This is a genomic window from Advenella sp. FME57, from assembly GCF_014897675.1.
Lineage (GTDB): Bacteria > Pseudomonadota > Gammaproteobacteria > Burkholderiales > Burkholderiaceae_B > Advenella.
In genome coordinates this window covers 1-115343 of sequence record NZ_JABUXU010000013.1, presented here as the reverse complement: position 1 = coordinate 115343, position 115343 = coordinate 1, and the positions used below count along the sequence as shown (strand labels likewise).

The window sequence follows — 115343 nt, the reverse complement described above, 5'->3', positions numbered from 1 at the left end:
CGTGGAAGCAAGGTCATACAACTCCCCTTGGCCAAGCAGATCCGAGGTCAGGGCCAGCACCATGACCGGGGTCGAGGACGGATTGACATTACGGTAGGTGGGCGGCTGCTTCATGCTGCTGGGCAGCAACGGCCGCGCTGCGTTGATGGCCGCCTGCACCTCGCGGGCAGCCGTGTGCACGTCCTTGTCCAGATCGAATATCATGAAAATGGAGGTGGAGCCCTCCGAACTACTGGACAGCAACAGATCAATGCCGGAAATATTGCCCAGCGAGCGTTCCAGCGGGGTGGCCACGCTCGAGGCCATGGTCTCCGGACTGGCGCCCGACAACGACGCGCGCACCACAATCACCGGCGAGTCCAGCGTGGGCAGCGGCGACACCGGCAGCAGGAAAAAGGCGACCATGCCCATCACCGCAACCGCCAGCGCCAGAAGTGACGTTGCTACCGGTCTAAGGATGAACGGGCGGGACAAACTCATATTTCTGCCTGCGCTGCCACATCAGATGGCTTGGGTTTTTTGACCAGCCTGTCAAACATCAGATAAATGACCGGGGTGGTAAACAGGGTCAGCAACTGGCTGCAGATCAGCCCGCCCACCATGGTCAGCCCCAGAGGCTGGCGCAATTCGGCGCCGGTGCCGGTAGAGAGCATGAGCGGAATCGCGCCGAACAGCGCCGCCAGCGTCGTCATAAGGATTGGCCGAAAGCGCAACAGCGCGGCCTGATGAATCGCCTTGACTGGCGGCAGGCCCTGATGACGTTCGGCATCGAGCGCAAAGTCGATCATCATGATGGCATTTTTCTTGACAATACCGATCAAAAGAATAATCCCGATAATGCCGATCATGTCCAGCTCGTTGCCCGAAAGTATGAGCGCCAGCAGCGCCCCCACCGCGGCCGAGGGCAGCGTTGACAAAATGGTCACCGGATGGATATAGCTTTCGTAAAGTACGCCAAGCACAATATACATGGTAAATATGGCTGCCAGCAGTAGCCACAGTGTGCTCGACAGTGAAGATTCGAACGCCTGCGCCGCCCCCTGGAAACGCATTTCCACGGTTGGCGGCAAAGCGATATCAGCCTTGATCTGATTAACGCGCTGCACCGCATCAGATAGCGATGCCCCGGGCGCCAGATTGAAAGACACCAGGGCGGACGGGAACTGATCGACCCGCATGATCTCCAGCAACTCCTGGCCGGGGACAATCTGCGCCAGTTGCGTCAACGCAATCGGCGCGCCGTCAGCGGTCTTGAGATACACCTGCTCAAGATCGGCCGGGTTATCGCGAAAATGCTCGGCCACTTCCATCACCACCCGGTACTGCGCTGCCTGGGTAAAGATCGTGGAGACCAGGCGCTGGCCAAAAGCGTTGTACAGAGCATCATCAATCTGCGTCATGGTAATGCCATAGCGCGCTGCGGCATCCCGGTCCACTTTGACCAGGGTTTGCAGGCCATTGAACTGAAAGTTGTCTGTGACGCCGGCCAGGGTCTTGTCGGCTGCCAGGTGTTCAACAAATACCGGAACCCATTCGCGCAGCTGCTCGGCATCGAGGCTGGACAGACTCAATTGATATTGCGTGCGCGATACCCTGGCGTCAATGGTCAGGTCCTGCGAGGCTTGCAAATATACTTTCATGCCCGGCACTTGCGCCGCCCGGTCTTCCAGGCGCTCCATGACGTTCGTGATATTTTCGCGCTCTGCCGTGGGCTTGAGTTCAACCTGCATCCGCCCGGTATTGAGCGTGGCATTTGAGCCATCCACTCCGATGAACGACGACACCGAGGCGACCGCCGGATCAGCCTTGACTGTCCGGGCAATCTGCACCTGACGTTCGGACATCATTTTGAAAGAGGACGATTGCGGCGCTTCGGTAATGATCTGGATCATGCCGGTATCCTGCTGCGGAAAGAACCCCTTGGGTATCCACATATACAGCAGTACTGTCAGTACAAAAGTGGCCAGCGCCACCAGCAGCGTCAACGTCTGGTGCCGCAGCACGACGGTGAGCATACGATCATAGCCATGAATGACACGCTCGATGGCCTGGCCCATTTTGCGATGCAAGCGATTGCCCTCGTACGCCGACTCGGGCTTGAGCATGCGGGCGCACATCATCGGCGTCAGTGTCAGGGAGATGACAAGTGAAATAATGATGGCAGTGGCCAGCGTAATGGCAAACTCACTGAACAGCCTGCCGATCACGTCGCCCATGAAAAGCAGCGGAATCAGCACGGCAATGAGCGAGACAGTCAGCGATACCAGGGTAAAGCCGATTTCAGCAGCCCCCTTGAGCGCCGCCTGCATGGGGGTTTCGCCATCCTCGATATGACGGGCGATATTCTCGATCATGACAATGGCGTCATCGACCACAAAGCCGGTGGCAATGGTCAGCGCCATCAGCGTCAGATTATTCAGACTGAAGCCCAGCAGGTACATCACACCGAAGGTGCCGACAATGGACAGCGGCACCACAATAGAAGGAATGACGGTGGCGCTGAAACTGCGCAAGAAGGCATAGGTCACCACGATCACCAGCAGGATCGCCATCAGCATTTCATTTTGTACATGGTTGATCGATTCACGAATGGTCTCGGTGCGATCAGCCACCATATCTACCTGCAGCGAAGCCGGCAATGCCTGCCGCAACTGCGGCAACAGCTTTTTCACATTGTCGACCACATCGATCACATTGGCGCCGGGCTGACGCTGGATATTGAGCAAAATGGCCGGTTTGTCGTTGATCCACGCGGCCTGCCGCACATCCTCGGCCGCTTCGATCGTGTTGGCTACATCTTTCAGGCGCAAGGGGGCGCCGTTGTTGTAGGTAAGAATCAGATTGTTGTATTCGGCTGCGGTTTTGACCTGGCTATTGGCATAAATGGTCGTGCCACGGCGTGGCCCATCAATATTGCCCGTAGGCTGGTTGACATTGGCCGCCGTAATGGCGGTGCGCACATCGCTTAACGCCAGGCCGTTGGCGGCCAGGGCCGTGGGGTTCACCTGGATGCGCAATGCCGGCCGTTGCCCGCCCGCAATACTGACCAGACCGACGCCCGATATCTGCGACAGTTTCTGCGCCATGCGGGTTTCGACCAGATCGCGCGCCTCATGCAAGGGCATGTTTTCAGAAGAGATGGCCAGCGTGACTACGGGCCGGTCTGCCGGATTGACCTTGTTGTACACCGGCGGCATGGGCATATCCGAAGGCAGCAGGTTCGATGCGGCATTGATCGCCGCCTGCACCTCCTGTTCGGCCACGCTCATTTGCACATCCAGTCCGAACTGCAGCGTGACCACCGAGGCCCCGCCCGAGCTGGATGACGTCATCTGCAATAAGCCGGGCATCTGACCAAACTGGCGCTCCAGCGGCGAGGTCACCAGCGAAGCCATTGTGTCGGGTCCCGCACCCGGATATAGCGACACGACCTGAATAGTCGGATAATCGACTTCAGGCAGGGCAGAGACCGGCAGCAGACGATAGGCAGCCAGTCCGCTCAGTAATATGGCAATCATCGCCAGCGTTGTCGCCACCGGCTTCAGAATGAACGTGCGCGAGATATTCACTTGATGATCTCGACTTTGGCCCCGTTGCGCAGGCGGTCTACGCCTTCCGAAACCACCTGCTCGCCTTCGGCCAATCCCTTGATGATCTGGGTATAGCCACTATCGACCACGCCCAGTTCGATCTGGCGGGTCTCGACTGTATTGTCTTTTTTCACCACATAGACATAAGGGCCGCGGGAACTGTTCTGAATGGCATCGGACATGACCACCAGCGCGTCGGACACCTCGCGCACCTTCAGTTCCGTATTCACAAACTGGTTTGGAAACAGCGTTTCGTCTTCATTGGCAAAGGTGGCCTTGAGCCGGACCGTGCCGGTTGTCGTATCTACCGCGTTATCCATTGAGGCAAGCTCGCCTTCGGCCAGTTGCACCTTGTTGTCGCGATCGCGCAAAATGACCTTGAGCTTCTCGCCTTTGTATAGCGGGCCGGCCACATCGGGCAGCCAGGACTCTGGCATGGAGAACACCACCGCAATGGGCTGCACCTGGGTAATCGTGACGATTCCATCGGTGGAACCGGCAGACACCAGATTGCCCACATCGACCGAGCGCAGACCCAGGCGACCGCTGATGGGCGCGCGCACTTTGGTATAGGTCAGCGACAGGCGGGCGTCATCCACGGCGGCCTTGTTGTTTTGCGCCTGCCCCTCATACTGACGCACCAGAGACTGCTGCGTATCGACCTGCTGGCGGGCAATCGAATCCTGCTTGAACAGGGTCTGATAGCGTTGCAGGTCACGTTTGGCGTTGGCCAGCAGTGCGGCATGCTGTGCCTGCGTGCCCAGCGCCTGCTGCAGCGCCACTTCGAACGAGCGCGGGTCTATCTGCACCAGCAGATCGCCTTCATTGACCTTCTGGCCTTCGGTAAAGAGGATTTTCTGAATTGGGCCGTCAACCCGGCTGCGAACGGTCACTGTATTGAATGCAGTGACCGTTCCCAGGCCGCTGACACTGACGGTCAGGGATTTTTTCATGGCAGGGACCACGCTGACCGGTGTGGCTACGGTAGCCAGGCCATTGCGCCCGCCTCTTGTGCCCTGTGCTGGCGTCTTAGCCGCCTGCCGCCCGACTTCCGATTTGTCCGCCGGCTCCTGGCTGGCGTTGCGCTGCCAATAGTAATAGCCCCCACCGGCAAGCAACAGAATGATAAGCAGGAGCAGCAGTTTACGGGACTTTCTATTAGTGCTTGAGGGAGCCGACATGGATGTGATAACGCTTCTTATTCGGAAAGCCCCTATTTTTACCTATTTACACCAACGCGGCATCTCTTTTGCGGCTACCTGTAATAAATCGCAACAGACCAGTTGTAACAGGAAGAGGCTTGGGATCACGCCCGATCGCAGCAACCGCTGCGTTCAGACATTGCAGAATGACATTTTGAACGGCGTCGGTGTTGTGATCAGTTGCGTTTTATATTGATGGTCCAATTCGGAAAACCGCACCCACACCACATATTTGTTCGCGCTGATTTCCGGATAGATCAGGCGCTCGCCCGAAACCCAGACGCGCACCATCTGATAAATTTTACCGCCGAGCATTTCCTGGAATACGCCCCCTTCCTGCGTGCCGGCGTCAATCGGACTGCCCGATTCGCGCAGCATTTTCAAAACGACGCTGACGCCGTCGAAAAGCGGCATAAAGGGTTCGACCCATTGGGTGATCGCCCGCTGACGATTGTCTTCGGCCGACAGTTGCCAGGCATGGTAGGAAGGGATATCGATCTGCGAAGTACCGCCGGGCACCGCAAACCGGTTCTTCAGGCTCATGAGCCATTCGTTTTCGCGCGCCGCCTGGCCAATACGACCCTTGCCCATCAGGGCAGCCGACACGCGATTCAAATCGGCAATGGCCGAATCGAGCGCATTCAAATCAATGTTAGGATGGTGGCGGTAGTTTTCAAGATTGGCTTTCTGCCGGTCAATATCCTGCAAAATACCCGAGCGCACTTCCGCGCGATCGCATGTGTCCATAATTTCAAACAACAGGGACAAGGCTACATGCTGATGCATGGGACTGGTACCGTTGATAAATGCAAACAATCGCTTGAACAGATATTCAAGTCGCATCAGGGATCGGATACGCTCATTGATGGGATATTCGTATAAAACCAATTGACTGACCCTTTTGTTTTTTGATATCACATTAAGCAGGTGCTGCGTGCCTGCTCACTGGTGTGATGGATTAGGCGGTGGTAGCGTCCCTGACGCAGCCATGCTGCGACGATAGACGCGCACGTTTGCCGTCCTGCTATTGTGCCTTCTGTTGCCCGATCAACTGCAGCCAGTTCTCGTGCACCTGCCGCACTCGCTCCTCGAGCATGGCAAGTGTAATACCGATACCGTTGAAAATCACATCATCGGCTGCAGCCAGCCGCTGCTGGCGTGACGTCTGGGTACTCATGATTTCCGTGACGGCCTGTACCGAAAGACCACTGCGTGCATGCACGCGCGCGATCTGTTCTGTTTCTTCACAGTCTACCACACAGATCCGGTCCATTATCGGGCGATATCTGGCTAACGACTCAACCAGCAGCGGAATATCGTAGACCAAATAAAGCCCGGTGGCCGTCGCGGCAGCCGCCTGCATGGCCTGACCGATAAGTGGATGCAATATCTGTTCGAGCTGGCGGCGCTTGTCTGCATCCTGGAAAATTTGCTGGCGCATATAGCCGCGATCCATGGCGCCGTCCGCTTGTACTGCTCTGCTCCCGAATACCTGGCCAATGGCAGGCATGGCCCGGCCGCCCGGTTGGGTCAGCGACCGCGCCAGTGCATCGGCATCAATCACGCTGGCGCCCCAGGCAACGAGCAATTGTGCCACGGTGGATTTACCCGAGCCGATCCCCCCTGTCAGACCTATCCTGTACAACGCCAACCCCCGTGAAAAACAAGGCCGGGCGCGTAGCGCCTGGCCTGATCATGCAATATGTGCTGCCGTTCTCTGCGTGCGGGCAATCGCAGGATACATGCACAGCAAGCGCACCCAAAGCCAAACAGGGGCCAAAAGCAATTGTCCGCAGCAGCACGCCGGTAATACATCGTATCACCAGAATGTACACCAGTCCTGCAAAACTGGCCACAAATAATACTACAGGTAATTGATTGTAAGGAAACCAGAGCGCCAGCACGGCAATCAGCTTGACGTCGCCTGCGGCCAGCCCCGGCCTGCCGCCACCGGCTTGAACGGCCATGCAAAGCAGGACGACCATCGCGGCTCCTACAAAAGCCGACAGGGCAAAACGCGGAGCCGGCATTTGCGGCAGGCCGGCAGCCAGCGCGCTCAGGCCAACGGCCAGCAGCAAAATCAGAAGGCAATCGGGCAACAAGCGCATCTGAATATCGGCCAGGGTCAGCAACGCCAACAAATAGAAGAACACTAGCCAGTGCAGCGCCTGACCATGGCTGAGCATGTACAGAAAGATTGGCACAGCGATGCCGACCACAAGCAGCCGCATGCACGCAAAGGTCCTTTTGTCTGCCACAATACCGTCTGTCACGGCAGCGCGGCCGTAGCGCCAGCGCAAAACGGCGCACAGCAGCCCATACGCAGGCCACAGGCTAAGCGCCACCAGAACGCTGAGCAGAAACTTATCCATACTGCTGCACCTGGCAACTAATATTGAAGAATGCCGCAGGATTGACAAACAGGCAAGCGGCCCAGCTCGTTGAACCGGACACCATGATATTGCCCGCAAGCGGCTCGGTGCGAGACGCGGGCATCATCGTAACGCATGTGCCCTGTGGCGATATGTGCCAGCTCAAGGCTCAACCCCATCATTCAGGATGTGGTCAACGCTATCGGAAACCCGATGGCTTGATCCGAGCCGATGGCCTAAGCAGATATGGATATTGCCGTGGTAATATGCCGCTAGTTCAGTGCTCGTCCAGGCCTGTGGCGTCGCCTTAGCCTTACCTCGAACCGGGGCCTCGGTCCTGTTTAATAGGAAAAAAACTGTCATGTCTTGTGTTCCATTCCGTTTTGTGCCGGCACTGCTGTCGGCTTCCCTGCTGGTCATTCTGGCCGGCTGCAGCAGCCCTTCGCAACAGGCTGCCGCAACACAGGCAACCGCAAGCGATACCGCAGCAACAGAGCGTGAGGCAAGACCAATGCCTGCCTATAATGGCGGCGGGCAGATTCAGATTCCCTTTGGCACCTCGGAGCCCACACAGGCCGAACTTCGCGCCGAACGTCAGCGGCAGTCCACGACCCAGGGCCTGATCCCGGAAGGCAGAACCTATCTTGGCTCCATCCCCTGCGAAACGGCAGCGTGTACGGTGCAGCGCGTCACCCTGACACTACTGCCCGACGGACGCTGGCGCCGGATATCGCAGGCGCTGGCCCCATCGGGTTCGGCGCGGATCGACGCCGGCTGCTGGAGACCGGAACCAGGTGCTCAACCAATGATTCATCTGTTACCTGCCAGCGCCAGCGACAGCAGCGCCAGCGTAGCTTCGTTACGCATGCAAAGCCCCGCCGTGCTCTATGTACAGACGTTGGGCGCCAATGCCGTGACCAGACGCTATACGCTCAACATACAGGCCGATACGGAATCGACCAGCGCATTGCAGAACGACACCTCGTTTTTCTGCCCGGCGCGATAGTGACCGGGCCGTGAACGCCCTGCACACGTTGTGCGTTGCGCGGCACCGCTGACGGCTCAAACTTGACGATTGTCGGAAATATGTGGGTTCAGGCGGGTAAACACCTGCCGCGCAAGCTCAGTGGCGTTGCGTACATTCATTTTGCGAAAAATTCGTGCCCGGTGCGCTTCTATAGTCCGTTGCGACACGCCGAGCTCGGCAGCCGCAACCTTATTTGGCAAGCCACGTGTGACAAAAAAGAAAACCTCTTTTTCACGCGGCGTCAGGCACTGTATGAGTACATCCAGCCCCGGCATATTTTCCACTGTTCCCATCTTGATTCCTCGTATTGCTTGTGAAGAAGGGACAAATTATAGTGATCATGACGTCGGCCAAGAACTGTCAGCGTTGACAGTCTATGGTTGATATGCGAATTCCAGGTTATCAATCAAGCGGGTCGCCCCCAGTTTGGCTGCGGTCAGTACGACCAGCGGTTCGTTGGCAACAATCTCCTGCTGCGACGGCGGGTTCAAATCGTGCTGGCGACGTACCGACACATAATCCACCTCCCACCCCCGGTCAGCCAGCATTTTGCGACCGAATGCTTCCAGGGACTCTACAGAGGCATCGCCCGCCTGCAACTGGTTGCGCACCGCCTGCAGGGTCTGATACAGAACCGGCGCTTCAGCGCGTTCGCTGTCCGACAGAAAGCGATTACGCGACGACAAGGCCAGCCCGCTGTCCTCGCGTACTGTTTCATGGGCATAAATGGTGACCGGCAACTGGAATTGGCGGCACATTTTGCGCACAATCATCAATTGCTGGTAATCTTTTTTACCGAATACCGCCACCTTCGGTTGCACACAGGAAAACAGCTTGAGCACAACGGTCGATACGCCGGTAAAAAAACCCGGGCGAAACTCGCCTTCCAGAATGTTGCCCAGGCCATCAGGCGGCTGAATCTTGAAACTTTGCGGCTCCGGATACATTTCCTTGACGGCAGGCGCAAAGAGGACATAGACGTCCCGCCGCTCTTCCAGCTTGCGAATATCTTCTTCAAGGGTACGTGGATATTTGTCGAAATCCTCATTGGGCCCAAACTGCAGAGGGTTGACAAAAATGCTGGCCACAACCGGATCGCCATGCTGGCGAGCCATTTTCATCAGGGCCAGGTGACCCTCATGAAGATTTCCCATGGTAGGAACAAAAGAGGCGCGTAACTGGCCGCGCATCTGGTCTCTGAGTTCTTCAATGGTATGTACGACTTTCAATCTTGTTCCTTTGGCAGGTTAGGCCACGGCCTGGCTGCTGTACGAGAGGCGAATATAAATAGGGGCGTAAGGTTCTGCCTGCGTGATTTCCAGGAGTGTTTCGCGGGCCAGTTCCAGCATGGCCAGGAAATGAACCACCACGACTGCCGCCGGGTCACCCCCTTGCACCCGCTCAATGAACAGGTCCCGAAACTCCATGAACCGCACGTCCGACAGTCGACGCAGAATATGAGTCATGTGATCGCGCACCGACAGCTGTTCGCGCGTAATGTGATGATGCGCGTTCAGTTTGGCCCGTTTCATGATGTCCAGCCAGGCCAAACGCAGATCTTCGGCGTTCACCTCGGGCAGCGCCCGCTCGGTGCTCAGATCCATATAGACGCATGCGCGCTCAAAGTCGCGACCCAACTGCGGCAACTCATTGAGCTTGGCGGCCGCCAGTTTCATCTGCTCGTACTCCAGCAGGCGGCGAACCAGCTCAGCGCGCGGGTCTTCCACCTCTTCACCGGTATCTGATTTTTTGACCGGCAGCAGCATGCGTGACTTGATTTCAATCAACAGGGCAGCCATGAGCAGATATTCGCCGGCCAGCTCCAGATTGTGCTCACGGATTTGATCTACGTAGTTCAGATACTGGCGCGTCACTTCTGACATGGGGATATCCAGAACATTGAAGTTCTGCTTGCGGATCAGATACAGCAACAGATCCAGCGGTCCCTCGAAGGCTTCCAGAAACACCTCAAGCGCATCTGGCGGTATGTACAGATCCTGCGGAATATTAAATAGCGGCTCGCCGTACAGGCGCGCCAAGGCAACCGAATCAATGGTGTCGGGCGTGGAATCCACTTCAGGAGAGACCAGCGCATTGAGCTGATCGGCAGGCACCGTCATTCGGCTGTTCAGCTATTGTTCGAATATACGTAGGGTTTCAGGGGCACTTTGGCCTTCTTAAACCCATCAAGCAGGTCGGCATCCAGTGTTTTATCCCACAGGAGTCCGCGACCCTGCCGCTGCCGCTCTTCAGTACCAGGATGTTCGTCCTTATACTGTTTGATAAACTTGGTGATATCGGATTCGAAATTTTCTGCCATGATTTTGTAACCGTTGGTGTAAATAGCCGTAAACGGCTGCTTGGTGCCGCCATTTTACACCGGAATCCAGACAGGCATCCCGGTGGGCCCCTTAGTGCAGAATCTGGTCCAGGAAATGGCGGGTGCGTTCGTGCTGCGGATGATCAAAAAACGCATCCGGCGTGTTCTGCTCCACAATGCTGCCCTGATCCATGAACACCACACGATCGGCCACCTTGCGCGCAAAGCCCATCTCATGCGTGACGCATAGCATGGTCACGCCCGACTCCTCGGCAAGATTGACCATGACATCCAGCACCTCCTTAACCATTTCCGGGTCCAGCGCAGAGGTCGGCTCATCAAACAGCAGCACCTTGGGGTTCATGCACAGCGAACGGGCGATGGCAACCCGCTGCTGCTGCCCTCCGGAGAGCTGGCCGGGAAACTTGTCGGCCTGATCCGGTATGCGCACGCGTTCAAGGTACTGCATGGCGCTGTCCCGGGCCTGTTGCTGCGACTGCTTCAGCACCCATATGGGCCCCAGCGTCAGGTTTTCGAGTACGGTCAGATGCGGAAACAGATTAAAGTGCTGAAACACCATACCCACGTTTTTGCGCACCTGTTCGATTTTTTTCAGATTGTCGGTCAGCTCTGTGCCGTCAACAATGATCTTGCCTTCCTGATGGGATTCCAGCGCATTGATGCAGCGGATCAGCGTCGATTTTCCGGAGCCCGACGGGCCACAGATCACGATGCGCTCGCCTGTGGCAACGTCCAGATTGATGTCGCGCAGGACATGGAACTGGCCATACCACTTGTTGACGTTTTCCATAAGGATGATAGTTTCTGACACAGATAAACTCCAGGGTCTGGCGGCTAACGCGAATATCCCGTATCCAGCTGTGTTTCAAGCCGTTTTGAATAGCGGGACATGGCAAAGCAAAACACGAAATAAATCAGGGAAATGAATAAATAGGCTTCAATACTGAACCCCCGCCACACCGGGTCTGATAGCGAAGCCTTGGCCGACAGCGTCAGATCGTAAATACCGATAACGACCACCAGCGACGTATCCTTGAACAGGGCAATGAAGATGCTCACCAGTGGCGGGATCACGATCCTGAGCGCCTGTGGCAACACAATTTTGCGCATGGTCTGCCAATAGTTCAATCCGATAGACTGGGCACCTTCAATCTGCCCCCGGGGGATCGCCTGCAGCCCGCCGCGCACAGTCTCTGCCACATAGGCAGAGGCAAACATGATGATGGCGATCTGTGCACGCAACAGTTTGTCAAAAGACATCCCTTCGGGCAGAAACAGCGGCAACATGACAGACGACATAAACAGCAGGCTGATCAGCGGCACACCGCGGATAATTTCAATATACACGACGCACAGCGCCTTGATGACCGGCATATCCGAGCGACGCCCCAGCGCCAGCACCACACCGATGGGAAAGGCAAACGCAATGCCGAAGGTCGACAGGATCAGCGTGAGCGGCAGGCCGCCCCAGCGGGTATTCTCTACATAAGTGAGGCCCGCAAAGCCGCCCCACATCAGGCAGGCAACCATCGTCAGCCCGGCTGCCCAGATGGCAAACAGCCGCATATTCCAGAAGCGTCGCATCGCGCTGCACACAATGACCGCAAGCAGCACCAGCGTGGCCAGCAAGGGACGCCATTGCTCATCGTAAGGATAGGTGCCGAACAGAATAAGCCGATATTTTTCCCGAATAAAGGCCCAGCAGGCCCCGCCAGGCCCGGCGCGACATTCCTGGGCATTGCTGGCGGTGAAATTGGCTTTGAGCAGGGCCCACTCCACAAGAGGCGGCAGCCCCATCAGCAACAGCCACGCGATGAGCATGGTAATCAGGATATTGAGCGGTGAAGAAAACAGGCGCGCCCGCAGCCAGCCGGCAATGCCGCTTTTTCCCTTGGGCGGCGGCAATGCCGCTGCAACACCCGGCTCCCGGTTCGTGATATTCATGGCTATCGCTCCACCAGCGCAATGCGCCGGTTATACCAGTTCATGAACAGGGAAATGGACAGGCTGACGGTCAGATACGCTGCCATGACAATGAGAATGCCCTCTATGGCCTGCCCCGTCTGGTTCAGCGTTGTGTTGATGATTGACACAATATCCGGATAGCCGATCGCCACCGCCAGCGAACTGTTTTTCATCAGGTTCAGATAAGTGCTGGTCAGCGGCGGAATCATGATCCGCAGCGCCTGCGGCAACACCACCAGCCGCAGCGCGCGACGACGGCTCAGGCCCACGGATCCGGCCGCTTCCCACTGGCCGCCTGGCACGGCCTGTATCCCCGAACGCACAATTTCCGCGACAAAGGCCGAGGTGTAGATAACCAGCCCGCTTAGCAGCGCCGTCAGTTCCGGGGAAATACTGGCGCCTCCGGCAAAATTGAAGCCCTTGAGTTCTGGAATGCTGAAGGCCAGTTGCCCGCCGCCGAAAAAAAATCCAGCCACCGGCAACAGGATAAAAAGCGCAAGGCCGATCGGCCACAGCGCCGTTTGTGTGCCGGTTCGGATTTGCCTGCGGCGCAAATACCGACCTGCCGCAAGGGTGATCAATAGCGCTCCCACAACACCGGCTACAATCCATATCAGGCTCTCGCCTTGCGCAAAGGGAAATCGCAGGCCCCGGTTCGACAGAAACACACCTGGCATCGGGTGCATGGCCTGGCGCGGACCGGGCAAGGTTTCCACAATCAGCGCGTACCAGAAAAAAAGCTGAATCAACAGCGGAATATTGCGCAGCACCTCGACATATACCGCAGCCAGTTTTGCGATCAGCCAGTTTTTTGACAATCGGGCCACCCCGACCACAACGCCCAGCAGCGTGGCCAGCACGATGCCGGCAAGGGAAACATAAAGGGTATTGAGCAGACCCACCAGAATGGCGCGCCGATACGTATCGGTCGGCGAATAATCAATAAGCGACTCGCCGATGGCAAACCCGGCCTCGCGCCCCAGGAAATCGAAGCCGCTGCGGATATTGCGCACTTGCAGATTATGCATGGTATTGGAAACCAGATACCAGACGCCGGCGGCCACCAGCCCGAGCACGATTATCTGATAGACGATCGAGCGAAACGTTGGATCACTCCAGGAAAAGGCCAGGCCTTTGGATTTGTTTTTCTTCATGCGTTACAGTGTCAGGCGGGGCCGGCATTAGCCGGCTCCGGGTCCTGCGATCAGGTGCGAATCAAAGGTCGAAACCACATCGTACCTGTTTTTGGCGCTCAGCGAACCGGCATGGCGTAAAGAATGCCGCCATTGTGCCAGGTGTTGTTCAAGCCGCGTTCCAGTTTAAGCGCGCTGTCGGCTCCCACATTGCGGGCAAAGCTCTCGCCATAATTGCCCACCGTTTTAATGATGTTGTAGGCCCATTTTTCATCGACGCCAAGATTTTTGCCCATGCCAGGACTGACGCCCAAAATACGCTGGATATTGGGATTAGGCGATTTGGTCATTTCATCCACGTTCTTGGACGTAATGCCGTACTCTTCGGCTTCGATCATGGCATTGAGGGTCCAGCGGATCACGTTGAACCACTGCTCATCGCCCTGCCGCACCATCGGCCCCAGCGGTTCCTTGGAGAAATTCTCGGGCAGGATCTCGTATTCGTCGGGCTTTTCCATCGTGGTTCGCACCGAGGCCAGGCCGGATTTGTCGGTCGTCAGCGCATCGCAGCGGCCCGAGGCGAAGGTACGAATCACTTCGTCGAACTTGTCGATGACAACGGGCTTGAACTCCAGCTTATTGCTGCGGAACCAGTCGGTCAGGTTCAGCTCGGTGGTCGTACCCGGTTGAACACAAATGGTCGCGCCGTTCAGTTCCTTGGCGCTTTTGACACCCAGGTCCTTTTTCACCATGACGCCCTGGCTGTCATAAAAATTGACGCCAACCCCCATCAGGCCCAGCGTCGTATCGCGGGTCAGGGTTTGCGTGGTGTTACGCGTAAGCACGTCAATCTCCCCCGATTGCAGTGCCGTAAAGCGCTGCTGGGTACTGAGGGGCGTGAGTTTTATTTTACTGGCGTCGTTGAACATGGTGATCGCGATCGCCTTGCACAAGTCGACATCCAGCCCCGATGCCTCGCCCTTGCTGTCAATGATGGAGAAGCCCGGGATACCGGTACTGATCCCACACTGAACAAAGCCCTTGGCCTTGACGGCATCGAATGTTTTACCGGCCTGGGCCGGCGTCGCGATTACCGTAAAAGCGCCTGCGGCCAGCAATGCCGCTGTCCTGATCATTTTCATATTCATCCCCTGGTTAAGAAACCGTCCCCCGTTGATCAATCCGCCGTGTACATGATGGGAAACTGCTGCTGTCGATTTTTTGTTTAGCGGTTTTCTCTTGCGGTATCCTAGAGTATCCATTCACGCATTGACAATCGTAAATACCCTAATACATCTGCAATTACTCTAAAATGCGCATTAACAGAACCGAATTTTGAATAACCGGATCCACATGATTCAATTTCAGCATGTCTTCAAATCTTACGGGCAGGGCGCCAATATCCTGGCTGATATCAACTTCAGTATTGCACCGGGTGAATTCGTTTTCGTCTCCGGCCCATCCGGGGCGGGCAAATCCACGCTGCTCAAGCTGATCGGCGGACTGGAAGCGCCAACGCGCGGCTCCATTATCGTCAAGGGCCAGCGCATGGACCAGATCGGTAACCGCGCAAGGCCCTATCTGCGCCGCGCCGTTGGCGTCATCCTGCAAAACATGCACCTGCTGTATGACAGGACTGCTTTCGAAAATGTCATGCTGCCGCTGGCCGTTATTGGCCTGAACTCGGACAAGGCAGCCGCACGTGCCCGGGCGGCAATTGAAAAGGTGGGGCTGTCCGGCAAGGAAAAACTCAACCCAATCGCGCTTTCAGGCGGCGAACAGCAGCGCCTGGCCATTGCCCGCGCCATCGTCAACAAGCCCGCCATTCTGATCGCCGACGAACCAACGGCCAACCTGGATCAGGCCAGCGCACAGAAAATTCTGGAAGTCTTCCGTGACTTCAATCGTGTCGGCGTGACCACGCTTATCGCTTCACATGACCTGGAACTGCTGCGTCGGCACGCCAACCGCACCCTGCTGATCGAACCGGGCCGTTTCAAGGATCTGGGAACACACGCATGAAAACCTGGATAAGACATCATTTTTACGCTATGCGTATCGCCATCCGGCGACTGCTGGCCACGCCATTTTCATCACTGACCAATATTGCCGTCATTGCACTTGTGCTGGCGCTACCGCTGCTGGCCAGTTCCATTCTAGTATCCATGGAGCCGGTTGCGCGCAATGTCTCAGTTAATCCGGCCATCACCCTGTTCATGAAAGCGCAGGTGCCGCTGGCAGAAACGCGCGAGCTGGGCGAGCAGTTGCAACAGGAAAACCAGGCCTATATAGAAAAACTGGAAGTGATCGACAAAAACGACGCGCTGGCAGGATTGCGGGCGTCCGAATCCTGGTCCAACGCGCTGAAAGTGCTGCCACGCAATCCTCTGCCCAATTCGATTGTCGTGACGATCAAAGCGACCGGCGATCAGGCCAGCAAGGCCCAGGAACTGGCGCAGACATGGAGCAGCCTGGACAATGTAGACACGGTGCAGTTCGACAGCGCCTGGGTTCAGAAGCTGGACGCCATTCTTTCCTTTACCCGCGGCGTCCTGCTGCTGCTGGCCATCGGCGTTGCCGTGGTGGTGGTCGGTACGGTATTTAACACCGTGCGCATGCAGGCCCTGGTGCAACGGGAAGAAATCGCCGTCGCGCGTCTGGTAGGCGCTACCGAGTCATTCGTGCGGCGTCCGTTTCTATATCTGGGCGCCCTGACCGGCATGATTGCCGGCGTATTGTCGCTTTTGCTTACCACGTTCGGCCTGGCTTCGCTCAACGGCGCCATCGCCCGGCTCTCGCAGAGCTATGGCACCGATTTCGTCATCCGGCTACCCGATGTCACCTGGCTGGGCACCGCCATTGTGCTGGTGATGATTGTCGCTGCGCTGGCGGCCCAATGGTCCATGACCCGGCATTCGCGTTTCTGATCCATGTCGTTTGCCGGTACCGTCATCGAGTGGCAGCGTGAACGCGGCAGGCACGACCTGCCGTGGCAGGGCAGCCGCGATCCCTATCGCGTCTGGCTCTCGGAGATCATGCTGCAGCAAACGCAAGTAGCTACGGTTATTCCATACTACGCCCGCTTCCTGTCCCGATTTCCCACACTCGATGCGCTGGCCCAGGCCAGCCAGGAAGAGGTCATGCCCTATTGGGCGGGGCTGGGCTACTATGCCAGGGCGCGCAATCTGCACCGCTGCGCCAGGGTCGTCATGAATGATTGGAACGGATCTTTCCCGGAAAATGCCCAGGATATTACCAAGCTGCCGGGCATTGGGCCGTCTACGGCCAACGCCATTGCCGCCTTCTGCTACAACGCACGCCAGCCTATCCTGGATGGCAATGTCAAGCGTGTTTTTTGCCGCTATTATGGCATCGAGGGCGATACGCAAAAGAAAGCAACCGAAAGCATCCTGTGGGAACGTGCCTGGCAGCATCTTGAGGCCGCCCCGGACGATGTAGATATGGCGGCTTACACGCAAGGGCTGATGGATTTGGGTGCGACCTTGTGTACACGCAGCAGGCCCGCCTGTGATCGTTGTCCGCTGGCTGTCCATTGTGTGGCCAGGCGCGAAGGCCGGCAGGCGCAGCTACCCACGGCACGCCAGCGCAAGGTGATCCCGCAACGCCACGTGTGTGTATTGATTCTGGAACACAAGGATCAGATCCTGATGTATCGTCGTGCAGACAAAGGCATATGGGGCGGATTGCTGACGCTGCCCGAATTTGTCGACCGCCAGGCCTGTGCCGCCTATCTGCAGCAGGCGCTCGGCGAGCACGCGTTGCCCGTGCCGCTGGCGGCATTCGAACATGTATTCACCCATTTTCGCCTGCATATCGAACCGGCGCTGCTGCACGCATCTGCCCTGCCCGCCGCGCTGCCGCCCGTCGGCGACGATGCCGACCAGCCCAGCCGCTGGCAGTGGGTAGCCCTGGACGCGCTACCGGATACTGCGCTGCCCGCGCCCTTGCGCAAACTGCTGACGGGCTATTTTGATAAGGACAGCAACCGCGCAACCGACACACCCGGCCTGTTCTGACCCGGCTACAGGTCGCTTGCAGCGCACCAGCGGTGGTTATTCCTCGGCCCGCGCCGACTTGCGGCTGGGGACGTAATTGGAAATACTCATCAACAGACCGCAGGCAAAACCCAGCGTGACCAGCGCCGTACCGCCGTAACTCATGAACGGCAACGGTACGCCCACCACCGGCAGTATGCCCATGACCATGCCCATGTTCACGAACACATACATGAACAGCATCATGGTCATGGCGCCAGCCAGCAAACGGCCGAACTGGGTGCGCGCCCGGATCGTGATCAGAAAACCGCGCAGCAGCAACAACGTATACAACAGCAACAGCGTCACGCCGCCGTACAGCCCGAACTCTTCGGCAAAGACCGCAAAGATGAAATCGGTGGTCCGCTCAGGGATAAAATCAAGATGCGTCTGGGTGCCCAGCATATATCCCTTGCCATATAAGCCGCCCGAACCAATCGCAATCATACCCTGGATGGTGTGAAACCCCTTGCCCAGCGGATCGCTGCCAGGATCAAGCAACGTGCACACCCGATGCTTCTGATAGTCGTGCAGAACGACCCAGTCAAAATCAGGGCTGCACAGCATCGGTTCATAGTACAGGATCAATGCAATTGTCACGACACCCAGCACAAACACCGGCACAATCAGCTTGAACGACAAGCCGGCAAAATAGATGATGAAAAAACCAGTACTCAGCACCAGCAGCGCGGTCCCCAGATCGGGCTGCCGAATGATAAGCATGAACGGCACCAGCAGCAGCACGCCGGCAATCAGAAAATCCACCACCCGCAACTCGGAGCGGTGTTTATCGAAATACCATGCAAGCATCAACGGCACGATGATTTTCATCATTTCGGATGGCTGAATGACCGTAACACCGATATCGAGCCATCGCGTCGCACCCTTGCTGGTAATGCCTACCAGCAGTACAGCTATCAGTATCAGCACGCCAATAATATACAGCGGGATGGCAAACTTCATGATGCGTGACGGTGGGATCATCGCCACGAACCACATGACAAAAAAAGCCAGCAGAAAATTGCGTGCCTGGCTGGCAAAACGCCAGTCGGTTCCGCCAACGGCAGAGTGCATGACAGTCATGCCCAGCATGCAGAAAATAACCAGAATCAGTAGCAGCGGCCAATCAAAGGCGCGAAAGGCCCGCAGGATCCAGTCCATCAATTTATTCATTATTCTGCCTTTGTTCGGCGCCATTGCGGCCACTGCCATTGCCGACCGGCGCAAGAATATCGGGCAAATGTTCCGGCGCCTTGTCTTCGGGATTGGCCGGCACCTCTTGCGGCACCAGCACATCAGGCGACGTATCTTCGGCAGGCTCCTCGCTGTCCAGCTCCAGCACGGGCGCCGAATCGACCTGGGCCGAACGCGTTGGCGAGAGCCAGTAATCAAAGACCTTGCGGGCGATGGGCGCCGCAACACTGGCGCCCCAGCCGCCGTTCTCAACAATCAGCGCCACGGCGATTTTCGGCTCCTTGGCTGGCGCAAAACCCATATATAGCGCGTGATCCCATAGAGTGCGCTTCAGAGTGCGCGAATTGTATTTTGATCCCTTCAGACTGAATACCTGAGCCGTACCGGTTTTGCCGGCAGACTCATAAGCGGCGCCGGCAAAACTGCGCTTGGCCGTCCCACGGCGGGTTACCTCGACCAGCGCGTCCTTGACCAGCTGAATCGACGATTGGCTCACCGGAATCTGATAGTCGGGCTGCCTGACCGTTGGCGTGCGTGTCTTGTTGACAGTGTTTTCCATTTCACTGACCAGATGCGGACGAATATACTTGCCGTCCGCCGCCAGCGTAGATGTTGCCTGCGCCAGTTGCATAATGGTAAATGAATTGTACCCTTGGCCCACTACGACCGAAATCGTCTCGCCGGGAATCCAGCGCTGTTGGCGCGGGTCCTTGAAGGCTTTTTTCTTCCACTCGCGCGAGGGCAAAATACCGATCTTCTCGTAATTCAGATCAATTCCGGTCTTGCGTCCGAATCCGAACATCAGAGAAAAGTCATGCAGCGCATCCACGCCAATCAACGGGCCCAGGCTGAAGAAGTACGTATCGGAAGACACGACCAGCGCCCTGTGCATATTGGTCGGCCCGTAGGCAGCACCACCCGCATTGCGAAAACGCTGGTTGCCATATTCGAAATAGCCGGGATCAGGAATGCGGGCATTGGGATCACGCACACCCAGCTTGAGCGCAGCCAATGCCACAAACGGCTTGTAAGTGGATCCGATAGGAAATGTGCCCGACACCGGACGATCAATCAGCGGATGCTGGGGCGAGTCAGCCAGCCGGCGCCAGTTTTCCACGTCAATGCCATCAATAAACAGATTCGGATCATACGATGGCGCCGACACATAGGCCAGAACCTGCCCGTTGCGCGGATCAATGGCAACCAGCGCACCGCGCTCGGGTACGCCTTCCTTGACAAAGCCTTTGTTATACAGGTCTTCGACCATTTTCTGCAGGCCAAGGTCAATCGACAAATGCAGCGTGTCTCCCGGTATCGGATCAATACGCTTTAAGACCTGCACCGGCTTGCCCGATGCCGCTACCTCCACCTCTTCCCAACCCGTCTTGCCATGAAGCACCGCTTCATAACTGGCTTCGATCCCCTTTTTGCCGATCACATCGGTGCCACGATAATTGCCCTCGACGCCATCGCGCTCCAGACGCTCCTGGTCTTTTTCGGAAATACGGCCCACATAGCCCACCACGTGCGCAGCCGACTCGCCCTGCGGATACTCGCGCACCCAGCGGGCACGCAGATTGACATCAGGAAAACGAAAGGAGTGAGCGGCAAAGATGGCCGCTTCATCATCGGTCAGATTACCGCGCAGCATGACCGAGGCGTAGCGCGTCGTCTGGCCCATACGCCGCTTGAAGCGGCGGACATCCAGGGGCGTCAGCGCAATGACCTTGCTGATCTGGCTGATCAGTTCATCCAGTTTTTTTACCTGGGCCGGTACGATTTCCAGCGTATAGTCCCGATAGCTGCGCGCCAGCACTGTCCCATTGCGGTCAACGATATCGCCACGCCGTGGGGCGATGGGCACCAGCGCAATACGGTTACGGTCTGCGCGTTCGGCCAGCCCCTGGTAGCGTTCAACCTGAAGCACCCACAACCTGTCAATCAGCAGCCCGAAGCAACCGAGCACAAACACCAGCGCGATCAGCACGCGCAACCGGATTTTCTTTCGCTGTATGGTGGAACGCTTGCGGAATTCGAACATAGCCCGTTTCCCGTCAGTTCAGCGTTTCGTTATCGTCTACCGGTCGCAGCGGTAGCTTGAGAATCAGATCGGCCACAACCCACATCACACCTGTAATCAATCCCGACAGCAGCCATGTCCAGCCGCTCCAGGCGCCTTGCAGCCACGCGTTCAGCAGATGGCCGGGAAATGGCGCCAGAAAAAACACGGGAAGCATTTGCAGCATCTGGCTGATGAAACCGAATTGCACCATCCTGCGCCGAAACACCATGGCGCCGAAGATCACCAGCACATAGCTGAGGGCGTGCTCACCCATGACATTGGCATCATGCACGTCCATCAGCAAGCCGAAGATCAGGGCACTTGCCAAGCCAACCCCGCGCACCTGTTGCACGCACCAGAAGGCCAGCACCAGAATCAGAATATCGGGCGCCCCCTCCCACTCACGCCAGGGAAGCAGCGAGGCCAGCCAGGTCAGCACGATGGTGATCCAGGCGTAAATGGGACTCGAACCGTAGAAATAATTGGTCCGTTGCAGTGGTTCAAGCGAGGTCAGACTACGTTTGACCATCTCAGTTCACCCTACTTGGCACGGTACTGTTCGAGATATCGGTCAACGACGCCGGAATATCGGGCAGATTATCTGTAGACACCAGCAGCACGAGGAAGTGGCGATAGCGCTCGGGATGCGCCGATGGCACGGCACGCGCACGCATAAAGCCTTCAGCTGAATTGTTGTCGACTGCCGCAATTTTTCCGACCGACAGGCCTTGCGGGTAGATGCCGCCGATACCGCTGGTCACCAGATCATCTCCAGGACGAATATCGGCGCCCAAACCCAGATAGCGTACGTCCAGCCGGCCCGTCTGTCCCGAGCCAAATGCAATGACCCGCAAGCCGTTGCGCAGCACCATGACCGGAACTGAAATTTTATTGTCGGTAACCAGGGTCGCCTCTGAGGTCAAGGGCGTCACGCGCCGGATCTGGCCGACCACTCCGCCCTCGTCAATGACAGGCATGCCCGGGCGAATGCCGTCGTTGCTGCCCTTGGTAAGCACCAGGGTCTGGTTCAGCGGATTGACCGAGGTGTACAGGATTTCTACAGCCACCGAGGGTGTCTGCACCGTTGTCTTGACGGCGAGCAGGCGTCGCAATTGGGCGTTTTCTGCCGCCATCTGTGCGGCGTACGTCGACAGCTGGGCCAGCTCGATGCGTTGCCGCTGAACCGCAGCGCTTTCCTGTTTGGCAATGGTAACTGCATTTGACCAGTCGTACACCTGCGTGACCGCATCGCGCGGCCACATGGCGGTTTTCTGGAACGGATAAAGCATCACGGACACCACTTTGCGCACCGGCTCGAAATAGCGGGTTTGCGAATCGGCGATCATCAGGCCCACACAAAAAATAGCCAGAAAAAAAAGTCTGACCTCTGCAGCTGGCCCGTGAGTGAAAAAACGTAATGAACTGTTTTGCTGCATAGGGCAACCGTAAACGGGAACGGAAGGATCAGGAAGACAACAGCAGAAAAGGATGCAACGGGTGCGCTACATCCCTCAGATGACGTTAGTCGTCAATAAAAATCTGGCCGAGCTTGTCAATATGTTCCAGCGCTTCGCCACACCCGCGCACCACGCAGGTCAGGGGCTCATCGGCAACCACAACCGGAATGCCGGTTTCTTCCTGAAGCAGACGATCCAGATCCTTGAGCAGCGCGCCGCCACCGGTCAGGGCAATACCCTTGTCGGTAATGTCGGCGCCCAGTTCGGGCGGCGTCTGTTCCAGCGCGATTTTCACAGCGGAGACGATATGATTGAGCGGCTCGGTGAGCGCTTCGAGAATTTCATTGGAAGACACGGTAAAGCTGCGCGGCACGCCTTCCGACAAATTGCGACCCTTGACTTCCATTTCCCGCACTTCGGTGCCGGGAAACGCAGAGCCGATGGTTTTCTTGATCGCTTCGGCCGTAGGCTCGCCAATCAGCATGCCATAGTTACGGCGGATATAATTCATGATGGCTTCATCGAACTTGTCGCCGCCAACGCGCACCGACCCCTTGTACACCATGCCGCCAAGGGAAATGACGGCCACTTCGGTCGTGCCGCCCCCGATATCGACAACCATCGAACCGCTGGCATCGGATACATTCAGGCCGGCGCCAATGGCTGCCGCCATGGGCTCTTCGACCAGGAAGACCTGACGGGCGCCTGCGCCCTGGGCCGATTCGCGAATCACCCGGCGTTCCACCTGGGTTGAACCGCAAGGCACACACACGATGATGCGCGGGCTCATGGTAAACAGGCTGCGCGGATGCACGATGCGGATGAACTGACGCAACATTTGTTCGGTCACTGAATAGTCGGCGATCACACCGTCTTTCATGGGCCGGATGGCCTCGATGTTGCCGGGCACCCGGCCCAGCATCTGTTTGGCGGCATGGCCGACGGCCTGAATGATCTGGCGACCGTTGGAACCGCCTTCGGTGCGAATGGCGACAACCGATGGCTCATCAAGCACAATGCCTTTGCCGCGCACATAGATCAGGGTGTTGGCCGTACCCAGGTCAATGGCCATATCGGTGGATAAAAAGCTTCTTAGAAATCCGAACATAATCGCTCAGTTTAAAATAGGGTCAGAGGAAGGTTTTGCGGAGCGCAAAAGGGCTCAACACACGGGTTTGAACGAGTGAACACGTAATCATAACGTATAATTACTTTTCGATCGCGTGATTTATTGTTTTTGCAGACTGTTTTTCCCAAACCGCTGACTATTTTCAGACAACCTTCACGCGATGTATCCGGCGACTCAATTAATTTCTGAAAAACAAGCGTTTATGGCCCTTACCGAAAACGATGTGAACCGCATTGCCCGCCTCTCCCGGCTCGAACTGGATCCGGCAGAACAGGCGCAGGCGCTCACCGATCTGAACAGCATTCTTGGTCTTATTGAAAAGCTTCAGGCTGTGGACACCCAGGGGGTCGAACCGCTGGCCCATCCGCTGTCGGCTATCCAGGACATTGCCCTGCGTCTGCGCGAAGACGCCGTCACCGAAATCCCCTCCGAGACCACCCGCTCCCGGCTCATGGCCAACGCCCCGGCCCAGGAAGAAGGTCTGTTTCTAGTTCCCAAAGTAATCGAGTAACCATGACCGATATTTCCAGTTTCAGTCTGTCCGGACTGCGCCAGGCGCTGGACGGCAAACAGGTCAGTGCCGTCGAGCTGGCAGAGGCCGCACTCAATCGTGCCGGCCAGCACGCCAGCCTGAATGCATTTTTGCACATTGATCCCGAACTGACGCTCGCCCAGGCGCGTGCCGCCGACGAGCGCATCGCACGTGGCGATGTGCACGCCCTCACCGGCATTCCGATCGCCCATAAAGATGTATTCGTAACGCGCCAGTGGCGCACCACGGCCGGCAGCCTTATGCTCAAGGATTATGTCAGCCCGTTCGACGCCACTGTGGTCACGCATCTGGCCAACGCCGGCGCGGTCAATGTCGGCAAGCTCAACTGCGATGAATTTGCCATGGGTTCCGGCAATGAAAACTCGGCGTTCGGCGTCTGCCGTAATCCCTGGGATCCGCAGGCAGTGCCCGGAGGCTCGTCGGGTGGTTCGGCAGTCGCCGTGGCGGCTGGCATCGTGCCAATCTCTACCGGCACCGACACCGGTGGCTCAGTGCGTCAGCCTGCAGCCCTATGCGGTGTCAGTGGCATCAAGCCCACCTATGGCACGGTCTCCCGGTTCGGCATGGTTGCCTTTGGCTCCAGCCTGGATCAGGCCGGCCCGCTGGCCCGTCACGCCAAAGACCTGGTCACGGCACTGGATACCATCAGCGGTTTCGACCCCATGGATTCGACCAGCTTGCAGGACTGCCTGGGTACACCCAATGTCGCAGGACGTGTGCAGCAGGCCTTTGACAAGGCAAGCGCCGGCTACCGCGACGGCGGCGCCCGGCCACTGCAGGGCTTGCGCATCGGGGTGCCGCGCGAGTATTTCGGCGCCGGCCTCAACAGCGAAGTCGCCGCTGCCGTTGAGGCCGCACTGGTCGAACTTGAAAAACTCGGTGCGGTCAGGGTGGACATTTCCCTGCCCAACACTGAATTGGCCATTCCTGCCTATTACGTCATTGCCCCTGCCGAAGCATCCAGCAACCTGTCCCGCTACGATGGCGTGCGCTACGGGCATCGCGCCACGGCCTATCGCAATATTGATGAAATGATCAGCCGCTCGCGCGCCGAAGGCTTTGGCGCCGAAGTCCAGCGACGCATCCTTATCGGCTCATACGTGCTGTCTCAAGGCTACTACGATGCCTACTACCTGCAGGCGCAGCGTATCCGCCGATTGATCGTGGACGATTTTCACCAGGCGCTCAGCACCCAGTGCGACATCATTGTGGGGCCAGTCACCCCCGATGTTGCCAAGAATATTGGCGACAACAACGAGGACCCGACCGCCGACTGGCTGGCCGATATTTATACCCTGGGCGTCAGTCTGGCTGGCCTGCCAGCCATGTCGGTCCCTTGTGGTTTCGGTCGAAACGGCACGCGCCCGGTCGGCCTGCATATCATTGGCAATTATTTTGACGAAGGTCGCCTGCTGGCCGTAGCCGACTGCTTCCAGCAGCACACAGACTGGCACACACGCACACCGGATATTCAATCATGAAGTGGGAAATCGTTATCGGACTGGAAACCCATACCCAGTTATCTACCCAATCCAAAATTTTCTCGGGCAGCAGCACCGCCTTTGGCGCTGCGCCCAACACCCAGGCCAACTGTGTCGATCTGGCCCTGCCCGGCAGCCTGCCGGTCATGAACCGGGGCGCGGTCGATCGCGCCATCCGCTTCGGCCTGGCGGTCGGCGGCACCGTATCGCCCCGCTCGATCTTTGCACGCAAAAACTATTTTTATCCCGATCTGCCGAAAAACTACCAAATTACCCAATTTGAAATTCCGGTCGTCGTGGGCGGCAAAATCCGCTTTTTTGTTGGCGATGAAGAAAAAACCGTTAACCTGACGCGGGCGCATCTGGAAGAAGATGCCGGCAAGTCGCTGCACGATACGTTCAAGGGCCCGCAGGGCGAGCCGGCTACCGGCATCGATCTGAACCGCACCGGCACGCCGCTACTGGAGATCGTAACCGAGCCGGAAATGCGTTCCGCTGCCGAAGCGGTCGAATATGCAAAAACCCTGCACGGCCTGGTGGTCTGGCTGGGCATATGCGACGGCAATATGCAGGAAGGCTCGTTCCGTTGCGACGCCAACGTCTCGGTGCGGCCGGTCGGCCAGAAGGAATTCGGCACACGTACCGAGATCAAAAACGTCAACTCGTTCCGCTTCCTGGAGCGCGCCATTCTGTTCGAGGCCCGCCGGCAGATCGACGTTCTGGAAGATGGCGGCACCATTATCCAGGAAACCCGACTGTACGATGACGTGAACGATGAGACACGCAGCATGCGGACCAAGGAAGACGCGCACGACTACCGTTATTTTCCTGACCCGGACCTGCCACCACTCATTATCAGCAACGAATGGATCGAACAGGTCCGTGCCAACATGCCCGAGTTGCCCGTGCTGCGACGTGAGCGCTACGAAACCGAACTGGGCCTGCCCGCTTACGACGCAGCCCAGCTTACCGTCACGCGCGGCGTCTCCGACTTTTTCGAAGCGACCATGGCGCGCCTGCCTGCCGAACAGGCTAAGCTGGCATCGAACTGGATCATGGGAGAACTGGCCGCATCCCTGAACCGGGAAGAGCGCGAGATTGTCGACAGTCCGGTCACGCCCGAAGACCTGGCCAGACTGGTTCAGCGTATTGCCGACGGCACGCTGTCAAACAAGGCCGGTCGTGAGGTGTTTGCCGCCATGTGGGCTGGCGAACATGACCGCAATGTCGATGCTATTGTCGAGGCGCGCGGGCTCAAACAAGTGAGTGACACCGGGGCCATTGGCACACTGATCGATGACGTGCTTGCTGCCCATCCCGCCATCGTTGAAGAATACCGCGCCGGCAAACAAAAAGCCTTCAATTCATTGGTCGGTCAGGTCATGAAGGCCGGCAAGGGCAAGGTCAATCCGGCCCAGGTCAACCAAATGCTCAAGGAAAAACTGGGCTGACCGTTCAGGATATGCTGCAGTGGTCCACCAACCGACCACTGCAGCAGGTATCTGCGGCAAGCGCCGCAGAAAGCCTCTCGGCTTATTGCTGTATTCAGCCGGCAATCCCGTATTTGTTCCGGTAGGCCGACACCGCTGCCTGATACTGGGCAAACGTTGCATCCTCATCAAGCAATTGCATGATATCGTCCAGCGATGCGATGCTAATGACAGGCATCCCGTACTTCTGTTGCACATCCTGCACGGCAGAATGGGCCGACAGCGCATCATCGGCGCCGGCGCGCTCCATCCGGTCAAGCGCAATAAGCACGGCTGCTGGCGTGGCGCCGGCAGCACGAATGATCTCCACGGATTCGCGTACCGACGTACCGGCGGTAATCACATCGTCAATAATCACGACACGTCCCTGTAGCGGCGCGCCCACCAGTGTACCGCCCTCGCCATGGGCCTTGGCTTCCTTACGGTTGAAGGCAAACGGCACATCGGCCGCTTGCGGCCCCTGACCAGCCAATGCAATGGCCGTGGCCGCCGCCAGCGGGATACCCTTGTAGGCAGGGCCAAACAACATATCGAAGCCCTGTCCCGAATCGAGCAATGCCTGCGCATAGAATCGACCAAGCTCGCCGACCGATCTGCCGGTATTGAACAGGCCGGCGTTGAAAAAATAGGGACTAAGGCGCCCGGACTTTACTTTGAACTGCCCAAAGCGCAAGACCCCTTCCTGCGAGGCGAATCGGACAAAATCAAGACGGTTCTGAGAAGACATGGTGTTCCTGCTGAAATATCGATATGTTGTAGACCCCGCAATGATAAAGCAAGCGCGCCCTACGGCGCCATGGCAGCAGAGAAAAAATCAATAAAGCTGCGCACTTTTCCGGTCTGATACTGGCGACTGATGTAGCTGGCGAAAATATCCAGCGGCGGGCTGTCATGATCGGGCAGCAGGCGCAACAGGCGTTCCTGGCGCAAATCATCCTCCACCAGCCAGGCCGGCAGCATGGCAATGCCCATGCCGGCCAACACCAGTTCGCGACTTAATGTCGTGTCGTTCAACTTCATCAGGCTATGCAGGCTGAACTTCATCATGCCTGCAGGCCCCTGCAGCAGATAATCATTGCGATCGCGATAATTGGGCATGACCGCGCCGTACCGCTCAAGATCCTGAACGGACTGTGGTTGGCCCATGCGACTGATGTAGTCCGGGCTGGATACCAGCATCAGCCGGACAGTCCCGATCTTGCGCACGATCAATTGCGGTTCCGGCTCATGCGTGACCCGTATTGCCAGATCCATCCCGGCCTGGGCAAGTTCGATCTTGCTATTGGTCAGGTAAAGATCCAGCACCACCCTGGGATATCGCTTCTGGTATTGCACCAGCAATTGGGCAATACGGTTGCTGGCGAACCATACCGGCGCGGTGACCCGCAGCACACCACTGGGCTCCCCCTGACGATCGCCCAGCGCCGCCTCGGCCTGATCCAGCACATCCAGGGCATCAACACATTTGTCATAGTACAGCTGACCGGCCTCGGTCAGGCTCAACCTGCGGCTGGTGCGATGCAACAGGCGTGCGCCCACCTGCTGCTCCAGATGCACAATATGTTTACTTGCCATGGGATTGGATATCCCCAAATGCCGGGCCGCGCCCACAAAACTGCCGGCACGCACCACTTCACAGAACACCTTGATACTCAGTAGCGTATCCATACGAAAACTCCCTCATACCCAGTGCAATTGCATATCCGACCGTGGCCGATTGCACATTACCGTCGCAAATATGCTGCATTTATCATTTCCTTATAGGAAATAGTTTATTAATAATATCAGTATATATTTCCTGATGACATACGATTACACTGTTTCATACATTATCCGATGCGGTACCAGCCCGGCGAGTTCATTGTTCAATTGTGATTTTTTGCAATTACCGATAAAGTCATATCAGGCATCCGCCGTATCGATTATTTACCTGACCTAAGGATTAATCATGAAAACAGACCATCTGGTTCCCTACGCCCTTGCCCTGCTCCGTATCGTGTCCGGCTACACCCTGGTGTTGCATGGCACCGCCAAATACTTCCATGTCCCTCATGTTGCAATGTTCGACAACCTGCAAGCATTGTCCATGCCTGGCATCGCCGGCATGATCGAACTGGTTGCCGGGATTTTGCTTATTCTTGGTCTGTTCACCCGTTCTGCAGCGTTCATCGCTTCTGGCATGACGGCAGTTGCCTATTTCTACGCCCATGCGCCTCAGGGCAATGCACTGTTCCCGCTCATGAATGGCGGCGAAACCGCCGTGCTTTACTGCTTCATCTTCCTGTTCATTGCTGCGGCAGGCCCTGGCACCTTCAGTATCGATAGCAGCCGCAAAGCCTAAAACGACCTTCCGACCCCATACGCCCGGGCACAGCCGGTCCCGACTGAGCCAAGCCTGCCGGATCGACATTGACCATCAACGTGCCGGGCTACTGCATCCGCTCCCCGCAAGGGGCAGCGCAGCAGGTTTTTCTTTCCACTTTTTGATTTTTTCGCCCAGCCAATCGGGCCTGTACACCTGCGGCCATATCCTGTCCGGCCCGACGCCGGAGGACATCCTGCACAGCGCAAGACGACCGATCTGCCCGCCTGTACATTTAAGCTTACGGAGATGATGATGACAATGCCTGTTTATTTTATTTCGCACGGCGGCGGCCCGTGGCCCTGGGTTGAGGAATGGAAACCCATGTACGCCGCGTTGCACGACTCGCTGCAGCGCCTGCCGGCACAGTTGCCGGCAACGCCAAAGGCCGTGTTGATGGTATCGGCTCATTGGATTACAGATGAAGTCACCGTAAGCACCGCCGCGCAACCGGGCATGCTGTACGATTATTATGGCTTTCCCGAGCATACCTACGCGGTGCAATATCCGGCACCCGGCGACCCGGCATTGGCCGCACGCGTGCAGACCTTGCTGCAGGCTGGTGGCATCGCTATTGCACAGGACGCCGAGCGTGGCTTCGATCACGGCGCATTCGTACCCATGGCCGTGGCCTTTCCCCAGGCAAATATTCCCATGGTGCAGCTTTCCATCCGCAAGGATTATGATCCGGCATTTCATCTGCAATTGGGCCAGTTGCTGACGCCACTCAGAGAGGAAGGCGTGCTGATTATCGGCAGCGGCCTGAGCTATCACAATCTGCGCCTTCTGGATGAGCGCGGCGCACAGCCATCTGCGCAGTTTGACGCCTGGCTGCAGCAAACCGTCGTGGGCAGCAATCCCGAGCAACGCGCAAACGGCCTGCTTCACTGGGAGCAGGCGCCCTCGGCCAGATTGGCTCACGCCCACGAAGACCACCTGATTCCCCTGATGGTCGCTGCCGGCGCCGCGCAGCAGGATCCGGCCACGCTGTCATACCACGAAGCGCATGCCTTCGGTTCCATCACGGCGTCCAGCTTCCGCTTCAGCCAGACACCCACTTAGGCAAGCGGCGCGACCGGGAGGGCTGCTCGCAGCCATGAGAATGGTAACGAACCATTCTCATGGTCAATGAACTGAATCAGACGCCAAACGCTTGCCAAATGCCTCGCCGATCTCCACAATACGGGTTTGCCCGAGCGAACACCCCTGACATGACACCGCGACAAAAAGGCCTGACCAGCGCGCACATCGCCGCCGTTTTTTTCGGACTCACCGGCGTGTTGGGCCATGTGATTCACGCCAGCCCCATGACCATTACATTCGGTCGGGCCCTGTTTGCCGTGCTGGCCCTGTATGCCGTTGCACTGTGCCTTAAAACCTCGATCATGCGCGGCCTTGACCGCCGCAGCTACGTGTCCCTGCTTTGTTCCGGGCTGGCATTGACGATTCACTGGGTGACCTTTTTCATGGCCGTCAAAACCGGCGGCATTGCCATTGCCACCCTGGGTTTTGCCAGTTTTCCCGCCTTTATTACGCTACTGGAGCGACTGGTGCTCAAGGATCAGGTCAATCTCATGGACTGGATCCTGGTGGTATTGGTGATCAGCGGGCTGATTCTGGTGACGCCTGCGATAGACCTGAACAATGCAGGCACCATCGGCCTGTTCTGGGGCGTGATCTCCGCCATTACCTTTGCCGCACTAGCCCTCATCAACCGCACGCTTGGCCGGCTCAACGCCATACAGATCGCCTTCTGGCAGAATCTGGTCGTACTGCTTCTTTGCCTGCCGCTGGGGCTGGGTGGCATGGCCATGCTGTCCGATAGCAGCCTGCTGTGGCTGATCGTACTGGGCGTGATCTGCACAGCGCTCTCGCATTTTCTATTTGTCCATAGCCTGCGCAGCATTCCCGCCCGCAGTGCCGGTCTCATTATTGCCCTCGAACCCGTTTATGCCATCGCCTTTGCCATGGTATTGTTCAACGAACAGCCCACGCTGAAAATGGCACTGGGCGCTGTACTGATCATTACAGCGGCGGTATGGCCACGCAAGCAGACCGGGCACGCTGCCTGACCGGCAGGCCTACAGGCCGCTACGCAGGATCGGCCTTAACGCCGGCGTCCTGATGCGCCTGATGGGCAATCCCTCGGCCCATGAGCAACCATGGCGATACGGCGCAGTTATTACATATGTCATAACCCCATGCTATCGACACATGGCTTGTCGCCGTCCCGACTGACCCCAAGGCGCTCGCAGCGCTGGTAACGACAGTTCGCTGGTGTGGTGAACATGATGATCACGATCGCTGCGGCGCCAATCCCGTACTGGCGCAAACAATGACCCGCGATCAGCGATTGTGGCGATCCCGCCTCAGGCGCTACAATAGGGCTCGCGCTGATTCATCAAAAAGGATTCCCCGTGCTTCGTGTTACCTCACTCAATGTCAACGGCCTGCGTTCCGCCTTCCGCAAGGGGCTGGCTCAATGGATGGAAAATCATAATGCAGATGTCATCTGTCTGCAGGAAATCAAGATCCAGGATGCGGACCTCATCGACGAACTGCGTCACCCGCTCAATTACACCGGCTACTTCTGCCATGCAGAGAAAAAGGGCTACAGCGGTGTAGGCCTGTATCTGAAACACGATGCCAATGTCAGTGCCGGCATGGCCTGCGATGAATTCGATCGTGAAGGCAGGATCTTGCGTGCAGATTTCAAGGACCTGACCATCATCAGCGCCTATCTGCCTTCGGGTTCCAGCGGAGACGAGCGGCAGGCCGCCAAGTTCCGTTTCCTGGAGCATTTCGGGCCCTGGGTCGACGCCATGATGGAAGACCATCGGAAAACCGGCCATAACTACATAATCTGCGGCGACTGGAATATCGCGCACCGGGAAATCGACCTGAAGAACTGGAAAGGCAATCTCAAAAACTCCGGCTTCACTCCGGAGGAGCGCGCCTGGATTTCAGATGTGTTTGACCGCCGCGGCTTCGTGGACGTTTTTCGCAAGGTCAACGAAGAACCGGATCAGTACACCTGGTGGAGTAATCGCGGCCAGGCCTGGGCAAAGAACGTAGGCTGGCGTATCGATTACCAGATCGCCACGCCAGGCATTGCTGAAAAAGCCATCGCCACATCCATTTACAAGGATGAACGCTTCTCGGATCATGCCCCGTTGACCATCGATTATGACTGGAAGCTGGAGCCGGTAGCAAGAGGCTGACCAGCAAAAACCGGGAGCTGCCGAACCGGTAGTTCCCGTCAGCCCATTGATACGCAACACTCAACGGCAGCGCTAATTGCGGCAACGCCAACACCGGCGCCAACGGCGCGCGGCACGACACGCCGACGTCACTATTGAGTCCTGGCGGTTCAGCGGCCGGCTACAACAACCAATCCAGGCCGGCCTGCGCACGCGCTCCGGCCATCAATTGACCGACCATCAATTGATCGACTGTCAAATCATCACCCGCCAATCTGATCGCCCTCAATCCATATTGCGCACGCGATTGACCTCGCGTTGATTGACCCCGCCCGATTCATTACCCCAGGTATTGCGAATGTAAGTGGCCGCTGCCGCTATTTCCAGGTCGTTCAGAAAATGACGGAATGGCGGCATGCCATAAGGTTGCGGGGTTTGGGCCGTCGTGGGTGTAAACCCGCCATCCATGATCACACGCAACAGCCCCGTCACATCCCGTCCGCGTACCAGGCTATTGCCGTCAAGCGCAGGCCATGCCTGTTCCACGCCTTTGCCATCGGCCTGATGACAGGCAGCACAATACTGTCCATAGATTTTTTTGCCCATGGAATACAGTGTGTCGTTGACATCTCCACTACGTTCGATCTTGATGCCGGCGGCAGGCAATGATTTCAGATAAACAGCAATATCGGAGACATCCTGCTGATTCAGATACTGAACCCCGCGCAATGCTTCGCTCATCGGGCCAACCACGGCGCCATGCACGGATGCACCGGTCAATAGCAAATGCGCAATATCCTGAGCACTCCATACTCCCAGTCCGCCATCGGTATCACCTGTCAGTGCGGGCGCATACCATATGCCATCTGTCATTTTTCCGCCCTGCAGGAAACGGCTTTGGTCCATGCCTCCCAGGCTGTTGCGCGGTGTATGGCATTCTGCGCAGTGCGCCACGCCCTCCACCAGATGCCTGCCGCGCACCAGCGCATCATCCGACGGCTCGGTGCGCGCCACGGCATCAGCAGGCCGGAAATACAGCGCACGCCAGAACGCCAGCAGAAAACGCATATTGAACGGTTGCTGCAGCTCATGAGCGGGCGCCTGGCGATCGCTGGCCGGCAAGGTTTTCAGGTAACTGTAAATGGCATCGGTATCGGCCCGGCTCAGATGCGAATAACTCTGGTACGGAAAGGCCGGGTACAGCAAGGAGCCGTCCGGCGCCTTGCCGTTGTGCAGGGTGTGCCAGAAATCGTCGGCGGTCCAGTTGCCGATTCCATGTTGCGCATCGGGCGTAATATTCGGTGCGAAAAACGTACCAAACTCGGTCTTCAGGCCGCTGCCGCCGGAAAATTCCGGTGTGTCCACTGCCGTGTGGCACCCGACACAATTGCCGATCTGGGTCAGATATTTTCCCCGCGCAATCACCGCTGCAGACGCCTCACCCTTGGGCAGTGCGGATGCCACCAGCGGGCCATCGCGCGAACCCTGCCAATACATAAGGCCGGCTACAACCAGACCGATCACCACTACGGCAGCACAAATTCTTGAAAGCCATTTCATTGCTGCGCTCCCGACACGGTCTGAATCCCACAGGTCACCGGCGTTTTGGCCGATTCATTAATCGTCCCCGGCAAACGGGGATCCTGGCTGGATAGCCATGCCGAGACAGCCTGCACCTCGGCCGAGGTCATTTTCCTGGCGATATCGCCCATGCAATCGGGCTCCACCGAATGACGGATGCCATACTGCCAGGCCCCCATCTGCGCCGTAATATACTCGTTGGACAGGCCGGTCAGGCCCGGGATGCCCGGCTGCATGCCCTTGAGGTTGTCTCCGTGGCAGGCCACACAGGCGGGAATGCCGCGCTCTGCAGCGCCGTGGAGAACCAATTGTTCGCCCTGCTGCAAAATAAGCGGCGATACGCGCGGCGGCGTCACTGTTGCATACTCGGGTGTCTGCTTGCTGAACCAGACTGCAATTTCATACAAGTACTCATCAGACAGGGTGACCAGCAGGCGTTTCATGGGCAGGTATTCACGACGCCCTTCGCGGAAACGCAACAGCTGTTGATAAAGATATTGCGCCGGCTTGCCGGAAATGCGGGGATAGAAGGCATCAGCCCCCTGCACGCCAGTGGCGCCATGACACATGGTACAGGCCGCCAACCTGGCTTGCAGGGAGCCTGGCGTTCCCACCGGAATGCGGTTTTCACCGTTGACCGGTTTGGCCGGCGCAGCCGGTGTCGGTTTGGGTGGTTTGGCCGGAGCCTGGGCGTTCGGTATCTGTCCGGGGTCGGCCATGGTACCGCGGGTGGTGGACACGCTGCCGGTTGGCCGGCCACCCGTTACAGATTCCGGCTGGGCAGGCGTCTGTGCCATCGCTGAAGAAAGCACCAATAATAGGCTGCACCATGGCGTGGCCGTTTTAAGCACGCCCTTTAAAGTCAGGTTCATCATTCGTCTCGTTCAAGCGCCGGTCTCGGGTGCCGGTGATGGATCTTTTTCCAGCGCCTTTATTCCGGCACGCATAAGCCAAAGGACCAGCAGTCCCGGCAATGCTATAAAAAAAGTAAATACAAAAAAAGCCGGCCAGCCATAGGCCTCTACAATCGGCGGCGTCAGCGGCCCCGCGACAAATACGCGGCCAACGGCCGACAAGGCCGATAACAGCGCAAACTGGCTGGCGGTAAATTGCACATGGCATAACGCCATCAACAGGGCGACGAACGCGGCCGTCCCCAGGCCGCCACAGAGATTCTCGAAACCCACGCCCAGCGCCATCAGGGGCAGGTTCTGGGGATGCAGTGCAATCATCATATACATCAAATTGGACAGCGCCTGCAGCAGACCAAAAAACATCAGGGAGCGGTACAGCCCCAGCTTGCCCATGATGCCGCCACCGATAAGCGCACCAACGATGGTTGCCACCACCGCAAGAATTTTGTTGACGGAGCCGACCACTTCCGGCGAAAACCCGGCGCCGCGGATCAGAAACGTGGTCGACAACGCACCCGCAAAGGCATCGCCCAGCTTGTACAGTACAATCAGCGCCAGAATACTGATGGCGCCCTTGCGCGAAAAGAATTCCTGGAACGGGACGGTGAACGCATCATACAAGGTGCGCGGCGCGACGTTGGCCCCGGCCGCCTCGGGCTCGGGTGCCAGCCAGGTCAGCACCGCGGCACTGAACATCAGCAGGCCCATGAAGATATACATGCCGCTCCAGCCCATCCAGACGGCAGCCAGCCAGATGGCCAGCCCGCCCGACACAACCATGCCAATGCGATAGCCCAGTGTCCGTATCGCCGCCCCTGCTGCGCGCTCCTCATGGCGCAGCACATCGGCACTGTAGGCGTCAAATGCAATATCCTGGGTTGCCGACAGAAACGCCACCAACGTGGCCAGCGCCGCCAGCCAGAACAGCGAGCGCGACGGGTCCAGCAGGCCCATGCCGCAAATGGTCAGACCCAGCAGGATCTGCGACAAGGCCATCCAGCCGCGACGCCTTCCCATGAAAGGCGGCACATAGCGGTCAATAAAAGGCGCCCACAAAAACTTGAATGTATAGGCTGCGCCCACCAATGTCAGGAAACCAATTTCGGTGAGCGGCACGTCTTCGACCGTGGCCCAGGCCTGCAATGTTCCGCCCGTGAGCGCTAGCGGCAGCCCGCTGGCCAGGCCCAGCAGCAACAGCGGATAGACTCGCGGGCTCAGATACGGGCGGATCAGGTTTATCATGGCGTAGGCTTTCTGTCGGTCTCGAAATGATAAACCGCCAGCGTACTGCGCAGACTGGGCAACAGGGAGATCTCGGTTTCTTCCCGGAAGGTGGCACGCTCCAGAATCCGGAATCCAAGGCGCAGGGCCAGATCCTCAAAATCTTTCAGCGTACATAAATGAATATTGGGTGTGTTATACCACTCATAGGGCATCTGACCGGTAACCGGCATGCGTCCGGTCAGTATGGACAAACCATGCGTCCAGTGGCCGAAGTTGGGAAACGACACCACGCCATAGCGTGCAACGCGTCCCATTTCCTTCAAAATATGTTCGGTGTTGACGACAGCCTGCAAGGTCTGGGAAAGCACAACCGTATCGAACTGCCGGTCATCGAACATGGCCAGGCCTTCCTCCAGGTCCTGCTGAATCACGCGCACCCCTTTGTTGACGCAGGCGATAACCTGGGCGTCTTCCTTTTCCACCCCCACCGCCGTGACGCCGCACCGGCTCTGCAAATGGGCAAGCAGCATACCGTCTCCGCACCCCAGGTCAAGCACCCGGGAGTCGTCGCGAATCCAGCCGGCAATGCGCAATAGGTCGGCGCGTACTTTTTTTTGCTCTGTCGTTGTCGTCATGCTGCTTCCTGATCAAGTTGCACCGCCGTCAGGTTCAGGCTGTCGGCAATGCGCTGATAGTACGCCCTGACCACTGCATGGTAGCGCGGGTCGTCGAGCAGAAACGCATCGTGTCCATGTGGTGCGTCAATTTCGGCATAGGTAACCGGCTGCCCGTTTTTGAGCAGCGCCTTTACCAGTTCACGCGAACGTTCCGGCGGAAAGCGCCAGTCGGTGGAAAAAGACACCGTCAGAAATTCAGCCTGCGCCGGACGCAGGGCTTCGGTCAGGTCGCCGCCATGTTTGCTGGCCGGATCGAAGTAATCCAGCGCCCGCGTAATCAGCAAATAGGTGTTGGCATCAAAATATCTGGAAAATTTCTCGCCCTGATAACGCAGATAGGACTCGACCTCGAACTCGACATCGTAGCCGAACCGGAACTGCCCGTCCTCCGTCGGATTGCGTTTTGCGCGCCCGAATTTTTCGGCCATGTCGTCATCTGACAGATAGGTGATATGTCCCACCATGCGCGCGACGGACAGGCCGCGTGCGGGCACGGTATTGTATTCATAATAATTGCCGCCATGGAAATCGGGATCGCTGATAATCGCGCGCCGCGCCACTTCGTTAAAGGCAATATTTTGTGCCGACAGATTAGTGGTGCTGGCGACCACCACACAATGGGCGATGCGCTCGGGCAACTCAATGGCCCAGCTCAGCGCCTGCATCCCCCCCAGCGAACCACCCATGACCGCAGCAAACCGGTCAATGCCGAAGTGATCTGCGACCCGGGCCTGGGCCCTCACCCAGTCTTCGACCGTCACGACCGGGAAGGTTGATCCCCAGGGCTTGCCCGTCGCCGGGTCGATCGAGGCCGGCCCCGTCGAGCCGAAGCACGAACCCAGATTATTGACCCCGATGACGAAATAGATATTCGTGTCCACCGGCTTTCCAGGTCCGACCATATTGTCCCACCAGCCAACGTCTTTTGCGTCGGTGGCCGACACGCCTGCAACATGATGCGACGCATTGAGCGCATGACAGACGAGCACGGCGTTGCTGCGCTGGGGGTTGAGCGTACCATAGGTTTCCACGGCGAGCGTGTACGACGGTAACACCTGGCCACTGCTGAGCGTGAGCGGTTGATCGAACTGAAGAAATTGGGGCGTAACCACGCCCACAGACTGCTGTGAAGTAGAATGTTGTGAGACCATACGGACCTTTTTAGCGGGATTTTTGAGGCGCCCGCAAGCGGATCAGACAAATCGGCGCCGACCTTTACAGCATTGTATCATTTTAAAAACCAGCAGACAGGCCGTTATCGGAGCGTCATGCCGTTCAGAAATTCGTCCGCAACCGACTCTTTCAGCGTGTTGTCCTGACCGGCCGCGTAGGCCTGGGCAATCACGCCACTGCCCGCAAATACCTTGACGTAGACGCTTGCATTCTCGTTGCCCACGGCTTTTCTGAAAGTCAGTTTCTGTCCGAATGGCGGCAACGGCTCGGGCAACGTCTCATTCATGCTGGCGTATATCGAGCGAAGCAGTGCCTCACCCGCCTTGCGCGTACTGGCCTCGTCCTGCTTTGCCTCCGGCAACAAACTGTAGACAACCGCAAATACCTGATCGTCCACCAACGCCATGTCCATGGTAAAGGGATATGACACCCCTTCGATTTCCGTAGTGCGCGATTCGCTGCGCGGCTTATCAGGAAAAATCGCCTGGACCCGCCCACCAGCGGTAGACACTTCGCGCCAATCGTATTTTGGCGAACAACCTGCCAACAAAACCATGAAAAAAACAAGAGCCAGACGTTTGATCACCTGCACCACCCAAATTAATTAATTCGAAACAAACCGTTTAAAACTGAAAAGCTGCGGAACTCCCTTAAAATCAGCAATTATTGATTTCAGAGATATCTCAGGACGACTTGTGCAGCGCATGACCACACTACAGCAGCATCGAGACTCGCTAACTCATATTCTACGCGGAATTGAACGCGAAGGGCTACGGATCGACCGTGATGGCGCGCTCGCCACCACGCCGCACAGTACTCTTCTGGGCTCCGCGCTGACCCATCCGAATATCACGACCGATTATTCGGAAGCGCTGATCGAGCTGATTACCGGGACACATACTTCAGTGGACGGTCTGCTCGAAGAGCTGACCGACGTACACCGCTTTGCCACCCGCCAGTTCCCGTCCGAAAGCATCTGGATGCAGTCGATGCCAGGGCATCTGCCTGCCGACGACCAGATTCCCATTGCAACTTACGGAAAATCCAACAGCGGCATGCTGCGCCATGTGTATCGCCGCGGCCTGGCTGAGCGCTATGGCCGCACCATGCAATGCATTGCCGGACTGCATTACAATTTTTCACTGCCCGACTCGCTGTGGCAGATTCTTGATCTCGATGGCGCAACAGAGACTGAGCGCCAGTCTGTCGGCTACATGGGACTGATCCGCAATTTCACCCGTTATAACTGGCTGCTCATGTATCTGTTCGGCGCGTCGCCCGCAGTCCCCCGGTCATTTCTGGGCGATCGGCCCAACCCCTTGCGCGAACTGGATCACGACACGCTGTATCTGCCCTACGCCACCAGCCTGCGCATGAGCGACCTGGGCTACCAGAACGATGCACAGGCTGGGCTGAGAATGTGCTACAACGACCTGTCTACCTTCATCAGGAAAATGTATCACGCCGTCACGCAACCCTGGCCCGAGTATCAGGCGCTGGGCACCCATCGCGACGGTCAGTGGATTCAACTGAACACCAATGTGCTGCAGATCGAAAATGAGTACTACTCAACGATTCGGCCCAAGCGCACCACCGCACGTGGCGAAAGACCCATTACGGCGCTCATGGAGCGTGGCATCCAGTACGTCGAGATCCGCTGCCTGGATATTGATCCTTTCAGCGCTGTCGGTATTTCAAACGCAACCTGTCATTTCATGGACGCGTTCCTGCTGTTCTGTGCCGTGCATGACAGCCGGCTTTTCCCTTACGACGGTTTCTGTGAAGAAAGCCAGGCCAACTTCACCGACGTAGTCAACCGCGGCCGCGACCCCTCATTGCGCCTGACCAGCAACGGCGAAGACATTTCCATCCCGGCCTGGGGCAATCAATTGCTCGACCAGATTGCACTGTACGCCAAGGAACTGGATATCGCTTTCAGCACCACGCAATACAGCGCGGCGATCCAGGAGCAGCGTCACAAACTGGATGACGTCTCTGCCACGCCCTCAGCCCGTATCCTGCAGGAGCTTCGCGACAGCGGCCTGAGTTTTGCCGACTATACCCAGTTGCAAAGCCAGCGCCTGTCCGACGAGCTTCGCTTTGATGAACTGTCTGCCGACACCGAGCAGAAAATGCGCGCCAGCGTGCAAAAATCGCTTGAGGAACAAGCGGCGATAGAAGCGTCCGACAACGAAAGCTTTGACGAATATGTCGAGCGTTATATGGCGGCTCTGAAACGGCCGGAATAAACGGAGATTTTCATGTTTCTGAAGAATGCATGGTATGTCGCGGCATGGAGCCACGACATTGTCCATGAGCTTTATCCATTGCAATTGCTCAATGAATATCTGGTGTTCTATCGCCAGCAGGACGGTCAGGTCGTCGCCCTTGAAGACGCCTGCCCGCACCGTAAACTGCCCTTGTCAATGGGCCGGCTCATCGATGACGCCGTTGAATGCGGCTACCACGGGCTGACCTTCAACGGCCAGGGCGCCTGTATTTTCGCCCCGGGCGCAAAAATTCCCCGTGCAGCCACCGTCAAGAATTTTGCCACAACCGAAAAATACGGTCTGGTCTGGGTCTGGATGGGCGACGCAGAAAAAGCTGACGCTTCCCTGATCCCGCATATTGCAGAGTATGGCCATCCTGACTGGGGAATCAATCAGGGCGACGCAATGATGGTCGAATGCAACTACCTGTACATGACCGACAATCTGCTGGACCCTTCGCATGTGGCCTGGGTACACCGCAGTTCGTTCGGCAACAGCGCCTGTGTGAACGAACCCTTGACCACAACGGTGACTGATAACGGCGTCATCGTCTCGCGCTGGATGTATGACACGGAAGTTGCTCCTTTCTATGCGAAGTTCGTCAAGTTCACCGGCAACTGCGATCGCAAGCAGCATTACGAAGTGCGCTATCCGTCACACGCCATCATCAAGGCCGTCTTTACGCCTGCTGGCACCGGCGGCGACGAAGCGGCGACCCATCCCGATGTATTTCTGATGGACTCCTATAATTTTCTGACGCCAGTCGACGAAAAGACCACGCGCTACTTTTGGTTCCAGCTTAGAAACTTCAGTCCCAATGATGCAGACGTGTCGCGCCAATTTGCCGAAGGCGTACGCAAGGCATTTGAAGAAGACCGGATCGTGCTGGGCGCCGTACAAAAGGGCATGGACAATCGCCGCACGCCATTCATCAATCTGAAGCTCGATGGCGGCCCGATCAAGTTTCGCAAGGGACTGGACCGTCTGATCAGCCAGGAACAGACGGCGACGCCTGAAAAGACGGCTAGAACCAAGCCGGCGATCATTCCCATTCAGGAAACCGCCATTAGTCAGGCCGATTAACCAGGCAGGCCAGCCAGGTGGATCCGCCTGGCAAGTTAGCCGGTGCAGCAGGCAAAAACAGCCCCAGCGCGTCATTGCCATGTGACGCAACAAAATAGCGACCCTTAACGTACCCGAAAATGATTGCGGTAGCGCAGCAACCGCCTGCTGGCCAGCCATTGAAAAGGCAGCATAAGCACTGACAACATTCCTGCCACCACAACCGTTGGTTGGGCCATCAGCAAACCCTGAAGAATCGCCATGGCCCCGAGAATGGCCACCACCGTCGTGGTTGTGCTGCGTACCTCTGCCGATTCGTCGCAAATACTCTTGTTGGTGCGATGAAATATTCTGGCGGCTGGCAAATTCCCGGTAAAGGTGGCCAGCGAACTTCTTCCTGCAAGCGCCCAGGAAACGACAAACGTATCGAGCACTTCAGTCAGCTTTGTGCCCACGCCGGAAAGCCGGATAAAGACAAACCGTGACACAAAATCAAGAATAATTGTTGTTGCTGCAATTGCCAGCGCCACTGCGGCGGGATTGGACAAGGGTCCATAGCCCGCAAAGAGCGGAATCAGGAGCATAAAGACCATGGGTATCAGTAAAAAGGCAAACCAGGCTGACAGCTGGGACAGAATCGGCAGAAGATAATTTTTTTTCACGGTCATAATCCGGGTGAAATACCGGGTAAGCACCTGGAAATTACCGTGAATCCAGCGCTCCCGCTGTTTTTCCAAATCAAAAAAGGTAAACGGCAGCAAGCCCGCGCCGGCCGACTGCGCAATATAGCGACCACGGAATCCACGCATATGCAATTGGAGTCCGATTTCTGCGTCCTCGGTTAGTGTAGAAGTTTTCCATCCGCCCAACGTACGAAGCGCCTTGACCGCAATCACCGACAACGTGCCGGTCAACAGCATGGTATTGGCCGCATCGGCGGCTCTGGTCACAGTCGCAAAATACAGACCCAGTTCATATTTCAATCCTGCAGCCCCTTGCCCCCGATAAGACTGGGGAAACTGAAGATAGTCGTATTCGTTCTGCGCCAGCAGGTTTGATGCACGAGTCAGAAAATCTCTGTCCACAGTATAGTCAGCATCTACAATCACAACGTGCGTAGCCCTGCGATTGCGCAGTTCCAGTGCAATATCCAGTGCGCCAGCCTTGGCATTGGCAACATTGATGCGGTGATAGAATCGCAGCCGCGCGCCCTTTTCCATACAGTGATCACTCACCGGCATCCATAAATCAGGATCGTTCGTATTATTGTCAATCACCAGCAGTTCGAAATCATCATAATTGGATGCGAGAATGGAATCGATTGTCTTGATGACAATATCGGGGGGCTCGTTGTGCGTGGGCAAATGGACAGAAAAATACGCTGCGCCCCGGCCCGCCGATACTCCCGGGTAGTCTGCGCGTGTGGCGACCAGCTTATCGACAGGTGTCGTTGCCTGCAACCTGCTCTTTCTCCAGTTAACAAACAGCACAGACCATTTCAGCCCCCAGCTCACAATGAACAGAATCGTGTTCGCGTACACTGCAAGAATACTTATAGCCAGAATCCATTTCATCATTAAATTTCCTGATATCGACGCGGTGAATGTCTGCAAAAAATGTTCACATTCGGTTTGCGTAAACGCTGAACAGGCGCACTAAAAAATCATTTTCTTCAAGCCATATCAAGCTCACCCACTTGCATCAACATGGCCTTAACTCTTTGGAGTTGAACGGGCAACTGGCTGTACAACACGCGTTCCCGTCGCAAGCAGTGCGCATGCTGCTCAAGCTGTTGCCACAACATCCCGAATTGCCTGATATTGTCCAGCGCATCGTAACGTGAGGATTCGATATTCAGGAACGCGTACAGGTCATGACAACTTTGTCCCTGCTGCCACATCCGCCGCGCTGACGCTCGGGCACCCGCGCGCAGCAGCACCAGATGCGCAGGCTCCAGTGCTTCATCGATCAGAAAATCCCCACTGCCTGCCCGGATACGTAGCGCCTGTGCCATACCGCCTTCCGCCCTTCCGTCCATGCGACAGGAAGTGACCACTTTGGCCTGGCCGCAATAGCAAATGCGATAGTCATGCAGAGCCACTCGCTGCGCCAACGCCCGGTCCTCAGAAAGCGGTACTGCCGGAACGCCGCCAACAACATCATGGACCAGTCTGCGAATAGCCAGACTGGCGCCGGAAACCTGATTGTGGTGTGGCCAGGTATTATCCGGATCCGGGTCCAGTTGATGTATCAATTCAAGGCAGGTCTGCCGATACTGTCCTTCCAGCGTGTTCTTTCGATGAATGGCGCAGATTTGCTCATACTGCGGATGTGACTGGTCCAGCAAAATGTCGCCACACACCAGATCATAGCCGGCAGCAATCTGTGCCAGATTGGCGGACACCCAGTCAATATCTGGTCGCGAGTCCGCATCGGTGCACAGAAGAACACCATCGGGCACGACCGAGAGCGCAGCCCATTGCATCGCCATTCTGCGGATAAAACCCGCCTGGGAAAAGTGGGTCGCCACTGTAATATTGATCATTTCAAGCGGGCAGGTTGTCTGGCTTGCCCATGCTGCCGCCAGGGCCTGGGTGTTATCTGTGGTGTTATTGACCACCAGCACAATCTTGCCCACGGCTTCGACCCGCTGCATGCTTTGCCAGCACGCATCCAGACAGGCAACGATTGTCGCCTGTTCATTCCTGGCCGGAATGGCAATGGCGTAGGAAAACCTGCCCGTTGCCAATTGCGGAACATGGCCGCAGTGATCATTCAACTGCACACCATCTGTTGTTGTCAGCATATTTTTTCCAGATAATATTCAATACAATGCAGAATCGACTGTTGTCGTTCCGATCTTATTAGTCTTAACGGCTCGGGACACGGGGCAGCGCTTCTGACTGCCTGCGAAACCATCTGGGGTTTCTGCTGGCCGTTCTTAGTCGGCAATGCCGCCGTTTCTGATCTGGGTCTGCACGCTATCGCTCGTAAATCTGCCTCGCGACCCAGTCGATCTGAGCGTGACACCAAGGCCGTCACCGGGCATGCAGCACCTATTCAAGTTGCTGCATGCCCAGCAAATTTGGATCGTTCCGATTCAATGCCTCAGGCCATCGCCTTCGGAACAATCCCGATGTTGGACTGCTGCGTTTCGGAATCGACCACGATGGAACAGAGCAGTTTGAGCCATTGTGTTTTCACCGCATCCAGATCAAAAGCAGGATTTTTAGAAAGTTGCGGACGCTGGCCGTCGCGCCACCTGGCAATCAATTCGTATACTGCCTGCACATCGTTTACATTGAGCACCTGCCCATGCTCATCTCCGACGACTTCATCGACTGCACCCAGACCACGCTGCGCCACAACGGGCGTACCCATGCTATGAGATTCGGCGAACACCAGTCCGAAGGTTTCCGCAAAGGTACTCTGCGCATTGAACAGGCACAGACTGCGGCGCATTTGCGCATGCACCTGGGCCGGTCTGAGCTTACCGGTATAGCGCACCCCGTCATATATAGGCAAAGGCCGTTCCAGATATCCAGGATTGCAGACGAGCAAGGACAGTTGCGGTATTCGTTGCCGCAGTTTCATAAAATTGTCCAGAACCTGCTCCAGTCCCTTATGTGGAGAACTGGCAAACAGCAATTGATTGGAATCCACTCCGGTTTGCACAGTTAACCGCTGTCCCCGTTGATCAGTCACAACCGGGTTATAAATCACGCCAATTCTGGCCGATGATGCTGAGCCTTCGGCAATGCCAAGCGTCGCCAATGTATGATGCCTGTGACTGTGCGACACGCAAATCATTTGCGCATTGGTATCGGCCAACAGCTTGGCCGCATACTTGTGCGTAGCGCCCATGAAATTGTGTCGCCACAAAATTAGGCGGGTTTGCGCAGGGGCATGCTTGCGCCACAGTGCGAGCAGTTTGAGCGAATTAATAATAATGACAACGTCAAAATTGCGCGTCCCCGCCAGCTTGCGCCAATCTCCGCCAGGTTCATAGCACACTCCTGCCGCGCTGCATGCCACCTGTTGCCTGCAGTGCTGCAGCACCACCAGATCATGATCGGCCGCAAGCGCTTCAGCCACACGCGCCGCTGTCAGTTCTGTCCCGCCCATGGCCTCGTGCTCCCATGTCTGCCCCTCATAGGGGCGTGGACAGAAGCCATCAACAATGGCGATTTTCAGGCGCCTCACCTTGAGCTTGCAGCGTGCAATTGCTGTTGCAGTCGTTCCTGTGTCGCTGGAGTCATCATTGCCTCAGAGACTCCAAGCAAATCTGGATTGGAAATAAAATCGATTTGTAAATCAGGCAGATCAATGGGCTGTGGGAGGACCTGTCCGGTGCGACGCCAGGCTGCAATATCAGCCCAGATCGCCGCGCGATCCACCTGGCGGCGTTCACTGTGATAATTGGACGCCTCTGCCACCGTCAGCGAATCATCATATTCGAATTTACTCAGTAGAACCTGAGGTAACAGATGGAGCACCTCGCCCGCCATCATCAGCCGGTTGCGCATATCCCTGTCTTCTTCGATACTGTTACGATAACCTCCGTGACGAACAAACAACTGGGCACGGAAAAGACCGGCATTGATCAGGATCCAGTCACCAGACTGTCCTGATCCGCCTTGCATATTCGGGAAAAAATCGTCAACAAGGCTCAGGGCATGTTGCGCGGTCAGACGCGATCCATCCCACCGGATCAATTCGTGTTCTGTGAGAACAAGTGAAACCGGCAGCGTCTGCTGCGGCTCATATTCGAACGCCGTCCAATTCATGCTACTGTCGGCAACCACAATGGTATTGAAAAGGGTGCGCGCCTGCATCAGCACCTTGTCTGGCGCCGGTCGATCGTCGGAGTCATGAAAGGTAATGGCATCTGCCATTGATAGCGCTATGCCGACATTCTTGGCCTGTGCCGTATGCATATTGCACGCAAGACGAACATAAACGAAATCGGATCGATCAAAATAAGGCTGCAGCACATCAAACGTATCATCGGTAGAGGCATCGTCGATGATCGTGACTTGTTTGTTCGGATAGCTCTGACCCAGGGCTGCGTCCACTGCACCTGCAATTAACCCGGAACGGTTAAACGTCGGGATAATGATATTGACACGTTGCATACAGACTCTCTCTTGGAGAGAACAGGACTTCAGGGGAATGCGTACTGCCATTCCAAATTACATTTAATAATATAAACGGCCTGTAACCTAACCAATGTACACTAGTTGTCAGTAAACAATGTAACTGCAGCGATTCTGAAAAATATGACTTTATCGCGTACTGTTGCCCATTGGGCAAAAAACGGCGCCTTGATAACACGTAAAACGACTTGCGACACCCCGCCCGGCTTCCCGCAAGAAACGCCCGACAAATCCGGCCATTCTGTTGCTATTTGAGATTTCCTGCCAGAAAGGTAGCCAGTCGGGCGCTTTTGGGTTTGCTCAGAATTTCGCCGGGCGCACCCTCTTCTTCGACCACACCCTGATGCAAAAACATCACATGGCTTGACACCTGGCGCGCAAACGCCATCTCGTGCGTCACGATGATCATGGTGCGCCCCTCCTCGGCCAGTTTCTGCATCACGCGCAGCACTTCTCCGACCAGCTCTGGATCCAAGGCCGAAGTAGGTTCGTCAAACAGCATGACCTCGGGCTCCAGCGCCAATGCACGCGCGATCGCCACCCGTTGCTGCTGCCCGCCCGACAAGTGCACCGGGTATTTTTTCAATGTATCCAGGCTCAGTCCGACCTTGAGCAGATTACTTTCGGCCCTGGTCAACGCTTCTTGACGCGACAGGCCCAGAACATTGACCGGCGCGGCCGTAATGTTCTCCTGCACGGTCATATGCGACCAGAGATTGAAATGCTGAAATACCATGGATAGCCGGGTGCGCATATATTGCAGTTGGCGGCGATCAGCCGGCACCAGCGTACCCTTGCGCGGCACCGTTCGCAGCTCTTGGCCATGAATGAATATTCTGCCAGAATCGGGAGTTTCCAGAAAATTGATACAGCGCAGCAGCGTGCTTTTGCCCGAACCGCTGGAGCCGATAATACTGATCACATCGCCCTTGTTAGCCAGCAGCGACACTCCCTTGAGCACCTCGTTGCTGCCGAAACGTTTGTGAATATCCTGGACGCGTAAATTTTCCATGGTGATGACCTGTTAAACAGCGGCGGGTTTCAGAAACCCGAGCCATTTTTTCTCTGCCTTGCGAAACAGCGCAACCAGCACCATTGCCAGAACGGCATACAGGATGGCAGCAATGCCAAAGGCGGGTAAGGAATTGAATGTGGCGCTATTGACATCGCGCGCCACCTTGAGCAGCTCAGGCACCGTTGCCGTAAATGCCAGCGAGGTAGAATGCAGAACCAGAATGACCTCGTTGCTGTAAAACGGCAGGGCCCGCCTGAATGCGGAGGGCAGAATAATCTTCGTGTACAACCGGAAACGGGAAAAACCAAAGGCCTGCGCCGCTTCAATTTCGCCATGAGGAATGGCCCGGATGGCTCCCGCCAGCACCTCTGTCATATAGGCACAGGTGTTGATGGTGAATGCAAGAATCACACAATTGAAACCGTCACGGAAAAACGTGGCCAGCAATGGCGTGCCACGCACCACGCTCAGGCTGAACAGGCCGGTGTAGACAAGCAGCAACTGCACGTAAAGCGGCGTGCCGCGAAACACAAACGTGTACACCCGCACCGGCATGCTGATCCAGCGATTGGACGAACTGCGCCAGATGGCCATGGGGATAGCCAGCACCGTGCCAAACAACACGGACAGCAGCAATATCCAGATAGTCATGGCCAGCCCCGTCATGGGAAAGCCGAACCCGAGATAGGCCTGCCAGTAGCGCTCGAGAATCTCGCTCACAGCCGGACCTCCCGCACCCCGACCGAATAGCGTCGATTAAGCCACGACAGCACAACCAGGCTGACGGCCGTCATGCACAGATAAATGGCTGCTGCCACCAGATTGAAGAAAAACAGCTGCTGGGTACTGCGTCCGGCCTGCTGCGTGACGGTCACAATATCAAGCAAACCGATGATGGAGACCAGAGCCGTTGCCTTGATAATGACCTGCAGATTATTGTTCAGCCCAGGCAAGGCGAAGCGGATCAATTGCGGCAACAGGATCAGACGAAAGACTGTCAGTGGCGACATGCCTGTCGCGTAGCCTGCTTCCAGCTGGCCTTTGGGCACAGACTGGATCGCCCCGCGAAAGGTCTCTGTCATATAGGCGCCATAGATGAACGATAGCGTTGTCACTCCTGCCGAAAACGCATCCATCTGGTATTGCGGCCAGCCGGCCCAGGTGCAAATGACGTTGATGAGCTCCTGCAGGTTGTAGAAAACCAGCAGCATGATCACCAGGTCGGGAACGCTCCGGATCAATGTCGTATACCCGGTGAAGGTCCAGCGCAGTACAGGATTGGGAGACAGCTTGCACAAAGCCCCGACCATCCCGATGATAATCGAAAAAACCAGCGTCAACAGGGTCAGCAGACAGGTTGCGAGTGTACCGGCCCATATCTGGGATCCATAACCGTACAGCATCGGGTTCCTTAAATATCGTTATTAATAATGTAATAGTGCAATTGCCTGTCGGCGGCACGGCTCATGCCGTTGTGTTCCGCCGGCCACGCAGTGCGGGCAGGCCTGGCCGCCCAAAAATGCAAAATGCGCGGCCACCGGCGTAAAGCCGGCCCGCGCAGCACCGGTCAGACAAGCTTATTCGTGTTCCTTGATGCCGTATTTTTTGTAGACTTCAAGTATTTTTGCGTATTCGCCGTCCTTTTTCATATCGGCCAGCGCCTTGTCGATTTTACCCTTGAGCTCGGTATCTTCCTTGCGCAGGCCGATGCCGTTGCCGTTGCCGAAAACTTCTGCATCGGACACAGGCTTGCCCACCAATTTGAAGTTCTTGCCATCGGGGCTATCGAAGAAAATCGTGGCAGCCGCAGCGTCCTGCAGCGTGGCGTCAACGCGCCCCAGCGCCAGATCCTGCTTGGCCAGATCATCATTCTGGTAGGAAACCAGGTTAATGTCCTTGCCTTTCCAGTGCTTGTCGGCGTAAGCGGCCTGGGTGGTGCCCTGAACGACGCCTACAGTTTTGCCCTTGAGCGACTCGGCGGTCGTATCCAGCCCTTCACTGTTTGCAGGGACCATCAGGCGTGTGGAACTGGCGTACATCACATCTGAAAACAGGACCTGCTTCTCGCGCTCTTTGGTAATGGTCATCCCGGACAGGATGCCGTCTATTTTCTTGGCTTTCAGGGCTGGAATCACGCCATCGAAATTCATGCGAATCCATTCGCAGTCAGCTTCAATGCGCTTACAGATGGATTTACCCATATCGACATCAATACCAACCAGCTCGCCCTGTGGATTGACCGACTCAAAAGGCGCGAACGTGGGATCAATACCCAGACGCAGTTTGGCGGGTGCCGCAGACACCACTGTCGGTAACAATGCAGCCAGCATTGCCGCAACAAAAAGTTTTTTCATTCCTAACCCCGGGAAACATATCGTAAATAATTGAAGTAGTATAACGCCTTGTCCCTGGTTCACAGCTGTGATTGCAGGCAGGTTACAACGCGCGGACACGAGATTTTTGCATAAATTTCCCGCCCGCTTCCTGATTTTGTCCGAAACCCATGTTTTTCTTGCCTTTGGGCCCGAGAATTCGCTCATGACTCCATTCGATTCCGCAGATTTGCCCATTTTCCGGCTGGCGCCTGGCCAGTTGAGCTACTCGCAATTGCGCGCCTCGTTCCTGAAGGCTGCGCATCACCGGGGCGCCCGGCTGCACGCTTACCCTCATCCGCTCAAGGGTGTCGAAAACGAGAATCTGTGCACCGACGTGGCCGTGGCCGGCGATCCCAATGCCGACAAATGGATGGTGGTGGTGTCGGGCACGCATGGCGTCGAGGGTTACTATGGCTCCATCTGCCAGACCCGCTTTCTGCTGGAACAGGACGTCTCCCCGGCTGCGGGCGTGGGCATCCTGTTCATTCACCTGATTAATCCGTGGGGTACTTCCTGGAAGCGACGGGTCAACGAAGACAACATGGATCTGAATCGCAATTATCTGGATTTTGACCAACCTTTGCCGGCCAATCCGGGCTACGAAGCAGTTCATGAGCTGTTTGCGACCGATATCCGTGACGCCGCCAGGCGCAAAGCGCGCGACCTGCGCTGGCGCCAGACCGTGCAGGAAAAAGGCTACGCTGCGCTGATGAACATTGTGGAAGCCGGTCAGTATCGCCATCGGGATGGCCTGTATTACGGCGGTGACAAACCCAGCTGGTCCAACCTCACACTGCATAAAATCCTGAAAGACCACCTGCCAGCGCACGCCAGGGAAATCATCAGCTTCGATCTGCACACCGGCGCCGGGCAGTTTGGCCACCCCATGCTCATGGCCATTGCCGAACAGCAATACCCTGGCATCGCGCGTGCCCAGTCCATATATGGTCCCTGGCTGTATACCGTGATTACGGGCGCCAACAATGCCAGCGATACCGGTATCTCGGCCGCCGCCACCGGTTACACCTCGGCGGCCATGATCAAGCTATTCAGTGACCGCCGATTCACGCAACTGGTTGTCGAATGCGGCACCTATGACAGCCAATTGGTGGGCCAGCCCGCCTTGCTGGCCGACCATTTCCTGCACCTGCATGGCGACCTGGCCAGTGCCGAAGGCAAAAAGATCAAGCAGCGCCTGCTGGACTTTTTCTTCCCGGCCGATCCCGACTGGCAGGCGCTGGTGCAATTTAGAACCCGCCAGATTCTGGAGCGTGCCGTTCGCGCACTGCGCAACGATCAGTAGTCCGCTTTGCCGAAATAAAAAAGCACGCTTGCAGCGCCTCTTTTCCCACGGCGTTTGCCAGCGGCCCACAACCAGCACCCGACAAGCGCAATAGCTATTGCCCGATCATAATCATTTTGACCAGCTTGATAAGTGCGTCGCCAAGCGACTTCATGCTTTCGCCAACCTGTGGATAGCACTGCTCCAACAGCACACCCAGGACAATGGCAATCACCACCGGTACATATACAATTTGATACCAGCGCGTGGGCTGACGCGGCACTTCGGCCGAAAGCGCTTTAGCAGACAACATTTGATTTGGTTTTCCTGGAAATGAATATTTTCGGTCGGCGCGCTTGCGGCCGTTGCCGATACGTAAATGATTTGAATAGATCCGCGCAATGCAATCACTACGGCCATTGACGCACGACAATCCATGGATATGGCAACAGCGGTCGCTGCCGTATTTTCAATGTATTAATCGCGACATTAAAGCAAACTGAAAATGCATCTATGGATGGCATATGGCCGGCTTTCCGATACAATCGCAAATGGTGCTGGGCCCAACCCCGCGCCTATTTCACAGCACACTCCATTCAAACGAGACATTTCTATCATGCCCATTCTTCAAGTTCAGGTCACTGCCGGCCGCAGCCAGCAACAGAAAACCGCCTTCCTGCAAAATGCCACCAAAGTCATAGAGCAAACGCTGAACGCGGCCTTGCCCAGTATCCGTATTTCCCTGCAGGAAGTTGAACAGCAGGATTCGATTGTCGCTGGCCAGATCGGTGTCGACTTCGTCAACATCGTGGCTTTCCTGCTCGCAGGCCGGGACGATGAACTCAAGGCCAATTTCATGGCTGCCATCAACAAAGCGGCCGTTACCACATTAGACGTGTCGGACACCTGCGTGCGCACGATGGTGATCGATGTCGCGCCGGAGCATATGGGTGTTCAGGAAGGCCTGAGCGCCAAGGCGTTTCGCGCCAGAAGCGCCAGCTGACCGGGACATAACGACAACAGTTGCCTGCTGCGCATTGCCTTGTGCCTGGCACCCTAAGTGCACCGCAGCAGCGCCACTTTCCTGGATTCGGGCGGGCCCTGGGTGTCCGCTCCATTTCCCTTATTGACAATACATCCTGATCCAACCTATTCTTCTCTGAACAATGACCAATTACAACAAACCCATTCGGAGCGGACATGAAACTATCAGGCATCCTGCGGTCGTGCATTGCGGCCACCACATTTTTTGCTGCAGCAGCCAGCGCGCAAGTGAGCGTCATGCTGCCGGCCAATCCCGGCGGCGGCTGGGATGGAACAGGCCGACAGGCCTTCTCGGCCATGAACAAGGCCGGCATTTATACCGATAGCGTCAGCTTCACCAACAAGGGTGGCGCCGGCGGCACCATCGGTCTGGCCGAATTCCAGAATGGCACAACGGGCAAACCGGACAACCTGGCGGTGTTTGGCGCCATTACCGTGGGCGCAATCACGCTTAACAAATCGCCGGTCGATCTGTCCAAGTTCAGGCCGGTGGCACGTCTGACGGCAGAGTATCTGGTGCTTGCAGTACGCCCAGACGCTCCTTACAAAACACTGGAAGATTTTGCCAAGGCGCTCAAGGAAAATCCTGGTGGCACACCAGTAGGCGGCGGCTCGGCTGGTGGCGTAGATCATATCGCCCTGGCCCTGCTGGCCCAGGCCAGCGGCGCGCCGGTTAACAAACTCAATTATATTCCGCAGGCCGGTGGCGCCGATACCGTCACCGGCATCGTCAACGGCACACTCAAGGCCGGAATCTCGGGCATTTCCGAGTTTCAGCAATTTGCCAAGTCCGGCCGCGTCAAAATACTGGGTATCACATCAGCCGAGCGCATGAAAGGGCTGGATGCGCCCACCTTCAAGGAAGCCGGCTACGATGTGGAGCTGGCAAACTGGCGTGGCATCCTCGGTTCAGTCGATATGCCCGAAGACAATTACAAAGCCTGGGTCGACCGGTTCACCAAACTCAACGAGAGCGATGCCTGGAAGCAGACCATGGCCACCCAGGGCTGGGACCAGTTTTTCCTGGCCGGCCCTGAGTTTGGCAGCTTCATCAAGGACGAAAGTGACCGTATCAACAAAATCCTGAAGGACGCAGGTCTTGCAAAATAAGGAAACACCATCGCCGGCAGGCGCAACACCGGCGGTCCCAGAGGCTACGGCGCCTGGCGCCCGGCCCTGGTGGCTGGGTATAGCCGTGATTCTCCTGGGCTGTGTCTGCCTGTATGCCACGACCACATTGCCGGCGACGGCACAGTACGCGGCTATCGGCCCAGGCATGTTTGTTACTATTGCCGGCGGTGGCCTGCTGTTGCTGGGCATTCTGCTATTGATTCAAATTGCGCGAGGCGAACGCTTCGAAGCGCAGAATGCGGAAAATGCGGCAGGCAATCTGCCCATGGACAAGCGGGCCTTCTTTACCGCGCTTGCCGCCACCATCGTACCGGCACTCACCATGGAAGCACTGGGCCTGCCCATTACCGCCATGCTTTCGTTCACGCTGGTTGCGCGCGCTTTTGGTTCGAACAAGACACTCATTGACCTGATCACCGGGGCCATTCTGGGCTCGGTGTGCTGGTTTCTTTTTTCTCGCCTGGGTCTGCAACTTGGCGGTTTTCTTCCCCTGGCGGGCGTCTGAATGGATACCTTCGGCTTATTACTGCAGGGCTTTGATGTTGCCCTGCAACCCATGAATCTTTTCTGGGCGCTGCTCGGATCCGTACTTGGCACCGCCATTGGCATCCTGCCCGGCATCGGCCCGGCGCTGACCATTGCACTGCTGCTGCCGGTGACCGTCTCTGTGGGGCCGGTCTCGGCGTTCATCATGTTCGCCGGCGTTCTCTACGGTGCGATGTATGGTGGCTCCACGACATCGATTCTAATTAATACGCCCGGTGAAGCCGGCTCCATGATGACCGCGCTGGAGGGCAACAAAATGGCGCGCTCCGGACGCGGAGCCGCAGCGCTGGCCACAGCGGCTGTGGGTTCCTTCGTAGCCGGCACCATCGCCACCCTCTTGCTGACATTTGCTGCGCCCTCCATTGCCGAGCTGGCGTTCTACTTCAAACCGGCAGACTATTTTGCGCTGACCGTTCTGGCCTTCACGTCCGTAGCGGTGGTCATGGGAACCTCGCGGGTCCGCGGCTTTATTTCCCTGTTCATCGGCCTGGCCTTGGGGGTCATAGGTATCGACAAGATGACCGGGCAGCCGCGCATGACGTTTGGCGCCAGCTCGCTGCTCGATGGCATGGAGCTCACGGTGGTGCTGGTATCGCTGTTTGCAATCGGTGAAATTATTTATGTTGCCAGCCGCTACCGGCATCAAAGCGACGACGTACTGCCGATCAAGGGTGGCATCTGGATGACCAAAGAGGAATGGAAACGCTCGTTCATGCCTTGGTTGCGAGGCACCGCTATTGGCTTTCCCATGGGCGCCCTGCCTGGCGGCGGTTCCGAGATACCGACCATGCTGTCCTATACGATGGAAAAAAAGTTGTGCAAAAAGAAAGAGGAATTCGGCACCATCGGCGCCATTGAAGGTGTTGCCGGTCCCGAAGCGGCGAACAATGCAGCGGCCGCCGGGGTGCTTGTTCCCCTGCTGACACTGGGACTGCCAACCTCTGCCACCGCAGCTATTTTACTGGCAGCGTTCCAGAACTTCGGACTGCAGCCCGGCCCGTTTCTGTTTACCTCCAACCCGGAACTCATCTGGGGGCTGATTGCCTCTCTGTATGTTGGTAACGTCATGCTACTGATTCTGAACCTGCCGCTGGTTGGCATGTGGGTCAAATTGCTGCTGATTCCCAAGCCACAGCTGTACGCCGGCATTCTGGTATTTGCCATGATCGGCATCTGGGGCGTGTCGGGCTCAACCTTTGACCTGGCCAGCATGGTCGTTGTGGGTCTGATGGGTTATGTCATGCGTGTCTATGACTTTCCCATTGCACCCATCCTGATCGGCCTGATTCTGGGACCCATGGCAGAGAACCAGCTGCGCACGGCACTGGCGGCAGCCCAGGGCAACCCGGCCGTGCTGGTGGAAACGCCAATTTCCATTGTCATTCTGACCGTGTCTGCGCTGTTTTTGCTGGCGCCCATTGTTTTGCGCAGGCTGCGCAAGGCTGCATAACGCCACGCTGTTATTGCTTGCCCCCCGTTGCCATCATCTGTCCGGTCTGACAACGGGGCCAGTGACACACACCGGCAGCCTTTGCTCCGAAGCCCTGGCGATATTCATATTCCTGCGCTGTTTGCCTGCCGCCGCCAGGCGGCAGCTAGCCTGCTGCGCCCACACGATCGCCAATTCAACGTTGCCGTTTTATAACGATATTTTCACCGCCAGCACGATGCATCACCTGGGGCGTCACGTATTTTGCAATGAAAAGCAAAAAACATTGGCTTTGGCACAACGAATACGCGTCACTCACGAGCACCCAAACCTAGGTATTCTCCCTAGGGGAATTAGTATTATCCCTAGGGCAACGATACATCAATACCCCAATACACTTATCGTCCCAGCCGGGCTATCCCGGCACGATTCATCGATATTTTCCAGTTCGAGCAGGCAATGACACTTAGACAACTCGAGGCATTTCGCGCACTCATGATCAGCCGTACCGTTACGAAGGCAGCAGAGTTTCTTTCCATCTCGCAACCTGCCACCACACGCTTGATATCGGATCTGGAAGCCTCGGTGGGCTTTCCGCTATTTGAGCGTCGCCAGGGCCGTCTTTTTCCGACACACGAGGCAGAAGAACTGTTCAAGGAAGTCGAGCGCAGTCTGGTCGGCGTCCAGGAAATTGCCTATGCTGCCAGCCAGATCCAGAAAGCGCAAAAGGGCCAGTTCCATATTGCTGCCGCGCCCTGTCTGGCCTCTGCTGCATTGCCTTTCTTGCTGCACAACTTCATGCAAATGCACACCGAACTATCGGTCAAGCTGACGACCCATGCCTCTACCACCATCATGGATATGGTGCAGAATGCCAAGTGTGATCTTGGTATGGTCATTCTGTCCAGTGAATATCCCAGCCCGCTAGGCGAGCATCTGTTCTCGCTGGACTCAAAGATCGCCATTCCGCGCAATCATCCGCTGGCTCAGAAAAGTGAAATTCACGTCACCGATCTTCAAGGGCAGACAATGATACTGGGCTCCCACGATATGGATACCCGCCAGGCATTTGGGCTGTTACTGGTGTCCCACGGCATCAAGGTGTTTTCAAGCGTTGACACCAACACGTCGCAAACCATGTGCTCGTTTGTCGAATCAGGCAATTGCCTGGCAATCGTGGACCCCATCACAGTGATAACCTATATCGGCAACAACATTGTGTTCAGGAATTTTTCACCGCGACTGATGGTCCATTTCAGTGCGCTTTATCGCGCCGACAAGCCGGCTTTGCGCGTGCTCAAAGATTTTGTGCACTACGTCAAAACAAATGTGACCATGGCAATCGCGCAAAACGGCAAGCTGCTTTAACCTGGTGAACAATGGCGTACATGCCATAACACCATATTATGGACGGGCTAAAAAAAAGCATTTTACATAGCGGTCAGTGTTCTCTATTGTTATCCGTAAGTTGTTCCCCCCACCACGGAGAAAATGATGAAACGCAAGCTTATGACAATTGCCATAGCAGGTTTACTGGTTCCGGCAACCTCGATGGTATATGCGCAAACGCCCACGTTGTATCTCGGGTCATATGGCGGTTCAACGCAAAAAGCGTTTGAAGAAGATGTGCTTCCCGCTTTCGAAAAGGCCAACAACGTCAAGGTTGTTTACGTTCCGGGCAACTCGACCGATACATTGGGAAAACTGCAGGCTCAGAAAAGCAATCCTGAACTGGACGTGGTCATGCTCGATGACGGCCCCATGTATCAGGCAATGCAATTTGGCTTCTGCGACATAATCGACAAAAGCGCACCTGTATTCAAAGACCTGTACCCGATCGCTGACCTGGGATCCAATGCCCTTGGTATCGGACTGGTGGCCACCGGCCTGTTCTACAACGAAGAGGTCTTCAAAAAAGAAGGCCTGACGCCACCGACATCCTGGCACGATCTGGAAAATCCCCAGTTCGAACAGCGCATGGTCATACCACCGCTGAACAATACATACGGCCTGCACACGCTGGTGAAATTTGCCAAACTCAATGGCGGCAATGAAAAGAACCCCGATCCCGGCTTTGATGCCATTATCAAAAAAATCAACCCGAATGTGCTGGCCTGGGAACCCTCGCCCGGCGGCATGACTTCGCTGTTTCAGAACGGCGAAGCGATTATCGGTGTGTGGGGCAATGGCCGGGTTGAAACATTCAAGTCCACCGGCTTTCCGGTCAAATTCGTTTATCCGAAAGAAGGCGCCATGGCACTGCTGACAGCAGCCTGTCCTGTTGTCAAAAGCAATGTGCCTGAACTGGCCCAGAAACTGGTGCAGTATCTTGCCTCGCCTGAAATACAGATGGTTTTTGCGCGCACCCAAAGCTGGGGGCCTGTCAACAAAACCGTGAAGTTGCCAGCAGAGGACGCGCAACGCGTGGTGTACGGCGAGGCGGTGGACAAACTGGAAAAGACCGACTGGGATAAGGTCAATGCCGTGCGCACACAATGGAATGATCGCTGGAACCGGACGGTGGAGCGGTAAATGAGTTTTCTTTCTGTCAGAAACCTGGGCAAAGACTACGGCTCGGCGCGCGTGGTCAAATCCATGAATCTTGACATCGAGCGTGGTGAGTTTGTCTCGCTGCTGGGCCCTTCGGGTTGCGGCAAGACGACCACACTGCAAATGATTGCCGGATTCATCGACCCCACTTGCGGCCAGGTCATTCTGGATGGCATGGACCTGACCGACATGCCGCCCGAAAAGCGTGATATCGGCGTGGTATTCCAAAGCTACGCGCTGTTTCCCCATATGACTGTCCAGGACAATATCAGTTTCGGCCTGGAAATGAGGAAAATGGCCAAAGCCGAACGGCGCGAGCGCGTCGACCAGGTGCTTGACATGGTCAGCCTGACCGGAATGGGCGAGCGCTACCCTGCCCAGCTCTCCGGGGGGCAGCGGCAACGTGTCGCAATCGCCCGTTCACTGGCAATCCGGCCCAGGCTGCTCCTGCTTGATGAACCTATGTCCAATCTGGATGCCAAACTGCGCGAGAACATGCATATCGAGCTGCGTCGGATCCAACGCAAACTGGGCATTACCACAATTCTGGTTACCCACGACCAGACCGAAGCGATGACCATGAGCGACCGTATTGCGCTGATGAACGATGGATGCATTCAACAGCTGGCGCCGCCGCTTGAGGTATACCATAACCCCAGGACACTGTTTGTATCCGGGTTCCTGGGGCGCGCCAACGTTTTTGAAGGCACGATTGCACACAGCGATACCCAGGGCTATCAGGTCAGCAGCGATGGCCTGACCTTCGCGGTCTGCCTGCCGGAACATCATCCTTTTCGCGCAGGCAAGGCCAACATTATGATCCGACCGGAGAATGTCGGCTTTGCAGGCCCCGGCACGGCCGGCAAATTGCCGGGCATGCTGTCCGAGGCCGTGTTTCTGGGCACGCACTGGCTCTGTGAAGTCAAAACGGCACTGGGCATGTGGTTTGTCTCGATCAAGACGCTCACCGCGCAGCCCGGTGAAACGGTGACGCTGGACTGGCAGGATTGCGATCTGCGCATTATCGCCGAGCAGCAGTAGGACGGGTGGCTCAAATGCGTAAAGAACCCTATGTCCTGCTGACGCCCGCGCTCCTGCTGTTTTGCGGCATGCTCATCATTCCCATGCTGCTGGTTGCGCTGCTGTCTTTCTATGCTTTTAACGGCACCACCGGCATCATCCCGGATTTTTCGTTTGGCAACTACATAAAGATCTTCTCCGATCCTTACTACGGGGAAATTTTCCTGCGCACTGCCGGCATGGCCTTGCTGGTCACCATCATCTGCCTGGTCCTGGGTATTCCCGAAACACTTATCCTGGCACGCATGCGTGCCCCATGGCGCGGAATCTTCCTGGTGATGGTACTGGGACCCTTGCTAATTTCAGTGGTGGTGCGTACGCTGGGCTGGTCCATCCTGATGGGCCGGCAAGGTCTCATCAACGATACCCTGCTCCTGCTTGGTCTGATCGATTCGCCAATCCGCCTCACTTTCACGTTTACCGGCATGGTCATCGGTCTGGTGCACGTCATGGTTCCGTTCATGATTATCTCCATCTGGGCAACCTTGCGCAAGCTGGACCCTACCGTGGAGTATGCAGGCCGCTCGCTTGGTGGCTCGCCGCTTACCGTCTTTCGCCGGATTATTTTCCCGCAACTGATGCCCGGGATACTGTCAGGTTCCATTATCGTTTTCGCCCTGTCGGCGTCGGCGTTTGCCACGCCAGCCATTCTGGGCGGGCGCCGCCTGAAAGTGGTGGCCACGGCTGCCTATGACGAATTTCTCAATTCCCTGAACTGGCCGCTGGGCGCTGCCATTGTGATCCTGCTGCTGATCGCCAACATCATTATTATCATGGGGCTGAACCGCTACACTGAAAGAAAATACCGCATGATTTTTTCCGCCGGAGAAAATGGATGAAACGCAATAGAACGCTCTCGCTCCTTTTTCATGCCGCTTTCATGCTGTTTTTGCTGGCTCCCCTGATCATCGTGATCGTCGTCTCGTTCACAGACAAAGGCTTCATTTCCTATCCGAGCGACGGGCTGTCGTTGCGATGGTATCGGGCGGTGGCCGACGAACCCCGGATTATGCAATCGTTCTGGCTGTCCCTGAAACTGGCCTCGTTTGCATCCACCATTGCCGTTTGCCTGGCAGTGCCAGCGGCACTGGCGCTGACCCGTTTCCGTTTCCCGGGACGCGACACCGTCAGCGCATTTCTGATGTCGCCGCTCATGATTCCAAATGTGGTATTGGGCGTATCATTCCTGCGATTTTTCAATATCGCCGGGCTGTCGGGTTCGGTATTCTGGCTGACAATGACACACGTCATTTTCATTTTTCCCTACTCCCTGCGCCTGGTTCTGGCCTCGGCTACCGGTATGGACCGGGAAGTTGAAATGGCGGCAAGATCACTTGGCGCGGGCAAACGCCATGTGTATGGCCGTATCATACTGCCATTGATCCTGCCCGGCCTGACCGGCGGCTGGCTGCTGTCTTTTATCCAGAGTTTCGATGAACTGACCATGACAGTATTCGTTGCAACACCGGGCACAACGACACTGCCGGTCTGGATGTATAACCATATTGCGCAAACCATCGATCCCCTGATCACCTCCGTATCGGCAATTCTCATTATTGCAACGGTAATAATGATGATCATCATGGACCGTCTGGTGGGCCTGGATAAAGTGTTGATTGGAAAAGGTTGAAATGTACAACACAGATATTATTGTGATAGGCGGCGGCATCGTCGGTTCAAGCGTCGCTTATGGTCTGGCCCGTCAAAATGCGAAAGTGCTCATGCTTGACGAAGGCGACGTCGCCTTTCGCGCATCCAGGGGCAATTTCGGGCTCGTGTGGGTGCAGGCAAAAGGCCACGGCTTTTCTCCCTACACCCGATGGACCCTGCAATCGGCCCGCAACTGGCCGGCGCTGGCTAGCGAACTGACCCAACGCACCGGCATCGATCCTTATCTGCAGCAGCCAGGCGGCTTCGTATTCTTCACCAATCAGGCCGACATGGATGCAAGACAGCAGCTGATGCGCGACATCCAGGCCTCGGTAGACGAGAAGTATGACTACACGTTCATGTCGCCCGCAGAGCTTCGCAAATATATTCCTGCAATCGGCCCCAAGGTGATTGGCGCCTGTTATACGCCCATGGATGGCCATGCCAATCCATTGAAACTGTTGCCGGCATTGCAGCATGGTGCGCGCCAGCTGGGGGTGGACTATCGCTACAACAACCCTGTCGAGCATATCGATTATCAGTCAGGCAACTTTGTCGTGACTACACGCGCCGGCGAAAAATATGCCGCAAAAAAAGTGGTGCTGTGCGCTGGCCTGGGCAACAAGCGACTAGGTGAATTTGTCGGACTGCACGTGCCGGTTAAACCGAATCAGGGCCAGGTCATGATCGGGGAGCGCAGTGCCCCGTTCCTGTCCTATCCCACCATGCATGTGCGACAGACCAATGAAGGCACGATACAGATCGGCGACTCGCTGGAAGACGTGGGCTATGACGATACAACACGATTGTCATTACAGCAGGGCATCGCCCAGCGCGCCATCGACTATTTCCCGGCGCTGGCCGACATGCGCATTATCCGATGCTGGGCGGCGCTGCGGATCATGTCGCCCGATGGCATGCCAATCTATCAGGAATCGTCCGAGATGCCTGGTGCCTACGTGGTGACTTGCCACAGCGGCATCACACTGGCGGCCAATCACGTTTTCACGATTCCCGACTGGATTTTGCGCGGCACCGCTGCCCAAACCATCGCCCCATTCTCCAACCAGCGCTTCTGCAATTTGAACAGAGATCAATCATGAACACAGTACTTTTCAGAACCGTGCAGACCGAAAGTGGCCAAGCATCTGCCCAGACCGTTTCCTTTGACTTCGAAGGCCGGCAATTGAACGCTCCCAAAGGTATTACCGTGGCAGCCGCATTGATGCAGAACCAAGTACTGCATTTTCGTGACTCGCCCGTCAGCGGCCAGCCCCGCGCCCCTTACTGCCAGATGGGGGTCTGCTTCGAATGCCTGGTGCAGATCAATGGCGTGCAAAACCGGCAAAGCTGCATGACGACGATCGAGGACGGCATGGTTATTCGGATGCAGCAGGGCCAGACCACGTTTACGGTGATCCAGACAGGTGACGAACAATGAGTACACACACAAATGTCGCCATCATCGGCGCGGGGCCTGCCGGCATGATGGCCGCGGCCAGACTGACAAGCCGCAATCACTCGGTCATCGTTCTGGATGAACAGCCCCAGGCCGGCGGCCAGATCTGGCGAAATATCATGGGCACCACGACCGGACTTGCCGGCATTCTGGGGCCAGACTACGCTGCAGGCGCGGCCGTGGCCGGGCAGTTTGCCGCCTGCGGCGCGCAACACCTGCGCGGCGCAACCGTATGGAACCTGACACGCGAGCGCCAGCTCCATTATCTGCACGAGGGGCAGACGCATACACTGACGGCCGATGCAGTGATTCTGGCCACGGGGGCCATGGAGCGCCCCTTCCCCATTCCAGGCTGGACCCTGCCTGGCGTTATGGGCGCCGGCGCTGCACAGGTATTGCTCAAGGGGTCCGGCACCGTGCCGGCCACACCCGTTGTCATTGCCGGCTGCGGCCCCCTGCTCTATCTGATTTGCTGGCAGTATTTGCGGGCCAATGTGCAGATTGCCGCCGTACTGGACACCAGTTCGGGCAAGGATATTTTTCAGGCCAGTCCGGCGTTGCTTACGGGGCTTGCTGCATTTGGTGACATCCGCAAGGGCTTGTCCATGATCAACGCCATAAAGGAAAAAAAGATCCCGTTCTATCGCGGGGTGCAGAATCTGCGCGTGCTGGGCGAGGCCAGCGTGCGTTCGATCTCATTTGAACACCAGGGGCAAACCCATGAGCTCGATACCAATCTGGTACTGCTGCACCAGGGCGTCGTTCCCAATACACAATTTACCTGGCTGTTGCGCGCCGCACACGACTGGTCCGACACCGGCGCCTGCTGGATCCCCAAAGCAGATGCGTGGGGCCGGCTGCACGAGCTTGACGGCATTTACCTTGCCGGTGATGGCCAGGGCATTGCCGGCGCCCAGGCTGCCGTTACCCGCGGCGAGCTTGCCGCACTGGCCGTCGATGCCCGATTAAACCCCGTGCTAGCAGATTCACTTGAGAACCGCAGCACGCCGTTGCGATCACGACTGAAAAAGGACATGGCGCTGCGCCCGTTTCTGGATGCCGCCTATATGCCCAAACGCGAGAACCGGATTCCTCATGACGACACGATTGTTTGCCGCTGCGAAGAAGTGACTGCCGGGCAAATTCGGGACTTTGTCCAGCAAGGCTGCATGGGACCGAATCAGGCAAAGTCGTTCAGTCGCTGCGGGATGGGCCCCTGCCAGGGTCGCATGTGCGGGCTCACGGTGACCGAAGTGATTGCCGATCAGTTGAAGGTTGCGCAGGATCAGGTCGGCTACTACCGGATCCGCGCACCGCTCAAGCCGGTTACACTGGCAGAGCTGGCCTGCGCCACACATTCCGAATTCTGATTTTTTCACAGGAGTAAACGATGTCAACAATAGAACGTTTCGAAACCAACAAGCGGATGAGCCGCGTCGTCAAATACAACGGCATTCTTTTTCTGAGTGGCCTGACAGGCGACAATCCTGACGAGGACGTACAGGGACAGACCCGCAGCATTCTGGCGAAAATTGAAAAACATCTGCAAGCACACGGTTCATCCAAAGACAAGATCCTGACTGCGCAGATCTGGCTCAAGGACATTGACCGGGATTTTGCAGGCATGAACGAAGTCTGGGACAGCTGGTTTCCTGAAGGCACTGCGCCCACACGCGCCACTGGTGAATCCAAATTGGCTGCCCCCAAGCTGCTGGTTGAGATCATCGTCTCGGCGGCCGTGTAACTGCACGACCAGGGCAACCCATGAGTCACCATGTCAAATGTGATGTCATCATTGTCGGTGGGGGCATTCATGGCGTTGCCACAGCCTATTTCCTGGCAAAGAAGGGCCTCTCGGTTATCTTGCTTGAAAGGGACTTCTGTGGCCGCTGCGCCTCGGGCGTTAATGCCGGTGGTGTGCGAACCCTGGGACGAGTATTGCCGGAAATCCCCCTTTCCCTGGCGTCCTCGACACTGTGGCAGACACTTGATTTTCTGCACGATTTTGATGGCGCCTTTGTGCGAACGGGGCAAATCAAGATTGCCGAATCCGGGCAAGACATGCAGATTCTGCGCGAACGCCGGGATCTGCTTGCCCAACACGGTTTTGATCACGAAAAACTCATAGACAGGGACCAGGTGCGACAGATCGTACCGGCTATCGCCGCGCACGTTCAGGGCGCCCTGTGGGTCAGCACTGACGGTTTTGCCTTTCCCTATCTGATCGTACAGGCATTTGCCCGTCAGGCCCGCAAATACGGCGCACAGATACGGGAACAATCACCCGTCAATGCGATAGAAAAAAGCGGCAATCACTGGCGCGTGCGCACTCAAGAGCACACCATTACCGGCGAGAAACTACTGCTGTGTGCCGGCGCCTGGACCGCCGAGCTGGCGCGCCTTTGCGGGGATGATATCCCGGTCACGCCTGGCGGCCTGATGCTCATGGTGACCCAGCGCGTACCGCATTTTATCAATCCGGTCCTGGGCGCCACCAGTCGCGGCCTGTCCTTCAAGCAGTTTGGCAATGGCACAGTCGTCATCGGCGGGGCGCTGGCGTGTGAAGCCGATGCCAGGCAAAACCATGCTGAACTGGAATTTTCACGACTGGCCAACAGCGCGCGCATTGTGACTGATCTTTTTCCATTTCTGAAGAATGTAAGCATTACACGGGCCTGGTCCGGGATTGATGGCTATGCGCCGGACCACACCAGCATCATCGGGCCCAGTGCATCGGTGGACAATTTGTATTACGCTTGTGGTTTTTCATCCAGCGGCTTTCAACTGGGACCGGCATCGGGCCAGTATCTGGCAGCGCTGATTGCCGACAATGCAGTCAATCCGCTGCACCATGGCCTGTTGCCTGCGCGTTTTTCCTGATAAAACAAAGCCGACCGACCTTGCCATTTTCCCGTTTTGCATCAAGTTGGCAGATTCAGAACGTGCCTGGCAACGATATTGCGCTGTATCTCATTGGTGCCGCCATAAATGGTCGTCACCATCGAATGTGTAAAAGGCGCCAGGCTGTTGATCACCGTGCCGTCTTCATAATGGGTGTCGTCAAACTGGCCGCCGTGCTCGTCTGCAGCACGGGCAAGCTCCTGGCCGATTCTCATATAGGTTTCGGTAGCCCATATTTTCAGCAACGATATCGAAGGCGGCAAATCCGTCCCATTCTTTACGTACCCGGCAAACATCGAAAACAGGCTTTCCAGATCTGCAATATCCATTCGCAATTGCGCATAGCGCTGCAAAAAGAATTCACTTGCAAACAGATTTTCCTTGCGCGCCAGTGTAGTCAGTATCGAAAAGGCGTGTTGTGACTGTTGCGGGCTTCCTGCAAAAATACGTTCGAAACCCAGCAGAGCCTTGGCGATTGTCCATCCCTCATTGAGCCGGCCAACAAGGTTGGCTTGCGGCACCCTCACGTTATCAAAAAATACCTCGCAGAACTCCTGATCGCCCAGCAAATTGGTAATGGGCGACACGCTGATACCGGGGCAAGACAGATCGATCAGAAGAAAACTGATACCCGCTTGCTTCTTGACGGTCTTGTCTGTTCTCACCAGGGCAAAGATATGCGTCGCATTGTGAGCCAGTGTTGTCCAGATTTTCTGGCCGTTGACAATAAAATCGTCGCCGTCTGCGACCGCTTCGGTTTTCAGGGAAGCCAGATCAGACCCAGCGTTAGGCTCCGAATAGCCCTGGCACCAAATATGTTCCCCCGAAAGAATTTCTGGTAGATACGTCTGCTGTTGCTGCGCGGTACCATATTTGATAAGCACTGGTCCCAGATTGATGATGCCCTGGTCCGGCAGCCGGGCCACGCCGTATCTTTCCATTTCCTCAAAAAAAATGAGCTGCTTCTCTGGCGTAAGCCCCATACCGCCGAAGGCTTTGGGCCAGGCGGGTGCCAGCCAGCCTTTGTCGGACAGCAAATGGTACCAGTCCTTGACTTCAGACCAGTACAGACGCCGGGCAACATGCCGCAAGGACGATGGGTAATGATCCACCAGAAAGCGACGGACCATGGATGCAAAATCCCTGTCAGCCATTTCATTCAGATCCTCATATTGCTCGGTTGCGGCCACATTCACTGTTTCGCAGCTAGTGCTGCTATCGCGGCTGCTACTTTGCGTATTGAGCTGGTCGCTGATGTACCGAAGACGGTGCCTGTCCTCGTTGCCCAGCCACGCAGACAGATGAAGGGCACGTTTCAGGTAGATCCCGACATCCAGTTCGTCCGTGTATCCGATTGCTCCATGCAACTGGACCGCCAGCTTTGACACGGACACGCCAACCTGATCGGCACGGGCCTTGACCAGGCTGGCCACGGCCGAGAGCGTGATATCGCCTTTGCAATAGGCAGTCCAGGTTTCCTTCAGGGACGCCGACAATAGCAGAATATGCATGTAGGCGTCGACCATCCGATGCTGTAATGCCTGATTGGCGCCAATCGGCTTGCCAAATTGTTCTCTTGTTTGCAGATAGTCCAGCGTCATGTTGAACGCCTGAGCAGAAATGCCCAGCAATTCGTGGCTGGCAACGAACCGACCGGCATCAAGCGCCTTGTCCAGTGCCGGCCTGACTGCGCTGCCACTGGCGACAATACGCTCCTGTGCAACGGCAACGTCAAACTTAAGGTGAACCATGAACGAGCCGTCAATCCGACGCACACTCTCTATTTCTACACCCTTATCGGCGCACTCGACCCAAACCAGGACGTCATCGTCTCCCCGTGAACACTGTACTAACCAGCCGTCAGCACCGCTGCCGGGGCTGACCCATTTTTTACTTCCTTTCAACCTGAACAGCGAATTGTCCGGCGTCAGATAGGTGGCAGCATCGCCTACATTCAGCTGGCCTGTCTTTTCCTGCCAGGCCAGGCCGCAAATCAGCTCACCCTGCGCGATGCGTACCAACAGATTATTCACCGACTCCGATGGTTCCAGCTCAAGCAAGGCGACTGCGGGCATGACCGCGGCGGCAACGTACGGCTCGGGAATGGGCATTTGGCCGATTGCAGTCGCAATGGCTGCTGCAGCATCAAGTCCGAGTCCAAGACCGCCTCTTTGTTCCGGGATGAAAATCGAGGTCCAGCCGGCCGCGGCAAGTTTGCCCCACATCGGCTTCTCAAAACCCGGGACGCTATCTCTCAGACGCCGCAGTCTGGCCAAAGATGATTCGCGCTGAATCAGGCCGCGCGCGCTTTCGGCAAATTCCCGGTTCGACTCCGCAATGAGTTCATTTATTTCAAATGCCATGAATATTTGTCTCCTGTTGCCATCAAGCGATTCTGTTTGTGTCCGCCTATAGTAAATCGATTCAATTGCTCAAGGTATAACAAAATACGTCATTCAGATATCACATATTTGACATATCAAAACGGACACACCTGAAATAGAATCGATAAAAACAATCATATTGGAGACCGACATGACAAAAGCCATTAACTTTGCTGCAATGCTGCTACTCGTACCGGCTGCAGCGGTGCAGGCAGCCCCTTTTCCCGAAAAACCGGTAACGATCCTTGTCCCCTATTCTGCGGGCGGCATCACAGATCAGATCGGACGCATACTGGCCGACAAGCTCGGCAAGAAATGGAACCAGCCAGTGGTCGTGGCAAACAAACCCGGCGCCGGCGCAGCGATCGGCACTGCGGCAGTGGCCAACGGCAAAGCGGACGGTTATCAGATCCTGATAGGGAGTGTGGGTACTGTGACCAACCAGTTCATGCTCAAGTCTCTGCCGTATAACACAGAGGATCTGGAACCCCTGCTGCAGATTTCCGAGGCGCCCAATGTACTTTACGTCAGATCATCCTTACCGGTGAAGTCTGTGACTGAACTGGTTGACTACGCCAAAAAGAATCCGGACAAACTCACCTTTGCCAACTCCGGAATCGGATCCAGCCCGCATCTTGCCGCTGCGCTTTTCCAGGATAAAGCAAAAATCAGCATTACCAATGTCCCCTACCGCGGGACTTCGGCTGCGATTGCGGATTTTCTGGGTGGGCAGGTAGACGCGTACTTTGACACCATGCAATCGATGCCCTATGTGAAACAGGGCAAGCTCGCAGTCCTGGGCGTCGCCGCTCAAAAACGTGTACCCAGCCATCCGGATGTTCCGACCATAGCCGAATCGGGTATCGCGAATGTGCTGGCCAGCAGCTGGTTTGGCGTATTCATTCCGGCCAAAACCCCTGAAGCAATAAAGACAGAAATCAGTAACGCCATTACAGAAGCAATGCAAGATGCGCAGACAACACAGAAAATTGAGAACCTTGGTACCGTGATTCGAGTTCGCGATAGACAGCAGTTCAGACAATTTTTTGACAAGGAAACGCAACGCTGGGGGGAACTTATCAAACGCCTGAATATTGCGGGCAGCTAGCATGAGTACGCCAATCAGTGAAAAAACGGCCAGCACATCCGGCGACAGCCCTGTTAACTGGGATATCAAATCGTTGCGGATTTTTATTCTTGTGGCCCGTGTCGGCAATCTCACCAAAGCAGGTGTTGAGCTGGGGATGTCGCAATCGGCGATCAGCCGGTATCTGTCCACGCTCGAAAAGCGGGCAGGCGGCTACCTGTTCCAGAGACACGGCAGAGGCGTTTCGCTGTCCGAGCTAGGGCAGCGCATCTATCCGGTTGTAGAAAAGGTACTGGAAGACCTGGGCACGCTTTCTGAAATCGTGAGCGAAGAAGCTGAAAGACTCAGCGGCCTGGTACGTATCGGTACGCTGCCTTCACTGTCACGCAACATATTCGTTCCGCTGTTTTTCCTGATGCAAAAAGAATTTCCGGGCGTGCGCCTGAAAGTCCAGGAAGGCTCCGGCGGACAAATAGACAACTGGCTATTGACCCAGCAGATAGATATCGGCCTGCCCTATCGAAACAATAACGAAAGCCAGTACGCTGACGAGTCTATTATTCAGATGCAGTCCTACCTGGTTGGCCCTATCGGCGACAAGCTCACCAGAGGCTCAAGCGTGCCGTTCAAAAAAATGCATCAGATCCCTCTTATCCTGCCGAGCAAACCCAGCGCCGTGCGAATGAAGCTGGACGAATTGGCCAGAAGAGAAAAGATACACCTGAATGTCGTCCTTGATGCCGATTCGGGCCTGATGCAAAAGTGCATTTCCGAACAACAAGGCGGCTACACCGTTTTGCCGTGGCACGCGATCAAAGATGAAGTCGAGAACCGACAGATTCAGGCTGCTCGCATTGTAGAGCCGGAAATTGCGCGAAACATTTCAATTGTGGTGAACAACAATCCTTCCAAAGCGACCCGGACAGTCAGCCGAATCATACGGTCATTGTTCGATAAAAGTCGTATCCACCAGTAAACCGCCTCCCGAGGAGACAACATGAAAACGATTCTTCCCATATCATCTGTCATGGCAGCATTGCTGCTCTGCACTGGCGTGCAGGCAGCCGATACCCAGACATTTCCGAATAAACCACTCAGAATGGTCGTGCCGTTCGCGCCTGGCGGCGGTGCGGACATGACCGCCAGAATCATCAGCGAAACACTGGCTAAAAAGCTTGGGCAGCCAGTCGTTGTTGAAAACAAGGCCGGCGCAGGGGCAACCATCGGCGCAGCTTATGTCGCCAGGTCCGCGCCCGACGGTTATACGATCCTGTACACAACGCCCGGGCCACAGATTACCAACCCCAATTTGATGAAATCGCTTCCTTACGAGCCTGATGATCTGAAGCCAGTCTCCAAGGTATCCATTGCTCCCAGTGTGCTGGTCATCAATAGCAATCTGCCGGTCAAATCGGTCGATGAATTGATTGCGCTTGCCAGGGACAAGCCCGGCCAGATTCGCTATGCCAGTGCAGGCATTGGGGCCAGCAGCCACCTGAACGGCGAACTGTTGCAGACAATGGCCAAAATCAAGCTGCAACACGTTCCCTATAAGGGTACCGGTGAAGCGCTCAAGGATCTGGTCGGCGGCAACACAGATATGGCCATCGACACGCTGGCCGTGTATATGCCATACATCAAGTCAGGCAAGCTCACCGCGCTTGGCGTAACCACGCCCACAGCCCTGGATCTGCTGCCCGGTATAGAGCCGATTGGAAAATCGCTCCCCGGATATGACGCTTCACCCATGAATTATCTGTCCGTTCCTGCGAAAACGCCTGACAGCATCGTCAGCATTCTGAACAAGGCCGTTAACGATGCCATCAAAGAGCCTGAAGTCAAAGACAAACTACTGCAACAGGGCATTCTGGCCGAAGGCAGCAGCCAGCAGGAAATAGAGGCATTGATCGGCAAAGAGCAGCTCAAATGGCAAAAAGTCATTGATGGCGCCGGCCTGTCCCCGAAATAGATGGCCCAACCGCACTTTGTTTAACTGGATGGAATCAACAGGAGTATAAAGTTGTCAAACCCGCTTTCCCATATCACCGTACTGGACTTGAGTCGAGTCCTTGCCGGTCCCTGGGCCAGCCAGATTCTGGCTGACCTTGGCGCCAATGTCATCAAAGTTGAACGTCCTGGCGCCGGCGATGATACGCGCGCGTGGGGCCCGCCATTTTTGCAGGATGAACAGGGAAACGACACCCGCGAGTCGGGCTATTACCTGATTGCCAATCGGGGAAAAAAGTCTATCTCGGTTGACATAAAATCAGCAGCTGGCCAGGAAATCATCAAAATGCTGGCCAAACAGGCAGACGTTGTGCTGGAAAACTTCAAGGTCGGCACGCTCGAAAAACTTGGCCTGGGCTACGATGATTTGCGCAAAATCAACCCGCGGCTTATCTATTGCTCGATCACCGGGTTCGGGCAATCGGGCCCCAGAAAATCCCAGGGGGCCTACGACTTCATGATCCAGGCCATGGGCGGCATCATGAGTGTGACAGGCGAAGCGGATCACAAGCCTGGAGGCGGTCCGCAAAAAATCGGCATCCCCCTCATTGATCTGATCACGGGGGTATACGCCTCGTCTGCCATTCTCTCGGCACTGGTCCATCGCAACGAAACCGGTCAGGGCGAATATATCGATATGGCCATGCTCGATGTTCAGGTGTCGCTGCTGGCCAATCAGGCAATGAACTATCTTCTTACTGATCAGATTCCGGTACGACGGGGCAACAACCATCCCAACATTCAACCGCAACGCGTATATACCTGCAAAGATGGACAAATCATCCTGGCCGTCGGCAGCGATAGTCAATTTGCCAAACTGTGCCATATCCTCGGCCATCCTGAAATGGCCGAATCAGACAAATTCAGGACGAATGCCGCGCGTGTTGTCAATTTGCCCGAACTGGATCTGTTTCTGGATCAGGCGCTGGCCAAACAGGACAAGAGCGTGCTGCTCAAGGCCCTGGAGGTGGCCGGCGTACCGTCGGGGCCCATCAACAATATTGCTGAAGTATTCAAAGACCCGCAAGTAGAACACCGCGGGCTTCTCAAAAAATTTGCGCATCCGCTGCGCGCAGAGATCCCCCAGGTTGTCAATCCCTTCAGATTTCGCAACACCGATCTCAAGCTTGACCTTGCACCCCCTACGCTTGGCCAGCACAACCGGGACGTGCTATCCGCTCTCGGGTACTCCGACAGCGACATTACCCGATTGAAAGAGCAGTCTGTTATTTAACCCAATCAAGGACACACTATGAATCAGCTGGAAGCCCTGGATATCCAAATCAAGGATCACATCGCAGTCGTTTATCTGGACAACCCCCCGGTCAACGCAGTCAACACATCCATGCTCAATAGCCTGGCATTGGCCATGGATCAGTTTTCGGATGACGGCAACGTGCGTGCCGTTGTCCTGACCGGCAAGGGCAAAGTATTCTGCGCCGGCGCAGATCTTAAAAACCGCAGTGAAATCACCGCCAATCCTGGCGGCTTGCACCAGCACTCGCGCCGTACACGCGAAGCATTCCACGCAATCCGAGAATGCTCAAAGCCGGTGATCAGTGCGATAAATGGCGCGGCGCTGGGCGCGGGTCTTGGCATCGTGGCCTCAAGCGATATCCTGGTTGCCGGACATTCAGCAAAGTTGGGCCTTCCCGAAGTAGACGTGGGTCTGCTCGGTGGCGTTCGTCATGCACAACGTTTGTTTGGCCATTCCCGCCTTCGCCGGATGATGCTCACCGGCATGCGTGTAAGCGGCGACGAGCTGTACCGGCTTGGCATCGTCGAAGCCTGCGTGCCAGATGAAGCACTGCTTGAGACGGCAATGGACATCGCCCGGGTGATTGCCGAGAAAAGCCCGCTGTCCATTCAGCTTCTGATACAAACGGCCAATGCGATTGAAGATATGAGTTTGCGCGATGGTTATCGCTACGAGCAGGATATGACAGCTGCCATAGCGAAAACAGAAGATGCGCACGAGGCTCGGGCGGCGTTTCTGGAGAAACGCAAAGCTGTATTCAAGGGGCGTTGACTTCAACAGTGCAATAGCGACGGCCTGCTACTTAGGCAACCGCATCAATCAGGTGGCCGGCTTTTCGTTCAACGCCAGCAACGGGTTAAGCCCGCTCAAGGCCACTTTCGAATGTAACGCCCGGCCCAATACAGACTCGCAATAGGCAGACGCATCCAGCATGCGCTGCAGATCAACGCCCGTGTCCACGCCCATGGATTCAAGCAGATTGATCCAGTCTTCGGTGCAGACATTGCCGGTAAAGCCGCCCCCATATTTCACCTTGGAAGGATGGCCGCCGACACCGCCCATGGAACAATCAAAATAGCGCACGCCGCTCTCGTAGGCAGCAAGATAATTGACCATGCCGGTACCGCGGGAGTCATGAAAATGAGCGACGGGCACCACTTGAGGAAATTCTCTGATAACTGCGGCAAAAAGCCGCTGGGTTGCCGCAGGTACAGCCATTCCCGTGGTATCTCCCAAGGCCACCAATTGCACACCTGCATTGCTGAATTTCTCGACTTCACGGAGCACCTCCAGTTCGCTGACCTGCCCTTCGAAAGGACAGCCAAACGCCATGGAAATCGTTCCTACCAGGCGATATTGTCCGCTGGCAGCGGCGACCATATCCGCAATATTCTTCCACTGATCCGCACGCGTGCGCTTCAGGTTTTTCAGCGAATGACTATCCGTGGCCGACACCAGCAAACTGATCTCATTGGCGCCAATCCCCTTGCCCGAGTCTATCAGCGCACGCTCCACGGCCCGCACGTTGGCGCATGTGGCCTTGTAAAACACGCCAGGTCGTCTTTGTATGTCGGAGAGCACCTCGCTGGCATCGGCAAACTGCGGAATCACTTTCGGGTTCGAATAGGAGGTCGCTTCGATCCGTGTCAGCCCCATATCGGTAAAACGGTCGATCAGGGCGATCTTGGTAGCCAGCGGCAGCATGACAGGTTCATGTTGCAGACCGTCCCGGGCGAAGCATTCACAAATTACGATATCGCTCATTTTGTCTGCTCCGTCAATCCCAGCAAGGCAATGGCATGCGCGCGCAGTTTGTTTTTCTGTACCTTTGAACTTCCGGTCATGCCGATTTGATCAAAACTGTCCACGACCCGCACGTAGCGTGGCACCTTGAAATTTGCAATGCGCGGCTTGCACCAGGCAATGAGCTCGTCGGGCGTGCAGCTATGTCCTTGTTTCAGTATAACGAAAGCGGCAGGTACTTCTCCGAGCCGCTCGTCGGGGACACCCACCACCTGGGCCAGTTCAATGGCCTCGTGCATCAGAATAAACCCCTCCACTTCCGTGGGCGCAACGTTCTCGCCACCAACACGGAAGATGTCCTTTAACCGGCCAACCATCTTCAGGCGCCCTGCCTCATCCATTTTTCCAAGATCGCCTGTCTTGAGCCAGCCATCTTCGGTAAAAGTCCGGGCAGTGACCTCGGGCAAGTTGTAGTATCCGCGCATGACACTCCAGCCCTTTACCTGAATCTCGCCGGCCTGACCCGCAGGCATTATTTCATCTGTGTTCGTATCCATAATCCGCACCTGCACGCCCGTGTGGGGTAATGCCCAGCCTTCGGTGCGCAATGGCAGTGGGTCGTCCCAGCTGGACATGACCACATTGGGAGAGGCTTCCGATAGGCCATAGGCATTGCACAGGTTCGGCACTTTCATCTGGTCGTGGATTTTCTGCATGACCTCGGGGCCTGCGGCAGCCCACCCGCCACGCAAATGCAATCTTGATGCATCAAACTCCGGGTGCCCCATGAGCATAAGAAAGATCGTGTCGTTGCCTGAAGTCAGGGTGCACTTCTCCCGCTGCAGCATGGCCAGGACACGCGATACATCAAATTTAGGCAAGGTCAATAGACAACATCCGGTACTTACGGAAACCAGTATCGATAAGGTAGAACCGGCCACATGGAAAAACGGCCGGATACTGAAATAACGGTCCTCTGGTCTAATGCCCATGCGCAGCGACACCGCATAGGCATCCGAGAGCATATTGTCATGGCTGAGCATGACGCCTTTTGGGAACGACGTCGTGCCAGAGGTGTATTGAATCAGCAGGATATCATCCGGTTTGACGCTGCCACATTGGGCGTAGCAGGCATTGATGTCTTCTTCGCTGACACTGGCAATCAACCGCTCAAAGTCGATCGCCCCGGCCGGCACCGATGCCGTGTCAAACATGAGTGCCTGAGTCAGGTTTGGCAATACCTCTCCGGGCAAGTCCACGGCCAGGGCCGGCTCCACCTGGCCCAGCAATGCCGAAAAGTCAATGCCCAGGAAATTCTCCGTCAATACAATGGCCTTGACATCTGCCTGTTTCAGACAAAAGGCCAGTTCTTCCTTCTTGAAGCGCGTATTGATGGGTACGGTTACGGCGCCGATCCGGGCGCATGCAAAAAAAGTCTGCAGCCACTGCACACTATTGCCCAGCATCACCGCCACGTGATCGCCTTTGCGAACACCGCGTTGCCACAAAGCAGCTGCAGTACGGTCCACCTTTGCCGACAAGGTCCGCCAGGTCTCGCGCGATTCACTATCGATAAAAGCATCATTGTCGGGATATGCAGCCACGGTGTGGACCAACACCTCGCTCAGGATCCTGCCTCTGGGCAACATGATCACGCTCCTTTTACGCTGCCGAATGTGGATATGGCGGACTTCCAGTCACTATTGCGCAGGTTCTTTTCAATTGCCAGCAGTTCAATCGCCATGGCGCCCTCGCGAGTCGTTTCAACCCCGGCATTGATGCAATGCTTGGTCAGCTTGACCGTCAGTGGTTTTGCATTTGCAATATCCCCAGCCATTTGCATCAGCTGTTCAGCAATCGTATCTTGCGGGACAACCCGATTGATCAGACCGTACTCGCGCGCCTCCTGCGCAACGAAAACACGACCGCTAAAGAGCAGTTCCTTGGCAGTGCGGATTCCGGCAATCCGGCTGATGCGCTGGGTAGCGCCCACCGTACCCCAGCTCACTTCCGGATAACGGAAGGTGGCCTCGGGCGTTGCCCAGGCAAAGTCGCACGCAGCGATAATTTCACAACCGGAGCCAAAAGCCGGACCGTGCACCAGCGCAATAGCGGGACGCGACAGTTTTTCAATCGCATCATAGGCGGCAAAACCGGCTACCCGTCTGGCCGTCATATCGGACAATGTCATATCCTTGCGCTCTTTCAGATCTGCGCCCGCACAAAACGCCGGGCCCGCGCCACGGAAAACCACCACGCGAATGCGTTCGTCCTGTTCGATCTGCTCAGTGACGCTGACCAGTTCTGAACACATTCTCACATTCAGCGCGTTTCTGCTTTGCGGACGATTCAACAGTACAGTGGCCACACCATTTTCCTCTACCGTCAGTTCAATCGTTTCATATGACATTTGTCGTATCCTTATTTGCTTGTAATATTGGCCGCCTTCAGCAGCTTTTCTATTCTTTCACGGTCCTGGGCAACGAAGTCGCTTGCCGCCTTGCTATCCATCAGAAACGGTTCAACGCCCTGCTTCTCGTACATACTGATCGTGTCAGGACTTTCCGAGACTTTTTTCAATGCGGCGTACAAAGTATCGACCACTTCCCTGGGGGTATTGGCCGGTACGGCCATGCTATACCAGCTCGAGCCCTTGAAGCCGTCGTAACCCAGTTCGTCCATGGTTGGAACGTCGGGCAACGCGGGGGAGCGCTTGTTGGCGGCAATCGCAAGCGCGTGCAGCTTGCCTTGCTTGATGAACGGCAACACCGCGGGCAAGTTCAGAAAACCGACCTTGACCAGTCCACCGGCCAGATCTGTCGATGCAGGCGCCGCCCCCTTGTAGGGGACGTGCAGTAATCTAGCCTGCGTTTTCTGTTTGAAATTTTCTCCGGTCAGATGGGGTGAACTGCCGTTGCCGGCCGAGGCATAGGTATATTTTTCCGGATTGTTCTGGCTGTCCTTGATCAGCTCATCGACCGATTTCAAACCCGAATCGGCCGCAACGGTTAACACATTCGGAATATTGCCGACCATGCCGACAAAGGTAAAGTCCTTGATGCCGTCATACTGCACCTTTTGCATCAGGGGCGTCACTACATGCGCAGCTGCTGTGCCGAACAGCACGGTATAGCCATCGGGTTTGGCCCGAGCAACATACTCGGCGCCAATGCTTGCGCCGCCACCCGGTTTGCTCTGGATGATAATGGACTGGCCCAGCACATCACTCATTTGCTTTGCCACTATGCGCGCCAGAATATCAGCCGGTCCACCGGCAGCATACGGGTTGATGAACGTAATTGGTTTATCCGGAAAGCCGGCTGCCTGCGCTGTGTGCATGACGCCCGCCGCCAGTATCGTTATGGCGCCGGCAAAGAGCCGGTTGCCGCTGGAAAAATAGTTGAACATATCTGTCTCCTGTATAGCTGATTTTTGCATCAGTCGAAAATGGCGTTGTAATGGCAGATCCGCAAAAATACAACCGGATATGCCAGCCGTAATATCAAATTGCCTTGAGTTGCCTCAAGCCTCGGATTTGTGCTTCAGTCAGTCCGAGTTTTTCCATCAAGATATGATCTGTATGCTCGCCCAGCAGGGGTGGCCGTCCCATGACCGGGTTGTCGTATCCTGTGAATTTAAACGGTACGGCAATCCCTTCAAACTCACCCACTTGGGGGTGGGCAAAACGCTGCACCAGCTCCCGGCTTGCCACATGGGCGTCGGCAAAAATCTCATCGACCGATAGAATCGGGCCGGCCGGCACACCACGTTCGTCGCACAACTGGCAAAGCCGGTCACGATCCAGCTTGCCAATGGCCTGCTGCAACCCCTGCATGACTTCGCTGCGCCGTCGCACCCGCTCGGCATTCTTTGCCAGCACGGCGTCTGCCGCCCATTTATCCAGTCCGAGCAGCTCGCACAGGGGTATCCAGTGCTGGTCGCTGCCGGTGATCTGCACCCACCTGCCATCGGCACATTCGAAGGCAGCAGAAGGCACCCGCCCGGGATGTTCGGTGCCCAGCCGGGCCGGCACTTCGCCCAGCGAAAAATAACGGGCGGCAGCCAGTGATAGTAAGCCAACCTGCCCGTCGAACATGGAAAAATCCACATGGCAGCCATGACCCGTTCGGTCTTTGCCGACCATGGCAGTCAGAATCGCAATCACAATCCATAGCCCCGAAGTCAGGTCAGCGACCGGCAAGCCGGGTTTGACAGGACCGCCACCACGCTCTCCGGTCAGGCTCATGATGCCGCCCATCGCCTGAAAAACCGTGTCATAGCCCTTGCGCGGCGCATACGGTCCTGTCATGCCAAAGCCGGTGCACGACACATAGACGATGTCCTCGTTCTGCTCCTTGATGGCATCGTAGTGCAGATTGTATTTTTTCAGGGTATCGACCGGAAAATTTTCCAGGAACACATCGGCCTCGCGCGCCAGTTCCCTGATTATTTTCTGTCCCTCTTGCGATCGCAGATTGACGGTCATCGATTGCTTGCTGCGGTTAAATGCAAAAAAGTAGGCTGATTCGCTGCCATGCTCCCCTGTCACGCGCGGCTCGAAATGACGCGTTTCGTCACCGGTGACCGGCTGTTCCACTTTGATTACCTGCGCGCCCATTTCAGCAAGAATCATAGAGGCAAACGGGCATGCCAGTACTCGTGACAGATCGAGTATTTTCAGCCCTTCCAGTGGTCGCATGCTATTTGCCTTCATGGTTTGCCGAACCCGCGCATCATGACGTTCGCATCACGGCCCACAGCCAGTGCCTCTTCAAGGGCCAGGTCTGCCGCGCGATAGAATGTGCGTTTGGTCGTCGCCATCGCCACAGGACTCCAACTGGCCAGTTTCTCGGCAAAGATCCGGGCCTCGCCCAGTACGTCTGCGGCCGGGCAGACTCGATTGACCAGATCAAGTTCAAAGGCACGCTGACCGCTCACTGGTTCGGCCATCGCCACCAGTTCGAAGGCTCTTTTCTGCCCCAGCTGTCGCACCAGATTGGCCAGCACTACTGCAGCAACAATTCCGTGCTTCAGTTCAGGGTAGCCAAAACGGGCATCTTCAGCCATCACGACCAGATCACAGGCAAGCGCCAGCCCAGCGCCGCCGCCCAGCGCGTTGCCATGCACGGCAGCAATAATCGGCTTGGCAATTTTTGAAAATGACAAATGCAATGCCGTTGTCAGATCCGCACGGTCCAGCACCTGCTCTGATGCGGCCGGCGTCAGACTGCTGAACTCTGTCGTGTCAGCTCCCGCACAGAAAGACTTGCCGTTGCCATGCACGATAATCGCCCTGACCTGGGGATCACGCTCTGCATCCTTGAGGGCATCGAGCAGCGCCTGGGTCAGCGCCGTATTCAGGGCATTGTGTTTTTCAGGCCGGTTCAGACTGATGGTCAGAACATTGTTTTCAATTTCAGTCAGCAAGACAGACATGCTATTTCCTTCCGTTCGTAAAATTCATATTCCACTTCATAGTGCACTTCATATTTCACTCAGGGCGCGCCGGGCGTCATTCAGTTCAGCCACCAGTTGCTGCATAAGCTGGCTGACCGGCACAATGCTGTCTACCAGCCCGGCCGATTGGCCAAGCTCCACTTTGCCCCATGCCACATCGCCTTCCAGCGCGGCCTGCCTGAGCGTGCTTTTTCGAAATTGGGCTTCGTATTCCTGTTTGTCGCAGGCCGATAAATCGATCTGCTGCATATGCGCAGCGAAATCATTGCGAATCATTCTGACCGGCAACCCCTTGCGACCGACCAGATCAGTGCCATCCACGCCCGTTGCCAGCGCCACGGACTTGTAAGCATCATGGACACTGGCCTCCTCTGTCATCAGAAAGCGGGTTCCCAGTTGCACGGCATCGGCACCCAGTGCAAGCATGGCGGCAATGCCATAACCGTCGGCGACACCGCCGCCGCCCACGATCGGCAGCGCAAAATCCCGGGCGGCCTTGCGCACGATAACCAGCGAACTCACTTCATTGGCTGGCGGATGCCCACCAGCCTCGGCGCCCACCACGGCCAGGGCGTCAACACCCGCGGCTGCGGCCTTGCCTGCATGCTCCAGCGTGGACACCACATGGACCCACTTTGTCCCGATCTCCCGAAAACGGGCAAGGTGGGCTTTAGGTCCGCCCTGCGATGCAAAAATGACGGGAACCCGAAATTCATAGGCCATGTCCAGAAAAGCCTCGGCCCCAGGCCGGTACAGCGGGATATTGACCGCAAAGGGTTTATCGGTGCCGGCGCGCACCGCTTGCAGCACCTTGCGAAAATCCTGCTCATACATCGGTCCGGCAGCAATCATGCCAAGCCCACCCGCATTGGAGACCGCTATCGGCAACGCAGCGCTGGACGATGCCCAGCTCATGCCAGCCTGGATAATCGGATATTCAATATTCAATATTTGGGTAATACGGGTTTTCATGCAGTGTCGACCTGAGAACAATGAGTAGAAAAGAATAGGTGTTGCCTGATATTTGCCGCCAGACCAGACGGCAGTCTCAGCTAGAATCGATGACAAACTAGTTGAATTTTTCAACCATTAAGCAAATCGTAAACCATATAGTTTCTTTATTCAACTATTTTTGTTGATTTTTTTTATCATATCCCGCATGATTCAGTACATTGGAAACATAAAGACGATGATCACCATGAAGCAACCTGAAAACATCAAAGAACTGTTTTCGTATCGCCTGAACCGATTGGCATTTTTAAGCAGCACGCTGGCCGAATCTATCAACCAGGATCTGTTCGGCCTGGACAAGCAGAGCTGGCGCTTTATCGGCCTGCTGGCCGCCTTTGCCCCCATGTCATTGAAAACACTGGCAAAGGAAGCAAACATTGACAAAAGCCGCGCCAGCAAAGCGGTGGCCAGTTTGTCAGAGCGCGGCCTTATCCAGCGTAAAAGCAGTGACAGCGACGGTCGCAGCATCCAGCTGTCGCTTTCGGAAGAAGGAGAAAAGCTCTATGCCAGCGCGTTTCCCATCGCCCTGCGCAGGAACAATGAAATTCTGGACGTACTGACGCCACAGGAAAAGGAGCAGTTTGACGTGATCGTAGACAAGCTGATCTTTCGCACAAAAATTCTGATGGATCTGCATCCAGGTCGCAAAAAGGACAACACCGAGGCGCCGGCCCGTAAGCCGTAAGCGCAAAGCAGGTAGCAGGAAGGCGTCGGTTTTTTTGTGCTGTACACAGGGCAATGCGCTTGCCGCCCCTTCCCCCGCACACGCGTCGAGCCTGCCCTTTGTCGGGCACAGGGCAAAACGGCACGATCTCATCGCTGAAGTTCCCCCAAACGTGATATAGTTTCATTAATCAACCATATAAGGTTGCCATTGATAACTATATATTTGTTCGGGAGGAATGACAATCGTGAAACCGTCAGCATTTTTGCCTGCAGGGTCGGGCCCCGGTCAATTCCCATGAATAAAGAGACACCACACCAGTTACCGCTGGCGGGCGTACGCATTCTGGACCTGACCTCAGCCGTTGTCGGACCCTATGCCACACAGACGCTGGCGGACTACGGAGCAGACGTCATCAAGCTGGAGCAGCAATCGGGCGACATCATACGCTGGATCTCCGGGCATTCCCCCACCCCCGGCATGTCGGGCAAGTTCATGCACATGAACCGTAACAAACGCAGCATTTGCGTGAACCTCAAAACAGAACGGGGCAAGTCTGCGTTCATGAAACTTGCCGCCCAGTCGCATATTGTCATCCATAATATGCGAACAGACGCCATGGCCCGGCTGGGCATTTCGTTCAGTGCGCTAAGTAGCGTCAATCCCGATCTGATTTATTGCAACATCGTCGGCTTCGGCAGCCAGGGGCGCTATGCCAACCGTCCTGCCTATGATTCCATCTTGCAGGGCGCGACGGCACTGGCATCCCTGTTTGCTCAGAATGGCAAGGAGCCGCGCTATGTGCCTTATGTGGTGGTGGACAGAACGGCTGCGCTCATGGTGGCCAATGCCATTGTGGTCGCACTCTATGCACAAACCCGGGATCCCGGTCCACGGGAGATTGAAGTTCCGATGTTTGAAAGTTATGCCACGCTGGTGCTCAGCGAGCATCTGTACGGTGAATCTTTTGACCCCCCGATCTCGTCCAGCGGCGACAAGCGTTTGCTTGATGAAAACGCTCGCCCGGTCAAAACCAGTGATGGCTATATCTGTATCACGACCAATACCGATGCCCAGGTACTGGCCCTGTTCGATGCAATGGGCAGACCGCAGCTCAAGTGCGACTCGCGCTTTAACCGGGCCATCAACAGAATTGATCACATTTCCGAGTTTTTTTCACTGCGTGCGCAAGAAATGGCCAAGCGTAGTACGCAATACTGGCTGGAGCGGCTCACGCAGTACGACATCCCCTGCATGCCTTGCCATACCATTTCTTCCCTGCTGTCGGATCCGCATATTGCTGATGTGGGCCTGGTTCAAAAGCAGCAGCATCCCACGCAGGGAACGATACGACATCTCAATGTGCCAGTCCGCATGACCGGTTTTTCGCCGACGCTGCGCCATCATGCCCCGCATATTGGCCAGCACACAAGGCAGATTCTGGCCGAGGCCGGCTTTGGCGAAGACGCCATCTTGAGCATGCTGCAGGCTGGCGAAGCCTACCAAAGCGATTCACACGGCAGCGCCGCCGGCAGTTAAACGCGTCGCAAGGCATCGCTTAAGCCCGGCGCGACCTTATATCTGCGCTGACACGTTCGCGATAAGTGAAACCGATGCCGTGGAGCCGATATCGTCTCACTGATATCGATAACGCCGGGCGGCCAACAGCCTGGAGCCACCCGGCTACCGGCATTATGCATTCGCCGTTGTTGCATAAATCAATAGCAACGCTGGCCCCGCGTTTGAACATCGCCAGAGCATACCGGCAGTTACTCGGGCTTGGCGCCTGACATTTTCACCAGTTCGGCGTAACGCGTTATTTCAGATTGAATGAATGCGCCAAACTCGGCTGATGTGTTGTCTCCTTCTACAACCTGCGCGCCCATGCCTTCGAGCTGGGCGCGGGTTTGGGGATCTTTGATCGCGTTATTGATCGCTTTATTCAAGGTATCGACGACATCTGCCGGAGTGCCCTTTGGAGCAACAATGCCATACCAGGCTGAGGCCACCATATCCTTGATGCCTGCTTCTTCAAACGTGGGCACGTCGGGCAAAAACGCGATGCGTTTTTTCGATGCCACGGCCAGCGCATTCAGGTTCCCACCCTTGACCTGCGCCATAGAGCCTGTATCAATCATGAAATCAAGCTGCTTGCCCAGCAAATCGCTCACCGCCGGGCCGCTACCCTTGTAGGGAATATGCGTAAAGCTGGCGCCCGTGATGTGTTGCAGCAGCGACGTGGCAAGGTGCTGGGATGAGCCCACGCCGGCAGATCCATAATTGAGCTCTCCCGGCTTTTCTTTGGCAAATTTGAGCAGATCGCCCACTGAAGCAAAGCGCGAGTCCTTGGGTACTTCAAGCACATTTGGAATATTGGCCACAAATGCAACCGGGGCAAAGTCCTTTTGCGCATCAAAACCCAGCCGCTTGTATAAATGCGGGTTGGCCGCATTGGTCGAACTGGTGGCCACCAACAGCGAATAGCCGTCCGCTTTCTCACGCACAAATGCGCTTGTACCGATATTACCGCCGGCGCCCGCCTTGTTTTCCACGACCACTGTCTGCTTCAACTGAGCCGCCAGCCCTTTGGCCAGGATACGACCCAGCACATCGGTTGCTCCGCCTGGCGACCAGGGCACGACCAGCTTGATCGCGTGTTCCGGAAAGGCCTCAGCATGGGCCGTTGCCGGCGCAGCGATTGACAGTAGCGCACCGGCTAAGGCAGGCACATACAGACGTCTGAGTTTCTTGCTTGTTTTCATAAATGATCTCCTTGATTGGGTGGCAGTCAGCCACGATTCGATGTCAGGTGCGCGGCCTATTGCGGCCAGGCGATGACTAATAACCTTTATGGATGCAAATGCAGCCATAATTGAATTTGAAAAAAAATAATATTGATTGATAATAATGATTCTTTTCGGGAATCAATTTGTCTCCCACTGCATTTGGCCGCAACGAAACATGTTGTGTCCATACAATCCAATCCTAAAGTCGCGATGCTTACATTCAAACAGATCGAAGCCCTCTACTGGGTGGTGCAGCTTGGCAGTTTTGCCAACGCGGCCCAACGCCTGAATACAACCCAATCTGCCATTACCAAGCGCATCCAGGAGCTGGAATCGGATTTCGACGTCAACATTTTTGATCGCAGCGGCCACAAGGCAACCCTGACACCCAAAGGCCAGGAAATGGTTGAACTGGCTTCCGAGCTGCTGACGCAGCGCGATGTGATGCTCATGAAACTCAAGGGCCATCACACGTTCTCAGGCATATTGCGTCTGGGCATTACCGAAATCACGGCAATGACCTGGCTGCCCGATCTGATTGCGCAATTGCGCATCCTCTTTCCCAAATTGACGGTCAGTCCCAAAACAGGAATGGCAGCCGAGCTGCAGCAGAACCTGCTCAAAGGTCAGCTGGATATGGCCTTTTTGCACAATGAATTCAAATCCCCATTGCTGGAACAGTATCCCCTGGACTACGTTCACTTCGCCTGGGTAGGCAGCCCCAGCATTATCACAAGTGACCGGGTCTACACGCCGCAGGAAATTTCCGAAATGTCACTGATTCGACAGGACATGGAATCGGGCCTCAATTCCCTGTATGACGATTGGCTGCAACCCTATACAGCAGAGCAAAACCTGTTTACGATCAACAGCTTGCTGGCCATGGCAGGACTGACGGTCGCCGGTTTCGGCATCAGTTGCCTGCCCATCGACTATTTCTATCCACTGGTCACCAGCCGCAAGCTGGCCATTCTGAAGACCACTAAAGCCCCGCCCAAATCCCTTTACTGCGCCATGTATGCTAAAAATGCCAACGCCATGCTCTACAAAGAAGTTGCCATGCTGGCCAAGGACGTCTGCAATTTCGGCATTCCTTACGGCAGCGGCATCAATGCCTGATATCGGCCAAAAATTTGCGGGCGCGCTCGGTCCGGGCCCGGCTAAAGAACTCGGCCGGCGGCGCCTGTTCGACAATAGCGCCGGCGTCCATGAACCAGACAGTGTCGGCTACATCCCGCGCAAAATTCATTTCGTGCGTCACGCAAATCATTGTCATCCCTTCCGTTGCCAGCGACTTCATCACCAGTAAAACCTCGTTGACCATCTCGGGGTCCAGCGCGCTGGTGGGCTCGTCAAACAGCATGATCTTCGGATTCATGGCCAGCGCACGAGCAATGGCGACCCGTTGCTGCTGTCCGCCTGACAGCTGCCCGGGAAAGGCGTCGGCTTTATGGCCAAGGCCCACCCGCTCCAGCAGCGACATGGCCTTATCGCGCGCCGCCGCTTTATTGCTGCGCTTCAATATCACCGGCGCCATCATCAGGTTATCGCGCACGCTCATATGGGGAAACAGATTGAACTGCTGGAACACAAACCCGATATGGCTGCGCAGCTCGTCTATTGATTTGCAGGCGTTAACGTCCTGCTCATCCACAATAATGGAACCGGCCTGTATCGGCTCAAGCCGATTGACGGTGCGAATCAGCGTGGACTTGCCTGAACCGGACGGGCCACACACCACCAGCACTTCGCCCTGGGACACCTTTGCGGTCACGTCGCACAAGGCCTGGTACTGGCCGTACCACTTGGACACATTGTTAAACTGAATCATGCGAAACTCCTATCCCTCAAATGCAATACGGCTGTGTTCAATGCGCGTCTCAACCACTTTGACCAGCCCTACCAGAATCAGATTGAGAAAAAAGTAAGTCAATGCCAGCAAGCCGAATACTTCAAACGGACGGGTCAGCAATATATTATTGATCTGGGTGGCGGCAAAGGTCAGTTCATGCACGCTGATCACAAACCCCAAAGACGTCTCTTTCACCGTTGAAATAAACTGGCTCAGAATGCTGGGTATCGTATTGAACAGCGCCTGCGGCAAAATGACTTTGCGCATCGTCTGAAAATAACTCAGGCCCAGCGAGCGCCCCGCTTCCAGCTGTCCGGCAGGCAAGGCCTGAATGCCACTGCGTACAATCTCGGAAATGTACGCGCTCTCATAGAAAACGAGCGCCACCACCATGGTCGTCGTACCGGCAACCGGGCGATTGATAATCACAGGCACCATGAAGTATGCCCAGAATATAAACATAATCAACGGCAGGCCGCGCACCACATAAACGACGGCTGTGGCAGGCCAGTACAAAATACGCACTGAACCAATCCGGCACAACGCCAGCAAAATACCCAAAGGGAAAGAGAAAACCAGGCTGAGCACGGCCAATACGATGGTTGCAGCCAGCCCGCCCAGCGGCCCCTGTGGATATTGGCCAACCAGCAGCAACAACCAGTTATCGGAAAGTATTTCAAACATGCTGTGTCCTAAGACCGTTTTTCACTGAAGGCGGCCTTTCTGGACAGACTCGCACCGATAAACATCAGGCATAGCGAAATAACCAGATAGATCACAGTTACTATTAAATAAATCTCAAACGTCTTGAATGTTGCCGACTCGATCTCACGACCGGCGCCCGTCAGCTCGATCAGACCTATTGCCATTGCAAGACTGGTGTTTTTGAACAGCAACAGGGTCTGGTTGGTGAGCGTGGGAATGGAGACAACAAATGCCTGCGGCAAAATCACTTTGCGCATCGATTGCAGATAATTCAAACCCAGGGTTCTGGCCGCTTCCATCTGCCCTGTCGGTATCGACCGGATCGCGCTGCGCAAATCCTCTGTCACGTAGGCGGCAGTGACCAGGCCGATGGCAACCGTCGAATAGAAGAACTCGCCGCCTATTACATTGATTGCATCGTTGATCGCCTCGGGCACAATCGAGGCCACGCCAAAGTACCAAAACAGGATATGAACCAGCATGGGCACGTTACGGTGAAAGGCAACATACACGGCAATCAGGTAATTGATAACCCGGATATTGAGCGTACGCACGACGGTCAGGACACTGCCAAGGCCAAAAGCAATCAGCCAGGCCAGCAGGGTCATCTTCAACGTCGTCAGTACGCCCTGTAGCACAAGCCACGGATACTGGCCGCCAAGCAGCGATGCGAAATCCAATGTGTAGTTCATATACCGGCTACCTGCGCCCTAGCCTTTGATCTCTTCCATCTTGAATACCCGCTTGGTATGGAACTGGGTCTGGGGTCCGAACCAGCGATCGAATATCTGTTGGGCTTTCCCGGATTGCTCAAGGCCGGCCATCGTTTCATTAATCTTGCCAAGTAGCGCCTTTTCCCCTTTTTTGACGCCAAGGCCCCATGGCTCGGTAAAAAGCGGATCTTCGATCATGGTCAGTTTGACCGGGGTTTTCTGTGCCCCTTGTTCAAACTTCAGAAGCATCAGCTCGGATCCGACGAAACCATCCACTTTTTTCTGCTGAAGTGCAACAAACGCCGTAGGCGGGTCTTTGAACGTCACCGTGGTGACATCCGGGATCAGGCGTTTTGCGCCCGCCTCCGAAGATGAACCGCTTACAGCGCTCACGCGCTTGCCCGCCAGATCAGCATTTTTTTTCAGTTTGTCGGCATCAGCCTGACGGATCAGTATCTTCTGCGGGCTGACATAATCGGCATAACTGTAGTCAATTTGCTTGGCCCGATCCACAGACCAGCCCAGATTGGCGGCGACCACGTCCACACGGCCTGCTGCCAGTTCGGGAATGCGTGCGGCCACCGAAATCATTTTGACCTCGAGTTTGACGCCGATACTGTCAGCGATTTCCTTGCACAGATCCACTTCATAGCCAACCACCTGGCGCGTCTTTTGGTCCTGAAAACTGAATGGTTCAGACGTGCCAAGCGTGCCGCATACCAGCGTGCCCCGCTCCTTGATCGTATCGAGCGCGTCGGCCTGCGCAACATTGGCGCATGCCATCACAATGGGCAATATGGTCAATAGGTTTTTCAATTTCATGATGACTTTCCTGGAAAATTTCATTGTTAGACAAGTTGTCTGCAAGCAGATGCAATCTTTTCACACCCTTCTCTGATGATAGCCAAATCAGTAGCAAAGCTGATCCTTATAAACCCCGGCGCTCCATAGGCTGTGCCGTCAAGCACCGCCACACCGGCATGGTCCAGCAGGTAATGCACAACATCCAAATCCGTAGCCAGGGTCTTGCCATCAGGCGTATATTTGCCCAGCAGCCCCTTGACACTCGGAAATACGTAAAATGCGCCTTGCGGAACCGTGCATGTCATGCCCTCGATCGCATTGAGCAAAGGCACAATCACGTCACGGCGTTCACGAAAAATGCGGCAGGCCTCTCGCACGCAAGCCTGGTCCTGCGTCAGCGCCGCCACTGCAGCGCGCTGGCTGGGTTCACTGGCGCAAGAGGTCGTCTGCGATATCAGGGTCGTCATCGCCTTGATCAGAGCCGCAGGACCTGCGGCATAACCGATACGCCAGCCGGTCATGGCATACGCCTTGGAAACACCATTGACCACCAAGGTACGCGCCCTGAGGGGTTCACTGTATGTGGCCAGTGATACATACACGTCGTCATAGCTGAAGTGTTCGTATATCTCGTCAATCATCAGATTAACTTGCGGATGACGTTCCAGCACTGCCGCAATTTCGCGAAACTGCGTTGCGGTATACATGGACCCTGACGGATTATTCGGACTATTTAACAACAGCCACTTGGTTTTTTCGGTAATGGCCCGTTCCAGCTCTGCTGCCGACATTTTGAATCCTGATTCGGCAGTGCTGGCGAGCATGACCGGCGTGCCGCCATTGAGCGTGACCATGTCGGGGTAAGATACCCAGAATGGTGTCGGAATAATGACCTCGTCGCCGTCGTTCAATGTTGCAGCCAGCGCCGTATAGATCAACTGCTTGGCGCCGGTACCCACAATGAGCTGATCGGTCGCGTAGCGAAGGCCGTTTTCGCGTTCGAACTTTTGCGCAACGGCCTGCAGCAATTCGGGAACACCGGCAGATGCCGTGTATTTGGTCGCGCCGTGCCGAATCGCCTGCACCGCGGCTGTGGCGATATGCTCCGGCGTCGCAAGGTCAGGCTCCCCGATCGTAAAGTCAACAATATCTTTACCGGCGGCCCTGAGCGCATCTACTTTCTTTTTCGCAGCCATGCTCGGCGAGGCCTTGATGCGCTGCATCCGCTGCGCCAGCAACTCGTTCGGGCTTGTCATCAATGTAGTCATCTCAGGACAGTCCTTTGGCCGCAAGCAGCGGGTGCAACCAGCTTTGCTCTTTAGCGCCTGACGCAATTTCATTCATGATTGTTTCTTCTTTATCGGCATGCGTCCTGGCCGCAGCGATCAGCGCCTGGGCCTGCCCGGCAGGAAAACAGACAATACCATCTTCATCGGCAACAACCACATCGCCCGGCGCGATCACCTGCCCGCCGATACTGACCGGCACATTGATCTGGCCCGGGCCTTCTTTGTATGGTCCGCGGTGCACATTGCCCCGGGCATAGCACGGGAAGCTGTCATTCTCAAAAGCGGCCACATCGCGAATGGCGCCGTTGACGATAATGCCGGCACATCCGCGTTGCTGCAGATATTTCTTCATGATCTCGCCAATGCAGGCATTGCTCACATCGCCCGCTGCGTCTATGACCAATACATGACCGGGCTCAAGCAGGGTCATTGCCTTGTAAATATACAGATTGTCGCCCGCACGCGTTTTAACGGTAACGGCGGTCCCAACCAGCTTTCCGGTCCGGTTGTAGCGTTTGAGTCCGACAACGCCTACCTGTCGATGCAGATTATCACTCAGATGCGGGGTGACGATCTGCTGCAAGGCAGCGGCAATGCCCGGTTCAAGTACGGGGCTGGACGGATTGATCTCGATAGAAAGGTCTTGCTGTGTCATCTTGTTTACTCCTTGATGACAGCATCATGCCCAGTCCGTCTTTTTTCTTAAAGGGAATTTAATGCGTGATCGTTAATTCCAAAAAGGAATATATACACCACTGTTGGCCTTTTGCGTGCAGCATGAGGACTATATTTTGTGACATTTCAAAAGGTTAACCTGCTGGCAAGATCGGCAGCTCGCGGCAAACCCGACGCCCCAATCTGGTGCAAAAACACCATGCCGCTACGCCGCCCTAGGGAAAATCCTAGGCTCGGATCGTCTCTTTCAAATGCGTGATCAGCGCCTGCGCCGCGACCGACTGCACCCGGTCGCGCGCCTGCACAAGGCAAATCATGCGGTGTGGTATCTCCAGTTCCAGCGGAATAATGGCAATGGCCGGCTTCGTATAAAGAAACAGCGACAGGCCTGGCACAATTGAAATACCCATGTTGTTGGCCACCAGACCGGCCACCGTCGACAAATTGGACACTTCCATATGGGTGATGAGTTTTTCAGGATAGAACGAGGCATCCAGATGTTGCCGAATACTGGTGCTGCGCACGAACTGAATCACAGGATGCGCCAGCATATCTTGCTGGCGCAGCTTTTTCCTCGCGGCCAGCGGATGATCGGCTGAACATACCACATAGAACGAGTCGGAGCATAAGGGCTGACTGATCAACTCCGGATGGTGTTCACCGACGAAGGTCACGGCAAAATCAGCCTTGCGCGTCTTGACCAGATTCAGGCACTCATCGGCCGTCACATCAACAAAGGCTACCGACACGCCCGGGTAGACGCGGTTAAATTGCGCCACCGCCGGAATCAGACTGCCCACAGCAACCGACGGCAACACAGCCACCGTCACGTGACCCGCCTTCTTGGACACATGCCGGCGCAATTCACTTAGCGCGTGCTCGAAGTCATCCAGCAGTTTGTCAGCGAACGCGTCAAACAGCAACCCTTCGGGCGTGAGCATGACGTTGCGCGTATTGCGTTCGAACAACTTGGCGCCCACCTGTTCTTCCAGATTCTGGATAAGCACGCTCAGCGCAGGCTGCGTCAGATGGCACTGGCTGGCGGCCTTGGTAAAGTTTTTTTCGGTTGCCAGCGCCTTGAAGGCTTTCAGGTGTTTAGTGGAAAGATTCACAAATGTAACGGGTAGCCCGGTAGTTGATTCGGTGGCGCCAACGGCAGCCACCCCGACAACTGCTATCGTACTTCAACACCAGCCTTGGCGACGATATCTACCCACTTTTCGGTTTCGGCTTTCTGAAAGCTAGCCAGTTCTTCCGGCGTACTGGCATCGGCTTCAATACCCTGGAGCTGAAGATTTTTCACTATTTTCGGATCGCTCAAGATTTTGACGAACGCCTGATTCAGTGTCTTAATCACCTCATCAGGGGTGCCGGCAGGTGCATACGAGGCAAACCAGGCCACCATTTCATACCCTTTGACGCCGGTTTCGGCCAATGTCGGCAAGTCCGGTGCAATATCGGTACGCTTGCTGGTCGAGACGGCCAGCGCACGCAGCTTGCCGTCACGCGCCAAAGGCAGCGTGGTTGCCGCATCTGCAATCATCATCTGAATCTGTCCGCCTACAGTGTCCACCACAGCCTGCGGATTACTTTTGTAATCAACATTGCTGATCCTGGTTCCGGTCAGGATTTTGAACAATTCCCCGCCGATTCTCGCAGAGGTGCTGCCACTGCCGAAAAACACTTTATCGGGATTTTGCTTCAGGTGCTCAATAAATTCCGGTACCGTTTTGGATGGAATGCTTTTCGGGTTCACCACCAGCACCAGCGGAATATTGCCCAATTTTGAGATCGGGGCAAAATCCTTGACCGGGTCATACGGCAATTTCTTGAACAGTGCCGAGTTGCTGGCATGCGTGGTATTGGAGGTCACAAAGATGCGATAGCCGTCTGGCTTGGCGCGGGCGATGTCCTGCGCAGCAATAAAACCACTGGCCCCGCCCTTGTTTTCCACCACCACCGTCTGCCCCACCTGTTTTGACACTTCCTCTGCCAGCACCCTGGCCAGCTTGTCGGTCCCGCTGCCCGCGCCAAACGGCACCACAAAGGTGATTGGCCTTTCGGGATAGGCCGCCATGGCGCTGCCGGCGGCCAGTGTCATGGCGGCAAGCGATAAGATGATTTTGGATTTGAAATTATTCATTGTCATTGACTGTCTCCTTTTTTAAGTTCCGATCTGTATCGACATATCAAGCAGTCGGAACGAATTTGATTTACCATGTTTATCCAGATTCAGGCTGGTGTTCACCCCCCCTTCGAGCACATTATCAATAACGAAATTCAATGCCTTCAGGTTGGGTAACTCGTAGCGCACAACTTGCGTTGCGCCGCGATGGGCAAACCATGCCTTGACTTTGTCCGCACTTACCTGCTCCAGCAATAGCGGCCAGTCCACCGGGTCATACGGAATCAGACTGATGTTCAGACGGTTGCCCTTGTCTCCCGCCCTTGCATGTGCAATCTCATGCAGCTTTATCCACTTGCTCATCGTGATTCTCCTGCAACATAACGCCAGCTTTCCTGCACCAGGTCGCGGGGGATCAGGTACGACACCGTGCGCACACTGCTTTTAACACTGGTTCGTACACCCCCGCCGCCGGCCGGCCCGCAACAGTACAGCGCATTGACCTCATGCATCATTCGTTCTACTGTCGCTTTGTCCGGCGCATTGACGGCCAGCCGCAAGCGCACGTCGGTAATCTGATCAAGCGGCAAACTGTCACGCAGCGCTGCTGTATCCGAATCCAGTACGCTAACCAGCCCAAGCAGGTCACGGCGAAAGCGGCACGGCTCCTTCAGCCGCTTTGCTCGCTCGCCCAGTATGTCAGCCGCCAGTTTTGCGCGTTCCCCTGCATTGGGGCCTGCATAGGAAATCTCTCCTTCGCCGAACCAGTCACCCATGAACGAGACAGTCGCCTTGAGCGTGTCCGGCCGGGGTGCACCGCGGGCGCCGGTGACCACCACCTGATCGGGTGCAATCTGATGAATCTGCACCTGGGAAATATCAAGAATGACGTCTGGCGTCATATAGCACGCAGGGTCATGGATTTCATACAGCATCTGCTCTTTCACTGTCATCAGATTGACCGTGCCGCCCGTATGATCAGCCTTGCCTATAATAATCCGGCCGTCTTCAAAAACCTGCGCAATGGGAAAGCCGACATTGGCCAGATCCGGCACGTCCTTGTAGCCCGGATCGGCAAAATAACCACCCGTGACCTGCGAGCCGCATTCGAGCAGGTGCCCGGCCAGTGTTGCTGCAGCCAACCGGTCCCAATCGTCCCAGCCCCAATTGAAATGCGCCATGGCAGGCCCCAGAGTGAGCGCAGGATCGGCCACTCTGCCGGTAATCACAATCTGCGCGCCATCGGCCAGCGCGTCTGCAATGCCTCTGGCGCCCAGATAGACATTGGCCGCTATCGGATCGCCGGCGCCGGCTGCCAGTTCACGATCCCCTTCCCAAATTTGCAGACTGGAGATATCCACCTTCGCAAGGATATCGTCGCCTTCGACAACGGCAATTTTCAAGCCAGCCAGATTCTGTTCGACGGCTAGTGCATCAATGGCCTTGGCCGCTGCAACGGGATTGGCTGCCCCGAAATTGCTGACAATGGGAATATGGTGGGCGATGCAATCATTCAGAATGGGCGCCAGCACGTCCTGCAACAACGGCTCGTAGCCGTGCTCCGGATTCTGGTTTTTGGCTAACTGCCCCAGTGCCAGCGTGCGCTCGGCCAGCATCTCGAAGATAAGCACAGCGGGCTGCCGGCGCGCAATCAATGTCTTGACAACTGCCTGGGCAGCATCAATGCGGTCCCCGGAAAACCCGGCGCCGCAGCCAATGAGCAGACTTTGCATCTATCCTCCCTGATGACTAGTAAAATGTCCTTGAATTCATTCTATTGAATTTCAATTGAAAAATTAAATTAATTATTTTGATCAATTGATAAATAAATAGTATTAATAGAATGCGGCGGCATGACCATAATCTGTCTTCAAATTGTCATATCAGGGTTCACCTCCTGTATACTTTTCAAAAGACTTCTTCTGAAAAAGCGACTGATTGGGATTGATGATGCATCCATTTGTTGAAGGTGGCCTGCAGAACGTCTGGCTAAGCAATGGTTATCGGATAAAGGAAACCAGAAATGGCAGGAGCATCGTCGTCCATAATCCCCAGGGACTCAAAAGAACCATTTGCAGCGCACTCTGCGTAAAAAGCGTGCCGCTTTCCGGCGCCGAATTTCGCTATCTGTGCAGGGAACTGCAAATCACTTCCGCTGTGCTTTGCAAGCGGCTGGCACTCACTGAATCACAATTGCAAGAATGGGAATCCGCCAGGCAGGTTCCCAGACATGCCGACACCTTTATTCGCATTATGTATGCCGTACATTTGGACCGCCCGGAACGGGTGCAACGCCTTGACGAGCGCTCGGTGGCGAGAAATCAGAACGTGTATTTCCTGCTGCGCCATACAGACCGGGGCTGGGTCCTGCAAGAAACGCTGGAGCCACCAGCTGCCGTCACGTCAATCACACAGGCAGGAGGACAGGATCCGACGCTGGCCACGGACCGGGACTCCCTGGCCTGACAACAGCTCTGCACACAATCTGACAAACAACAAGGCCACTGGGCATACAGCCCGTGGCCTTGTTGTCCTTATGACCGGATCAAGCTGTCAGGCCAATGTCCGCAACGTTGGTTCCCGCTTCCACTGGCGTGTTTTTGCCAGTTTGATAAACGCCTTGATGTCCTCCGGCGCGACCACCCCCGCATCGGGCTTGATACCGGCCGCTTCCAGAATCTTGTGCGTTCCCTTGCACGCAGCAATGGCTTTCAAATGCCCAAAGGCATCGCGGAACCAGTCTACGGCGGCCGCCTCATGCACCAGCTTTTCCGCTTCGGCCATAGGCAGAATACTGACCACCCCATCGAACACGATCGATGGTGTACCCGCCAGTTGCCCGTCGGCTGTCACGTAGGTGCCATCCTTGAGCGTCACACCGCGTTTTTGCGCAACCAGTTTCACTGCCGCGCCGGCCTTGTCCAGCGCGCTCTTCATCGCGTTGATACTCTCATTGTTGGAGCCGTCGGCAATCAATATCCCGATGGTTCGCCCTTCCAGCGTATCTTTCATTCGATCAATAAGACGCAAGGCAGGAGACAAATCCAGGTCCTGAACAGGCACCACCGGCTTGACCGCCACCGGCAAAGCTTTGAGGCCCAGCCCATCTGCAACGCGTTTGGCCAGGCTCTGGTCTATCGTGCGCAACTGGCTCACGACTGCCAGGCGCACATGCTCGGTCTCGACCTTGGATAGTTCGAAAACCAGTGCCGAAGCCAGATGCGCCTGCTCCACGTCGGACTGACTACGATAGAACATCCGCGCCTGACTGTAATGATCGGCAAAGCTTTCCGCACGAATACGGGATTTGGCGCCTTCTGTCGGCACTGCAGCGCTGTGAAAGCCCGTTTTCAAACTGGCACGCGTGGCATTCGGATCCAGGCTTTGCGGATCGTATGCGGTTCTTCCCTTTTGCGCCTGCATCTGCATATGCCCGTCGCGCTGCGTATTTTGGAACGGGCACTTAGGGGCATTGACCGGAATCTGGGCAAAATTGGGTCCTCCAAGCCGCGACAACTGTGTATCCAGATAGGAGAACAGCCTGCCCTGCAGCAACGGATCTTCGGAAAAATCGATTCCGGGTACGATATTGGCCGGACAGAATGCCACCTGCTCGGTTTCGGCGAAAAAGTTATCCGGCCAGCGATTCAACACCATCCGGCCAATGATTTTCAGCGGCACCAGTTCTTCTGGAATCAGTTTGGTCGAATCCAGGTGATCAAACGGGAAGGTATCGGCCTCTTGCTCGGTAAACAGCTGCACTCCCAGCTCCCACTCTGGAAAGCTGCCATTCTGAATGGCTTCGAAAAAATCGCGGCGATGAAAATCGGGATCTGCGCCAGCCAGCTTGACGGCTTCGTCCCACACCGTGGACTGCAACCCGAGTTTAGGACGCCAGTGGAACTTGACGAAGGTGCTTTGACCGTCCTTGTTCACCAGCCGGAAGCTGTGAATGCCAAAGCCTTCGATCATACGAAGAGAACGCGGAATCGCACGATCGCTCATGGCCCACATGATCATATGCATGGACTCGGGCATGAGCGAGATAAAATCCCAGAACGTATCATGCGCGCTGGCCGCCTGTGGAAAGCCACGATCCGGTTCCATTTTCACCGCGTGAACCAGATCCGGAAATTTCATGGCGTCCTGTATGAAAAACACAGGGATGTTATTGCCAACCAGGTCCCAGTTGCCTTCCTGTGTGTAGAACTTGACCGCAAAACCGCGCACATCCCGAGGCGTATCTACCGAGCCACTCCCCCCGGCCACAGTGGAGATTCGACAGAATACGGGCGTCTGCACGCTCTTTTCCGTCAAAATTCTCGCCGTCGTATATTTGGACAGAGATTGGGTCAATTCAAAGAAGCCGTGTACGCCGGTGCCGCGTGCATGAACGATACGCTCAGGAATACGTTCGTGGTCAAAATGCGTGATCTTTTCCCGAAGCATAAAATCTTCGAGCAAAGTCGGGCCGCGTGGTCCTGCCCGCAAAGAATTCTGATTGTCACTGATGGTCAGACCCTGCTGGGTTGTCATGACCGGATGCGTGCCGCCGGCCTGTTGTTGTAATTCTCCGGCATTGCCAACTTCGTCTTTGGCCCCTTGTGCGGGGCGTGAAACCGATTTTTTCGAACTTGACTTCATTAGTATCTCCTTAAAACAGGACTTGAATAATGATCAGTTGAAACGGAATACGAAAAATATGACGCTATCTGGGATAGCAAGTGGAAGGGAGCGTAACCAGTATGCCACATTCTGCATCGAACGGCATGATCGATCCCATGGAAAATAACGTAACCACGCGTGTCACGCTCGCCAGCCAATTGCCCAGTAAAGGCCATTTCCATCTCGTCGTCGCGTGCATCGCTCAAGTCAGGTTATTTCAATAATCATCATCCCAAATCAGTTTGCTTCTCTGGCCCTATTGCATAACGCGATCGACGGACCTGACCTGCAGGATCAAGTGGGCGAAATGCGCTTTCAGCGCAGTTTTCTCAGAAATGCCAGAAAGTCCTGGTCATTGGCATAGGCGACATTGATTCTTAAGGCCGGTTTTTGACTGAGCTTTTTCTCCGGATAAAAAACGGTACCCGGGGCCAGGAAAATCCCTTCTTCTGCCGCCTTGCGAGCCACCTGGATATCGTCCAGACGAGCCGGCAACTCGAGCCACATGTAATATGTGCCCTCAGACTGATAAGGAACATGAAATCCCAATTCCGAAAAATTGTTCAACGCCTGGGCTCCCGCCTGTTCGACCACTGGCCTGAGCCGTCGCAAGTGCTTCAGATATTGTCCGTTGGCAATCAGACTGTAAAGCCATCGCTCCAGATAATCGGATGATGTGACAACGGTAAGCATCTTAATATTACAAAGAGAATCAATTAGCGCATGTTTGCCTGCGATGTAACCTACCCGAAAACTGGCCGACAGCGTCTTGGAATAGGTACCTATATACAAGATCCGATCCAACTGGTCCAGGCCCGCCATACGCGGCATACCAGGTGGCAACAAGTCTGCAAACGCATCATTCTCGACAACCCTGAAATCGTATTTTTCGGCCAGCTTGAGTACCTGATATTGTGCGGCCAAACTTGCACAGCCGCCTGTAGGGTTGTGGCCCAATGTTTGCGTGAAAAACAGCTTTGCACGGTGCAGCCTGGCCTTGTCTTCCAGATCTTCTGTATCGGGGCCCGTGTCACCGCGCCTGACGCCAATCATTTTAATTTTGTACAGTTTGAGCTTGGCAAATAAAGGATAATACCCGGGACTATCGACAAAAACAGTATCCCCCGGAGAGAGAAACTGTTTGATAATCAAGTCCATCGCGTGGTTAGCGCCGTAAGTGAGCAGCACCTGGTCTGCCGACGCCTGAATAGATCTCTCAATAAGATTTTGCGCGATCGCCTCACGCAGTGGCTCGAAACCCATGGGATTGCCGTAACCATATTTATTATCATTCGGTATTTTGAGCCGCATATCAAAATCGAACTGGCTCATCCATGACGACGGAGGCCTGCCATCTCCGACACGAACACGATAGGTCTGGTTCAACTGTTCGCGCAGCAGCGATATTGCATCAACCGCTTCCGCTATATGCGTGGAGCTGCTTTTATTTTGCTTTTTGCTTAACGTACTGACATAGTAACCGGATCCTGGCCTGGCCGTGATATGCCCCAATGAAACGAGTCTGTCATAGACATCGATCATGGTATTTTTCGACACATTGAAGTATTCACGAGCAACTCTGATAGACATCAACTTCTGTCCGCTTTTCAGATTCCCATTCTGTATGGCAAGAAGCATGTGCTCGACAATACTGTTGACTTTACTCATGATTGTCCCGATGTATGGTGCTGCGCACAACAAGTGTGCCCCTACACATTCAGGTACAGTATCCACTACTTTCGAAGAAACTGTACCTTGCTTAATTTCAAATAACTTAGCATCATAGCGTACAAGCGAATTAATATATATTTTTTAACCGTACCCACTACTGTACCTATATATTCTAAAAAATCAAGGAGACATGAATGAAAATCCTACGCCGCGATCTACTTAAAAAACTGGCCTCGGGGACCGTTGCGGGCATCGGCGTCCTGGGCATGCCTGCCGTAGCGCGGGCCCAGGAAATAGTGAAGTGGAAGATGCAATCGTTATGGGACGGGGGTACCACACCGCAAAAGTTTGAAGAAATATTCGTCAAACGTGTTGCAGAATTGACTGACAACAAATTCCAGATTCAACTTTACTCGGCGGGTCAGCTTGTTCCTGCCAACCAGGCATTTGATGCCGTGCGCGGTGGCGCCTTCCAAATGATGAAAACATTCGACGGCTATGAGGCTGGAAAAATTCCTGGCCTGGCCTTTACCAGTACGGTCCCTTTCGGCTTTCCCGAACCAGACCAGTACGAAGCCTGGTTCTACGAAAAAGACGGGCTGGCCCTGGCCCGCGAAGCCTATATGCCTGCGGGTTTATATTATATCGCCCCCACCGTATACGGGCCAGAACCCATACATTCACGCGTCCCGATCAAATCGCTCGCAGATCTGAAAAATAAAAAGGGACGATTCGTCGGACTGGCCTCCACTGTCATGGGAGCCCTTGGCGTGTCCGTCACGACACTGGCAACGAACGAAGTCTATTCCGCTTTGGATAAGGGAGTGATCGATTTAGCCGACCGAGGCGATCTGACAGCCAACCTGGAAGCCGGCCTGGCCGAAGTAGCCAAGTACATTATCATGCCTGGCCCGCATCAGCCTACAACAGCGACAAGTTATGTGGCCAATCGCGGCGCATACGAGAAACTGTCCGCATCAAATAAAGCGGCCCTGGCAACCGCTGCCCGGGAAATTTCCGGCGCCTTGCGTCAGCATATTCTTGTGGCTGACACCCTGGCATTGAAGGCTTTCCAAAGCAAAGGCGTAGAAGTCGCATCGCTGAGTGCGGACGAACTGGCGCAAGGCCGAGTACAGGCGGTAAAAGCGTGGGAGTCTGCGACCAAAGGCAACCCCCTGGCCAAAAAAATGATGGACAGCCAAATTGCATTTATGAAAGATCTTGGGCTGCTATCTTAAACATTCAACTGACATAGACGCTATCTGCAACATTGTTTTTTTGGATCTATTCCATGCCTGCTATCGTGTCCGCCTATATTTTGGGTATTACCCGTATTAATAAATTCTTTTTCAATATTGCATCATCGCTTATTTTCCTGATCGTCTTTTCTATGTTGTACGAAGTGGTCAGCAGATATGTGTTCCATGCCCCTACAACATGGGGCATGGAGCTGGCAACACTGCTGTTTGGCCCCTACTTTCTGCTTGGCGGGGCCTATTTGCTGCACCTGCGTGGCCATGTCAATCTTGATTTGCTCAAGAACAAATTGTCGCCACAGAATCGGCGGCTCCTCGATTTATTCAGTTTCTTGATCATTATTGTGTTCAGCATCATCATGTTTTCCTATTCATTCTCGCCCGCGCTGCAGGCATGGGAGTATAAGGAAACATCGTTTTCCGCCTGGAATCCGCCAGTCTGGCCAGTCAAGTTTGCCATACCCATATCGGTTTTATTACTGGGGCTTCAAAGTTTTGCAGAAATGCTGACCGTTCTGTACAGAGAACAGGATCAACAGCCATGAATGCGAACATTATTCTGGTCATCATGTTTGCCGGGTTAACGCTGTTCATGCTCACCGGCTTGCCGATTGCCTTCGTGCTTGGCGGCTTGTCACTTCTCATTACGGTGACCCTCTGGGATCCGAATGCAGTGGTGATCATGGTACTGCAGATTTTCGACACCATGCGCTCCGAAGCGTTATTGGGCATCCCTCTGTATATCTTCATGGCAGCAATTTTACAGCGCACCGGCGTTATTGAAGAACTGTACGGTGTCATGGAGATCTGGTTCGGCCGCTTACGGGGCGGGCTCGCCATTGGCACAGTCCTTATCTGCGTGTTAATGGCCGCGATGACTGGTGTTGTCGGCGCAGCAGTCACAGCAATGGGGCTGCTGGCCATGCCAGAGATGCTCAAGCGGGGATATGACCCAAAACTGGTTACTGGCACGATATGCGCGTCCGGCACACTTGGCATTCTGATTCCACCATCCATTCTGACCATTGTATATGCCGTCACTGCCCAGGTATCGATCGGCAAGATGCTCATTGCCGGCATTGTGCCGGGAATAATTCTCGCTACTTTCTACATCCTGTACATTCTTTACGTTGCCTATGCGCATCCTGAACGCATTCCCCAGTCCCGGCGCGAACGCGTCCCCTTTTTGACCAAGCTGCGAAGTGTAAAAGGCGTTATTTTTCCCATTATCCTTGTGATAATGATACTGGGCTCAATATTTTTCGGCGTCGCCACCCCAACCGAAGCTGCTGCGGTCGGCGTTGCCGGCGCATTCATCATCGGGATGCTGAAACGCAAACTGGACTATTCCGGCGTTCGTCACGCAACGTTCGAAACAGCGAAAGCCACCACAATGATCCTGTGGATTACCATTGGCGCAAAAGCCTATGTCTCTGTTTTTACGGGCCTGGGCGGCGCCGATACACTGCTGAATCTGATCCGCGACATGCAGGTTCATCCCTACGTCATATTGGCTGCGATGATGTTGATTCTTATTTTTCTGGGGACAGTCCTGGACGAAATCGGAATCATCCTGCTTACGGTGCCGGTCTTTTTGCCTATCGTCAAACTACTCGGGTTTGATGAAATTTGGTTTGGCGTGTTGTACGCCATCACGATACAGACAGGTTATATCAGCCCCCCTTTCGGATACACCCTGTTTTATATTAAGGGGCCGTTACCCGCGCATCTGGGTATGGGGACGGTATACAAGGGCGTTCTGCCGTTCATGATATTACAAATATGCGCGCTGGCATTTTGCGTAGCCTTCCCAGATCTTGTTACCTGGCTTCCGTCCTTGATGGACAGACGTTGATTTTTAATTTTTCAAACGGAACGAAACACCATGCCTGAACTGAGCTCTCGAATTGCTGGCTTTCACAAACTGGGAATACAGGGTCGCCTGGATATTCTCAAAAAACGATGCAATCTGGATCCGGAAACGATCGAATCCATGCTCAACACGGGCAATTTGCCCGCTGACACCGCCGATCATCTCATCGAGAATGTCATTACCACCATGAACATTCCGGTGGGCATTGCCACGAATATGAAAGTAGATGGCAACGATGTCCTGGTGCCGATGGCCACAGAAGAATCCTCGGTGGTTGCCGCGGTTTGTAATGCCGCAAGGCAGTGTTATGACAATGGCGGATTCACCACGTCCATGTCGGGCTCTCAGATGATTGCCCAAATTCAGTTGGTTAACATCACAAATCCGCAATTTTGCAGAATCTCCATACTGGAGCAGAAAGCACAGATAAAAAAACTGTGTGACGATTGCGATCCCATTTTGCTGTCATTGGGCGGGGGGCTGCAGGATATCGAAGTGCGGATCATTGACTCCAATATCGGGCCCATGGTCATTACACATCTGATCGTCGACACTCGTGATGCCATGGGAGCCAATGCCGTCAATACCATGGCAGAAAAACTGGCTCCGCTGATTGAGCAGTGGACCGGCGGCAAGGTCTATCTGAGAATTCTTTCAAATCTTGCTGACAGGCGTCTGGCCCGAGCACGTGCGACATGGACTTGTGATGCGATTGGCGGAGAAGCAATCCGCGACGGCATTATGAGTGCCTACCATTTTGCCCAATCTGATCCTTATCGTGCAGCAACGCATAACAAGGGCATCATGAATGGCGTATCGGCAGTTGTCCTGGCCACCGGCAACGACACGCGTGCTGTGGAAGCAGGCGCTCACGCTTATGCAGCACGTGACGGGCACTACGGCAGCCTGACACACTGGGAAGTAAACAAAAACGGAGATCTGGTCGGCAGCCTCGAAATTCCAATGGCCGTAGGCTTGGTCGGTGGAGCAACCAAACTTCATCCAACAGCGAAAGCCAATCTGCAAATACTTGGCGTAAACAGCGCAAGTCAGCTGGCTCGAATTATTGCTGCAACCGGACTGGCACAAAATTTTGCTGCATTAAAAGCGTTGGCAACGACGGGCATCCAAAAGGGACATATGGCCTTGCATGCTCAAAATGTTGCCATGATGGCCGGGGCAGTCGGAAAGCAAATTGATCAGGTAGCCAATGCTTTGATCTCTCAGGGGACCGTACGGATAGACGTCGCGCAGAAAATACTTCAGGACCTCAAGACTGACTGATCAATCGCGTCCTGGCACGCATCATTGGCGTGCCAGGACTACTCTGATTGATTTGAACACTGGCGACCAGTATGCCGTGTTTACCGGTCACAGAATATTCGCTTTGCAAACGCGTTTTTGTAATACATTTGCCGTATGTAAGCTCAAGGCTGAGTCAGTACCAATTATAGATCCAAATATTTCATCGCCGCCTCTGCTGCGTTGGCTACGTGCCGGGCACACAGCTTCTTGGCCAGTTTGGCGTTTCTCATGGACACCGCATCCACAATGTCAGAAATCTCTTTGATGGTATGGGGCAGGCGCTCTGTGCCAGACAAGGAGATGCGGCGCAAAATCATTATTCTATTGTTCAACTGGGTTAACAGGTTTTTCACTACATCGTTCCCGCAGCCCTCCAGCAAAATTCGATAAAACAGATTTTTGATATCAAGTATGGAATCTGTAGAGCGGCCTTCGCCTATCGCCTTCAAGCGTTCCAGACAGTCCTGCAAGGCCTGTATTTGTGCCTCTGATGCATGGATGGCGAAACCCTCGCCTGCCAGTGCCTCCAGTGCCTGGCGCACCTGGTATATATCTTTCACTTCCTCACGCGAAATGGTCGCGACCACCGGTCCTCTATGAGGAATATTTGTAATCAGTCCTTCAGCATTTAATTGCTGCAGGGATTCACGCAATACCGTCCGACTAATTCCGAGCATCGCACACAGGTCCTTTTCCACCAGCTTTTGGCCTGCCGTAAACGTGCCGGAAATCACGGCCTCACGCAAACGCTCTGTGACGTGTTGCCGCAACGTTGTATTTTCCCGGTGTATATGCAAATCCATTGGTGTAGCCATAGCCTGACTCAAGCCTCAAAAAGTTAGCAAATCCTATCACAAACGCTCGCACGTAACATGCGTCCACCATCAATAGCCGCAATGCTGATGCCGGAAAAAATTATATTTACAAAAAACAGCAACTGCCATATAGTATTATTGTATGACAATCATACTATATTTTTATCTGGCCTGAATTTCAATCAGGACCTGGAACTGACCATCAGGAGGAAATCAAATGACCCAAAACGCAAGTAATCCGCTGGATACGCTGTTCAAGGAAGGTCTGGCCACCCGCAGAGCGGTGCTCGGCGCAGAATATGTAGACAATTCACTGGCCAATGCAAACGAATTCATGCTGGCCTTCCAGCACATCACAACCGAATGGTGCTGGGGCTATGCGTGGAACCGTCCGGGCCTGGAACGCAAGACGAGAAGCATGCTGAATCTGGCGATGCTTACAGCACTCAATCGCCCAGCTGAAATCAAACTTCACATAAAGGGCGCACTCAATAACGGTGTGACCGTTGATGAAATAAAGGAGATCCTGCTACAGGCCACTGTCTATTGCGGTATTCCTGCGGGTCTGGATGCCTTCAAGGTAGCCAACCAGGTTCTGCAGGAGGCGGGCCAATTTGATCAGGAAGGGGACAAAAAGTGAACCTGGCAGATCAGAAAATTGGATTTATCGGAATCGGCAGCATGGGCAATCCCATGGCGTCCCGACTTCAGCAGGCGGGCTACCCATTGCTTGTCATGGATGCCAATGTGCACCTGACAGAGCCGTTAGCCCGGCTGAGCGGCGTCATGGTTGCGGCCACTGGCCAGGAGATGGCTCGGGAATGCAATTTTATTATCACCATGCTTCCCACCAGCACTATCGTTGAGACGGTTCTGACTGGTACCGATGGCGTTCTTGCCGCACTCAATCCGAATACCGTCGTTATTGAAATGAGTTCCGGCATACCCACCCAAACACTGCGATTGGCCAAATTGACGCAGCAAGCCGGGGGATCGCTTATTGATGCTCCCGTATCGGGAGGCGTGGCACGCGCACGAACCGGCGAGCTGGCCATTATGGTAGGCGGTGCCGATGAGATCATTCAGAGGGCGCGCCCAATACTGTCCGTGATGGGCAAGACGATCTCGCATACCGGTGATGTTGGCTCTGCCCATGCAATGAAGGCCCTGAATAATCTGGTTTCTGCGGGAGGATTCCTTATCGGAATTGAAGCCCTGCTCATCGGGCAACGGTTTGGCCTTGACCCATCTGTCATGATCGACATTCTGAACGCTTCTACCGGAATGAATAATTCGACACAGAAGAAATTCAAACAATTCGTCCTTTCACGAAAATTCGATTCTGGATTCGGGCTGGATCTGATGATCAAAGATCTGACCATCGCCACAGGGATCGCTGCAGAATCAGCAACGCCAGCCCCTTTCTCGGCGCTATGCAGAGAAATGTGGGCATCTGCAGCGGGCTTGCTCGGACCAGGCCAGGATCATACCGCCTTGGCAAAACTATTGGAAAACCTTAGCCAGACGGAACTGACCGCCGGTAAGCCATAACCCTCCAGTGATTTACCTGCATTTCAACATATCAGATAAACCCATACATTCAAAGGAGAAAGGCAACGCGTTTTTTCAATGCGATACAAACGCAACGCCTTGAAGAGACATGAACAAAATACTAGCTGCAATCACAGCCTCATTATTGCTGCCAATAGTGGCCCAAGCAAACGATTATCCGTCAAGACCGATTTCCATGATTGTCCCGTATGCGCCTGGCGGCTCCACAGATGCACTTGCACGAGTTATCGCTGACGCCATGAGCAAGGCGCTTAACCAGACTATCGTTGTTGAAAACGTCGGTGGTGGCGGCGGCATCATTGGCCTGCAGAAACTCATGCACGCAAAGGCAGATGGCTATACTATTTCATTTGGCAATATGGGCAATTTCGCCATTGCAGGCACCCTCTATCCCAAAGCCAATTATGATCCCCGCCGTGATCTTGAACCAATTGGCCTGGTTGCCAGCGTACCAATGGTGCTATCGGTCAGCCAGAAAAGCGGCATCAAAAGCATGAAAGAATTATTGGAAAAATCACAGGGCTCTCAAAAGCAGCTTAATTTTGGCAACTCCGGAGCGGGTTCGACCGGCCACATTTCATCTGTGTACTTCAATAGCGTGACCAACGGTAACGTTGAACAAATCTCCTATCGGGGTGCAGGACCGTCCATTGCGGATCTTATGGCCGGCACGCTTGACGCCGTCATTGACCAGACGGTAACCATGATTCCGGCGAGCAAAGGTGGGCGCATCCTGCCCATCGCCATCTCTGGAGACAAGCGGGTCGAGCAACTACCCAACGTACCCACGTTCAAGGAAGCAGGCGTGCCCGCGTTCGACATGAAAGTCTGGAATGCCATCGTTGCCCCCAAAGGAACGCCATCAGCAGTTATCGACACGCTTTCGGCGGCACTTGAAGCCTCGTTTAGCAACAACGAGGTCATTGCAAAAATGGAGACGTTTGCCGCACCCATTCCTCCAAAGAAGGAGCGTGGCCCCGCAGCGCTTGAGCAGTTGATCGATTCCGAAGTTGAGCGATTTGCAACACTGATTCGGGATAACAATATCCACGTGAACGAGTAAAATAAAACCGGCACCGCTGCAGACAAAGCAGTCTGGTGCCGGCAATGGCAGCCAAATAGCTCAATCGGCGCTCAGCTGTTCAACGTAGCATACGTCCACCAGCCTTTATCAATCTCGGCCGACAGCAAATTACGTAATATCCCCTCGACCCTGCGGCTGGCTCGGCTAAGCGGCCTCTTGCTTGCATAGGCAATTGATACCCGACGCTCAATGACAGGATCGACAATACGAGCTATGAGAAAATCGTTGATATCCCCATGCATTTTCAATGCCGCCAGTGACAACACCGCACAGTCTGCAGTGTCTTTTACCCACTCGGCCAACAATTCATGCGCATCCAGTTCCGTACGAATATATAGCTTGACGCCAGCAAGGCGGGCCTGCTCTTCTACGATGCGTCTGAGTCCGTGTTCTTTGCCGGGCAGCACAAGCGGCAGATAGTGCAAATGAGCAAACGAAATGTCACCGTCTGCCGTGCATTTTGATTGAAGACTTGTATTTCCGAACGAAGACACAAGAAACAAATGCTCCCGCATAAGAAAGTCAAAGTCCAGACCGTTCTCTTGTGGAATGCCGTGCACCAGCCCAAAGTCAACGTCCCCGTCTTCAATCCACTTGGCCAGATGGCCAGATAGGCCAGACACAAGCTTGAGCCGAATGTTGGGACATTCAAGCTGCACCTGTCGCACCAGAGGCAGACTCAGCACAGTACTTAGAGAACCGGGAATACCGACAACTACCTTTCCTACTTCAGATGATGTTTTGGCACGCAGACTGATTTTCGCAGCATCCAGCGCATCGAGCGCTGTTCTTGCATAGTTCAGAAACAGCTCTCCTTCCGGTGTAAGCACTGTCCCGCTCTGTCGTCGTTCCAGTAACTGAGCCTGCAACTCCTCTTCCAGCAGCTTAATCTGAGTGCTAACAGAAGGCTGCGATATATGCAAAACAGCCGATGCCTTTTGTATGGATCGCTGTTCTGCAACGGCGACAAAATAGGCAAGCTGACGTAGATTCATGACAAAGGAAATTTCCGGTTACAGGCAATCGGCTCCATTATACATACGTACCTTATCCATGATGTTTTTTGCCTGAAGAAGCACAGGCAGATCGACCATACGCCCATTTACGGTGAAAGCACCATTGCCCTGACTGGCATGCTTTTCATATTCTTCCATAATGACTCGTGCATGGGAGATCTCGTTGGCGTCCGGCATGAACGTTTCGTTGACAATATCAACCTGCTTCGGATGAATGCAAAAGGAAGCTTCAAAGCCCATGGACCGCGCCTGCCGGATTTTACTTCGAAACAATTCTTCGTCATTGAAGTCGGCAATTGAGCCGACAAAGCCGATAGGCAAGATACCTGCCTTACGGCAGGCGATGACGGCCAGCATATTCGGAACATACAGCGCGTCCGGACAAACAGCCGACTGCAGCGAAGCTGCCAGGTCCTCGGCGCCGACAATCAGTGCGCAGACCCTGGCGTCGGCTGCGGCAATGTCGTTAATGTTTGACAGGCCCTGGGCGTCCTCGATCATCGTAATTAGTCTAATCGCCCCCTGCTCCAGCCCGTTTTCCTGTTCGAGCTCGCCTATCACCTCGGAAATCGATTGCACATAGCCCGCATCCGGGACTTTTGGCAGGCAGATTGCTTTAACGTGTCTGCTGACAGAATGTTCCAGATCCCGGACCGCATGCCGCCAGCTGCGATTGATTCTGACCACGACATCAAAGCCGGCATCGGCAAATTTCTCTGCTATTTCATGCACATTTGCTCGCGCCTGCTCCTTATCGGCGAAGGGGATACTGTCCTCCAGGTCGATCTGCAGAGCATCGGCTCGCTGCTTTACCGCACTCTGGACAAAGCGTTCGCTTGTGGCAGGTACAAAGAGCAAAGATCGCCACCGAATCTGTTTATCGTTCATAGTATATTCTCCAATCCGAATTGACTGATTATTTCCTTGGTATTCTGACCTATCGACGGCGCGGCACGATAAAAGGCACCCGGTGTCCGACTCAGACGCGGTACTATATTATGCGTCGTAATACATCCCAGGTCGTCGTCTTCTAGTTGAACCATCACTTCACGACCTTGGATATAATGGCTGTCAATCAGATCGGCGACCGAGCACACAGGTCCGACTGTTACTCCAGCCGCCTCAAACAGCGCCAGATTCTCCTGCTGAGTTTTCTGCTTTATAAAATCACCAATGATCAAATCCAGCTCATCTCTATGTTCAACCCGCGCGTCATTATCATGAAACCGTTTGTCCGCCTTCAGTTCCGGTCGACCGATAGTATCCAGGATTCTCAGAGCCATCGATTGCATTGAGCCGGACATCGCCACAAACTTGCCATCGCTGCACTCATACACATTGCGAGGTGCCGTATGCGACGACTGGTTTCCAGAACGCATGGTCGGCACACCTGACAACTGGTACTTAAGCGCCTCAGATGAAATAAAAGAGAAAATAGGCTCGAACAGCGACAAATCAATAACCTGCCCGATGCCTTCTTTTTCTGCCGCCCTAAGCGCCGTCAACACGCCCGCAGCCCCGTATACGCCCGCGATCATGTCCGCCAAGGCCAATGGCGGCAGAGTCGGGGGCTTATCTGCATGACCGTTCAAATATGAAAACCCCGACATCGCTTCGACCAGTGTTCCAAAACCGGGCTTGTGGCTAAACGGACCAGTCTGGCCCCATCCTGATACGCGGACAATAACCAATTTCGGATTTGCCTGGTGCAACACTTGTGGCGCAAGTCCCATTTTCTCCAAGCCGCCGGGGACGAAATTTTCAACCAGAATATCCGCGTGTGAGGCCAACTTCTTCAACGCTTCCCTGCCCGGTTCCGACTTAAGATCCAGAACCATGGAGCGCTTGTTGCGTCCATAGATTTTCCAGTAAATCGGTTCGTCCGATTCCTTCCAGCTTCTCAAATCATCCCCTTTTCCGTCCTTTTCTATTTTTATGACGTCTGCCCCAAAATCAGCAAGGAACAAGGTGAGCATGTTGCCGGCAACCAGTCTTGACAAATCCAGAACCCGTACGCCGTCAAGGGGGCCCTTTTCACTTTCATTGAATTGATGAATCATTCCGGTCCTTCAAGAGAATGTAATAACAGGTTTAATTTCCTGATAGCTCTTCATTCTTTCCATGGCGGTATTAACTGTATGCAGGGTGTAGCGGCCGGTAATCATGCGCTCAAATGGAAAATTATGCATATGCCGAGCCATAAATTGCAGCGCCAGGGAGTAGCTGCGCGCATCGCCCGAGAATGAGCCAATGACATTGATATTTTTTTTGACAATCATGGACGGCTGAAATTGCGTGCTGCCTTCCCCCAACTGACCAACAACAAGATATCGCGCACCCTTGCGGCATAACGCCAGCCCTTCCGAGAAAGCCGCCGGCACACCCGTAAATTCCATCACAATGTCGGCCCCGCGCCCTTGAGTATGCATGAGAACGGTATCAAGCCTTTCTTGATCTGTGGTACCTTCAACAGGGATACAGACGTCGGCGCCGAACTCCCGGGCCAGCTCTAGACGTGCAGCAGGCGAGCCGATGACGATCACCACCTTGGCGCCACGTACCTTGGCGTTGGCAGCGGCTAGCAATCCCAATGGCCCGGCGCCCTGGATCACAACTGTCTGATATGGCTCAATCTGCCCCACCTGCGAGAAGGCGTTCATGACCGATCGCAATGCGCAGCTTGACAAGCTGGCCAGCTCACTGGACACATTATCAGGCACTTTAAGACGTCCTGCTTCCGGCATGACATACCCATACTCGGAAAAGCCGCCGAGCAGATACGGCGCTTTTGCCATGGTCTCGTACATATAGGCCTTTCGGTTAATACACAAAGTAGGAGACCGGGCCGTTGTACAGAAGAAGCAACTTCCACAAGATGTATGCGTGTACACGACACGATCACCGGGCTCCAATACGTTGCCCACCGAATCGTGGCGAGCGCCATCACCAAAGGCGACCACTGTGCCCACCATTTCATGGCCTATAATGACCGGCAAATCCACTTTCAGGGACAGCGATCCCTGCCACAGATGAACATCTGTCCCACAGATCGAGCAGGCATCCATTTTTACAAGAGCGCTACCTGGCTCAAGGGTGGTCGGGACAGGCACATCTTCAATATTGAGCGGCGTCTTGAAGGCTCTTAGTACAGCGGCGCGGGAATACTCGGGAATTACGAATGACATAATCAGCTCGCCTTAAAATAATTGGGCCACATGGTCAGTTGAGGAATAAAAGTAATCAGCATAAGCGCCAGCAATGTCCCGCCCAGAAACCACCAGGTATATTGCATCATTGCGGAAAGTCTGGCATTGTTCGTTCTTGCGGCCACGTACAGATTTGCGGCCAATGGCGGTGTGAGCAGGCCGATTTCAATATTGGTAACTAATATGACTCCGAAATGCACAGGATCAACACCAAACCGGATCGCTGCAGGCGCCAGCAAAGGGCCCATCAACAAAGTGGCCGCATTTGTCTCCATAAACATCCCGACCAGAATAAGCGCGATATTGACGACAAGCAGAAATAGCATTGGGTTGCTGGTGAAGGCCGTCGTGAAATCCGCGATACCTTGCGGTATTTGTTCAAGCACCATGGCGCGGTTAAACACGCTGGTAAAAGCAATGATCACAAGAATGGCGGCCGTGGCAAGAACCGCTTTTTCAAATATTCCCCGCATGTCGCCTTTGCCTGCTTTGCGCGATATCAGAGTAACGAGCATGGCATAGACGCCTGCAACGGCCGCTGCTTCTGTTGGCGTAAATATTCCTGAATAGATTCCGCCCAGTACCAGTACCGGCAGGAACAGGGCTGGCGCTGCATGAACAACGGTCTGAATGGGCCTGCGCACGGCGCCGATGTCTGGCAAAGTATCTTCAGTCCTGACTTCCTGCCCGTCCTTTAACACCCGCCGGGACAGAAACAGATGAATGATGCAAAAAACGACAATGATCAGCAGGCCCGGAATAAGCGACGCCATAAACAGCTTGGTAATGGAAACGCCCACGATCGATCCATATAAAATCAACGGGATAGAGGGCGGAATCAGGACTCCGAGCAAACCGGCAGCAGCGTTCAGGGCGGCGACATAACCAACGGGGTACCCGCGCTTGCGCATTTCGCTCCCTACCGTACTGCCGATTGCAGCCACTGTCGCCACTGATGATCCGGTGATAGCTCCCATCAGCGCACTGGCAAAAATCATGATATGTCCAAGTGGCGCCCTTACCTTGCTTAAAAAGATATCGCATACTGATATGATCTGGGCCACAAGCCCACCTCTATTCATCAGTTCTCCAACCAGGAGATATAGCGGTATAGCAAGCAAAGGAAAGGAATTGACCGTATCGTAGGGCAATGCTGCCAGTGTGAACGGGTCGATATTCCATGACTCAGCATTGACCATGACGATCAGCGCGAACGCAATGCCAATAGGGGTACCGATAACAAGCAGTAGCAGAAGAAGAGAGACAATCATCACTCCCTCCCCGTTGTTGCAAGATCGGGCAAGGCATTGAATGTCGCAGCCCGGATCAATTGACATAAGGCGTGGATCGACATCAATAGCATGCCAAGAAAGTAGCAAAAAACGGGAATGGCAACCGGCGTCCCTAAATCAATCATTGTTTCTCCGGACGATATCGCATCGTCCAGCAACATCAACCCGAGCCAGGTATATATGCCGGAGAACAACAGTAACAACAAGGAGACAAGGAGATGGGCACACTTTCTTAGCGCCATTGAGCGAGACTGATGCACGAAATCGACCGCGATGTGCTGCCCAAGCTTGGTACACATCGCCGCCCCCACGAAGGTCAATGGCGCCATGGCGACCAGCGCCCATTCGGAAACGTTTGGCAGCGGCAGGTTGAAGTACCTTACGCAAACGCTTAGAAATATCATCAGGAGCATGACCATAAGGCTTAAAGAACATAAAAAATTCTCAATTTTGTATAGCCTGCATTCGATCCATGCCATACGCGCGGCCAGTCTGCTTCCCAGTTGCATAGCATTTGCTCCTGTTCCTTGATCTGCTATTTTATTTTTTTGTCAGCGCCTGCACTTCTGCCCGAAGTGCCTCGATGCGCTCTTGACCGTAAGTTGGCGTCAGCTTCTCCCATACCTTATCTCCTACCGCTTTAAATTGCGCCAGCGCTTGCGGTGCGAGCTTGTGTATTTTGATGCCACCGGTTTCGATTTTTTTCATATATTCCGCATTCATCTGCCGGTTTTTCCTGATTTCTTCAGCTGATACCTTTGCTGCTGTCTCCCGGAACAGTGCCTTTTGCGAATCGTCGAGTTTGTTCCAGACACGCTGACTGGAGACAATCGCTCCCATTGCATAGACGTGATTGAGTTCAGTCATGAACTTCTGCGCCTCGAACAGGCGTGAGTTGTGCGTAATACTTGCACCGTTGTCCTGACCGTCTACCGTTCCCTGTTGCAGTGCTGTAAACAACTCCGGGAATGGCATGGTCACCGCCTGCGCGCCGGCCTCGTCAAAAAATCCACGAATGCCGGCCGACCCCGGAACGCGAATTTTCAGTCCCTTGAGATCTGCAACTGTCTCGACCGGATGTTTCGAGTTGGTCAGCGCACGGAATTCAAGCTCAAAAAAACCCAGCGACTCCATCTTGTGTTTCTTCAACGTTTCTCTTAACGTACGCTGGATAATGCCATCAGGATTGTAGAAAATCTTGTCGGCCTGCGTAAAGTCGGCCACGATATAGGGAAGGTAGTGAATATCGAGCAAAGGATCCAGCCCCGAGAGAGAACCGGGATTGACAAAAGCGATGTCCAAGGACCCTCGCGATATGTCGCGAGCAATCGTTTCGTCCCCTCCAAGCTGGCTGTTGGGAAACACCGAGATGTCTATTTCACCATTGGTCTTCTCTTTGATGATATTGGCAAACTGTTTACTTGATTCATCGACCGGACTGCCAATGGCGAAAACATGAGCAAGACGCAGCTTGATAGGCGCCGCATTCACCGATTGCCCCGCCAACAGTGCGAGAGTGAAACCTGCCACCAGTAGCCCGATTGAGCTACGCTTCAATAGCTTATGCATTTTTGTCTCCTAATTAGATTTTTTCATGCGCATATATCTCTGTATGTGCATAAACAGATACAGGACAATAATTATTTTCAGCCAAGAGCCCGGACAGATTGTTCCCTGTCTCTCACAGCACCCCATGCGATATGAATCGCAACGTCAACCAGGTCAGTGCTTGATGACCACGGTTTTTGATACCGTATATTCCTTAAGCGCTTCAAATCCCTTTTCGCGCCCATGACCGCTTTTCTTGAATCCACCAAATGGCAGTTCGATTCCGCCCCCCGCCCCATAAGCATTCAGATAAACCTGACCGACGCGTAGTCTTTTGGCCATTCTGATCTGACGTGCCCCGCTTTCAGTCCACACGCCTGCGATCAGACCAAACTGTGTCCCGTTTGCAATGGCGATGGCGTCGTCCTCATCATCAAATGGGATGGCGGCCAATACCGGTCCGAAAACTTCGTCCTGAGCCAATTCACTTGCGGGATCAACAGGGCCCAATAGCGCGGGTGTGACGTAAAAACCAGATGCCACAGCGGTCTCATCCAGACTACCTTCGGCAATCAGTTCGATACCATTTTTTCTTGCTCGCTCCAGAAAGCCTTTGACACGCTCACACTGGACCTGACTGATGACCGGACCGCAGTCCAGATCCGACTCATGAGAGCCCACCTTGATTGACCTGAAACGCTTTGCCAGTGCATCCATAAACTCTTCGAATATTGATCGTTGTACAAGCACACGACTACCTGCAGAGCACGTCTGGCCGGTATTTTGAATAATCGCAGCAATAATTACCCGGATGGCCTCATCAACATTGGCGTCGTCAAATACAATTTGCGGTGATTTTCCTCCCAATTCAAGGACACACGGCACATGGTTCTCTGCCGCCGCCTTCTGAATGAGCGTGCCAACCTCAGGTGAGCCCGTGAACGACATAAAGTCGATGCCGTTGTGTGCGGACAGTGCAGCGCCGGCCTCTTCCCCCAAGCCGGTAACAAGATTGATGACACCAGGCGGGACACCAACTTCGTGGGCAAGCTCAGTCAGCCTGATGATGCTCATGCACGCCTCCTCTGCGGGCTTCAATACTGTGGTGTTGCCTGCCGCCAAAGCACACGCAATTGTTCGCCCATACATCTGTGCCGGATAATTCCACGGAATGATGTGCCCTGCCACTCCCCGTGGTTCGCGAAGAATCATGACCTGATAACCGTTCAAAAACGGTATGGTCTCACCATGGATTTTGTCTGCCGCGCCGCCGTAATATTCAAAGTATCGCGCTGTCGCCGTGATATCGTTGCGTGCCAGCGTCATGGGCTTGCCAGTATCCAGCGCTTCGATCGAGGCCAATTGTTCAATATTTTCCAGTATTTTGACGCCAAGCCGGGACAGCAATCGACCTCTGTCTACTGCGGCCATTTGCCCCCATACACCCTCGAATGCGCTTCTCGCAGCGAACACCGCCTTGTCGATATCAGCCTTGTCGCCTCGCGATATTGCCCCGATTTTCTTTCCGCTACTGGGCGCCAGCATATCAATCTGCTTCCCGTTCTCTGACGCTTTCCAGACGCCGTTGATGTATATGGATTTCGTGGCTTGCGGCATGTTGTCTCCTGTTATATCGATGCGCCTGGCGCGCAAAAACTGATAATCAGGAAAGAGTAGACCGGATTATGGGAAGACTATCAAATATTAAATTCTGATGCGCGTATAGGCAGGCACTATATTGGTGAAACCCCTCACACACGAAACAAGTCATTGATCAGCCTGGTATCTCAAGAAATATTCTCCGGAAACGACGAATCCACCTGCACGATCCGGCTGCAGCGTTGAAAAAGGAGCCAGCGGGCTCCTTTTGTATTTTTCATATTGATATCAGATAATCAAGACTGCTGATTGACCACTTTCGGTGAAAGTTCATTGCCGTGATATTTTTTATAAATATCATTAAGTTTGCCGTTTTTCAGATTTTCAAGAATCCACTTATCCAGCCATGCCTTGAGTTCGGAATTGTTTTTCGGCATGGCAATGCCCAACATAAATTCATGCTGGGTAAATTTTGTCTCAAAGGGATTGCTGGTCTGCTTCTTGTTGATTTCCGCAACGATAGGCCATTGGGAAGAGACGGCCTGAACCTGCCCTGATACACCGGCGGTCACCAGTGTGGCGTCATCCTCGAAACGGCGAATATTGGCGTCCTTCGCATTCTTGGTCACATCGGCGTCATTGACCGTCGCGCGCGTCACGCCCAGGCGCAGACCCTTGAGGTCTGCATAGCTCTTGTAACTACCCCGTAAAATAATACAGATTACTCGTAGAATTTCTTTTAAGCTAAA

General features: G+C 55.1%; 111 protein-coding genes and 1 riboswitch (1 of these 112 running past the window's edge). Of the genes, 44 read left to right on the top strand and 67 right to left on the bottom strand.

All coding sequences use genetic code 11. From position 1 onward, the window contains the following. The 6 genes from INT32_RS15700 to INT32_RS15675 all read right to left on the bottom strand — a co-directional run. Positions 1–480, bottom strand: the 5' portion of a protein-coding gene (locus INT32_RS15700) for an efflux RND transporter permease subunit (RefSeq protein WP_193089656.1). 2646 nt of this gene lie to the left of the window's left edge; only the first 480 of its 3126 coding nucleotides appear in the window; its start codon is at positions 478–480; its stop codon lies beyond the left edge, outside the window. Next, positions 477–3569, bottom strand: coding sequence for a multidrug efflux RND transporter permease subunit (locus INT32_RS15695; protein ID WP_193089655.1), 3093 nt, complete (start codon positions 3567–3569; stop codon positions 477–479). The genes INT32_RS15700 and INT32_RS15695 overlap by 4 nt, the downstream gene beginning before the upstream one ends. Beyond that, on the bottom strand, positions 3566–4771 hold the full coding sequence (locus tag INT32_RS15690; RefSeq protein ID WP_193089654.1) for an MdtA/MuxA family multidrug efflux RND transporter periplasmic adaptor subunit: 1206 nt from the start codon (positions 4769–4771) through the stop codon (positions 3566–3568). Before INT32_RS15690 ends, INT32_RS15695 begins: the two co-directional genes overlap by 4 nt. A gap of 153 nt (positions 4772–4924) precedes the next feature. After that, positions 4925–5710, bottom strand: coding sequence for a cell division protein ZapD (gene zapD / locus INT32_RS15685; RefSeq protein WP_370540246.1), 786 nt, complete (start codon positions 5708–5710; stop codon positions 4925–4927). Between the two features lie 106 nt (positions 5711–5816). Then, a complete protein-coding gene (gene coaE / locus INT32_RS15680) occupies positions 5817–6443 on the bottom strand; it encodes a dephospho-CoA kinase (RefSeq protein ID WP_193089652.1) in 627 nt (208 codons plus the stop codon). Continuing rightward, positions 6397–7164 carry an A24 family peptidase gene (locus INT32_RS15675; protein WP_193089651.1) on the bottom strand — a complete coding sequence of 256 codons (768 nt, stop codon included), beginning with the start codon at positions 7162–7164 and terminating at the stop codon, positions 6397–6399. The genes coaE and INT32_RS15675 overlap by 47 nt, the downstream gene beginning before the upstream one ends. 361 nt (positions 7165–7525) lie before the next feature. Here INT32_RS15675 and INT32_RS15670 point away from each other — a divergent pair, with 361 nt between their 5' ends. Next, positions 7526–8170, top strand: coding sequence for a hypothetical protein (locus INT32_RS15670; RefSeq protein WP_193089650.1), 645 nt, complete (start codon positions 7526–7528; stop codon positions 8168–8170). Between the two features lie 56 nt (positions 8171–8226). On the opposite strand, the gene INT32_RS15665 is transcribed toward INT32_RS15670, so the two are convergent. The 8 genes from INT32_RS15665 to INT32_RS15630 form a co-directional block, all read right to left on the bottom strand. Beyond that, a complete protein-coding gene (locus INT32_RS15665; protein WP_193089649.1) occupies positions 8227–8484 on the bottom strand; it encodes a response regulator transcription factor in 258 nt (85 codons plus the stop codon). 81 nt (positions 8485–8565) lie between these two features. Continuing rightward, complete coding sequence (gene panC / locus INT32_RS15660; RefSeq protein WP_193089648.1) at positions 8566–9420, bottom strand: pantoate--beta-alanine ligase; 855 nt, start codon at positions 9418–9420, stop codon at positions 8566–8568. Between the two features lie 18 nt (positions 9421–9438). Then, positions 9439–10311, bottom strand: a complete 873-nt coding sequence (locus tag INT32_RS15655; protein WP_193089647.1) for a ScpA family protein — start codon at positions 10309–10311, stop codon at positions 9439–9441. A gap of 8 nt (positions 10312–10319) precedes the next feature. After that, positions 10320–10511 carry a DUF3460 family protein gene (locus INT32_RS15650; RefSeq protein WP_193089646.1) on the bottom strand — a complete coding sequence of 64 codons (192 nt, stop codon included), beginning with the start codon at positions 10509–10511 and terminating at the stop codon, positions 10320–10322. Positions 10512–10602: 91 nt separating this feature from the next. Then, positions 10603–11322, bottom strand: a complete 720-nt coding sequence (locus tag INT32_RS15645; RefSeq protein WP_193089672.1) for an amino acid ABC transporter ATP-binding protein — start codon at positions 11320–11322, stop codon at positions 10603–10605. A gap of 44 nt (positions 11323–11366) precedes the next feature. Then, positions 11367–12476 carry an amino acid ABC transporter permease gene (locus INT32_RS15640; RefSeq protein WP_193089645.1) on the bottom strand — a complete coding sequence of 370 codons (1110 nt, stop codon included), beginning with the start codon at positions 12474–12476 and terminating at the stop codon, positions 11367–11369. 2 nt (positions 12477–12478) lie between these two features. After that, positions 12479–13651, bottom strand: a complete 1173-nt coding sequence (locus tag INT32_RS15635; RefSeq protein ID WP_193089644.1) for an amino acid ABC transporter permease — start codon at positions 13649–13651, stop codon at positions 12479–12481. A gap of 98 nt (positions 13652–13749) precedes the next feature. After that, positions 13750–14772, bottom strand: coding sequence for an amino acid ABC transporter substrate-binding protein (locus tag INT32_RS15630; RefSeq protein ID WP_193089643.1), 1023 nt, complete (start codon positions 14770–14772; stop codon positions 13750–13752). A gap of 211 nt (positions 14773–14983) precedes the next feature. Here INT32_RS15630 and INT32_RS15625 point away from each other — a divergent pair, with 211 nt between their 5' ends. Genes INT32_RS15625 through mutY form a run of 3 tightly spaced genes read left to right on the top strand, consistent with a single transcriptional unit; the run spans position 14984 to position 17667 of the window. Next, positions 14984–15652, top strand: coding sequence for a cell division ATP-binding protein FtsE (locus INT32_RS15625; protein WP_193089642.1), 669 nt, complete (start codon positions 14984–14986; stop codon positions 15650–15652). Then, positions 15649–16557, top strand: a complete 909-nt coding sequence (locus tag INT32_RS15620) for an ABC transporter permease (RefSeq protein WP_193089641.1) — start codon at positions 15649–15651, stop codon at positions 16555–16557. Before INT32_RS15625 ends, INT32_RS15620 begins: the two co-directional genes overlap by 4 nt. Positions 16558–16560: 3 nt before the next feature. Beyond that, positions 16561–17667, top strand: a complete 1107-nt coding sequence (mutY, locus tag INT32_RS15615) for an A/G-specific adenine glycosylase (protein ID WP_193089640.1) — start codon at positions 16561–16563, stop codon at positions 17665–17667. A gap of 36 nt (positions 17668–17703) precedes the next feature. On the opposite strand, the gene rodA is transcribed toward mutY, so the two are convergent. The 5 genes from rodA to INT32_RS15590 all read right to left on the bottom strand — a co-directional run bounded on the left by rodA (position 17704) and on the right by INT32_RS15590 (position 23506). Beyond that, on the bottom strand, positions 17704–18858 hold the full coding sequence (rodA, locus tag INT32_RS15610; protein ID WP_193089639.1) for a rod shape-determining protein RodA: 1155 nt from the start codon (positions 18856–18858) through the stop codon (positions 17704–17706). Continuing rightward, positions 18851–20920 carry a penicillin-binding protein 2 gene (gene mrdA / locus INT32_RS15605; RefSeq protein WP_193089638.1) on the bottom strand — a complete coding sequence of 690 codons (2070 nt, stop codon included), beginning with the start codon at positions 20918–20920 and terminating at the stop codon, positions 18851–18853. The genes rodA and mrdA overlap by 8 nt, the downstream gene beginning before the upstream one ends. A 13-nt stretch (positions 20921–20933) precedes the next feature. After that, positions 20934–21470, bottom strand: coding sequence for a rod shape-determining protein MreD (gene mreD / locus INT32_RS15600; protein WP_193089637.1), 537 nt, complete (start codon positions 21468–21470; stop codon positions 20934–20936). Position 21471: 1 nt separating this feature from the next. Beyond that, positions 21472–22377, bottom strand: coding sequence for a rod shape-determining protein MreC (mreC, locus tag INT32_RS15595; protein ID WP_193089636.1), 906 nt, complete (start codon positions 22375–22377; stop codon positions 21472–21474). Between the two features lie 85 nt (positions 22378–22462). After that, positions 22463–23506 carry a rod shape-determining protein gene (locus tag INT32_RS15590; protein ID WP_193089635.1) on the bottom strand — a complete coding sequence of 348 codons (1044 nt, stop codon included), beginning with the start codon at positions 23504–23506 and terminating at the stop codon, positions 22463–22465. 223 nt (positions 23507–23729) lie between these two features. Between INT32_RS15590 and gatC the strand changes: the two genes are divergently transcribed. The 3 genes from gatC to gatB are packed head-to-tail and all read left to right on the top strand — an operon-like array spanning position 23730 to position 27012. Continuing rightward, positions 23730–24038 (top strand): Asp-tRNA(Asn)/Glu-tRNA(Gln) amidotransferase subunit GatC, encoded by a 309-nt coding sequence (gatC, locus tag INT32_RS15585; RefSeq protein ID WP_193089634.1) that lies wholly within the window; start codon positions 23730–23732, stop codon positions 24036–24038. A 2-nt stretch (positions 24039–24040) separates the two neighbouring features. Further along, positions 24041–25561 carry an Asp-tRNA(Asn)/Glu-tRNA(Gln) amidotransferase subunit GatA gene (gene gatA / locus INT32_RS15580; protein WP_193089633.1) on the top strand — a complete coding sequence of 507 codons (1521 nt, stop codon included), beginning with the start codon at positions 24041–24043 and terminating at the stop codon, positions 25559–25561. Further along, positions 25558–27012, top strand: a complete 1455-nt coding sequence (gatB, locus tag INT32_RS15575) for an Asp-tRNA(Asn)/Glu-tRNA(Gln) amidotransferase subunit GatB (RefSeq protein ID WP_193089632.1) — start codon at positions 25558–25560, stop codon at positions 27010–27012. Before gatA ends, gatB begins: the two co-directional genes overlap by 4 nt. A 94-nt stretch (positions 27013–27106) precedes the next feature. Here the strand turns inward: gatB and pyrE are convergent, their stop codons facing one another. Both pyrE and INT32_RS15565 read right to left on the bottom strand, forming a co-directional pair. Continuing rightward, complete coding sequence (pyrE, locus tag INT32_RS15570) at positions 27107–27778, bottom strand: orotate phosphoribosyltransferase (protein ID WP_193089631.1); 672 nt, start codon at positions 27776–27778, stop codon at positions 27107–27109. 59 nt (positions 27779–27837) lie between these two features. Continuing rightward, on the bottom strand, positions 27838–28719 hold the full coding sequence (locus tag INT32_RS15565) for a LysR family transcriptional regulator (protein WP_193089630.1): 882 nt from the start codon (positions 28717–28719) through the stop codon (positions 27838–27840). A 280-nt stretch (positions 28720–28999) separates the two neighbouring features. Here INT32_RS15565 and INT32_RS15560 point away from each other — a divergent pair, with 280 nt between their 5' ends. From INT32_RS15560 to INT32_RS15545, 4 genes are all read left to right on the top strand, one after another. After that, positions 29000–29392 carry a DoxX family protein gene (locus INT32_RS15560; protein WP_193089629.1) on the top strand — a complete coding sequence of 131 codons (393 nt, stop codon included), beginning with the start codon at positions 29000–29002 and terminating at the stop codon, positions 29390–29392. Positions 29393–29668: 276 nt separating this feature from the next. Continuing rightward, complete coding sequence (locus tag INT32_RS15555; RefSeq protein WP_370540245.1) at positions 29669–30475, top strand: class III extradiol ring-cleavage dioxygenase; 807 nt, start codon at positions 29669–29671, stop codon at positions 30473–30475. Positions 30476–30624: 149 nt separating this feature from the next. Further along, positions 30625–31485, top strand: coding sequence for a DMT family transporter (locus INT32_RS15550; protein ID WP_193089628.1), 861 nt, complete (start codon positions 30625–30627; stop codon positions 31483–31485). A 345-nt stretch (positions 31486–31830) separates the two neighbouring features. Then, positions 31831–32634, top strand: a complete 804-nt coding sequence (locus tag INT32_RS15545) for an exodeoxyribonuclease III (protein ID WP_193089627.1) — start codon at positions 31831–31833, stop codon at positions 32632–32634. Positions 32635–32898: 264 nt separating this feature from the next. On the opposite strand, the gene INT32_RS15540 is transcribed toward INT32_RS15545, so the two are convergent. From INT32_RS15540 to INT32_RS15515, 6 genes are all read right to left on the bottom strand, one after another. Continuing rightward, positions 32899–34173 (bottom strand): cytochrome c, encoded by a 1275-nt coding sequence (locus INT32_RS15540; protein ID WP_193089626.1) that lies wholly within the window; start codon positions 34171–34173, stop codon positions 32899–32901. Next, entirely contained in the window at positions 34170–35069 is a 900-nt protein-coding gene (locus tag INT32_RS15535) for a c-type cytochrome (protein ID WP_193089625.1), read from the bottom strand. Before INT32_RS15535 ends, INT32_RS15540 begins: the two co-directional genes overlap by 4 nt. A gap of 9 nt (positions 35070–35078) precedes the next feature. Beyond that, entirely contained in the window at positions 35079–36350 is a 1272-nt protein-coding gene (locus INT32_RS15530) for an MFS transporter (RefSeq protein ID WP_193089624.1), read from the bottom strand. Then, positions 36347–36967: a methionine biosynthesis protein MetW gene (metW, locus tag INT32_RS15525; protein ID WP_193089623.1), complete on the bottom strand. Its 621-nt coding sequence runs from the start codon at positions 36965–36967 to the stop codon at positions 36347–36349. Before metW ends, INT32_RS15530 begins: the two co-directional genes overlap by 4 nt. After that, complete coding sequence (locus tag INT32_RS15520) at positions 36964–38160, bottom strand: homoserine O-acetyltransferase (RefSeq protein WP_193089622.1); 1197 nt, start codon at positions 38158–38160, stop codon at positions 36964–36966. Before INT32_RS15520 ends, metW begins: the two co-directional genes overlap by 4 nt. After that, positions 38150–38228, bottom strand: a riboswitch (SAM riboswitch). (Overlaps the previous gene by 11 nt.) 36 nt (positions 38229–38264) lie before the next feature. Continuing rightward, positions 38265–38693 carry a hypothetical protein gene (locus INT32_RS15515; protein WP_193089621.1) on the bottom strand — a complete coding sequence of 143 codons (429 nt, stop codon included), beginning with the start codon at positions 38691–38693 and terminating at the stop codon, positions 38265–38267. Between the two features lie 169 nt (positions 38694–38862). Between INT32_RS15515 and gshA the strand changes: the two genes are divergently transcribed. Both gshA and INT32_RS15505 read left to right on the top strand, forming a co-directional pair. Next, on the top strand, positions 38863–40431 hold the full coding sequence (gene gshA / locus INT32_RS15510; protein ID WP_370540248.1) for a glutamate--cysteine ligase: 1569 nt from the start codon (positions 38863–38865) through the stop codon (positions 40429–40431). 12 nt (positions 40432–40443) lie between these two features. After that, positions 40444–41535 (top strand): aromatic ring-hydroxylating dioxygenase subunit alpha, encoded by a 1092-nt coding sequence (locus INT32_RS15505; RefSeq protein ID WP_193089619.1) that lies wholly within the window; start codon positions 40444–40446, stop codon positions 41533–41535. Positions 41536–41639: 104 nt separating this feature from the next. On the opposite strand, the gene INT32_RS15500 is transcribed toward INT32_RS15505, so the two are convergent. The 8 genes from INT32_RS15500 to INT32_RS15465 all read right to left on the bottom strand — a co-directional run bounded on the left by INT32_RS15500 (position 41640) and on the right by INT32_RS15465 (position 50039). Continuing rightward, complete coding sequence (locus INT32_RS15500) at positions 41640–43091, bottom strand: glycosyltransferase family 2 protein (protein ID WP_193089618.1); 1452 nt, start codon at positions 43089–43091, stop codon at positions 41640–41642. A 95-nt stretch (positions 43092–43186) separates the two neighbouring features. Further along, positions 43187–44320, bottom strand: a complete 1134-nt coding sequence (locus INT32_RS15495) for a glycosyltransferase family 2 protein (protein WP_193089617.1) — start codon at positions 44318–44320, stop codon at positions 43187–43189. Positions 44321–44622: 302 nt separating this feature from the next. Further along, entirely contained in the window at positions 44623–45717 is a 1095-nt protein-coding gene (locus INT32_RS15490) for a glycosyltransferase family 4 protein (RefSeq protein WP_193089616.1), read from the bottom strand. Then, positions 45714–46649: a glycosyltransferase family 2 protein gene (locus INT32_RS15485; RefSeq protein ID WP_193089615.1), complete on the bottom strand. Its 936-nt coding sequence runs from the start codon at positions 46647–46649 to the stop codon at positions 45714–45716. The genes INT32_RS15490 and INT32_RS15485 overlap by 4 nt, the downstream gene beginning before the upstream one ends. 268 nt (positions 46650–46917) lie before the next feature. Beyond that, positions 46918–47682 carry an ABC transporter ATP-binding protein gene (locus INT32_RS15480; RefSeq protein WP_193089614.1) on the bottom strand — a complete coding sequence of 255 codons (765 nt, stop codon included), beginning with the start codon at positions 47680–47682 and terminating at the stop codon, positions 46918–46920. Between the two features lie 12 nt (positions 47683–47694). Continuing rightward, positions 47695–48405 carry a histidine ABC transporter permease HisM gene (gene hisM / locus INT32_RS15475; RefSeq protein ID WP_193089613.1) on the bottom strand — a complete coding sequence of 237 codons (711 nt, stop codon included), beginning with the start codon at positions 48403–48405 and terminating at the stop codon, positions 47695–47697. Next, positions 48402–49088 (bottom strand): ABC transporter permease, encoded by a 687-nt coding sequence (locus INT32_RS15470; RefSeq protein WP_193089612.1) that lies wholly within the window; start codon positions 49086–49088, stop codon positions 48402–48404. Before INT32_RS15470 ends, hisM begins: the two co-directional genes overlap by 4 nt. Before the next feature lie 174 nt (positions 49089–49262). Then, entirely contained in the window at positions 49263–50039 is a 777-nt protein-coding gene (locus INT32_RS15465; protein ID WP_193089611.1) for a lysine/arginine/ornithine ABC transporter substrate-binding protein, read from the bottom strand. A gap of 106 nt (positions 50040–50145) precedes the next feature. Between INT32_RS15465 and INT32_RS15460 the strand changes: the two genes are divergently transcribed. Then, positions 50146–51363, top strand: a complete 1218-nt coding sequence (locus INT32_RS15460; protein WP_226817114.1) for a DUF2817 domain-containing protein — start codon at positions 50146–50148, stop codon at positions 51361–51363. Positions 51364–51457: 94 nt separating this feature from the next. On the opposite strand, the gene INT32_RS15455 is transcribed toward INT32_RS15460, so the two are convergent. Then, a complete protein-coding gene (locus tag INT32_RS15455) occupies positions 51458–51655 on the bottom strand; it encodes a hypothetical protein (RefSeq protein WP_193089609.1) in 198 nt (65 codons plus the stop codon). A 303-nt stretch (positions 51656–51958) separates the two neighbouring features. Between INT32_RS15455 and INT32_RS15450 the strand changes: the two genes are divergently transcribed. The 14 genes from INT32_RS15450 (at position 51959) to INT32_RS15385 (ending at position 65111) form a co-directional block, all read left to right on the top strand. Continuing rightward, entirely contained in the window at positions 51959–52345 is a 387-nt protein-coding gene (locus tag INT32_RS15450; RefSeq protein ID WP_193089608.1) for a tautomerase family protein, read from the top strand. A 197-nt stretch (positions 52346–52542) separates the two neighbouring features. Next, positions 52543–53496 (top strand): tripartite tricarboxylate transporter substrate binding protein, encoded by a 954-nt coding sequence (locus INT32_RS15445; RefSeq protein ID WP_193089607.1) that lies wholly within the window; start codon positions 52543–52545, stop codon positions 53494–53496. Further along, positions 53486–54022 (top strand): tripartite tricarboxylate transporter TctB family protein, encoded by a 537-nt coding sequence (locus tag INT32_RS15440; protein WP_193089606.1) that lies wholly within the window; start codon positions 53486–53488, stop codon positions 54020–54022. Before INT32_RS15445 ends, INT32_RS15440 begins: the two co-directional genes overlap by 11 nt. Beyond that, positions 54023–55513: a tripartite tricarboxylate transporter permease gene (locus tag INT32_RS15435; protein ID WP_193089605.1), complete on the top strand. Its 1491-nt coding sequence runs from the start codon at positions 54023–54025 to the stop codon at positions 55511–55513. 438 nt (positions 55514–55951) lie between these two features. Next, complete coding sequence (locus INT32_RS15430) at positions 55952–56860, top strand: LysR substrate-binding domain-containing protein (RefSeq protein ID WP_193089604.1); 909 nt, start codon at positions 55952–55954, stop codon at positions 56858–56860. A gap of 126 nt (positions 56861–56986) precedes the next feature. Then, positions 56987–58024: an ABC transporter substrate-binding protein gene (locus tag INT32_RS15425; protein ID WP_193089603.1), complete on the top strand. Its 1038-nt coding sequence runs from the start codon at positions 56987–56989 to the stop codon at positions 58022–58024. After that, positions 58025–59083, top strand: a complete 1059-nt coding sequence (locus INT32_RS15420) for an ABC transporter ATP-binding protein (protein ID WP_193089602.1) — start codon at positions 58025–58027, stop codon at positions 59081–59083. It begins immediately after the preceding gene. 14 nt (positions 59084–59097) lie between these two features. After that, positions 59098–59961, top strand: a complete 864-nt coding sequence (locus INT32_RS15415) for an ABC transporter permease (RefSeq protein WP_193089601.1) — start codon at positions 59098–59100, stop codon at positions 59959–59961. Beyond that, positions 59958–60752 (top strand): ABC transporter permease, encoded by a 795-nt coding sequence (locus INT32_RS15410; protein ID WP_193089600.1) that lies wholly within the window; start codon positions 59958–59960, stop codon positions 60750–60752. The genes INT32_RS15415 and INT32_RS15410 overlap by 4 nt, the downstream gene beginning before the upstream one ends. 1 nt (position 60753) lies before the next feature. Next, positions 60754–61875 (top strand): FAD-binding oxidoreductase, encoded by a 1122-nt coding sequence (locus tag INT32_RS15405; protein WP_193089599.1) that lies wholly within the window; start codon positions 60754–60756, stop codon positions 61873–61875. Next, entirely contained in the window at positions 61872–62213 is a 342-nt protein-coding gene (locus tag INT32_RS15400) for a (2Fe-2S)-binding protein (RefSeq protein WP_193089598.1), read from the top strand. Before INT32_RS15405 ends, INT32_RS15400 begins: the two co-directional genes overlap by 4 nt. Then, a complete protein-coding gene (locus INT32_RS15395; protein ID WP_193089597.1) occupies positions 62210–63601 on the top strand; it encodes an NAD(P)/FAD-dependent oxidoreductase in 1392 nt (463 codons plus the stop codon). Before INT32_RS15400 ends, INT32_RS15395 begins: the two co-directional genes overlap by 4 nt. Positions 63602–63621: 20 nt before the next feature. Further along, positions 63622–63975, top strand: a complete 354-nt coding sequence (locus INT32_RS15390; protein ID WP_193089596.1) for a RidA family protein — start codon at positions 63622–63624, stop codon at positions 63973–63975. A gap of 20 nt (positions 63976–63995) precedes the next feature. After that, positions 63996–65111 carry an FAD-binding oxidoreductase gene (locus tag INT32_RS15385; RefSeq protein ID WP_193089595.1) on the top strand — a complete coding sequence of 372 codons (1116 nt, stop codon included), beginning with the start codon at positions 63996–63998 and terminating at the stop codon, positions 65109–65111. A gap of 41 nt (positions 65112–65152) precedes the next feature. On the opposite strand, the gene INT32_RS15380 is transcribed toward INT32_RS15385, so the two are convergent. Beyond that, positions 65153–67495, bottom strand: a complete 2343-nt coding sequence (locus tag INT32_RS15380) for an acyl-CoA dehydrogenase (protein WP_193089594.1) — start codon at positions 67493–67495, stop codon at positions 65153–65155. A gap of 172 nt (positions 67496–67667) precedes the next feature. On the opposite strand from INT32_RS15380, the gene INT32_RS15375 reads away from it, so the two are divergent. Genes INT32_RS15375 through INT32_RS15355 form a run of 5 tightly spaced genes read left to right on the top strand, consistent with a single transcriptional unit; the run spans position 67668 to position 72639 of the window. Next, a complete protein-coding gene (locus INT32_RS15375; RefSeq protein ID WP_226817112.1) occupies positions 67668–68624 on the top strand; it encodes a tripartite tricarboxylate transporter substrate binding protein in 957 nt (318 codons plus the stop codon). A gap of 1 nt (position 68625) precedes the next feature. Continuing rightward, positions 68626–69579: a LysR family transcriptional regulator gene (locus INT32_RS15370; protein WP_193089593.1), complete on the top strand. Its 954-nt coding sequence runs from the start codon at positions 68626–68628 to the stop codon at positions 69577–69579. Between the two features lie 21 nt (positions 69580–69600). Continuing rightward, positions 69601–70572, top strand: coding sequence for a tripartite tricarboxylate transporter substrate binding protein (locus INT32_RS15365; protein ID WP_193089592.1), 972 nt, complete (start codon positions 69601–69603; stop codon positions 70570–70572). A 51-nt stretch (positions 70573–70623) separates the two neighbouring features. Then, on the top strand, positions 70624–71844 hold the full coding sequence (locus INT32_RS15360) for a CaiB/BaiF CoA-transferase family protein (RefSeq protein WP_193089591.1): 1221 nt from the start codon (positions 70624–70626) through the stop codon (positions 71842–71844). 18 nt (positions 71845–71862) lie between these two features. Beyond that, positions 71863–72639, top strand: a complete 777-nt coding sequence (locus INT32_RS15355) for an enoyl-CoA hydratase/isomerase family protein (RefSeq protein ID WP_193089590.1) — start codon at positions 71863–71865, stop codon at positions 72637–72639. 48 nt (positions 72640–72687) lie between these two features. Here INT32_RS15355 and INT32_RS15350 read toward each other — a convergent pair whose 3' ends face one another. The 7 genes from INT32_RS15350 to INT32_RS15320 form a co-directional block, all read right to left on the bottom strand. Then, positions 72688–73632, bottom strand: a complete 945-nt coding sequence (locus INT32_RS15350) for a hydroxymethylglutaryl-CoA lyase (protein WP_193089589.1) — start codon at positions 73630–73632, stop codon at positions 72688–72690. Then, complete coding sequence (locus INT32_RS15345; RefSeq protein ID WP_193089588.1) at positions 73629–75260, bottom strand: AMP-binding protein; 1632 nt, start codon at positions 75258–75260, stop codon at positions 73629–73631. The genes INT32_RS15350 and INT32_RS15345 overlap by 4 nt, the downstream gene beginning before the upstream one ends. Positions 75261–75262: 2 nt before the next feature. Then, a complete protein-coding gene (locus INT32_RS15340; RefSeq protein ID WP_193089587.1) occupies positions 75263–76021 on the bottom strand; it encodes an enoyl-CoA hydratase/isomerase family protein in 759 nt (252 codons plus the stop codon). An 11-nt stretch (positions 76022–76032) separates the two neighbouring features. Beyond that, the gene (locus tag INT32_RS15335; protein ID WP_193089586.1) at positions 76033–77019 is read right to left on the bottom strand and encodes a tripartite tricarboxylate transporter substrate binding protein; all 987 of its coding nucleotides are present in this window, start codon (positions 77017–77019) and stop codon (positions 76033–76035) included. Positions 77020–77113: 94 nt separating this feature from the next. Continuing rightward, positions 77114–78310, bottom strand: a complete 1197-nt coding sequence (locus INT32_RS15330) for a CaiB/BaiF CoA-transferase family protein (protein WP_193089585.1) — start codon at positions 78308–78310, stop codon at positions 77114–77116. 11 nt (positions 78311–78321) lie between these two features. Beyond that, on the bottom strand, positions 78322–79047 hold the full coding sequence (locus INT32_RS15325) for an enoyl-CoA hydratase/isomerase family protein (protein WP_193089584.1): 726 nt from the start codon (positions 79045–79047) through the stop codon (positions 78322–78324). A gap of 48 nt (positions 79048–79095) precedes the next feature. Next, on the bottom strand, positions 79096–80040 hold the full coding sequence (locus tag INT32_RS15320; RefSeq protein ID WP_193089583.1) for a nitronate monooxygenase family protein: 945 nt from the start codon (positions 80038–80040) through the stop codon (positions 79096–79098). Positions 80041–80266: 226 nt separating this feature from the next. Here INT32_RS15320 and INT32_RS15315 point away from each other — a divergent pair, with 226 nt between their 5' ends. Both INT32_RS15315 and INT32_RS15310 read left to right on the top strand, forming a co-directional pair. Next, complete coding sequence (locus INT32_RS15315) at positions 80267–80764, top strand: MarR family winged helix-turn-helix transcriptional regulator (protein ID WP_193089582.1); 498 nt, start codon at positions 80267–80269, stop codon at positions 80762–80764. A gap of 276 nt (positions 80765–81040) precedes the next feature. Beyond that, complete coding sequence (locus INT32_RS15310) at positions 81041–82282, top strand: CaiB/BaiF CoA-transferase family protein (RefSeq protein ID WP_193089581.1); 1242 nt, start codon at positions 81041–81043, stop codon at positions 82280–82282. A gap of 230 nt (positions 82283–82512) precedes the next feature. Here the strand turns inward: INT32_RS15310 and INT32_RS15305 are convergent, their stop codons facing one another. After that, positions 82513–83505 (bottom strand): tripartite tricarboxylate transporter substrate binding protein, encoded by a 993-nt coding sequence (locus INT32_RS15305; protein ID WP_226817110.1) that lies wholly within the window; start codon positions 83503–83505, stop codon positions 82513–82515. A gap of 204 nt (positions 83506–83709) precedes the next feature. Between INT32_RS15305 and INT32_RS15300 the strand changes: the two genes are divergently transcribed. Then, positions 83710–84648 (top strand): LysR family transcriptional regulator, encoded by a 939-nt coding sequence (locus INT32_RS15300; RefSeq protein WP_370540244.1) that lies wholly within the window; start codon positions 83710–83712, stop codon positions 84646–84648. Here INT32_RS15300 and INT32_RS15295 read toward each other — a convergent pair. The 10 genes from INT32_RS15295 to INT32_RS15250 form a co-directional block, all read right to left on the bottom strand. Further along, on the bottom strand, positions 84638–85360 hold the full coding sequence (locus INT32_RS15295) for an amino acid ABC transporter ATP-binding protein (protein WP_193089580.1): 723 nt from the start codon (positions 85358–85360) through the stop codon (positions 84638–84640). The two genes, INT32_RS15300 and INT32_RS15295, sit on opposite strands and share 11 nt — an antisense overlap. A 9-nt stretch (positions 85361–85369) precedes the next feature. Next, a complete protein-coding gene (locus INT32_RS15290; RefSeq protein WP_193089579.1) occupies positions 85370–86065 on the bottom strand; it encodes an amino acid ABC transporter permease in 696 nt (231 codons plus the stop codon). A gap of 8 nt (positions 86066–86073) precedes the next feature. Further along, positions 86074–86778: an amino acid ABC transporter permease gene (locus INT32_RS15285; protein WP_193089578.1), complete on the bottom strand. Its 705-nt coding sequence runs from the start codon at positions 86776–86778 to the stop codon at positions 86074–86076. Positions 86779–86796: 18 nt separating this feature from the next. Next, positions 86797–87621 (bottom strand): ABC transporter substrate-binding protein, encoded by an 825-nt coding sequence (locus INT32_RS15280; RefSeq protein WP_193089577.1) that lies wholly within the window; start codon positions 87619–87621, stop codon positions 86797–86799. 26 nt (positions 87622–87647) lie between these two features. Continuing rightward, entirely contained in the window at positions 87648–88871 is a 1224-nt protein-coding gene (locus INT32_RS15275) for a pyridoxal phosphate-dependent aminotransferase (RefSeq protein WP_193089576.1), read from the bottom strand. 1 nt (position 88872) lies between these two features. Continuing rightward, a complete protein-coding gene (locus tag INT32_RS15270) occupies positions 88873–89547 on the bottom strand; it encodes an RraA family protein (protein ID WP_193089575.1) in 675 nt (224 codons plus the stop codon). Between the two features lie 247 nt (positions 89548–89794). Then, positions 89795–90679 (bottom strand): LysR family transcriptional regulator, encoded by an 885-nt coding sequence (locus INT32_RS15265; RefSeq protein ID WP_370540243.1) that lies wholly within the window; start codon positions 90677–90679, stop codon positions 89795–89797. 62 nt (positions 90680–90741) lie between these two features. After that, positions 90742–91716, bottom strand: coding sequence for a Bug family tripartite tricarboxylate transporter substrate binding protein (locus INT32_RS15260; protein ID WP_370540242.1), 975 nt, complete (start codon positions 91714–91716; stop codon positions 90742–90744). A gap of 15 nt (positions 91717–91731) precedes the next feature. Beyond that, the gene (locus INT32_RS15255) at positions 91732–92055 is read right to left on the bottom strand and encodes a hypothetical protein (protein WP_193089573.1); all 324 of its coding nucleotides are present in this window, start codon (positions 92053–92055) and stop codon (positions 91732–91734) included. Beyond that, positions 92052–93425, bottom strand: coding sequence for an acyclic terpene utilization AtuA family protein (locus tag INT32_RS15250; RefSeq protein WP_193089572.1), 1374 nt, complete (start codon positions 93423–93425; stop codon positions 92052–92054). Before INT32_RS15250 ends, INT32_RS15255 begins: the two co-directional genes overlap by 4 nt. A gap of 214 nt (positions 93426–93639) precedes the next feature. On the opposite strand from INT32_RS15250, the gene INT32_RS15245 reads away from it, so the two are divergent. Further along, positions 93640–94158, top strand: coding sequence for a hypothetical protein (locus INT32_RS15245; protein WP_193089571.1), 519 nt, complete (start codon positions 93640–93642; stop codon positions 94156–94158). A gap of 87 nt (positions 94159–94245) precedes the next feature. On the opposite strand, the gene INT32_RS15240 is transcribed toward INT32_RS15245, so the two are convergent. After that, on the bottom strand, positions 94246–96336 hold the full coding sequence (locus INT32_RS15240; RefSeq protein ID WP_193089570.1) for a catalase: 2091 nt from the start codon (positions 96334–96336) through the stop codon (positions 94246–94248). A 336-nt stretch (positions 96337–96672) separates the two neighbouring features. Next, complete coding sequence (locus INT32_RS15235) at positions 96673–98025, bottom strand: PLP-dependent aminotransferase family protein (RefSeq protein WP_193089569.1); 1353 nt, start codon at positions 98023–98025, stop codon at positions 96673–96675. A gap of 197 nt (positions 98026–98222) precedes the next feature. Here INT32_RS15235 and dctP point away from each other — a divergent pair, with 197 nt between their 5' ends. Genes dctP through INT32_RS15215 form a run of 4 tightly spaced genes read left to right on the top strand, consistent with a single transcriptional unit; the run spans position 98223 to position 102441 of the window. Beyond that, on the top strand, positions 98223–99266 hold the full coding sequence (gene dctP / locus INT32_RS15230; protein ID WP_193089568.1) for a TRAP transporter substrate-binding protein DctP: 1044 nt from the start codon (positions 98223–98225) through the stop codon (positions 99264–99266). 53 nt (positions 99267–99319) lie between these two features. Next, a complete protein-coding gene (locus INT32_RS15225) occupies positions 99320–99829 on the top strand; it encodes a TRAP transporter small permease subunit (protein WP_193089567.1) in 510 nt (169 codons plus the stop codon). Next, entirely contained in the window at positions 99826–101139 is a 1314-nt protein-coding gene (locus INT32_RS15220) for a TRAP transporter large permease subunit (RefSeq protein WP_193089566.1), read from the top strand. Before INT32_RS15225 ends, INT32_RS15220 begins: the two co-directional genes overlap by 4 nt. Positions 101140–101169: 30 nt before the next feature. Next, positions 101170–102441, top strand: coding sequence for a hydroxymethylglutaryl-CoA reductase, degradative (locus tag INT32_RS15215; RefSeq protein ID WP_193089565.1), 1272 nt, complete (start codon positions 101170–101172; stop codon positions 102439–102441). Between the two features lie 164 nt (positions 102442–102605). Here INT32_RS15215 and INT32_RS15210 read toward each other — a convergent pair whose 3' ends face one another. Next, a complete protein-coding gene (locus INT32_RS15210) occupies positions 102606–103265 on the bottom strand; it encodes a GntR family transcriptional regulator (protein WP_193089666.1) in 660 nt (219 codons plus the stop codon). A gap of 229 nt (positions 103266–103494) precedes the next feature. Here INT32_RS15210 and INT32_RS15205 point away from each other — a divergent pair, with 229 nt between their 5' ends. From INT32_RS15205 to INT32_RS15195, 3 genes are all read left to right on the top strand, one after another. Further along, a complete protein-coding gene (locus tag INT32_RS15205) occupies positions 103495–103917 on the top strand; it encodes a carboxymuconolactone decarboxylase family protein (RefSeq protein ID WP_193089564.1) in 423 nt (140 codons plus the stop codon). Then, positions 103914–104828, top strand: a complete 915-nt coding sequence (locus INT32_RS15200; RefSeq protein ID WP_193089563.1) for an NAD(P)-dependent oxidoreductase — start codon at positions 103914–103916, stop codon at positions 104826–104828. The genes INT32_RS15205 and INT32_RS15200 overlap by 4 nt, the downstream gene beginning before the upstream one ends. A gap of 109 nt (positions 104829–104937) precedes the next feature. After that, positions 104938–105912: a tripartite tricarboxylate transporter substrate binding protein gene (locus tag INT32_RS15195; RefSeq protein ID WP_193089562.1), complete on the top strand. Its 975-nt coding sequence runs from the start codon at positions 104938–104940 to the stop codon at positions 105910–105912. 71 nt (positions 105913–105983) lie between these two features. On the opposite strand, the gene INT32_RS15190 is transcribed toward INT32_RS15195, so the two are convergent. The 9 genes from INT32_RS15190 to INT32_RS15150 all read right to left on the bottom strand — a co-directional run. Further along, the gene (locus INT32_RS15190) at positions 105984–106928 is read right to left on the bottom strand and encodes a LysR family transcriptional regulator (protein WP_193089561.1); all 945 of its coding nucleotides are present in this window, start codon (positions 106926–106928) and stop codon (positions 105984–105986) included. 18 nt (positions 106929–106946) lie between these two features. Then, positions 106947–107837, bottom strand: a complete 891-nt coding sequence (locus INT32_RS15185; RefSeq protein WP_193089560.1) for a CoA ester lyase — start codon at positions 107835–107837, stop codon at positions 106947–106949. Next, positions 107834–109009 (bottom strand): CaiB/BaiF CoA-transferase family protein, encoded by a 1176-nt coding sequence (locus tag INT32_RS15180; protein WP_193089559.1) that lies wholly within the window; start codon positions 109007–109009, stop codon positions 107834–107836. The genes INT32_RS15185 and INT32_RS15180 overlap by 4 nt, the downstream gene beginning before the upstream one ends. Positions 109010–109018: 9 nt before the next feature. Next, positions 109019–110134 carry a zinc-binding dehydrogenase gene (locus INT32_RS15175; protein WP_226817109.1) on the bottom strand — a complete coding sequence of 372 codons (1116 nt, stop codon included), beginning with the start codon at positions 110132–110134 and terminating at the stop codon, positions 109019–109021. 2 nt (positions 110135–110136) lie between these two features. Then, positions 110137–111426, bottom strand: coding sequence for a TRAP transporter large permease (locus tag INT32_RS15170; RefSeq protein ID WP_193089558.1), 1290 nt, complete (start codon positions 111424–111426; stop codon positions 110137–110139). Then, positions 111426–111926: a TRAP transporter small permease gene (locus tag INT32_RS15165; RefSeq protein WP_193089557.1), complete on the bottom strand. Its 501-nt coding sequence runs from the start codon at positions 111924–111926 to the stop codon at positions 111426–111428. Before INT32_RS15165 ends, INT32_RS15170 begins: the two co-directional genes overlap by 1 nt. 61 nt (positions 111927–111987) lie before the next feature. Further along, positions 111988–113016, bottom strand: coding sequence for a TRAP transporter substrate-binding protein (locus INT32_RS15160; RefSeq protein ID WP_193089556.1), 1029 nt, complete (start codon positions 113014–113016; stop codon positions 111988–111990). Positions 113017–113169: 153 nt separating this feature from the next. Beyond that, on the bottom strand, positions 113170–114612 hold the full coding sequence (locus INT32_RS15155) for an aldehyde dehydrogenase family protein (protein WP_193089555.1): 1443 nt from the start codon (positions 114610–114612) through the stop codon (positions 113170–113172). A 278-nt stretch (positions 114613–114890) separates the two neighbouring features. Next, positions 114891–115343 (bottom strand): transporter substrate-binding domain-containing protein (locus INT32_RS15150; protein ID WP_193089554.1); only part of this gene is annotated, 453 nt, incomplete at its 5' end.

Coding starts and splice junctions, on each gene's coding strand:
- INT32_RS15635 (WP_193089644.1), bottom strand. CDS start 13,651: ATGAAGAAAAACAAATCCAAAGGCCTGGCCTTTTCCTGGAGTGATCCA.
- INT32_RS15325 (WP_193089584.1), bottom strand. CDS start 79,047: ATGTCTGTCTTGCTGACTGAAATTGAAAACAATGTTCTGACCATCAGT.
- INT32_RS15340 (WP_193089587.1), bottom strand. CDS start 76,021: ATGTCATATGAAACGATTGAACTGACGGTAGAGGAAAATGGTGTGGCC.
- INT32_RS15355 (WP_193089590.1), top strand. CDS start 71,863: ATGAATCAGCTGGAAGCCCTGGATATCCAAATCAAGGATCACATCGCA.
- metW (WP_193089623.1), bottom strand. CDS start 36,967: ATGACGACAACGACAGAGCAAAAAAAAGTACGCGCCGACCTATTGCGC.
- INT32_RS15215 (WP_193089565.1), top strand. CDS start 101,170: ATGCCTGAACTGAGCTCTCGAATTGCTGGCTTTCACAAACTGGGAATA.
- INT32_RS15180 (WP_193089559.1), bottom strand. CDS start 109,009: ATGATTCATCAATTCAATGAAAGTGAAAAGGGCCCCCTTGACGGCGTA.
- INT32_RS15520 (WP_193089622.1), bottom strand. CDS start 38,160: ATGGTCTCACAACATTCTACTTCACAGCAGTCTGTGGGCGTGGTTACG.
- INT32_RS15285 (WP_193089578.1), bottom strand. CDS start 86,778: ATGAACTACACATTGGATTTCGCATCGCTGCTTGGCGGCCAGTATCCG.
- INT32_RS15690 (WP_193089654.1), bottom strand. CDS start 4,771: ATGTCGGCTCCCTCAAGCACTAATAGAAAGTCCCGTAAACTGCTGCTC.
- INT32_RS15630 (WP_193089643.1), bottom strand. CDS start 14,772: ATGAAAATGATCAGGACAGCGGCATTGCTGGCCGCAGGCGCTTTTACG.
- INT32_RS15620 (WP_193089641.1), top strand. CDS start 15,649: ATGAAAACCTGGATAAGACATCATTTTTACGCTATGCGTATCGCCATC.
- INT32_RS15205 (WP_193089564.1), top strand. CDS start 103,495: ATGACCCAAAACGCAAGTAATCCGCTGGATACGCTGTTCAAGGAAGGT.
- INT32_RS15170 (WP_193089558.1), bottom strand. CDS start 111,426: ATGATTGTCTCTCTTCTTCTGCTACTGCTTGTTATCGGTACCCCTATT.
- INT32_RS15210 (WP_193089666.1), bottom strand. CDS start 103,265: ATGGATTTGCATATACACCGGGAAAATACAACGTTGCGGCAACACGTC.
- INT32_RS15380 (WP_193089594.1), bottom strand. CDS start 67,495: ATGGCATTTGAAATAAATGAACTCATTGCGGAGTCGAACCGGGAATTT.
- INT32_RS15165 (WP_193089557.1), bottom strand. CDS start 111,926: ATGGCATGGATCGAATGCAGGCTATACAAAATTGAGAATTTTTTATGT.
- INT32_RS15455 (WP_193089609.1), bottom strand. CDS start 51,655: ATGTTGTCTGCTAAAGCGCTTTCGGCCGAAGTGCCGCGTCAGCCCACG.
- INT32_RS15625 (WP_193089642.1), top strand. CDS start 14,984: ATGATTCAATTTCAGCATGTCTTCAAATCTTACGGGCAGGGCGCCAAT.
- INT32_RS15255 (WP_193089573.1), bottom strand. CDS start 92,055: ATGAGCAAGTGGATAAAGCTGCATGAGATTGCACATGCAAGGGCGGGA.
- INT32_RS15555 (WP_370540245.1), top strand. CDS start 29,669: ATGACAATGCCTGTTTATTTTATTTCGCACGGCGGCGGCCCGTGGCCC.
- mreC (WP_193089636.1), bottom strand. CDS start 22,377: ATGCAGCAAAACAGTTCATTACGTTTTTTCACTCACGGGCCAGCTGCA.
- INT32_RS15295 (WP_193089580.1), bottom strand. CDS start 85,360: ATGATTCAGTTTAACAATGTGTCCAAGTGGTACGGCCAGTACCAGGCC.
- mreD (WP_193089637.1), bottom strand. CDS start 21,470: ATGGTCAAACGTAGTCTGACCTCGCTTGAACCACTGCAACGGACCAAT.
- INT32_RS15390 (WP_193089596.1), top strand. CDS start 63,622: ATGTCAACAATAGAACGTTTCGAAACCAACAAGCGGATGAGCCGCGTC.
- INT32_RS15385 (WP_193089595.1), top strand. CDS start 63,996: ATGAGTCACCATGTCAAATGTGATGTCATCATTGTCGGTGGGGGCATT.
- INT32_RS15485 (WP_193089615.1), bottom strand. CDS start 46,649: ATGCAACGTGTCAATATCATTATCCCGACGTTTAACCGTTCCGGGTTA.
- INT32_RS15405 (WP_193089599.1), top strand. CDS start 60,754: ATGTACAACACAGATATTATTGTGATAGGCGGCGGCATCGTCGGTTCA.
- INT32_RS15530 (WP_193089624.1), bottom strand. CDS start 36,350: ATGATAAACCTGATCCGCCCGTATCTGAGCCCGCGAGTCTATCCGCTG.
- INT32_RS15315 (WP_193089582.1), top strand. CDS start 80,267: ATGAAGCAACCTGAAAACATCAAAGAACTGTTTTCGTATCGCCTGAAC.
- INT32_RS15500 (WP_193089618.1), bottom strand. CDS start 43,091: ATGATGAAATGGATTCTGGCTATAAGTATTCTTGCAGTGTACGCGAAC.
- INT32_RS15190 (WP_193089561.1), bottom strand. CDS start 106,928: ATGAATCTACGTCAGCTTGCCTATTTTGTCGCCGTTGCAGAACAGCGA.
- INT32_RS15645 (WP_193089672.1), bottom strand. CDS start 11,322: ATGGAAAACGTCAACAAGTGGTATGGCCAGTTCCATGTCCTGCGCGAC.
- INT32_RS15565 (WP_193089630.1), bottom strand. CDS start 28,719: ATGGATACGCTACTGAGTATCAAGGTGTTCTGTGAAGTGGTGCGTGCC.
- INT32_RS15320 (WP_193089583.1), bottom strand. CDS start 80,040: ATGAAAACCCGTATTACCCAAATATTGAATATTGAATATCCGATTATC.
- INT32_RS15235 (WP_193089569.1), bottom strand. CDS start 98,025: ATGAGTAAAGTCAACAGTATTGTCGAGCACATGCTTCTTGCCATACAG.
- dctP (WP_193089568.1), top strand. CDS start 98,223: ATGAAAATCCTACGCCGCGATCTACTTAAAAAACTGGCCTCGGGGACC.
- INT32_RS15435 (WP_193089605.1), top strand. CDS start 54,023: ATGGATACCTTCGGCTTATTACTGCAGGGCTTTGATGTTGCCCTGCAA.
- INT32_RS15640 (WP_193089645.1), bottom strand. CDS start 12,476: ATGAATATCACGAACCGGGAGCCGGGTGTTGCAGCGGCATTGCCGCCG.
- INT32_RS15590 (WP_193089635.1), bottom strand. CDS start 23,506: ATGTTCGGATTTCTAAGAAGCTTTTTATCCACCGATATGGCCATTGAC.
- INT32_RS15495 (WP_193089617.1), bottom strand. CDS start 44,320: ATGCTGACAACAACAGATGGTGTGCAGTTGAATGATCACTGCGGCCAT.
- INT32_RS15225 (WP_193089567.1), top strand. CDS start 99,320: ATGCCTGCTATCGTGTCCGCCTATATTTTGGGTATTACCCGTATTAAT.
- gatC (WP_193089634.1), top strand. CDS start 23,730: ATGGCCCTTACCGAAAACGATGTGAACCGCATTGCCCGCCTCTCCCGG.
- INT32_RS15160 (WP_193089556.1), bottom strand. CDS start 113,016: ATGCATAAGCTATTGAAGCGTAGCTCAATCGGGCTACTGGTGGCAGGT.
- INT32_RS15175 (WP_226817109.1), bottom strand. CDS start 110,134: ATGTCATTCGTAATTCCCGAGTATTCCCGCGCCGCTGTACTAAGAGCC.
- INT32_RS15430 (WP_193089604.1), top strand. CDS start 55,952: ATGACACTTAGACAACTCGAGGCATTTCGCGCACTCATGATCAGCCGT.
- INT32_RS15465 (WP_193089611.1), bottom strand. CDS start 50,039: ATGAAAAAACTTTTTGTTGCGGCAATGCTGGCTGCATTGTTACCGACA.
- INT32_RS15270 (WP_193089575.1), bottom strand. CDS start 89,547: ATGACACAGCAAGACCTTTCTATCGAGATCAATCCGTCCAGCCCCGTA.
- INT32_RS15470 (WP_193089612.1), bottom strand. CDS start 49,088: ATGCTGTACGGTTATGGATCCCAGATATGGGCCGGTACACTCGCAACC.
- INT32_RS15220 (WP_193089566.1), top strand. CDS start 99,826: ATGAATGCGAACATTATTCTGGTCATCATGTTTGCCGGGTTAACGCTG.
- INT32_RS15275 (WP_193089576.1), bottom strand. CDS start 88,871: ATGACTACATTGATGACAAGCCCGAACGAGTTGCTGGCGCAGCGGATG.
- mutY (WP_193089640.1), top strand. CDS start 16,561: ATGTCGTTTGCCGGTACCGTCATCGAGTGGCAGCGTGAACGCGGCAGG.
- rodA (WP_193089639.1), bottom strand. CDS start 18,858: ATGAATAAATTGATGGACTGGATCCTGCGGGCCTTTCGCGCCTTTGAT.
- INT32_RS15560 (WP_193089629.1), top strand. CDS start 29,000: ATGAAAACAGACCATCTGGTTCCCTACGCCCTTGCCCTGCTCCGTATC.
- INT32_RS15350 (WP_193089589.1), bottom strand. CDS start 73,632: ATGAGCGATATCGTAATTTGTGAATGCTTCGCCCGGGACGGTCTGCAA.
- INT32_RS15540 (WP_193089626.1), bottom strand. CDS start 34,173: ATGAAATGGCTTTCAAGAATTTGTGCTGCCGTAGTGGTGATCGGTCTG.
- INT32_RS15395 (WP_193089597.1), top strand. CDS start 62,210: ATGAGTACACACACAAATGTCGCCATCATCGGCGCGGGGCCTGCCGGC.
- INT32_RS15415 (WP_193089601.1), top strand. CDS start 59,098: ATGCGTAAAGAACCCTATGTCCTGCTGACGCCCGCGCTCCTGCTGTTT.
- mrdA (WP_193089638.1), bottom strand. CDS start 20,920: ATGTTCGAATTCCGCAAGCGTTCCACCATACAGCGAAAGAAAATCCGG.
- INT32_RS15280 (WP_193089577.1), bottom strand. CDS start 87,621: ATGAAATTGAAAAACCTATTGACCATATTGCCCATTGTGATGGCATGC.
- INT32_RS15375 (WP_226817112.1), top strand. CDS start 67,668: ATGACAAAAGCCATTAACTTTGCTGCAATGCTGCTACTCGTACCGGCT.
- INT32_RS15155 (WP_193089555.1), bottom strand. CDS start 114,612: ATGCCGCAAGCCACGAAATCCATATACATCAACGGCGTCTGGAAAGCG.
- INT32_RS15305 (WP_226817110.1), bottom strand. CDS start 83,505: ATGAAAACAAGCAAGAAACTCAGACGTCTGTATGTGCCTGCCTTAGCC.
- INT32_RS15195 (WP_193089562.1), top strand. CDS start 104,938: ATGAACAAAATACTAGCTGCAATCACAGCCTCATTATTGCTGCCAATA.
- gatA (WP_193089633.1), top strand. CDS start 24,041: ATGACCGATATTTCCAGTTTCAGTCTGTCCGGACTGCGCCAGGCGCTG.
- INT32_RS15290 (WP_193089579.1), bottom strand. CDS start 86,065: ATGTTTGAAATACTTTCCGATAACTGGTTGTTGCTGCTGGTTGGCCAA.
- INT32_RS15345 (WP_193089588.1), bottom strand. CDS start 75,260: ATGTTGCCCAGAGGCAGGATCCTGAGCGAGGTGTTGGTCCACACCGTG.
- INT32_RS15245 (WP_193089571.1), top strand. CDS start 93,640: ATGATGCATCCATTTGTTGAAGGTGGCCTGCAGAACGTCTGGCTAAGC.
- gatB (WP_193089632.1), top strand. CDS start 25,558: ATGAAGTGGGAAATCGTTATCGGACTGGAAACCCATACCCAGTTATCT.
- INT32_RS15480 (WP_193089614.1), bottom strand. CDS start 47,682: ATGGAAAATTTACGCGTCCAGGATATTCACAAACGTTTCGGCAGCAAC.
- INT32_RS15250 (WP_193089572.1), bottom strand. CDS start 93,425: ATGCAAAGTCTGCTCATTGGCTGCGGCGCCGGGTTTTCCGGGGACCGC.
- INT32_RS15665 (WP_193089649.1), bottom strand. CDS start 8,484: ATGGGAACAGTGGAAAATATGCCGGGGCTGGATGTACTCATACAGTGC.
- INT32_RS15185 (WP_193089560.1), bottom strand. CDS start 107,837: ATGAACGATAAACAGATTCGGTGGCGATCTTTGCTCTTTGTACCTGCC.
- INT32_RS15330 (WP_193089585.1), bottom strand. CDS start 78,310: ATGCGACCACTGGAAGGGCTGAAAATACTCGATCTGTCACGAGTACTG.
- INT32_RS15655 (WP_193089647.1), bottom strand. CDS start 10,311: ATGACGGTGCCTGCCGATCAGCTCAATGCGCTGGTCTCTCCTGAAGTG.
- INT32_RS15310 (WP_193089581.1), top strand. CDS start 81,041: ATGAATAAAGAGACACCACACCAGTTACCGCTGGCGGGCGTACGCATT.
- INT32_RS15445 (WP_193089607.1), top strand. CDS start 52,543: ATGAAACTATCAGGCATCCTGCGGTCGTGCATTGCGGCCACCACATTT.
- INT32_RS15650 (WP_193089646.1), bottom strand. CDS start 10,511: ATGGCAGAAAATTTCGAATCCGATATCACCAAGTTTATCAAACAGTAT.
- INT32_RS15335 (WP_193089586.1), bottom strand. CDS start 77,019: ATGTTCAACTATTTTTCCAGCGGCAACCGGCTCTTTGCCGGCGCCATA.
- INT32_RS15410 (WP_193089600.1), top strand. CDS start 59,958: ATGAAACGCAATAGAACGCTCTCGCTCCTTTTTCATGCCGCTTTCATG.
- INT32_RS15420 (WP_193089602.1), top strand. CDS start 58,025: ATGAGTTTTCTTTCTGTCAGAAACCTGGGCAAAGACTACGGCTCGGCG.
- INT32_RS15675 (WP_193089651.1), bottom strand. CDS start 7,164: ATGGATAAGTTTCTGCTCAGCGTTCTGGTGGCGCTTAGCCTGTGGCCT.
- INT32_RS15425 (WP_193089603.1), top strand. CDS start 56,987: ATGAAACGCAAGCTTATGACAATTGCCATAGCAGGTTTACTGGTTCCG.
- INT32_RS15260 (WP_370540242.1), bottom strand. CDS start 91,716: ATGACAATGAATAATTTCAAATCCAAAATCATCTTATCGCTTGCCGCC.
- INT32_RS15365 (WP_193089592.1), top strand. CDS start 69,601: ATGAAAACGATTCTTCCCATATCATCTGTCATGGCAGCATTGCTGCTC.
- pyrE (WP_193089631.1), bottom strand. CDS start 27,778: ATGTCTTCTCAGAACCGTCTTGATTTTGTCCGATTCGCCTCGCAGGAA.
- INT32_RS15505 (WP_193089619.1), top strand. CDS start 40,444: ATGTTTCTGAAGAATGCATGGTATGTCGCGGCATGGAGCCACGACATT.
- INT32_RS15400 (WP_193089598.1), top strand. CDS start 61,872: ATGAACACAGTACTTTTCAGAACCGTGCAGACCGAAAGTGGCCAAGCA.
- INT32_RS15450 (WP_193089608.1), top strand. CDS start 51,959: ATGCCCATTCTTCAAGTTCAGGTCACTGCCGGCCGCAGCCAGCAACAG.
- INT32_RS15535 (WP_193089625.1), bottom strand. CDS start 35,069: ATGATGAACCTGACTTTAAAGGGCGTGCTTAAAACGGCCACGCCATGG.
- INT32_RS15550 (WP_193089628.1), top strand. CDS start 30,625: ATGACACCGCGACAAAAAGGCCTGACCAGCGCGCACATCGCCGCCGTT.
- INT32_RS15240 (WP_193089570.1), bottom strand. CDS start 96,336: ATGAAGTCAAGTTCGAAAAAATCGGTTTCACGCCCCGCACAAGGGGCC.
- INT32_RS15370 (WP_193089593.1), top strand. CDS start 68,626: ATGAGTACGCCAATCAGTGAAAAAACGGCCAGCACATCCGGCGACAGC.
- INT32_RS15670 (WP_193089650.1), top strand. CDS start 7,526: ATGTCTTGTGTTCCATTCCGTTTTGTGCCGGCACTGCTGTCGGCTTCC.